Genomic DNA, 115,343 nt, shown 5'->3' with positions numbered 1-115,343 from the left:
GGGTCGTTACCATCTCGCGGTGTTAAGTAATACCAATGAACTGCATTTCCCAAGATTGATTGAGGAGTTTGGTGTAGCAGAGTATTTCGATACTATTTTTGTTTCTCACCACATGCATAAAGCCAAGCCAGAAAGGGCGGCCTTTGAACATGTGCTCGACGTGTTAGAAGTTGCCCCTGATAAAGTTCTTTTTTTAGACGATAACCGACAAAATATAGAATCGGCCGCATCTTTAGGGATTATCAGTGTACAAGTTTGTGGTGAAGAACAAGTGATTCAAGCGCTTAAAGATAAAGGTGCGCTGTAAATTAGCCATGTGAGGGCTCTGAGCGAGCAATAAATAGCCACTTAATCAACAAAGGCTAAAATTACGAAACAGATGACTTGCAATGCAATTATAGATAGCCGATAATCCTTCGCACTCGCTAGTCACCGTACTAACGAAACAGAATCTATGGAGGCCCTGGTCCTCCCGCAACAATACCTTGTTTAATTGGTCAGATCCGGAAGGAAGCAGCCAGGGCGAGTGACTTGTGTGCCGGGATGTGGCTGGGGCTTCCACCCATCTAGCGTTTGTAAAACTTCATCTATAGCACCAAAAATCAACCCGTTAGCACTACAATCCCCGACAAGAACACGACCTACAAAGATCAATAACTTAATGCCAGTATTGTCATGAATATACAGAATATTATAAATATTGATGTGTGGTGATTTGTAAAAATTGGAAATTGAAGGGACATACACTTCTGGAAACATGCATGATCGAACATCTTGGGCATGTATGTTTAATGTGGGTAACGAAGGGCTTAGATTATCGTCTGACCACTTTTTAGAGGTGTATGTCCTCGTAAGTAATCCGAAAGATTAACTAACACCTTCAACCATACTATTTAATTTCTGACCTGCTTTATCCCTTAATTTTGAAGTGGTTGTGACTATCCAATCACCAACGTTATAGCCATAGGCTTCAGCGATCACGATACATTTTATTTGAGTTAGGAAGTAAACTTGCCTATCGGTCGTGTTGAGAGATTCAAAGTTTGCTTGTCCTTTTGCTATAACGATATCCGCAGCATTGAAGTGCGCGAGAAATGATGGTGAACATTGATGCAATAACGTTCCTGGTGCATCAGTACCATTATCAATGACGTCAGCAAGCTTATCTATTCCAGCGTCAACGGCATCAACAGCAATGGCATCGTTAATAACTGGGGACGCTTTTACGGCGTAGGTGACATCAAGGTGTGGCGGTAATTGTTCGATAAGAAAACGGTCAAATACGGTTTCACCAACATTATCAGCCAGAATCAGAACACGCTTAGCCTTATGCAGTTCCAGCCTCAATTGTTCAACGGTATTCGAATCGATAGGGTGGCTTAACGCTTTGTCGAAAGACGCATTTATCTTATGGTCATCCCATACAGACATCAAAGCAAAATCGAGAATGTTGCCTGCTATAGCAAAACGCACTGCGACCTCGAAAGGATTATCGCTCTGTTCAAGATGTTTTAATACGTCTGGAACGAGTGTTAGGGCAACTCGAGTTGAATTCTTTTTAATTTGCAGATAGGGGTCATCACTGCCTACCTCTTGACGTAAAATTCGATGAATATGTTGTCCCATTTCCGGAGGTGACAGGTCAAGATTGAAGTCAGCCAAACTGCCCGCAATACGTTTAAGTGCTTGACCAATTAGCTGCTCGTCGTTGCTTATTTGACGGCCGGCTTCTAAAGCTTGACGCATAAAGCATGGGATACAATCTAGGCTACTTCTCATTTTTTTCTCCGGTGTGACTTTTCCAACTATTCTTTCTTATGGGTATAGACATCATTGACAACCACTTGGTCATTATTCAACCCGACAGTAAAATTGAAATTTATTAGATAGTAGTCCCATTTATAGAATAAATAAAGAACAACAAACATTAAAAAATAAAGTTTTTTATGGTGTTGAATTGAAATTTTAAAATAAAAATAAACCATAAGTAATTGATTAATATTAGTTATTGTCATATGATAATAACTAATATTAGGTTGTTAATAAATTTTTAATGTTGAACTTGTTAATGTAAAGATTATCAATTTTCTATGAGATAAATTGTAACTGATTGTTTATGTTGTATTTTTATTTTAAATTATTTTAAATTATTTTTTATAGTTAATGTTGTGATTTAAATGAAATCATTGCATTAATATTTGGTTTTTATTAGTGGAAGGTCATGATTATTTAGAGGTGGTAGGATTGATGATTTATTTTTCTGATGCTGAATTAGATGCATTTTTACTTGAAGATGTGTATCGAGGGGATATAACCACGCGCTCGTTAGGTATAGGCAATGTACCAAGTAAAATTGTATTTAACCGAAAAACTTCCGGAAGAGTGGCAGGCGTGTACGTTGCTCAGGCACTTTTAGTTAAGTTAGGTCTTGATGTGACGCTTTTTGTTGACGATGGTAACGATGTAAAAGCGGGTACAACGCTCATTGAAGCAAAGGGGAGCGGCGAGCGTATTCAACAGGCATGGAAGGTTGTTCAGGTGATTCTTGAGTGGTGCTGCGGTGTGGCTCAATATACGGCAGAAATGGTCGCGAGTGTAAAATCTATAAACCAGAATGCGATAGTGGCGTGTACCAGAAAAACGATTCCGGGTACGCGTAAACTGGCCACAGTGGCCGTACTTGCTGGCGGCGGCCGCATTCACCGAGCCGGGTTAAGTGAATCAGTGCTTGTCTTTACTAACCACAGAAATTTGTTAGAAAACCCAGAGGACTGGGCCTCTCAGGTTTCAAGCATAAGACGAAACAATCCCGAGATTAAAGTGACCATTGAAGCGGACCATTTAGAGATGGTGGAAGAACAAGTTCTCGCAAAACCAGATATCATTCAATTAGACAAATTCTCCACTCATGATGTACTGGCTGCGCAAAAAATAGTTGAGGAGTCGGGTTATTCGATTCAACTTTCAATCGCGGGTGGGGTAAATAAGTCGAACGCTGCTGAGTTTGCTAAGACTGGTGTGTCATTATTTATTACCTCTGCTCCCTATTATGCGGGGCCGGATGATATCAAGGTGTTTATTACTCCTGAATTGATAAAGCCGATATCATAGCAGCGAAAAAGACGGCTTTCGCCTACGAACTTAATGAGTGTTAGTGTTAAGAACGTATTACTTCTAGACATCGATAGATGAAAATTCTAAATTGAATCAGTAATTTCAAAGCAACTAAAAGGAAGTGTATGTTTAGTCATATGATGATCGGTACGAATGATGTAGCTCGTTCAAAAAAATTCTACGATGCCATAATGAAAGTTCTTGGTTACAGCGAAGGTATAATGGATGAAAAAGGGCGCTGTATGTATCTCAGCCCATCAGGTGTGCTTGGATTAACTAAACCAATTGATGGAGAAGATGCAAGTCATGGGAACGGTATGACAATAGGTTTCTTAGCGGACAGCCCTGAGGTCGTCAATAAATGGCATCGTATTGGTATAGAAAATGGGGGGACCGCAATAGAGGAGCCACCAGGTGTTCGCAGTACAGCAGTGCGTAGATTATATTTAGCTTACTTACGTGACCCTGATGGAAATAAAATTTGCACCACACATTTCCTGCCAAATGAAAGTGCGGCCTAACAGATAATGATAAATGTCCCGTAATCGGTATTTTATCTGGAAGCTAGCAAGAACTGATGGGACATACACTTTTGGGATAAAACATGACCAACCATCTTGGTCATGTTTTTTGTGTAGATAACGAAAGGAATAGATTACCGTTTTACGACTTTTTAGAGCTGTATGTCCTCGTAAATACGGACACTTAGCAAGAAATGCCAACATTCATTCATTAGATGTTTAATAAGTCACCAATGCTTGGGCTACAGAAACGTTGAACATCATATATAGTACCTAAATCAAAGCGATGAACGTCAGTCTTTAGAAGTGAACTGTCGATTAACCGCCCGTCAATGATGCTACCGTTTCAATGCAAGTGACGGAACAGTGGGCAGAGGTCGTATTGGCTAAGACTTAAATTGGCGTGACGTTTATTGATATAAATCATTATTAGTACAAGTTTTTGAATCCGATGACGGTAACATAGAGGTCTTTCACATCAATTGAATAGAAATTATCTTTCTAACGTGGGTAGCTCCTATTATGAGCGCTACCGCCTTGCCCTTTACATATTATCCACACTATCATTACATGTGTTACAACCATGCAACATGGCGTTTGGTAAAATATGACTATGAGTAAATGTATGAACAATGATCAACCAGCGTTGATTTTGCCCGGAGCAAAAGAATGAGAAACGCCTTCACTACGTTAATGTCTTCCTTTGGTTTACTGTTCGTTCTGTTTAATGTGCTTTTTTCGTATTCTGCGCATGCGCTTTTTGTGAGCCCAGCGAAAGACCCTATACCACTTATACAAGAAGCCTTGCCTCAGTATACTTCCATCTCGGAGAAAGAAGGCGAGTTGTTATTACGTACCATCAAGAATGGTGACGAGGTGCTCGGTTATGCATTCGAAACCAATGATATCGCTCGGATCCCCGCCTATTCAGGTGAGCCTGTTAATATGCTGGTTATCATCGACCCTGAAGGTCAATATCTGGCATCTAAAGTACTCGAGCATCATGAACCGATAATTCTGGCGGGCATACCCGAGAAAAAACTGTGGGATTTTAGCGACCAGTATGTGGGGTTGTCGGTAAAGGATCGTATTAAGGTCGGGGGTAAACCAAACCAAAATTATATACCTATTGATGGGTTGTCTGGTGCCACAGTGACGGTAATGGTAATGAACGTGGCAATCACTAAAGCCGCCACAAAAGCCGCAGAATCGTTAGGGATCATCAAAGCATCGAGAGGCATTATCCAGCCTAAATCGACGATCAAGCAGGACGTATACAGCCAAAAAAATTGGTTGGAACTCACGGGTGATGGCTCGATTAGAAAGCTATTTTTAGATAATAAGTCGGTGCAACAAGCTTTTGAGGGAACATTAGGTGCAGACGTTGATACGGTTGCGGACAGTAAGAAAGATGAGATGTTCGCGGAACTCTATTATGCAATAGCTGACATTCCGACTATTGGCAAAAACTTGTTCGGAGAATCCGAATACCTGTGGTTAACGAAAGACTTGAAAGAAGGCGAGCACCTTATCGCGGTATTCGGCAACGGATACTCTTACAAAGGTTCTGGCTATGTTAGAGGTGGGATCTTTGACCGAATTCAGGTTCAACAAAATGACGACGAAATTTCTTTTCGCGATTTAGATCATACTCGTATTACCGATCTGTACAGCGAAGGTGCCCCTCGCTTTAGAGAGATGTCGGTCTTTAAGGTTCAAGCCCATTTTGAATTTGATCCTGGTGCAAGTTGGCAGGTGGCACTGTTGGTTCGCAGACAGACAGGACCCATTGACAGTGTATTCACCAGTTTTAAAGGCAGTTACGATACGTTAGAGCAGTACGTAGATACGCCACCGGCGATCATACCACCACCTGAGTTGACCTTGACACAACAAGTGTGGCAAGAGAAACAGGTGACCGTCGTGTTGCTTTCCATCTTGATAGTGGTGCTTATACTTATCCTATTTTTTCAAGATATACTGGTTAAGCATCCCACATTTATGCACCGCTTACGTCACGGTTTTCTCGCCATTACCGTGGTGTTTATTGGTTGGCAATGGGGGGGGCAGTTATCCGTAGTGAATGTATTTACCTTTCTTCACGCTTTCTTGAAAGATTTTTCTTGGGATCTTTTCTTACTTGACCCTGTGATTTTTATCTTGTGGTCGGCCGCCGCGGTCACCATCTTGCTGTGGGGAAGAGCCGTATATTGTGGTTGGCTGTGTCCCTTTGGTGCATTGCAAGAGCTGATCAATCAGTTTGCTCGGTACGTTAAGATTCCACAGGTTGAACTTCCGTGGGCCGTGCATGAGCGGTTATGGGCGATAAAGTATCTGATTTTACTCGGTTTGTTTGCCTTGTCTCTGGATTCTATCGCGCTGGCGGAACAGTTCGCAGAGATAGAACCCTTTAAAACCACCTTTTTACTGAAATTCGATAGAGAGTGGCCGTTCGTGTTGTGGGCCGTGCTTATCCTATTCGTCAATTTGTTTAATCGTAAAACCTTCTGCCGTTATTTGTGCCCACTTGGCGCAGCGTTGTCAGTATCAAACAGTGTACGTTTATTCGACTGGCTTAAACGCCGTCCTGATTGTGGAACACCATGTCATATCTGTGCTAAAGAGTGTGAAATTCAAGCCATTCAGCCTGATGGTGTGATCAACATGCGTGAATGCCATTACTGTTTGGATTGTCAAATTACCTATTCGAACGACCAAAAATGTCCGCCATTGAAAAAAATAGCTTACAAAAAAAGGAAACGTAGTTCCTCTGAAATCTTAGTAAAAGAGATATAACAATAATAGGAATCACATCAGCAAGCTGTCGTTGTGGTTCATGATATTTAAGTGTTAATACCTTACATGAAATGAATGGAGACTTACCATGAGTGAAGATAAAATCGATCAGGTTAATGATAATGCCCCCGTCGATGGCTCCCCTGTTGATACTGAACGCCGTAAATTTTTTGGCAAAAGTGCCGCGATTGGACTAGGCGTCGCGGCTGCCCCAATGACGGCGGCTATGTTTGCTTCAATGGCGAAGGCACAGGCTGCCGATATAAAGAATAGTGCGGTGGTTCACCCTGGTGATTTAGACGAGTATTACGGTTTCTGGAGTGGTGGCCACTCTGGGGAGGTACGTATACTCGGTATCCCTTCAATGAGAGAACTGATGCGAATTCCTGTGTTCAACACAGACAGCGCAACAGGCTGGGGGTTAACGAATGAAAGTCGACGTATCAAAGGCGACAGTGCTAACGTTCTGGTCGGTGATTCCCATCATCCGCATATGAGCATGACGGATGGTCGCTATAACGGGAAATATGTCTTCATCAATGATAAAGCTAACTCCCGTGTTGCGCGTATTCGTTGTAATGTAATGAAGTGCGATAAAATGCTTACCGTACCTAACGTGCAAGCCATCCACGGGCTGCGCGTACAGAAAGCACCTTACACAAAGTATGTTATTTGTAATAGTGAGTTTGAGATTCCAATGAATAATGATGGCAAAGCCACATTGGAAGACACCAGCACCTATCGATCTCTATTTAATGTTATTGATGCAGAAGAAATGGTTGTCGCATTTCAGGTCATGGTAGACGGTAACTTGGATAATACTGACGCCGACTTTGACGGTAAATATTTTGCTTCTACCTGCTACAACACCGAAATGGGGATGAACCTAAATGACATGATTTCAGCAGAGCGTGATCATGTTGTGGTGTTTAGTTTAGAACGCTGTGAAGCCGCGTTGAAAGCGGGCGAATTTAAAACGTACAATGGTAACGATGTGCCGGTTCTTGATGGTCGCAAAGGGTCAAAATTAACGCGCTATATACCGGTTCCGAAATCGCCTCATGGATTGAATACCTCATCGGACGGTAAGTATTTTGTTGCGAATGGTAAACTATCGCCAACGGTTTCGATTATCGCTATCTCAAAATTAGACGACTTATTTAGCGACAAGATCAAACCGAGAGATACCATTGTTGCCGAACCAGAGCTTGGATTGGGTCCACTTCATACGGCATTTGATAATCGAGGAAACGCCTATACAACGTTATTCCTTGATAGTCAGATAGCAAAATGGAACGTAGAAGATGCCATCAAAGCGCATAACGGCGAAAAGGTAAATTACGTTCGCCAGAAACTCGATGTGCATTATCAGCCCGGTCATAACCATACATCCATGGGTGAGACGAGAGATGCGGATGGTAAATGGCTCGTATCGCTTTGTAAATTCTCGAAAGATAGATTTTTACCTGTCGGTCCCTTGCATCCAGAGAATGATCAGCTAATCGATATTTCTGGCGATGAAATGAAGCTGGTTCATGACGGCCCAACCTATGCTGAACCGCATGACTGTATCATCGTACACCGTAGTAAGGTGAAGCCCGATAAACTCTGGACCAGAGAAGACCCAATATTTGCAGAGACATTGGAAATCGCGAAAAAAGATGGCGTGAATGTACTTGGTGAAAGCAAGGTGGTTCGTGACGGAAATAAGGTTCGTGTGTACATGATTTCGGTTGCTCCGATATTCGGATTGAACGAGTTTAAAGTGAAGCTTGGCGATGAAGTCACGGTCATCATAACCAACCTTGATATGGTCGAAGACGTAAGCCATGGCTTCTGTATGACCAACCACGGTGTTCAAATGGAGATCAGTCCTCAGGCCACCGCCTCTATAACCTTTATAGCCGATAAACCAGGTGTTCATTGGTATTACTGTAACTGGTTCTGCCATGCACTTCATATGGAGATGCGCGGACGCATGCTCGTTGAAGCGTAATACGTTTCTCAGTAGTTGAGTAACGAACTGATGTTGGGCTCCTTCATTGTCATTTGAGGGAGTCCGAACAGTGACCTATTTTTAATCTGTGTAGGATTCGTCGATTGAAAAAGAGAACGTGCTTCATTGCGATATGGTTTAGCTTGTTTAGTGGCAGTCTTTGGGCGAACCTCATTACCGTAAACCATTCGGATAATTTACAGAAAAAACTCGATTTAACCCAAGATGGGGACACGGTACTCATTCAGCCTGGTATCTATTTTGGTCGCTTCGTTGTTACCAAAGGTATTACAATTAAAGGGCAGGATGGGGCAGTTATAGACGCAAACGGGTTGGGTAATGCACTCACGTTGCATGCATCGAATATCAAAATAGACAATCTTACTATCATTAATTGGGGCAGTGATCTAACGGAACAAAATGCGGCTATCTATCTTGATACCAAACAAGAGAACATCACGATTAGTAATAACCGATTGAAAGGTGATGGATTCGGGATATGGTTGCAAAAATCCAGTCGTATATTGATAGAGAATAACAAAATTGAAGGCAACCCCGAGTTGCGTTCGGCAGACCGAGGAAATGGCGTTCAACTTTCTGGTGTGAAACTTGCCAAAGTTATTGGTAACGAGGTGAGCGGTACACGGGATGGCCTATACATCATTGCCAGTCAAGATAGTGAACTTCGAGATAATGTTATGCACGATTTACGCTACGGCATACATTATATGTACTCCTATAGTAATCGAGTTATTTCAAATACGGCTTACAATACTCGAGCCGGATACGCCTTGATGAGCTCAAAACATCTCATTGTGCAAGGTAACCGCAGCCGTAACAGTGAAGATTACGGTATGTTAGTGAATTTTATTACCTATTCCGATATCAGTTTCAACGAGATTAACAATGTCTGGACTCGACCGGAAAATAAAGTGATGGGGCGAGAAGGCAAAGGACTATTCATATATAACTCAGCCTATAACACCATTAGCTACAATCGAATCGAAACGGCCGAGATTGGTATTCATTTAACCGCGGGTTCTGAAAACGGTAAGATTTTCGGTAATAGCTTTATAAATAATCCGGTGCAAGTGAAGTATGCTTCCAATCGCCAGCAAGAGTGGAGCCAAAATGGTGTGGGAAATTTTTGGAGCAATTATCTGGGCTGGGATCTAGACAATAATATGATAGGGGATACACCGTTTGAGCCGAATGACGGTATAGACAAGATGGTTTGGAAATATCCAGAGGCGAAGGTGTTGTTGGATAGCCCTTCTGTGCTCATGCTTCGTTGGATTCAGAAACAGTTCCCAGTATTAAAACCAGCGGGTGTCCGAGACTCATATCCGTTGATGTCCCCGATGAACATTAGGGAGCAAGCAAAACAGCATAGCGAAATCAAGAAACCGACTGATGGAATAGGAAATAACTCATGAGCTATCCAGTTGTAACGCTAGAGAGCGTCAGCAAACATTACAAAAACCTTCGGGCATTGGATGGTATCAACTTAACGCTAAATAGCGGAGAGATATTGGGTCTGTTTGGCCATAATGGTGCCGGTAAAACCACCATGATGAAATTGATTTTGGGTGTTATCACGGCCAGTGATGGGCAGATAAAAGTATGTGGTGTCGACCCCAAAAGTAAACAGGCTTGGAATAGCCGGAAAGAGATAGGTTATCTACCAGAGAATGTCAGTTTTTATGAACAGTTGACGGGGCATGAGGTCCTGACCTATTTCTCGCGTTTAAAATCTGTGCCAAAGGGGCAGGTTAGTCCGCTTCTTGAAAAAGTAGGATTATCAAACGCGATGCATCGGCAGGTGAAAACCTATTCAAAAGGGATGAGACAACGTCTAGGTTTAGCGCAGGCATTTTTGGGTAAGCCAACGCTACTACTACTGGATGAACCGACGGTCGGGCTTGATCCTATTGCCACTCAAGAATTCTATTTGAGTGTTGACCAACTTAGAAATGAAGGCGCAAGTATTATTTTGTGCTCGCATGTATTGCCAGGTGTTGAGCAACATATCGACCGCGCTATGATACTGTCCAACGGAAAGTCGATTGCGATAGGGACGTTAGATGAATTAAGGCAGCAAGCGAATTTACCCGTTGTTATAAAGACTCAAGGTATCAATGGTGCGTTAGGACAGAATGAAAATCTGAGCCAATTTATTGTGGACGCGACGCAATTACACATACCGCAAGAACTTAAAGTCAACGTGCTAAAACAACTATTAGATTACGACTCGCTCGATGATATACAAGTAGAGAATGCGAACCTAGAACAGATATACCAGTATTATCTACGAATGGCGGCCGGCGAAATTAATAAGAATAATAAGGGGGCAATATGAATCCAGTTTTTGCCGTTGCACTAAAAGAGTTTCAAGATAGTCTGCGAAATCGATGGTTTGTATCAATTACATTTATCTTTTCATTGCTTTCAATCGGTCTTAGCTATTATGGAAGTCTGGCATCGGGTCATATCGGTTCACCTTCGTTGTCCACCACCGTTGCGAGTCTCTCAAGCCTATCCGTTTTTATCATACCGTTGATCGCTTTATTGCTATGTTACGACAGTTTTGTTGGTGAACATGAGTCGGGCACATTACTGTTGTTAATGACCTATCCAATAAGCCATGGACAGCTGTTATTAGGGAAGTTTCTGGGGCAGGGCAGTATTATCACTCTCGCCACTATTTTGGGTTTCGGTAGTGCCGCTGTATTGCTAAGCATTACGACTGATATGCAAGACGTCGGTCGTTCATTCACCCTCTTTATTGTCACCTCCAGTCTATTAGGGCTTTGTTTTGTCGCACTGGCTTATATCATCAGCGTATCGGTTTCTGAAAAATCGAAAGCAGCAGGTATTGCGTTGATCACATGGTTGTTTTTTGTTCTCGTTTTCGACCTCGTATTACTGGGACTGTTGGTGGGTTCTAGTGACGCGATAACTCAACACGGCTTGGTTCAGTTAATGATGTTTAACCCCGCGGACTTGTTTCGATTGATCAATTTGTCGTCACTGAGCAGCAGTGATGTGAATGGCGTGCTTGCGGTGGCAATCAATAGCAGCTTCTCTACCGGCACGCTACTTGGCGCAATGGTGGCATGGGTAGTTATTCCTTTGGGGATTACATTAATTATTTTTAGACAAAAAAACTTATAAGAGGCATGAAATGATGAAAGAAAAAACGACGAAATGGACGCTATTACTTGCCCTGTGTATTGGGCTGATTGGCTGTGGCGAGACCTCTCAAGAAAAAATGTTAAAACAAGCCGTCGCGATAGAAACCAGTGATGAGTGCCATCTTTGCGGCATGATTATTTCTAATTATCCGGGACCAAAAGGCGAGGCGTATCAAACGGGTGGTGAAGAGGTAGTGAAATTCTGCTCTACGCGAGATCTCTTTGCGTACTTATTACAGCCTGAAAATGAAAGGCAAATTCAACAAGTTTTTGTGCATGATATGAGCAAGACACCTTGGCAAAAACCAAACGATGAGCATTTTATTGATGCCAAAACAGCGTGGTTTGTTATAGGGTCGAGTCAAAAGGGAGCGATGGGCAATACGCTTGGCAGTTTTAGCAAACAAGAAGATGCCAAAGCGTTTAGTGTAGAATTTGGCGGTGAGCTCTATCAGTTTAAAGACATTACGATTGATATTATTTAGAACGTTGTAGTTGAAATTAGGCCAATAAAAAATGCTAGTCAGTTACCTGACTAGCATTTTTAATATCAACAATTTGCTTTTAGTTAATCTAGATTAACTGGCCATCATAGGTACAAGGACAACGGTCCCTATAATCACGGTGATTAGACCTGCAAACACGGGTACCGACGTTCTTTTTACTACTTCGAATGGGCTGATTTTACCCATACCTGATGTTGCGACAATAACGCCAGAAACAGGTGAGATAGTACGACCTAAATTCGATGCTTGAAGCATTGGAATAATTAGGAAGGCTGGGTTTAGACCCAGTTTATCGGCTAACGCTGGTGCGAGTTCAACAAACGCGTAAAACGGCGCATTACCAGAACCGGTTGCGACTGCAGCAGCAACGGTCAAAATAGTTAATAGAAGCATCAGAGCAATACCGCCTGCGCCTGCTTGGTCAGCTAGGTGAAGAAGGTTATCAATAGCACCGATAGACATTAGGCCTTGAGCAAATACACCCGCCGCAACCAATAGCATGACCACACCTTTGAAAGCATCCGCCATCCCTTCATAGCAAGAATCCATATCTTCTAGCGTTTCTCTACCTTTAAAGCCTTTGGTTATGTAATCGACCATAGCACCTATGAATATCGATAAAACAACAATGGTATAAATGTCTAGGCTCAAACCTTCAATCGTTCTGCCGTTAAACAAAAAGACACCGAAAATAGGAAGGAATGGAAGCGCCGCGTAATACGCTGGTGCTTTAACTTCCATAGTAGAGATATCTACTTTTTCCATTGGTGTGTTTTCTTTTTTGTCTAAATATTTGTTCCAAAAATAGGCAGCAGCAGACATGACAACAATGGCGCAAAGTGAAACTGGCAATACGGTTTGAACAGCAAATACATCCAATGCCATGCCGGCTTTTTCAGCAGCAACCACAACATCACCAGATGTCGGAGATAGAATGATGGCGGCAGGAGAAGCACAAACGGCGACAGCAGCCGGACGGGAAATACCCATTGCTGTCATCATTGGGAATAACGTTGCCATTAAGAGCACACCAAGACCTGTTGCTGAACTTACAGCAAGAGACATTAAGCAAGCAACAATGTAGGCAGCAACTAAAAGAATATAAGGTGATTTAATGACAGCTAAAGGTTTTGAAAATTGTTTTACTACTACATTATTTGCACCAATATGGGTCATATAAGCCGCAAAGCCACAAAGCAACATGATTTGCATGCCTAAACCACCGCCACGGTGCTTTAGCATAAACTTAATGAATTCTAGTGAATCTGTGAAATAATTACCTGTGGAAGCGATTTTGGCCGGTAAAACCGTATGACCAAGTATGCCTGTCAAAATAAGGAGCAACAAACCTGCTGTAAGCAGTATCCCTGCTGGTCTGTAACCTTTTACAATGAAGTAACCTACTCCAATTGTTATTACCAATCCAATGATTAGTTCTAGCATTTCTACCTCTGCATAAATTAAGAAAAAGTCTTTTCGAGGCGAAATTAAAGCACTTGAGCATTAAATTCCGTGATCTATATTAAGTATTTTTGCTTCTTTCTGCTCAATTTCACCTTACGCGATGAGGGCCACATTTTCATCTGCTTTTTTTAAAATAACTGGAACATAATAAGGCACCTATTTCACCAAAAAAATGAGATGTAAACACAATATCGCAACTATTTAGCAATATTTTAACCTTACATAAATAGTGGATAATTTTTTGATTTTATTCGTTGAAAAGGACATGGGATGGATATTTCGTATTATATCCATCCCATGTGCATTTTTTATCAAGGGGGTGGGTGTGTTAACGGATGTATTAAGCTTTCGCTTTTGACAACTCAATACGCAATGTTTTCGCGGCAGAAACTAGGTTTGTAAGCGCGGCTTCAGTTTCAGACCAGTTACGCGTTTTCAGGCCGCAATCAGGGTTTATCCATAAACGTTCAACTGGGATCTTTTCCGCGGCTTTCTTCATCAAATTCACAATCCATTCTTCAGAAGGAATGTTTGGTGAGTGTATATCGTAAACACCGGGACCAATTGCATTTGGATAATTAAACGCTTCAAATGCTTTTAGAAGTTCCATATTAGAACGAGATGTTTCGATGGTAATGACATCGGCATCCAGTGCGGCTACGGAATCAATTATTTCATTGAATTCGCTATAACACATGTGAGTGTGAATTTGAGTCTCTGGTTTAGCACTGGCCGCTGAGATCTTAAATGCATTGACTGCCCATTTCAGATACTCAGTATGCCGACTCTTTTTAAGCGGTAGGCCTTCACGAATAGCAGGTTCATCTATTTGTATAATGTTAATACCTGCATCTTGTAAATCAGACACCTCGTCTCGTAGCGCAAGTGCCAACTGGTTTGCGATCTCTTTGCGTGAGATGTCCTCTCGTGGAAATGTCCAACATAGAATGGTGACGGGGCCTGTTAGCATCCCTTTTACCTTCTTGGTCGTTAATGATTGTGCATAAGTGGACCATTCCACGGATATTGGTTTTTCTCGTTCAATATCTGCGATCACTACCGCCGGTTTCACACAGCGTGAGCCATAGCTTTGTACCCAACCAAATTTCGTTGTTTGGAAACCTGATAAGTTCTCAGCAAAGTACTCTACCATGTCATTACGTTCTGCTTCTCCATGAACCAATACATCTAGACCTAGTGATTCTTGGCGTTCTATCGCATCGGCAATGTGCCCTTTCAGGGTTAGTGCGTAATCAGAAGTTGATAATTGACCAGTGCGATAGGCGTTACGTTGGACACGAATTTCATCCGTTTGAGGGAAAGAACCAATCGTCGTCGTTGGAAGCAATGGTAAACCTAGAACGTCAGACTGCCGTGCAGAGCGTTCGGAATATGGAACGCTTCGTTCAGCAAGCTCATTTGTGATAGTACTAACGCGCTTTTTAACCTGTGGCTTATTCACTTGTATTGAACTTTTACGCGACACAATGGGTTGGCTGTAAGTTTCACATAACAAAATGGCCTTTTGATCCCCATCAAGAGCGGCACCCAGAACACTGACTTCGGTTACTTTCTGCTTTGCGAACGCAAACCAATTTTTTACTTCTTCACTAATCTGGTCTTCTAATTCCAGATCCACTGGGCTATGTAAAAGTGAGCAGGAACTTGCTATCCATAATTTATCACCCAGCTTTTCTTTTACGGGCTGGAGTTTAGATAACTGAGAAGCGAGATCGGTACGCCATACATTGCGACCATTGATGACACCTGCAGAAAGAACCCAATCATGCGGCAGTTTTCTTAATACTTCATTAAGCTGCTCTGGTGCGGCTGAAAGATCAATGTGGAGACCATTAACGGGAAGTTTAATGATCTGGTCAAGTGTGTCTGTTACCGTATCAAAATAGGTTGTTAATAGGATTTTCAGGTCGCTTTGTAGTGTTTGATAGGCAACCTCAAATGAATTAGCCCAGAGTTCGTCTAGTTCGAGAGAAAGAATTGGTTCGTCTATTTGCACCCATTCAATACCTAGATTAGAAAGCGTTGTTAGAATAGTTTGATAAGCGGTTAATAAACGAGGTAATAATGACAAACGGTCAAAACCTTCGTCTACTTCTTTACCAAGATAAAGGTAGGATATGGGCCCAAGAAGTACCGGTTTCACTTTATGATTTGCCTTTATCGCTTCCTCTATTTCATCAAACAGTTGTGACCAACTTGCCTGAAAAACGTCATCTTTGCTGAATTCAGGGACAATGTAATGATAATTAGTGTTGAACCATTTTGTCATGTCTGATGCTGCTTTATCTTTTTTCGAATCAGAATTTCCACCACAACATACAGATTGCGTTTTCGATTGGCCGCGGGCAATACGGAATAGGGTATCAAGGTCAGGGTTGGCTTCTTTGTGTCGCTTGGGTTCGTGACCAAGAAGAAGCGTGGTGGTGAGCACATGGTCGTACCATGCAAAATCACCTGCGGTAGCAAAGCTTAAATTTGCATCAGCTTGAACTTTCCAGTTTTGATGCCTTAATTTACTGCCTACCGCTTTGAGATCAGATTGATTACTTTCACCTCGCCAATATTTTTCTAGAGCAACTTTTAATTCTCTTTGTTCGCCAATACGTGGGTAACCTAAGATATGAGTTGTCGTTGTCATGTGTCTATTCCTTATGTGTTGAGTGTATGTTTTAGAATGTCCATTCTTACTTTTTATTGTGTTTACATCCCCTAAGGATGTCTGGACGTCTAAATAATTACTCTAAACGGAATCATGAACAATCTCTAAGTATTCATCTTGATTATTAATATTTTGCATGTTGAGTCAATGCGGTTGATTGTTGCGGCTATTGGATGTCGCTACATTAATAGTAGGCTTATGTTTTGTAAGATAATTGTAGGAATGTGTTCAGTGTTTTTGATGAATGCTGTTTTAGGGTAAACTGAACATGGATCGAGGTGAAATGAGCATGAAAATCGCTTATTTAGCGACGAAGAGAGACGGCAAATCGCAGAGAGTTCAGGGGGTTTTACAGAGTAACTCCCGTCAATATTAACCGATTGGGGCAACCAATTTAGAAAGTACGGCTCGAATGAAGTACACTAAAGCCTCACAATCAAATGGAAATTTTTCTAAATGAGGACCAATGGATACCAAAAAAGATAAATACAGTATTAATAATACCGACTACACGGTCGGACAAGATAATATTCAAAAGTGGGGTTTTGATGTACATAATCCTGTTTTTGGGATCAGTGCTTCCTTAATCGGCCTCTTTTTAGTTGCCATTTTGCTGGTTGAACCGGAAACATCGAAGTCCGTATTAGACGGACTAAAGTGGCAAATAATTGGTGCCTTTGATGGACTGTTTATGTGGTCAGCCAATATTTTTGTTGTTTTTTGTTTGGCAATGATAGTTTCGCCATATGGAAAAATTCGTATAGGTGGAGACGAAGCAAAAACGGACTATACAATGATGTCATGGATAGCAATGCTATTTGCGGCAGGTATGGGTATCGGTCTAATGTTCTGGGGAGTTGCAGAACCGGTTGCTTACTTTACCGGATGGTACGAAACGCCACTCAATGTTGCTGCTAACACACCAGAAGCCGCTAAGCTTGCACTTGGTGCAACCATGTTCCACTGGGGACTTCACCCGTGGGCAATTTACGGTGTTGTTTCTCTATCGTTAGCGTTTTTTGCTTACAATAAAGGCTTGCCGCTCTCTATGCGTTCGGTCTTTTATCCGATTTTAGGCGATCGTACTTGGGGATGGCCTGGACACGTTGTTGATATTTTAGCCGTAATTGCTACGTTGTTTGGTCTTGCTACGTCACTTGGACTCGGGGCTCAACAGGCAGCCAGTGGGTTTCACCATGTGTTCGGTATTGATAATGACTTAACGTTGCAAGTTATCATTATCTTCGTCGTGACGTTATTAGCGGTTGTTTCAGTGGTTCGTGGTATTGATGGTGGCGTAAAAATTATCAGTAATATCAACATGCTTCTAGCGCTCGCGTTATTGGTGTTTGTTGCCATGCTGACTGCTGCAGTATCGATGGGAACTATACCAACTACCGTCATGGGGTATATTGAAAATATTATTCCGTTAAGTAATCCAATTGGTCGTGAAGACCAAGCTTGGATGCATGGCTGGACTGTTTTCTACTGGGCCTGGTGGATTTCATGGTCACCTTTTGTCGGTATGTTTATTGCCCGTATTTCACGCGGTCGTACTATACGTGAATTCGTGACGGCAGTATTGATTGTTCCAACGGTAGTTACGACGCTTTGGATGTCGGTATTTGGTGGTGTGGCTATAAATCAAGTCACTAATAATATTGGTACGTTAGGCGAAAAAGGGTTAACAGAAGTACCGCTTGCCATGTTCCAGATGTTTGACGCATTGCCAATGGGCAGCATTCTTTCTATGTTGGCTGTTGTGTTAGTGTTGGTCTTCTTTGTGACGTCATCGGATTCCGGTTCACTGGTTATTGATAGCATCACATCAGGTGGTAAAGTGGATGCACCCGTTCCACAACGTGTATTCTGGGCATTGGTTGAAGGTGCGATTGCTGCGGCTCTTGTTTGGGTAGGTGGCACTGAAGCTATTCAAGCCTTACAAGCCGGTGCTATTTCGACCGCCTTACCGTTCACCATTATTTTGCTGGTGATGTGTGTAAGTTTGCTTATGGGCTTGCGGACAGAGAAACGACCTTACTAATTTTCTGAATTGATAGATAAAAACAAAAACCGAGTGATTAATTAGCACTCGGTTTTTTTTATCACTAAAGTGTCACAACCACAGTTTATTGATGGGCGTCTCGGGGCTAAAATGGTAATAAATTTGCGCTTGCAGTAACTCGGCAGTCGCGATGGCATCGGTTAAGGCATCGTGCGGAGGGTAGGTGGGTAGGTTATAACGTGTTCGGCTATTGGCAAGTCGAATCGAAATCGGACGAGTATTTTTAAACCAGTCCATGAGTTTTTTAGGCTGAGTTTTTTGAATATCTGCTTCAATCTGCATGGTATCGATTACAGGAAAAACAATGCCTTCATTAATCAAACCACGAAGTGCTGCATCAAAAAAGTCACGCTCTATTCTGCGATAATGTACCACCACGACCTTGCCGGCTAGCTCATCTAATAACTGCTCCAAAATACGCAGTAAATCAGGTGCCCCTTTCAAATCGGAATGGGTAATACCATGAATTATTATCGAATCTTCCTTGAGTTTGTCTTCTGGTGTGACAAACCAGTGTTTCGCAGATCTACAAGCAATTCGTTGTAGCGTGAAGGGAACTAGACCGATACTTATAATGCTATTTTGGTTGGCATCTAGGCCAGTGGTTTCAAAATCTAAGGCGACGAATTCAATATCCTTGAGCTGGGTGTCACCATGGTAAGTGCTGGTATTATAAAAATTGGTCAGTCGGCTATCTTTACTCTCTGACGACTTTATATGTAAAAAAGCCTTCCAGTTTAAGATCTCTTGGTAATTGAGATTTTGCATTGGTTACCCCTTCATGCTATTGGCACTATAGCGGAACTTTAAAAAGTTTTGGGCACTGCTTAAAACCAAAAAGGCATCTTTCAGATTACGTCTTTCAAAATCGGACATGTTTTCAGGCTCAATATTGTTGTCGGGTTCTTGCTCTGCTTTAATGTCTAATGCTTGGTGGCGAATACGAACCAAGGAGATGAATTCCATCGCATGTTGCAGGTCTTTCCCTTTTGATGGAGGCAAGATCCCTGCTTCGATGATGTCTTCTAATCTATCAAATGAATTCTGTGATTGGGATCCGATAGCGAGAGCGTGTACACGGATCAGATCAGCTAAAGGTGCCGTACCTCGTCTTTTTAAATTAATGGAGTTGTTATGGCGACCATCTTTTTCCATCACAAAGTCTTTAAAGAAGCCTAGCGGTGGTGTGCGATTTATTGCATTTCTTGCAAGGCAGGCCAAGAAACGGTTATTCTTCTTCGCTTTTCTAAGGATAAACGCATTTAATTGTTCTGCCCATTTTGGTCTACCATACACACCGTAGAGATCGAAAAAGATGGAGCAATTAAGCAGCGTTTTTGGGTTTGGATTCTCAATCCAACTTGAAAAACACTCTTCCCATTGAGACTGCGTTTTTCGATATTCAGGATTCGTTGCCATAATGTCACCCGTGCAATAGGTATAACCGCACGCGGCTAAACCATCACAAACATAAGCAGCAAGTTCTTTAAAGTAGTCACCATGTAACGACTCTTGGTATTCATTATCGAGAATAATAGCATTGTCTTGATCGGTAACAATAAGCTGTTCATCACGCGCCATAGAGCCTAACGCTAAGAAGCAATAAGGTACGGGCGGTGGCCCGAGCTTCTCTTCGGCCAGTTCAAGAAAGCGTTGCTTAAAACTTCTACCAATTTCCGACATGGCTCGCCCCACCATGTGTGAGTTGGCATCCTCATTGACCATACGGACAAAACAATCTTTAAGTTGATTCGATAATACAATCAAGTCTTCAATGCTGTTTTGCTGAAAAATACTGCTGACAATTAACAAGCTGTTTTGGGATTCATAACGAATGATATCGGTAACTTCAATAACACCAATCGGTTGTTTGTTTTTTAGAATGGGCAGGTGGTGAACGTTGTAACGAAGCACGAGTAACATGGCTTCAATAATATAGGCGTTGTGGTCTAAAGAGATAAGTTCTGTAGACATCACTTCAACCACTTGGGTATCGACATCTAACCCTTGCGCGATAACTTTTGCACAGAGATCTCGTTCGGTAATAATACCAACAAAGCTATCACCACCTTCATCTGCTAGGTTTGGGTCATTGATGAGCGCCGCAGAAACATTCTCTTCTGACATTATTTTCGCGACGTTTCGGATGGTCGTCGTGGTAGGCAGCATCACGGGTTCGCCACTGAGCAAGGTCTTTACCTTTGACGTGGTCAGTGAATTGGCATCATCACTATTATCTTCAACCGCTTGCCGTAATCGAATACTACCTTCTACTTCAACAAAGTCTGCAAAGGTGTCAAAGCGCTCGCAGAATTCTTCAAATATTTTTTCTGGAATACAGTATAGAAGGGTGTCTTTCAGCGACTTGGCTGGGAAACGAACTTTCTTATTCGTTAGCAGCCCCATTTGCCCAAATAAGCCACCCTGATCAAGACGGTTATAAAGCTCACCAGTACGACGATATATCTCTACTACGCCACTACGAATCATGTAGAGGTCGTGTATTTTATCACCAAATTCAATGATCATACTGTCCGCTCGGTAGTATGAGATCTCTACGCTATTTGCCACTTCGATTAATGCTTCTTCAGGCAGCTGATCAAAAGGAGGGTATTGGCAGATGAAATTTCGAATTTCCAGTAGTTCGACTTCCATGATTCGCTCGATATTAATGATGATTAGAATATATGTTCAACAGTATATGGTATCTACAGGATATATGCAGCTAGCCGATCGCAAGACACCCGATGATTAAAGCTAAAGGTGAATGAAAATTTTAATGAAAACTTACATATTACATGATCTTAAATTTGATCTTAGAGGCGTGTGTCCCGGCTGGAGTGTCCAGCAAATTGATGAGCATACTGGACATCAAGAGTTCACTATGACTGCAGACAGATAACAAAGATTTTAAGCAAGGAATTAACGTGGGCTTCATCCTATTTAAGAGGCTCATCGCATTAATTCAAGATAGGTATTGTTAATTGTGAATAAGTGAGCAAAAGAGGTGTTCATCAAGTTTTTTGTCTAAATAAATAGCTAGTATAAACAAACATAACCGCAGCATATATTATGCTGCGGTATTATTAGTTTTGGTATCAGTCTTTGCAGAGGAAAACTTACGTACAGAGCGCATAAATGAGAAGTCGTTAGGTACTAACAATCATTCTTTTTATTAAGTAGAGGAATAGCTCAGTGTTAATTCGACATAAGTTACTAGCAGGAAGTCTCTCTTTATTAATCGCGGCATTGTTGGTGTTGTTTGTTATCATTCAATACTTTGTAACGCCCGTTATTCGTCAACAATCTATCTTAAACGCAGAACTTAAAGCTCAAAGCACAGGAGAAATTGTTGCTAAAGAACTCGCTAAAACTGCGGTATTGACCAAAAATTTAGCATCATTGGCAGAAATCTTACCTTTAGAAACATCGCAATTTATTAGTCAATTAGAGCCATTGATTGCAAGTGGAACGGGTGTCGCGGGCGGTGGTATCTGGCCTGAACCTAACAAATTAATCGCGGGTGAAGACAAATCCTCACTCTTTTGGGCGAAAACCAGTCCGGGCCGTTTTGAATTATTAGATGACTATAACGCGCCATCTAGCAGCCCTTATCAACAAGAAAGTTGGTACCAAGATGCGAAAGGAACTGAGCCTGGTGAGTGTGTTTGGTCAGCGGTATATACCGATACAGTCTCAAATACTCAAATGGTCACCTGTTCAGTAGAAATAGAAAGAGAAGGCAGTTTCTGGGGAGTGGCGACGATCGATGTTGAACTTGCTGGGTTAGATGGTCTTCTTATGGAAGAGAATAAAACGAGTGGTTCTTTTGGATTTATTGTTGATCAGTCGGAACAGTTGGTTTCAATCCCAATGCTACGATCTGAAAATTTATCGATGCAAACATTGCAAGATGTCGCCCAAAGTGACGCTTCTTTAAAACCGTTTGTTACTGCGCTGAATCGCAATGATGATAAACCAGTTGAGCTTGACGAAGGGGTGATTGCTGATGACTCTTCAATTCTGGTCACCTATACCCTGCCTGAACAAGGTTGGCGTTCTGGTATCATTCTTCCTGCCAGTGTGGCGATGCAGTCTGTCTATACTCTCACCAAAGCTCTGTATGCTTCTTTTGTGTCTCTAATTGTCGTCTTTGTGGCTATTTTGCTGTTGGCTGGAAATCGACTGCTTAACCAAATTAAGTCCACTACAGCACAGGTTAAAATGTTGTCCGAAGGTAACATGGACAACAAATTGGATGTGAAGAGTAAGGATGAAATGGGTCAACTCTGCTCTGCTATTAATGACTACGGCGACAATTTGGTTGATATCCTAACTAAGGTTCAAAATGAAGCAGAAAAAGTCAAAGATAATGCAGAATCTATAAATCAATTGAGTATGTCTGCAACGAAAAGAGCCAGTTTATTAATGGATGAAAATCATACTTTGGCTACAGCGATAAATGAAATGTCTGCCACAGCAACGGATGTATCCCAAAATGTCGTGTCTGTTGCAAATATTACGGAAAACTCAGCCGAGTTAGTCAATGGCGGATTCGAGTTAATTGAAAGTAGTGGTGAGTCTATCAATCAATTATTCACCAATTTAAGTGATGCATCGAAAACGATAGAGCAATTATCACAGGACTCCCAAGAAGTCGGTTCAGTTCTTGATGTGATTATGAATATCTCTGAACAGACGAATCTGTTGGCGTTGAATGCCGCTATAGAGGCTGCACGCGCAGGCGAATATGGCAGAGGATTTGCGGTTGTAGCGGATGAAGTTAGGACGTTGGCGAGTCGGACACAAAAATCTACGGTTGAAATTGAAACCATGATCAAGAAGCTGCAAGGCGCTGCCAAGGACGGTGTTGGTGTAATTGATAATTGTAGGGAGCTGTCTCAAACGGTTAATGAACGTTCTAATAATACTCGGACTCAGTATGAAAGTATTGTTACTGCTTTCAATGACATTAGAGATAGAGCCACGAGCATTGCTGCTGCGACAGAAGAACAGGCGAAAGTGACCGAGAGTGTCGATGAGTTAGCAGAACGTATTCGTCATATCTCTAATAAAAATGCGGAAGACGCGGAAGTGTTTAACTCTGTAAGCCAAGAGTCAATGGATCAAGCGCAGCGCCTATATGCGATAAGTCAAAAAGGGTAATAGTTATGTGAGCCTCAACGTACGCTTGAACGCGTCCGTTGAAGCTGACTTCTGAATCACACCGCCATCAATATTGATCGCATTGCACTTTCCCACAGATAACTAGGGGTATGATCTACCGTGTAATAGTCTACCGTTCCATGCTTAAACATCGGTTTTTTAAATGACGTGGGTTTGGCAAAAAAGAAGCCCATACCTTCGTCACAACTCACATCAATAATTAGGCTATTGGGTTTAAGGCATGCACTTTCAGCTTCAGTTACAAAATCTGTTGGATGGTCTGGATTTCGAAACGTTCCGTTTACGGTGGTATCTGCCTCACTGATCAGATCTGACAGTGGCCGACTAGTCCCGTCGTGGTCCGTAATGACCACCCGACATCCCAAATGGTGCACCATACCCTTCTTCAAAATTAGCTGGTGACGAAGCTCTTCAGGAATGCGCAACAAGTGTTAAAGATGAATTGGAAATCGTCTTTCGTCTTCTTTTCTCGAAATCCCAATGACTCCTACTTTTGATGTATTCATGTCGTTTACCTTAATAAAAAAGTTTATTGAGTGCCTCTTTAATATATAAATGATCAGTGTTGCTAACAGGCTAGGTTCTCTCAATGTCCCGTTTTTTGACGCAAGTATTTTGATGTGTATTTCAAACTTCCTAAGGAACAGGTCCAAACAAAACTAAGAGTTGATGATACGAAGTAAACTCAAATGGAAGGCATTGAATTCAAAAAATCGACAGACGAGAATGTCTGCTCATCGAGGGAGAGGGTGAAAAAGATAAGCTCTACACCAGAGCACGGTTGCTATTGTCATGTTGGTAAAAGAATAAGACATTACTTATAGACAGTTAGTAAGCAATTTTCATGCTTTCTAAGCAATATATAAGTGTTCTTTCTAAGCGGACACACACCTAGAGAAAAATTGATGAATGGGATTACTGAGACCATTTAAAGTACGTTTGTTAACAAACTGGGTTATTCGCTAGTTTTCCATGTGAATTATGGTCGAATGCTTCGCAAATATGAATTGTAAATTGGATTGAAATGCTAAAGAAATGAGTATTGAAAGCAAGTCGATAAGACTGGGCGCTGGGCGATAGGTTAGGTTGAAAATTTAATTATCCAGCCGAAAAAGATGAATTCTTACCTTTTTCATATGTAACTTTGCGGCTTCTGCGTGGCAATGACATCCAACGGCGGTTACCCCGTATCGTTCTAACTGAATGCATGCGTCAAGCCAGGTAGTTTGTGCAATATCAAGTCTTTGTAATATAGGGGGGAGTGACGGCTTTAACGTCGCCTTGTTTTCTCGATATTGTCGTGCTGTCCAATCAACTAACTCAATATAATCCACCAATCGGAAAGGAATACCGTGAATGATCTTATGGGTTGAGTTACCGACGAAAGGGAACAGGAAACGGGCTTTTTCTTCTTGTTCTTTTAATGCCTCTAGCCGGACTTTTATTGATGTGAATTCTGAGGTTTCAGGTTTCTCTGCGATACCTGCTTTTAGTGGATTAAGATCGACATAAGCCATGGCTGCCAAGAGTGCTTGCTCATCCAAAAGAGCTTGGCTTTTAAAGCGACATTCCCAAAAATGCCCTTTGCAGTTGTCCTCTTGATTCGCTTTTAAGGCAATATCGTAATTGAGTTCTTTCATAAACCAGCTTAAATTCCATAAACGATTTCGCCATGAATCGATAATCCTTAGGCACGCCTTTTCTTCTGCTCTAGTTGTAATTTGATGGGAAAGCCAACGTTGAATCAATGCGGGCAATTTATGACTGAGTTGCCAGCGCTCAATCACTTGATTAGACGACAACCCGAGAGCTTTATCACGATTCATATGCAGTACCAAATGATAATGGTTGCTCATAATGGCGTAAGCGCAGATATCAATGCAGTAAAGTTGAGATAGAGCTTCAATTTTAGTTTCAATCCAAGATCGACGATGCTCATAGCTCTGTTGAGTATACGGGTCGACACCACATAGAAAACTGCGTCGAACACAACGAGAAACACAGTGGTAATAAGGTGTCGATTCAATAGAAACCAGTTGTTTTCTAGCGGTGGTCATAAGGCAACCCGAATGTGATGGAAATAGATACGGATAATGTACCGCTTAAGAGAAGCGAAGCCACCTCTAACGATTTGATTTGAGATTGACTTAGTATAAATTCATTCTTTGGCTAGACTTTCGGGCGTGTGTCCCTTAATCCTTCTATGGAAATAGATACGGATAATGTACCGCTTAAGTGAAGCGAAGCCACCTCTAACGATTTGATTTGAGATTGACTTAGTACAAATTCATTCGTTGACTAAGCCTTTCGGGCGTGTGTCCCTTAATCCTTTCTCATTAATCCTATAGCGTGACGTATCGAATTGAGCTTCTTGAAATAGAGTAATAATGTATCCCTCAGATCAACTAAGCTTACACATTTTATTCACACGGTCTCTTTTATCTTATCATTCTAATTTTTGTAAAAGATGTGCTGTTGTAATTCTCATGACAAGTTTTAAAATTATTAATAAGACTCAATTTTCGATCAGTAGTGGTTGTTTCATTATTATCATGTCACTGTACTTTGGATTTATTCTCAATATCCCCGTGGTGACAAAACTGATTCAACTCGCTTCCGCGCATGGAAATCCGACTTTCGCGTATTTTAGCCCTTTGTTACTTAGCGCCACATTCGTGCTTATTTTTCCAATTTTTAATATTCCCTATTTTCGAAAGCCTTTTTTCATTTTTCTAACAACAACATCAGCTATGGCGGGCTATGCGACCTATAAGTATGGCGTAATGTTTGATTACAGCATGATAGAAAATGTTTTTGAGACGAACAGTGGTGAGTTATTCTCATATGTAAATTGGGTATCTTGTTTATACGTGTTAATCCTTGGAGTTATACCATCAGTTTTAATCACGCGAGTGTCCTTCAAAAAAAGTAAGTCATTGAAAAATAATGTTGTTCAAAAGCTGGCTGTTATTATTTCTGCATTGTCTATTATTACGATTATTTTTATCATGTCGTATAAAAATTACGCATCGGTTGGAAGAAATAACGCTTACTTGAATAGAATGATCACACCTAGTCACATTTATTACTCAGCGAAATATATAAAAAACACTTTTTTTACAACGCCACTCGAATATAAAATAATTGGTGATGATGCCCAAATTATCCCGGCTCGAAATGGGAAACCATTGTTGATGGTTCTTGTCGTTGGCGAAACGGCCCGATCTTCAAGTATTCGATACAATGGGTATTCAAGAAATACAAATCCATACACAGAAAATCTAGATATTATTTCGTTTAAAGATACTTCATCATGCGGCACTGCAACCGCGCATTCGTTACCCTGCATGTTCTCTAACTTAGACAGAAACAATTACCGTAAAGAAAGGGCGAATGCACAAGACAACGCTTTAGATATTATCAAACGATCTGGAACATCTGTCGTGTGGGTAGAAAACGATGGAGGTGATAAATCAGTGGCTAAGCATCTGGATAAAAGAGTGATAACCCCGAATAACTACCCAGATTATTGCTCCGAGGGTGTCTGCACTGACGAAGTAATGCTGGAAGAGTTTGACAAAAATATGAACCAAGAACAGAAGGTAAATAGGCTGATGGCGTTCCATATTATTGGAAGTCACGGGCCAACATATTGGAAACGATACCCTAAAAATCAGGAATTATTCACGCCTGCGTGCAATCAGAGTGATATCGAAAACTGTTCAGACGAAGAGATCATCAATGTTTACGATAATACTATCGCGCACACAGATTATATCATCGCAAAATTAATTGAAAAGTTAGAAAAATACCGAGACCAATATAATGTTGCGTTGATGTATATTTCGGATCACGGTGAGTCATTAGGAGAAAACGGTCTTTATCTCCACGGTACGCCTTACTCATTAGCACCCAATGAACAAACTCACGTACCTTGGTTTTTATGGATGGATAGTGCTTTTGAAAGCACCTATAAAATCAATCGTCAGTGCTTGAAGAGTAAAGCGGAAAATGAACATGTTTCACAAGACAATTTGTTTCATTCATTAATTGATTTCGCATCCGTCGGTACATCAAGCATTAATAGAGAGATGAGCATTATTTCTGGCTGCCGAACATCAAATGGATGATTAGCTTACTAAGTTAATTGATCTGCGAAGCAAACGGCTTGAATGAGCTTCTATAGATGTAGATGTAGATTTGAATTTGTAGATTGTCTGCACATTTTATTCACATTTTAAGACGTATCATATCTGCCATGTAGACATCCTATTACAATCGAGATACGTAACAGTGAAACCAGGAAACACGGGGCTAAAACGTCTAGTTTTAGCTTCTTTTTACTCAATGAAAGGTTTGAAAGCTGCGTGGAAAAATGAAGCGGCCTTCAGACAGGAAATTATCGTTTTTATCATCGCCTGTCCCCTCGCGTTAACTCTCCCAATATCTCTATACGAGAAATTGGCGCTTGTTGCTTCTTTGGTGTTGCTTCTTATCGTGGAGTTGCTGAACTCCGCCATAGAGGCGGTAGTCGATAGAATAGGCTCAGAGCATCATGATTTGTCAGGAAGAGCGAAAGATATGGGGTCTGCTGCTGTCTTATTTAGTTTGATTTTAGCTTTGGCTACTTGGGCTTGCGTGCTGTATTCGAACTTTTAATGTACCCGAATATTTCTTAGAAACGCGCCTTGTGTGATAGTTATTCATGGTGAGCATCGGTACCACATGGATTAATATGCTGCTGCTGTCTTGAATGAAACTTCTTATCCATTAATGTGTTAACGCTCAATAGGGCCGTTATAAAAACTGCGAAAATGACCTAATGAAACTAGTTGTTTATCAATTGGTTATCTTTGCGTTGTATTGTTGGGTATCTAATTGACTATTGAGCGAATTGGAATAATACTTTAACGATGAAATATAACGTTAAAGGATATAGGCAGTGTTTTTCCGAGGGAGTTTCCGATTAACGTTTGAGATCAGACATGTTTTTATTGTTGTTATCGCTTTACTAGTCACATCCAATGCATTTTCAGCGTCTCGAGTTTTAACCGCAGTCACACTTGAATATCCTCCTTATGAATTTTCAGTAAATGGAAAGGCACAAGGCATCGCCGTAGAAATTATAGAAGAAGCGATTCGTAGAACGAATGGCAATAATATCAATTTTACTTTTTTACCATGGAAGAGGGCGGTTTACTCGGTAAAGTCAGGACAAGGGGATATTCTTTTTAATGCAGGGAAAAATGAAGAACGACAGGAATGGGGGAGGTATGGTGAAAACGTTCTTATATTGCAAAAGTATGTATTGTTCAAAAAAAGAAATGCGGACATACAGGTAAACCCTTATTTTGATGATGTAAAAGATTATTCTATAGCGGTTCGACTCGGCTATTTATACGGCAGTGGTAACTTTAAAAAGGCCCTCAAAGAGAATAAGTTTTCTAGGGTTACTGATTCAAAGTCTACGAAACAAAGTGTCGATATGCTTTTAGGTGATCGAATTGATTTATTTGTTGGCGATTACCTTCCCGTCATGCACTACTTAAAGAGCAATAGGCTCGAGGAAAGTATCGATATTGTTAAGCGTTCTGATATAAGTACCGATGATTTGGTCGTCCTCGTTTGGCCAACCTATATGCTTTTCAACAAGGATAGCGTGAGTGAAGGCTATATTGAGCAAGTGAATCAAGCGATGACACAAATGAAGTTAGATGGATTTATCGATGCGGTATTTGAGCGTTATAAATAAAATAACCGCTAGAAACATCAGGAAAACAGGATTCACGGCAGTAAATCACTAAAATATCAAGGGTATATTGTGATAAAAAAAATAATATTTGCGATTTTTATTGTTATTACGTTAGTCATAGCGGCTGGAATCGTTCGTTTTAATTTCACTAATGATGATATTTATGTTGTGCAAACGGATGGGCAAGTTGTCCCCTTTGAAACAAGTAACGATACTAATGTAATGTTGACGTTATTTAGTTTTAAAACCGACAATTACTGGCAGGTACAGTTACCTGATTCGGACGCCAAAGCGAAGTTAACGGATATAAAGGAATATGATGATCTCCACCTTGCCGTCGGGGAGTATCAAGATGGAGAAGAATATGGTCTAGTCAGCGTAGTCTACAATAAAATCACGACTCTAAACCTTAGTAACTTCGACGAGGAAATGGTGTTTGCTGCTCCATTTTCAGTATCAAATCAAGGGTCTGGCGTCTTTTGGTATTTAGGTTTGTTTACACTAAATACGAATACGGCTGAGATTAGGCAAATGGATGTATTCTTTCTCGGAGACAGAATAAAAATAACTGAATTGAAACCAGATGAACCTTTCGATATTACCTCCAGCCTTCTGATAACCTACTTTAAGCATAGTCAAACACAAAGCATGGCAGATAAACCCAATGTAAGAGTAGGTCAACGAGTAAAAGTCTCGATGAAAGGTTTCTCAGAATGAATCTACGGCTTTCAGCTGTGTAGCCTTCCACCTCTTCTTTTTAGCGATCTCTTTCGAGATCAGAAGGCGTAAGTTGGATCCTCATTTCGACTAACTGATGCTCTCCGACCATTTCGACCTTTCGTACATATGTAAAACCAAACTTTTCGTAATAACGCCTTAAGTATTCATGGGCGTGCATCTCAATTGAAATACATCCACATTGGCCAGCGTATGATATTAAAGCGTCGACGACTTTAGAGGCAACGCCTGAGCCACGATACTGTTCGATGACGGCAACCCTTGCCAATACTGCATGGCCGACGTCGTCTACAGACAGACGAGCGGTTGCAACCAACAAGTCATCAGCTGTTACTAGCGCATGGTTGGACATATTATCTAGGCCATCATGGTCCAGTTCTTGAGGGATATCTTGTTCTACAACAAAAACTTGATGCCGAATCGAATGCGCTTTTGAGATGATTTCTGGCGTATTTCCGATAGTTAATTTCATTCAATTAATCTTCCTTTGTACACATAGATAGCAGCTAATCTATGTTAGTGGGAAAGCAATGGTTACAAGGTACGAATATTCGGAATCATGTGCGCCTCGATGATTTGTCTTCTAATAATTGTTTTAACGACAATGGAAGAAGGCGTCGTGATTTTTCAGTAATAACATCTTCATGTTTTTGCCAAAGAACGCCAAGATATATAATGCTCAATCCAATAGCGGTTAATGCAATAGGAAACAACCAGCTATCTTCAAAAACATCTTGTGCAAGATGCCCAAGATAAATACAACTTCCTATCGCACCAAAGACAACAAAAACTCTGCGAACAAGTACTACGCCAACCCCAACCATCAAAAGATTGATGCATAAATAGATGAATTTTGATAATTCACTATCCGAATTCTGCAATGAAAGGCCCCCCCAGAACGCCACAACGCCACAAAGGTAAATCCAAAAGGCATAATCAGCTTTGCCCTGTGACCGAAGATCTATCCATAATGCGAGGAATATCATTAATATTCCGAAATAAAGTGAGACAAATTCTCTCATCTCCCATGATGTATCAGGACCAAAGTACATAACGGCCAAGTCCATCGACATAAACCAAAGGGTGATAGCAATAGGCATATTTAGAAATGGGTATTTATATTTCCAAATGACGATCGCCCCAACACACAGTGTCCCCAGTTCTAGATATAGCCAATGCCATTCAATGTACCTGTAATAATTGTTGTAAACGCTGTCATCAGGCCAGACCCCCAGCCATTGTTGAAGTCCGTAAATGGTTAATGGGGTTAAGCAAACGACGAAAGTGGCGCATATACCCGCAGGTAGATGAAGACTTTTATTCGCGAAAGTCTGCGTCATCTTTATGCCTAGAGCCGAATAAAGAAGCGATATCGCAATGATACCTATACCCCCGAAAGACTCCCAACCTAGATTCATAAATAAGGTCATGGCACCAATAGCAATCAACCCGCCCAAATAATAAAGCACGTGAGTGAAAATGAATTGAGGAGAATTAGCAGCGTGCTCTTGAAAGAACTCAAACAATTCACTTGCTTGGTCAGGTGAAATGATTTTTTGTTCAACTGCTTCGCTGAGTGTTTTCTTTGTAATGTTCATCACTATCCTCAATGGCCTCAAACAATCATTGGCTTTGTTTCCTAATTGGATCTCAGATAGAAACTGCCAATATGGGTGACTATTAGGCTATTTCTATCGTTTTAGGTATACCTAACCCTGTGAGTTTATTCAATGCTTTAATCATGGCGTAAGTTCCCGGATTTAGGAAAAAAGGTCGCAGTATTAGTAAGTTTTATGTCGATGATAAGGTTTCTGATAAAAGAACCGTTGACAATTTGTTTCAATTTCCCGCTTAACCTTGTCATTAAAATCAATGACTATATGGCTAAGTAATCGCGTCGTACTGCATGTTATGGGTTTGCCGCTATAATAAAAGGTCAATTGACCAATACGTGTTCTACCGGAGAGAGTAAATGAAACGAGTCATGTTGTTTTTGGCAACCAACTTAGCGGTAATTTTGGTGCTAAGTATTGTCCTAAATATTGTGTATGCGACAACCGGTGTACAGCCGGGCAGTTTGAGTGGCCTATTGGTTATGGCGGCGCTATTTGGTTTTGGCGGTTCTCTTATTTCGCTGCTGATGTCAAAACGTATGGCATTACGCTCTGTTGGTGGGCAAGTAATAGAGAGCCCAAGAAATGAGACAGAACATTGGCTGCTAACCACTGTAGAAAGGCAAGCAAAGCAAGCGGGTATAGGTATGCCAACCGTGGCCATCTATGATGCGCCAGACATCAACGCGTTTGCGACAGGCGCGAAACGTAATGATTCGTTAGTTGCGGTATCGAGTGGTTTGTTGCAAAACATGACTCGCGATGAAGCCGAAGCGGTACTTGCTCACGAGATCAGCCATATCTCTAATGGCGATATGGTCACTATGACACTGATGCAAGGTGTAGTGAATACCTTTGTTATTTTTCTGTCTAGATTTGTAGCGAATATAGTCTCTTCGGGTAATAGAGACGAAGGGCAGGGCAGCAACATGATGCTGTATTTTGCGGTTTCTTTTTTCTTAGAAATGGTTTTAGGTTTTCTCGCCAGCTTTATTACCATGTGGTACAGCCGTCGCCGAGAATTTTATGCGGATGCCGGTGCTGCGAACTTAGTGGGTAAACAGAAGATGATTGCGGCTTTGGAAAGGTTAAAGGTGAGCCATGAACCACAATTAGAAGGATCGATGATGGCGTTTGGTATCAATGGTAAACATACAATGATGCAGCTTCTGATGAGTCACCCGCCGCTAGATAAGCGTATTGAAGCGTTAAGAAACAGTTAGTGTTATGAAATAGACAAAAAGTATTGGGGAACTTATGATCATTTCCCCCATTCCCGAAAATGGGAATATCCACTATTTTTCTAAAATAACAGCGAACAAACAGGAAAATAGTGAATAAAATCTGTACATTAGAGGCAATAATAAATAATAAGAATAACAAGAGCGACTTGGTTAACAGATGACGAAACAGGACTTTCATAAAGCCGCGGAAACACTCAGAGCCGCCGTACCTTTGATGATTAAAAATCAGACACCTACAACCCCACAAAACTATGAGCTGTGGTATACGTATATCGAGCAAACTCAACCCCAGTTAAATAATGAGTTAGACGGAATTATGGCAGAATATGGTTTATGTTTGCCGAGTCATAATAAAGCGCTTTATCAGACTTACTGCGCAGGGAAAGCAGAATCGGATATACGTAAATTAAAAGGAAACCTCGAAAGTCTCGTTAACGAGGTGTCGCTTTCAATGCGGGACACGCTTGCCGATACCACGTCGTTTGAAAAATCGATAGAGGAAAACTTTTCAGATCTAGACAAAATAGAAAAAGGTGCAAATTCCTTTGAAGACTTGCTCTCATTGGTTCGTGATTTTGCAAAAAATTCAGAAAAAGTGAAAAATGCCACCAGCTATTTCAATGAACAAATGAGTACGGCGAGTACGGAAATTTCTAACCTTAAAGAAGAGCTAGAAAGGGTGCAGAATGATGCGCTTTACGATAGTCTTTCTGGGTTATTGAATCGCGGCGCATTTGATAAAGCCATATCGGCTTATTGTATTTCTGAGCATTCGCAGCCGTTATGTTTACTACTTTTAGATATAGATAACTTTAAACGCTTAAATGATGATTATGGCCATGTGTTCGGTGACATAACCATCAAAGCTATCGCTCAACGGCTACAGGCCAGTTGCCGGGATGGATTTACGGCTTATCGATACGGTGGCGAAGAGTTCGCTTTACTAATGCCAAGTACGTCCCTTAATGTTGCCAGTCAGTTTGCAGAAATTGTGCGCAGATCGATAGAAAAAATTTCTGTTAAGAATAAGCGAACAGGCAAACAAATTGGGAATATTTCGGCTTCTTTTGGTGTCGCTCAGTTCGGGAAAGGTGAAACCTCGATATCAATAATCGATAGAGCAGATCAGCAACTTTACGAAGCAAAGCGTTTAGGCAAAAATAAAGTGATGCCTACTTTTGTTGGCTAGGTCATTCAGGTTAATGGTTTTGCGTATACGGCTCATTCACAATGTCACATCACAATGAGTGACGGTTCTTTAGGGTGTTATAATCTAACCGCCTTCACGCCTTTGAATATTCGTCGGCAAGTGCTTATATATTTGAGTAGCTATTAGGTGTACTGTTGTATATCAACACTAAAACTATACTATTCATACCGTCATGATAAAAACCGTATTATTTGTAATGACTTTTTTGTGGTTGGCAACAATAAATAATGTTGTCTACGCAAATGACGACTCTCCAATTAGAACGTATAACATTGCAATTGAAGCGGATGATATTACAACGCGTATATTGTTTGATTCGGCGGCACGTAGTTTTGACCTCAATATAGAATATGTCACATATTCTAGCTTTGATGCCATTTTGAAGGCGATTGAGGTTGGAGATGCTGACTTTGCCGCGAATGTGACTTTTACGAAAGAAAGAGCGGAGCACTTTGATATATCATCGCCGACGAATATTGAATATACCTATCTTTTTAGTAACACAGGGGCTCACCTAAATGAGATTAACGTTGTCGGTGTGCCAGAAGGCACCATTTATAGTGATCTAATTCTTGAATATTACCCAGAGATTAAGCAGGTTCCTTATCTAGGTCACGATGCTGCTGTTGACCTTTTGTCTACCAACACGGTTGATGGTGTCGTTGACGCTATTAATCAATTAAAGCCTATGCTTATGAAAGGCTTTCAGGCGGAAATCTTGAATGATCAAATTCCTATAAAGCCTGTCTCTATTGTGGCTCCTATGGGAATGCATACGCAATTACTTCAAAAGATTCAGGGGCACGCCTACAGTGAGGAAGTACAAGGCGTATTAAGCTCAGCGATTAAAGAGTATCAGTTTACTATTCGCCAGCAATCTCTTCGTATGGCAGTAAAACAAAGTTCGTTAGATCTGCAAAAGAGATACAAGGTTAAGTCAGAGAATCTAGATGAGTATACCGTTTATAATAAAAATGGTGCCATTGAAGGTATCAGTGTCGATGTGGTTTTCCAAGCATGTGAGATACTAGAGATAAAGTGTGACATTGTAAGTAAAGTAGATGAGACATGGGAAAGTATGTACTCTGATTTACTGCAGAAGAAAATTGATATTCTTGCGCAAGTTATTATTTCTCCACAGCGAGAAAATCAAATGTACTTTAGTGAACCTTACTATTTTCCAGAAGTCGTTCTGTTAAGGCGAGCAGGCTATAAAAATAATGTTTATAGTAATATTTCAGAACTGATCACAGAGCGAGTTGGCGTTATAACGAAAGACTTTTACGATACGTTGTTAACTCGCATGCTACCGAATAAAGTATTGTATCGATATGAGAATCAAGATAGTCAAATTCAAGCACTGTTAGATCGCGACGTTGACTACATTGTATTAAGTCGAACCAATTATGATCACCTTTTAATAAAGTCGGGTACAGTACTCCCTTTCGTAGAAGATACATTAATTGGTAACTTCTATTCCTCTAAAGTAGCCGTTGCATTTGCTAAAAATGAAATGGGCAGGCAACTGTCGCCTCTCTTTTCTCGAGCGATTCAAATGCTCGACCTACATCAAATCGTGAACAAATATAATGTTATCCCTGATTGGCGTGCAAACCTGTTCGCTGAGAAAAAATTTAATAACTACCGATTATGGCTGTTACTTTTACTTCTTCTTTTGGTTGCTACTATTGCCTATTTTCTTCATGTTCAGGCAATAACAGACAATTTAACGAAATTGAAAAACCGTCGAGCTCTGTATCGGAAATTTGCACGAGGTATACCTTCACAACACACCGTTATTTACTTAGACGTAAACCGGTTTAAGTTGATTAATGATACCTTTGGGCATGAAATTGGCGACCGAGTACTCAAACTATTAGCAGAAAAAATCAATACCCATTGGAAAGGTAATGCCTATCGCATTGGTGGTGATGAGTTTATTTTAGTGTGTGAAGAAAAGTTTGGTGAAAATAGAGAGAAGTTATTCAAATCTATATCTAATTTCGAAGAATTTTTATTTACTGATACACAAAATAGCCTTAGTTTGACGGTGACTGCGGCCGTTGGAATATCATGGCGTAGAAAACAAAATATGTCGCTAGAGAGTGTATTACATCATACCGATGCTGAGATGTATAAAGCGAAACATCGTACCCGATAGATTGGCAACTGAGATCTAAAATTAGCTCTTTCGTTCCACCTCTGCTTCTCATTCCCACGCTTCAGCGTGGGAATGTAGACGTTACTTAGCGATCACCCGCATAGTCAACATCCCGCGATTTATCTCATTCCATAGCAAGTCCATAATCTGCAACGAATACGTTGAATGACAAAAGGAAACAATAGGAAGGAGCCGATACAAAATCGTCCAACAGAATGCGCCTCATTTTGTGACCTTAACGATTTTACACTGGATACCTGTTTTTACTCGTCCACAGACAGTGGGCATTTTGCTTAACTCACTGTCCTTTTTGATGAGCGAAGGTTTAAAGTTTTATGCTTATGTGATCTTAGAAAATCATCTGCATTTAGTCGTGCAAAGTGAACATTTAAGTAGAGATATTGCTCGTTTCAAGTCATATACAGCTAAAGAGTTAATCTTGTATTTAACTGAGCATAATGTAAGAACTATCTTAGATGAGATGATGTATCAAAAGGTTGATTACATTCACCAAAACCCAGTTAAAAGAGGCTATATTGATTACGCTAGTCATTGGCGATATTCCAGTGCTCGCGATTACGAAGGTGAATCTGGCCTAATTGATATTTGCCGATCATGGTAGTACTGAAGCTACCCACTTAAGAGTATGCGAACGTAGAGGTACTGTGCTTTTGACTGGGTATGCACTCCCACGCTGGAGCATGGGAACGAGGGCAAACCAAATTAACTGGAGCGGTTACGTAGTTTAGGGTCATCGCTTAGATATTCCACGAACTCGACTTCAAACCCTGCTGGATCAACGAAATATATATTCTTCCGATATGGTTCCTCTGCACCAGATTTTGCTATTGAAAAGCCAGCTTGACCGAGCCTCTGTACCAATCCTTCAATGTCATTAGTCACATAAGCGAAGTGAGCTAGACCGACTTGATGCCCAGATAAATCACGGTTCTTCCCCTCCCCATTATCACTTAACGCGATATAGTGATACTCATCGCCAAAGTGCAACCAGTTACGCGGCTTACCGTACCAGTCTCCTTTCCCTTCATCACGAACGTACCAGTGAGGGAATACTGCTTGGTAAAATTTCAACATTTCTGAGATGTCGTTTACCACTAAATTAACATGTTCCAATTGAATCATTTCTCTCTCCTTAAGTTTGTTTGTAAGCAACATTGTCTATGCTAATACTTCAACCTAAGTTTAAGTAAAGCGTTTATTGTCACTAAATCGAGGAACTTGAGGAGGTTGGATTGATTGCGTATGAAAGTGGCAAATAAGACTTGCTATCCTCTGTGTGAGTCTCCCTTTTTATAAGTAAAACTTATTACCAATTATTTTTATTAGATATATTTATTACGCCAATGGATCTAATCTGTAAGTGTTCACGCGTCTGGTGTTATAGGGTATCAATTGATGCAGCATAAATGGCACTGACGTTTGCATACTCAAAAGCAATAAAATGGATAGATGTCATCTTTACTATGATTATATTTATTATTGTCGCTTCTCTAACCAAATTATTTTGGAGTCAATATCTATAATGGAACGTTTAGAATCTATTTATCAGTTCAATAAGCAGTTATTTGAAAAAAACAATATCGCCTTTAAACAGTGGCAACACGAACCCATCCATGATTTTGCTACCGATGAAAAAGTAGCTAAAGAACTAGGTCTTACTGGAACAATGAGCAAAAGTTTATTTTTGAAACTCAAAGGTGGTGGTTTTGCTTTATTACTAACAGAAAAAGATAAAAGGTTGGATAGACACGCTGTTAAAGCGGTTCTGGGAAAACGTGTTTCCATCTGTAGCCCAGAAGAGATGACAGAAGAGATTGGTTGTCTACCTGGAGCTGTTTGCCCCATTGGGCTTCCTGAACATGTCCAAATAGTAGTAGACCAAGAGATGATAAATAAAACTGAGATTCTTTATACACCCGGTTATCCAGATAGAACGATTGGTTTCTCCGGAAACGACCTCCCTAGATTGTTAGACCAACTGCCTAACGTAGTTTACCTTATTTAAGCGAAGGGGCATGACCTCGCCATACGGTTATTCATTTTTGATAAGCGAAGGTTTAAAGGTTTATGCTTATGTGATCTTAGAAAATCGTCTGCATTTAGTCGTGCAAAGTGAACATTTAAGTAGAGATATTGCTCGTTTCAGGTCAAATACAGCTAAAGAGTCAATTTTGTGTTTTACCGAACCAAATTAGGTATGTATTCCCACGCTGGTGAGCGCGGACATAAAGCGATGAGCGTATTTAGCTATCAAATCAACGAATAATCGTCAAGTTATGCTCGTTTAATTCCGTCACACGGTCCGGAACAAGGGTGGCATCACTAGGGGAAGCGTAGCGGTAACATTTGCGTTAATATGGCGTACTGCACTTTTGACTATGGAGAGGTTAATGATCGGTTCACTGAACGAATGTATTGTTCCTATGTACCCTACAATTCAAGCGTTAAATGTGGATGCGCTTTCTGCGGGTGAGCATAAATTTTGGTTTGCTGTGGCTACCGATGCCATTGGTCACCCACAAACTCTAGCCGTTAGGGTATTCAAAGGCAAAAAACCGGGTAAACGAATAATGATTACTGCTGGCGTTCATGGCGATGAACAAAACGGTATCCTAACTGCACAGCAGCTCGCTAGAGCTCTGGTTGATTTAGATCTTATCGGTACGGTGACTATAGTGCCGACGGTGAATTTGACGGGTATTGTTCGCCATAGTCGTGACTTCCATTCTGCCGCTCCAGACAGCTCATCTACCAATCTAAATCGCGTGTTTCCGGGTAGCGCAACGGGTGATGATGCCAGTCGTTATGCGAATAGTCTTTGGGAGAATCTACTTAAGCCCAATGCGGATTTAGCTATCGATCTCCATTCTCAAACAAGTGGTTCTGCTTACCCACTTTATGCCTTTGCGGACTACCGACTAGAAGATTCTATTCGCATGGCAAGGCTTATTAATCCGGATGTCATTCTTAATGATCCGGGCGATCCGGGTATTCTTGAAACGGTCTACAATCAAGCTGGGATTCCATCCACCACCATTGAAGTCGGTATCGGCCGGTATACCGATCTGGAGATGATAGATCGGGCCACCAACGGCGTATTAAATATCCTTAAATCGTATGAGATTATTCCCGGGATAGTCGAGCTCAACGAAACGTTGTGTGTTGAGGGCAAAGAGATTATTAGTGTGCGCGCAAAGCAGGGTGGTTTCGTTATTTGTCATGTTGAATTGATGGATATAGTTACAGAAGGACAGGTTTTGGCTATACAATACAACAGCTTTGGTGATGAAGTGGAGACCTATACGGCACCTATCGCTGGGACGGTTATTAGCCATAATGTCGAGTCCGTCCGAGCCCCAGGTTCGTTGGTGGTGAGGCTGATACGCTAGTCGTAGCAATAGCCGAAAATTACACTACGTGCTCTGTTATTGCTAAACGCAAGGTATTACAGGGCAGGCTTATGCAAAAAGCGGATGTTATCAATACTGATGGCGATGCGACCATAAAACGTTTGTCGGTTTTCAGTCCGAGCCATTATCAGTTCAGTTTGCAACTCGTTAAGAAAGCTTGGTAATACGGTAAACGGCTCGCATAGGCAGCTGCTCTCACCGGACAACCTGTACTTATCGGATACCTTGGTGGCTAAATCCAGCTTTCCCTTGGTGATTAAGTGTTTTCTAAGTGCATGAAAAAAAATGGAATGTGTCACCTCGAATCTTTCCCTTTTGCCTGTCCAATGGTGGAGGGTGACGACCGGACGGGAACCACTATCACCCTTTGATTCATCATCTCTATCAGTATCTTCATCGTTCTTGAATAATATGTCATAGTATCCAGATTCCCCTACGCAACCTTGTTCCGACAGAGTGTACTCAAATAAACTTTCTGCTGAGAAACCAATGTTTGTTAGTACGTCAGCACAAGCATTGAGCATTGTTTTGCCATCGACCATGCAAGCGTGTTTAAAAACGCCTTGTTTATCTCCAAATGTTAACCAATGTCTCATCGCATCAATTTGCGGTAGCAGTGAAGAATGTCTGGCAAATTGGTATAGCTCTGTTTCGATATCGCTTAATAATTCCAGCGCTTCTTGGCTCACAGAATTACATTCGAGTGTTTTCATGCTCAGACCTCATCATAATGACTATATGTGGATAAACATTACCGAAAGTACCTTGCCGATATTGTGACTACTTTGGGATTTTAGTCGTTGTGATGTCGAAAATACAAATTCTGATGTTGGGGATGTTTAATAAAACTGACAGGGATATGGAGTTATTTCGCTTCAAATCGTTCAGATAGCTGAGAGACTACCAACTCTTACCAGAGCCAGAATTGCCTATAATTAGGATTTTATACATAGACTTATCGATGACTTAATCTTGAGAAAGATGTTGACTGAGCGGAACGTATTCTGGTTTGTTATACATTTAAACTTAGTTAGAAATTAATATTTCACTTTCGGAGGTAGATAGTCAGAAGTCAACATCTCACTCTCGGAGGTAGAATGATTGTCTGCTAAACCCATAGAACCGACAATGTAAAGAGCACTAGTAATCGCGTCTAACGTTTCATTCTGCTTTCTCCTCGGAACATCTCCAACTGCAGGTACAGTTGTTGGTTCAGTGACGGATTTACAAACGATACTTTCACAAACGATGTTTCGAGGTTCTAGTGAGATATCATCTGGAGTATCATAAATGCCGGCGGAAAAGCCAATAGGGCTATGTAAAGTCGCAGAAAATAAAGCGAATACCGACATCCATTTGTACATCCATCATTCCTAATAGTATATTCATATAATGTATGAATGGTATCGGAACAAAACTCGTATGAACAGTGTTTTTTATTATTGAATAACATTTTTATGTTGATATGACACTAATTAAACCAATGATTTAATTAGTGCGATCCAAATATTGGGTTCAAAATATTCGACAATTGATATCCATCTTCCCCCGTTGGTGTAATATCAGGTTTACCTAATCGCAGCGTGTGAAAACACAACAACAAATCACTCAGTTAAGAGCCAACTATGCCCAACACCATATCGCCAAAAATGATAATTCTTGCGACTACCGCTGCTGTTTGTATGGGCACGATAGGTGTCATCTCGCGATTATCTGAACTTGATGCCGCTACCGTCACTTTCTTTCGGCTATTTATTGGTGGCGCTCTTTTGCTATTGTTGATGGTGATAACGGGTCAAAGCCGTCAGTTGCGCATCAAACCTCATCCTTTAATGTTGGTAAACGGTGTGATGATCGCCGGTTTTATGACGTTTTTCGTTGCGTCTTTGAATTACACAACGATGCTTATCGCTGTCATGGCGCTATATCTGGCACCCGTTGTTGCAACCGTCATTGCACACTTTGTGCTTAAAGAAAGGCTCAATCGGTATTCATCGTCATCCGTAGCCGTCGTTTTATTCGGTTTTATTCTCGTCATGTACCAACCGGCAGATGTTGCTGCGCCTCAAACATCTTGGTTAGGTTTGGCGTTAGCATTGGCAGGAATGGCTTGTTATGCCAGTTTTATCTTAATTAATAGGGTCATTCCAACGCACTACCACGAATTTACTAAATGTAGCTGGCAGTTTTTAGTCGGTGCTCTTTGCGTTGTGCCTTTGCTTTTGAATTCAGAATTGTCTTTATCTACAGCCCAATGGGGTTGGATGTTGTTGGCGGGTATATTTCCGGGTTTTCTGGGTATTGTTTTAGCAATCTACACCATTAAACGCATGCCTGCGGCAACCTTCAGTACCATCTCTTATATCGAACCTATTTCAGCGGTGATGCTCGGATGGATTGTCTTTGAAGAATCGCTCTCACTGGTACAAATGCTAGGATGCGGAATCATTATTTTAGCAAGTATTGCGCAAGGTATAAAACCGCGTCGTCGCAAAGTCATTACCGTCAATAATTAAAGAGAAAATGGGCGTGATGGGTCGTCTATCGAGTGATTACTCTGGAACATAAAACAGCATAACGCCTTTAGACCTCTCGCTTCAATTCACTCTGAAATGTGAAGCTTGTTGGGTTGATGACATAACGGGTGCGGATGTACTACCTCAAATAATTGCTAAAGTTGATGCCGAAACATGAGCTAGGGGGTAAACTTGATCCAGAAGTTAAATCCTAGTTAGAGCAAGAGAATCAATAATGACGCATGAAACGAAAACAATGGAAGTGCCTGTAGCTATCGCGGATAGAGTTCAGGCTTTGATTGACGGATATATAGCAAAAGAAAAGTTCAATGCTGAGTGCAAGGTGGTGGTCGACAATTTACTTGCCATGGATAAACTTAGTTGTGAGATGGCTGTTTATAGTTTGTCTCAAACTGAGTTGCTCGATACGCTTAGATTCGCGTATGAGTTATCCGGTACCAACAGTAAATTCGTCAAAAATATCATCACCCAATGCAGAGATAATCCGAAGAAAATCTTATCTGATTCTCAGAGAGCGTCAGCAAAGAGTATGTTATTTGACTTGATCAATGAGCCTTCGGTCGTTTCCGCTATGAAGGAAAGTTAAGACAAGCAAGACTAGCGGGGGATACACACCTTAAGACTCGATAATTTTAAAAACTCGATGATTCTAAAAATTCGATAGTTTTAAGGCGTTCTCCCACCTAGTGCTTTGAATCACCACCATTTAATGGCGAACATTACACCACTTCAACCGCTCACTCCTTGAGGTGCATGTCCCTTCGTTTTCCTTCCCTCCGTTTTCACTGCAATACCTGTTCCTTGGACGTTCGCGAAATTTACTAACTTAATGAGCCATAAATAAGTTAAAATAATCGGCTATTATCTTCGTCTTGAGCCTTTTATATTAATGACCACTGTCACAACGCCAGCCAACTTTACAGAACTTGGCCTTATTCAACCCTTGTTAGCTCGTTTAATTGAGCTGGAATATCAGCAGCCAACGCCTATTCAAGCGCAAGCTATCCCAAGTGTATTGGCAGGGCGTGACCTGATTGCAGGTGCGAATACCGGTTCAGGTAAAACGGCCACCTTTGCACTTCCGCTATTGCAGCACATACACGATGAAAAACCATTGAGTAGTAAAAGCAATAAAGGTAACTATGTTACTGGACTGATTTTGGTGCCGACTCGTGAATTGGCCAAGCAGGTTGCTGACAGCATAAAATCTTATGCGGTGCATTTTAACGGTACAATTAAAACGGTTGCGGTTTTTGGTGGTGTGTCCGCGAATACTCAAATGCTCGCATTACGTGGTGGCACTGACATTTTGGTGGCCACACCAGGGCGATTACTCGATTTGATTTCAAGCAATGCTATTAAACTTGATAGAGTGAAGACTCTGGTGCTTGATGAAGCCGATCGAATGTTGAGTCTAGGCTTCACTGATGAGCTTACAGATCTTTTAGCATTGTTGCCAAAGAAAAAGCAAACGCTACTGTTTTCTGCGACCTTTCCAGAACAAGTACAGACGTTAACTCAAGCGCTACTCGACGACCCTGTTGAATTACAATTGCAAAGTGCTGATGCCAGCACCTTAGTGCAGCGTGTGTTTTCTGTTAACAAAGGGGAAAAAACAGCAGTATTAGCGCATTTGATCAATCATCATCAATGGCGACAAGCGCTTATTTTTGTCAATGCCAAACACAGTTGTAATCACTTAGCTGAAAAACTCTCTAAACGTGGTATTGCCGCAGAAGTGTTTCATGGTGATAAAGGCCAGGGGGCTCGTAGTCGCGTGCTTGAAGCATTTAAGGCGGGCGAGATTGAAGTATTAATTGCAACAGACATTGCTGCCCGTGGTCTAGATATCGATAAACTACCTGTGGTGATTAATTTTGATTTACCTAGGAGCCCATCAGATTACATGCACCGTATTGGTCGAAGTGGCCGTGCTGGTGAAGTGGGCTTAGCATTATCGCTTATCGATTATGAAGATTATCATCATTTCAAAATCATCGAAAAGAAGAACAAGATCAGACTCGAACGTGAACAAGTAGTGGGTTTTGAGGTCGATGACGTAGTCAGTGAGGAATTCTTAGCGGCAAATAAACCGATGGCGAAGCCTGAAGGCAGCGGTAAGAAAAAAAAGCACAAATAACTAGTTCAAAAACCTAGCATTAAAATATTGATCCAACTAATGGGGACAGACCCAACTAATAGGGACATACACCTTAATATCTGAAGTGTCTGTCCCTTACTTTTGCACCTTACTTTATTGGTTTTTCATTTTTAATCAGCTAAAAATAACAAGTTTACAGATCAAAAATGCACCCATGCTGATCACTATCGTTAACAGAACGTTATTTGTTTTCCAGATAATCAGACCCGTTATGATAGCGCCTATCAAATACGGATTATCCAATCTAAATGAGAATTCACCTTCCGGGAAAAACACGATCGGCGCCCACAGTGCCGTTAGAACCACAGGCCCAGAATAACTCAACAGTCTCTGAGCATGGTTATTCATCTTTAGTGGAATTCGTGGCTCAAGAAACAAGTAACGGCTTAAAAAAACAACCGCGGTCATTGAAAGTATGGACAGCATTATCATCATTGATGCCTTTTAGTTCGGTTCTCTAGGTATTGATTTCTTTTTAATAAGATCTCACACGAGTAACCACTCACTATTCCACTAACTGACGCAATCATTAGCCCTCCTTCAATTTGATTCAATAGCAAGAATACAGACACAATCAAAGAGACGATGACGGAAATGAAGACTGGTATCGACTTGATTTGTGGAACCACCAGAGCAATAAAGGTGGCCGCAACAGCAAAGTCCAATCCGACTTCATTTAAGGATGGGATTTTGCTGCCAGCAATGATGCCCATAAAGCTAGCGATATTCCAAATAATATAGAATGAACCGCCGGCTCCCAAGGCATACCAGCGATTAAACTCTTTATCTGATTGGCTGCTACAGATTGCGAATAATTCGTCGGTTAACCAGAATCCAAGCAACAAACGCCATCGACCAGACAATGTACTGATTTTTCTTCGCATGGATACACTGTACAAAAAATGACGGGAAGTGATTAAAAAAGTGGTGAGCAGCAACGTGCTAAGTCCGACTTCTTCTTTGAACATACCGACGGCGACTAACTGAGCTGAGCCTGCAAATAATACCGCAGACATAGCTTGTGCCTCTAGGCCTGACAAACCGGCATCTATCGCATAGGAGCCTGCCAGAAAACCCCAAGGAAGAACCGCGATACTTAGTGGAAGCATCGTTATTACACCCTGCCAACATAATGTGCTTTTTCTCTCTGTTTGGATTTTACTTTGTTTCATTTATTCGTTTCCTCTACGAGCATTCTTTTAATCTAGTGATCTAAAAGCGGTAGAGATTGTACAAACTTGCTCAGAGCATTTTTAAGTACTGACCGGGGGTATACCCATTAGCATTCTTGAAATGACGATGAAAATGACTTTGATCGTGAAAGCCACATTCCTGTGCTGTATCTGAAATGGTGTGGCCTTTTTTGAGCAGTTTTCTTGCTAAACGCAGACGAGATTGGATTTGATAAGCATGGGGTGGGAGCCCAAAAGCTTTCTGAAAAGAACGAACCAAATGATAAGGGCTTAAAGAAGAAAGTTTGGCGAGTTCACTCAATGAAACATCCGCCTGAGGGAGATCATCCAAGAACTCTTTTACCAATAGTAACTGTTTTTGTGTTTTGACTTCGGTATTAAGGGCAAGTTTAGATTTAGCATGCTTACCCATCAATTTCACCAAGGTGCTGTAGATAAGCGATTCTCTAAGCAAACGGTTATTTGAACTATCTAACGTATTGAAAACCAGCCGAAGCTGGCTAGCTAGATCTGGGTCAGAAACGACGGCCTTAGGAAAATATGGAGCACCATAACTAGGTAAATAAAGCTCTGTGGTTATCTGCTCTAGTTGTTGTGGAAGCGGGTACATCGCTCGATACGCCCAACCACCTTCTGAAGCAGAATGACCACTGTGCACCTCATCAGCATTAACCAGAATTATCGTATTTTTCGGCGCGATATGATGCCCACCAGTGCGGTAAAACCGTTGTGCGCCAGTCTCAATAAGTCCGATGGTATAGCCTTCATGACTATGACGAGAAAAATTCTGTTTTTCATATTTGGCATCAAGAATCTCAAGACCACCAAGTTCTTCAGTGATCTTATAATCAGCACGTTCTTTGCTGGGTTTATTCTTCGCCATAGCATCTCTTTTCAGTTTACTAACCATATTACTGTTCTAACTTAGCTTAGCGCATACTCATCGTTTGGTTTTGTACAATATTGCGGTTTTTGTTTAACAATGTCTGCAATGATCATGTGCATCACGCCCTTTTTGTTTATGGCTATGCTTTAACTATGCCGTTGGTGCTCCCGCTAAGCTCCCAATCTATTTGACAAAGCTTTTCGACAAACCATTCAAAGGCTTTCCCTTCATGATTTTTATGCCAAGCTATATAGACATCTTGAGAGGGCCTTGGAATCGCGCATTCTTTTGCAATTAATTGGCCACTCTTAAAATAAGGTTTCGCCATATGCTCAGGAATAAAGCCGATGCCCAAGCCTTTTACTTGTGCTTTTAGTTTGGACCCCATCGAGTTCACTCTGATGACTTGTTTGCTATTAAATAGGCCACTGTCACGTACAGGAAGCAGTTGGGATGTATCAGAAACGACCACTGCGGGATATTGACTCAGAATATCCGCTTCTAGAATACCCTCTACTTCTGCCAGAGGGTGGTCAGGCGCAATAGCAAAAACAAAGGAAACTTGACCTATTTTGTGTGTTTGAAACATCCCCTTGGGTAGTTCACCTGTTGCGCCAATGATGATATCTGCCCGTCGACTATGAAGTGCATCCCAGCCACCGCCTAGTACTTCAACACCCAAAGACACATCTACGTTATGGTCAAGTTGATTGAATTCACCTATCAAATCGTATAGAGAACATTCAGGAATGACCGTATCTCGAGCAATTCGAATATCACTCTCCCAGCCGGATTCTAGCTGTTGAACCGAGTCAAAAAGTCGATTGGTTGCGAGAAGTATTTCGCGTCCATGCGCCAAAACAAGACGACCCGCAGGGGTGAGTTGTGCTCTTTGTTTCGATCTATCGAACAGAGCCACGCCCATACTGTCTTCAAGTTTCTTGATTGTATAGGTTAAAGCAGAAGGTACTTTGTATAATGATTCTGCTGCAGAAGAGAAACTTCCTTTTTTATCAATGGCATCCAGTGCTCTTAGTGCATCTATTGTTATTGAATTATGCATGAAATCCTCTTGTTCGAAAATTTTGAATAAAGCATTCAAATCATTCCGATTTTTTCTTCAATCTAACACACCTAAACTTAGATTCAACGCTTGAGGTGTAAAACAAAAAAACGCATTTCAACATTGATCGAAAATTTTTGAGGAGAACATAATGAAAGTAATAATACAAACACTCGCATCATCTAATGCAGGCTATGGTGCTCTGGTACTTCGAATCCCGGTAGGCATTATTTTTATGGCTCATGGCGCGCAAAAACTGTTCGGTTGGTTTGGCGGTTACGGCCTTGAAGGTACAGGGCAGTGGATGGCTTCAATTGGCCTCGGCGCAGGGGTATTGATGGCATTTTTAGCAGGTAGTGCAGAGTTCTTTGGCGGGTTGTTTCTTTTGCTAGGGTTATTGACCCGCCCCGCCGCTGCGGCACTTGCATTTACGATGGTCGTCGCCATTTCCGCTGTCCATTTAGAGAACGGCCTATTTTTGTCAAACAACGGCTATGAATTTGGTTTGGCTCTTTTGGCAGCAAGCGTATCACTCGCATTTTCTGGCGCTGGAAAAGTCGCTCTAGATACCGGCATCGCTAAGAAATTGGCTTGATTGAACATTGATAAGAGAAAATGAATATGATCACAGTACGCAACGCTCAAGATCGTGGGCACGCTAACTTAGGTTGGTTGGAGAGTAAACATACCTTCTCATTTGGTCACTATCACGATCCAAAGCATATGGGTTTTTCCGCTCTTAGAGTTATCAATGATGACATTGTTAAGCCCGGAGCAGGTTTCGGCACTCACGGTCATCGCGACATGGAAATTGTCAGCTATGTCTTAGAAGGCATTATCGAGCACAAAGACAGTGAAGGAAATGTTCAGGTTTTACCTGCTGGTGAGTTTCAATTAATGTCAGCAGGACGAGGCATTTACCACAGTGAGTACAATGCGTCGCAAAATGAAAACTTAAAATTCCTACAGATCTGGATTCAACCGAACACGTTTGGTAAAACACCAGGTTACCAGCAAAAGAATTTCGGTAAAGAGAACGGCCTGACGCTAATTGCTAGCCCTGACGGGAATGATGGTGCGTTGAGCATTAAGCAAGATGCGTCACTGTACCAACTGATATTGGACGCGGGCCAAAGCATCGATTTTGACATTGAAGATGGACGCAATGTCTACCTTCATCAAATAAGGGGTAAGCTTCAGATCGACAATACCATTATTGAAGCGGGATCCGGCGCAAAGATCGAACAGCAAAACAAGGTGCGATTTATGAATGGCCAGCAAGAGCAGGTGACAGCATTACTTTTCGATTTGCCTTAGCGATAACATTGGTCGCATTTCATCGCCGCGAGGACTGAAAATTAACACCGAAACCATTCGGCTAGTCTACTCGACACAACTCTTGCTGCGGCAGGAGTTGGTTCTGATTCCCGTACGAGCGCTGACCAACCGAGAGTGAGTGTCGACTTTCCTAATGTCACCGCTGATACACTTCCATTATTGATGGCAGATTGAACGGCCCACTTTGAAAGGATACTCACACCGAACCCTGCGGCTATCAGTTCGATAATTGCATCGGTCACTTCAACAACGGTGACCAAATAAGGGACCACACCGGAAGGGCGTATAAATCGTTCATACTCAAAACCTGGTTGCGCAGATTTGCTATAGGTCAGATAATCTTCACATTCCAAATCTGTTGCTTCAATAAATGCCTTTTTTGCCAATGCATGTTGTGAATGTGTAATCAATACGAGTTCATCTTGAAATACAGGGATTGAGTCAATACCGGGGATCGCCAAGTATCCGGGGGCCAAGACAACATCAACAGTACCATCCTGAAGGTTTTGAATTGGGTTCTGTGTTGCCGAGGCAACCAGCTCCAAATGAATGTCGGGTTCTTTTTTTGCCATAACCTGCAAAAATGAGCAATTAGTGGGGACACACACTCTAATTCGTGGTCCAACTAATCGCATTCGGATTCGTTTTTTTTCTTGTTTTTAAATAACGCATAAGTTGTCAGGCCAACGAAAAATAGGAGAGAAGGCAACAGGACATAATCCAAATAGCCAATCAATCCAGAAAGACCAATCGCGGTGAATAAGATGACAAGGATTGGGGTAAAACAACACAGTGTTGCCACTACGGTCCCCGTAATACTCCATTTTAATAATGATCGTTGTTTATTCATGGGGACCTACTTTTTCTTACTGCCACCACTGTTATTGTTACTTTTTCCGCCGCCGCTATTACTTTTGTCGTTTCCTTTGTCGTTTCCTTTTTTGTTTCGACTGTTGCTGTTGGCCTTTTCTTTATGCTTCCTTTCTCCACTTCCATTCCCTGGGTTGGAGTACTTACTGTGTGCCGCGAGCTCAACTTCTGTAATATAGCCGTCTTTATTCTTATCGAAGGATGCGAAAGCGCTTATCTTGTTCTCCTGATCAGTCGAATCATTGGTGTCGGAGGCATCGTCATCCTGTTGTTTTCCTCGGAAATGATTGAGTTCATCTTCGTCAATCACGCCATCACTATTGGTATCGACAGTGCTAAACGACGGAGGTTGGTGCCTTCCTTCCTGATCGTTTTCCTCTTCATTGGCAATGCTATTGAAGGATAATGTAATGGTGATCAATATAAACCCTAGAATGTATCTGTTCATAATATTAGTCCTATCCATGGTATAAAAAGGCAATACTACAAGCATAGCAATTAATTGATAGTAAGCTCAAAAAGGATAAAACTATCAAAAAATCATATTAAGAAGGCTCATTCAAGCAGAAAAAATCGCTGGGATAGTCATTGTTAAATGTGAAGTAACTGATGAGCTAATAACAACGCTTTAAAGTTGCGGAAGGTAATTCGTTGAAAAATCGTTTGTACTCACCAGAGAAACGACCGAGTTCAAAGAACCCCCAGTTGAGAGCAATGTTAGAGACGCTATGATGATTGCTTGAACTGGCGATCAACTCTTGTCGAACACCATTTAAGCGTAAAGCTCGTAAGTATTGGTTGGGTGTTAAGCCAAAATACTCTTGAAATCCATATTGTAAGCTGCGCTCACTTAAGCCTGAAATTTCACATAATTCAGATTTGGTGGGTACCAAGTGTGCGTGATGTTTTAGGAACTCTATCGCGATACGGACCCCTTTGATTCGCTTGGACTGCGGTAATAGTTTTTCTCTATACACACTTGTTGGTTTTAGTGCATTGAGTGTTATGTCTAATACTGTTTCGCTATAGGCTTTCTTTACTAATTGATGATGTAGCAGTTCAGGTTGTTGGTGAAGAAGGTAGATTAACTGGCTTAACCCATGTGTATATTGATTGAATGCGGTTTCTTCGGTTTGTACTGCTTTATTTTTAAGCCATTCAATAGGGAATTCTTGACCGGTAAGAAGAAGATAATTTTGGTATAGAAAATCGCGACTAAAAATAGTTGCAACATAATCAATGTGGTTGGAAACGTTGATATCCCAGTCACCGCCGGAAGCTTGAAGTAAACGCTTTTTGGGGTTGATGTTGCCATAGAAGGAGCCGCGAATCGACGGTATTACGAGAGAGGCGAAAGGAACATAACTGCTAGGGGGGGATGCCTCTATTCTCGTGCCGATATTTAACTGTTCACGAAGCAGCAGTACGTCGCCGAGATTCACTTCGATACATTTTGCGTTCAGTTCTCCGGGCCGAAGTTGTGTGTATTGCCGACCTTTATCTTTGTTAAAGGTCTCTAGTTGACCAAAATCAGATGTTGATAAGGTGCGGTAACTGTTAATAGATTTATTTTTTTCTGTTTGTATCACGCTCAGCTAAACCTTTGTTTATAGAATTTTTTAGTATAGTTCTTAATAATATATCGGTGGTTTTTTCTTCTTCTAATTAATTATTCGGGTAATGTTGTTGGAGACGGGGTATTAAGTTGGCTTTTTGCGAGTTCAGTGATGCTTTGGTAATAGCTATTTTTAGGTTCGAGTTCTACAGAACGTATTAAGTGCGCTAAGGCGAGGGTCGAGTTATCTTGTCGAAGATGAAGAAGACCAAGGCTGAATTGAATCGCTGCCGAATTTGGCGCATTTTTTGCGCCTTTCTCGAGGGTTGCTTTTGCTAAGTCATCTCGGTTCTGTTCTCTGTATAGATCAGCTAAATTGACATAACTCGTCTCAAAGTACGGCTCTATTTCTATCGCGCCTTGGTAGCTTGTGAGCGCTGATTCAAATGCACCTTGTGCTCGATAAACATTACCTAGATTGGTGCGAGCAAATGCTCGGTCAGAGTTGTACCTTTGAATATCTATATACTCATTTAAAGCTGGGCTTAGTTGTGTTTGTTGGGCAGAACTTAAGGACGACCAGCCTTCTATAAGCGCACCTGCCGCCGCGGTTCTTACCATTAGTATTGGGTCATCGAGTAGGGGAGACAACAGTGCCCACCGATCTTCATTGTTATAACTGGATGTCGCTGAAACCGCCGCAAATCGCACCAGTGGACTGGTATCTTTACTTCCTCTCATCGCTGCAATTGTTGCGAATTTCCCGTCAATATTACTAAGACGGCTCAATGCTGACGCTCTGATAATATCCGCTTGATTTTTATCTAAAGCGATATAGCCCAATGCTTGCTCAGCAGCAGAATGACCAATTTCTCCCGCAAAATAGGCGAGGGAGAAATGTTTTTCTTTATTTCGGGTTGAGTCTGGAAACCATTGGTCTATATAAGAGGCCGCCCACTGCGGGTTTTTGTCACTATGGCAATCTGTACAGACATCCGGTGTATTCATCTGATTGCTTCTCATTGGGTTTGGTATATGCCATGCGTGATCCCTTCTTGGGTCGATCTGCATGTAGTTTGTTGCTGGCATGTGGCAGTTAACACACCGATCACCTTCTGAGCCTGGATCATGATGGCTATGTTCTATCGATGAATATTTATTGGATAAATGGCACTGTAAACATACCGCCTCTTCTGGAATAACGAGCTTTGCGGTATGAGGGTCGTGACAATCTGTGCAGACAACACCTTTCGCTGCCATTTTAGATTGAAGAAATGACCCATAGACATAATCCTCATCGAAAATCTGTCCATCAGAATAATAAATGTCAGGAGATATCAAATTTAGCTCGTATTTGTCGCCAAACTCGCCTTGTGTGTGGTTAACGGAATCATTGAGCTGAACGCGTCTGCTATGACATTGAGCGCAAGTGGAGACTAAATCAGTGGATTCTATACTCGTTGGTTGAAGCGTTGATTGGCCTTCAATAAATTGCCACTGCTTTACCGATTTAGATAGATTTCGTTGAAAGCCAAAATGTTTGTCTTCAGGCTTGACCTCTTTATTCGCCCATAGAACATGTTGCGAGGCCGGACCATGGCACGCTTCGCAATTGACATCAATTTCACTCCATGTTGTCGCGTATTGGTCTGACTTTGTATCGTAATTTTTCTTTAGATTTGTGGAGTGACAATCGGCACATGTGTAATTCCAATTCTGTCCGGAATTGGTCCAAAAAAATGAGCTGGTCGGATTCATGCTTGGGTACAAATAAAACCATTTTTGACCATTTTCCGCTTCAGCTCTCGAATCCCAGGCAAAAGGGATTAATTGAATTCTTCCGTCAGGGAATTTAACCATGTACTGCTGAAGTGGATCAAAACCGAAGGTGAAGCTGATTTTATAGTCATGAAAAATGCCGTTCTCATCCTGAATATTGACCCAATATTCATCGTCTTTTTTGAAAAACCGGTTTACTTCATTTTGGTAGTGTAACTCTGCATTATCAAAGTCGCCCAGAACGGACTCATCATTAGCGTGCTGCATTGCTTTATCATGATGCGAGCCTTGCCATGCCTTCGTTTCTTGCTCATGGCATGACTCACAGCTTTGACTGCCGACAAATACATTGTCTAATCTTGATTCACCATAAGCGAATGACGTGATAGCGTCAATGAGCACGAGAGCTATCACAAACACACTGTTTTTTACGACAAACACGGGTGCTGTCATTCCTTATAGTTTGCTGTTTTTTATAACTTGATCTATCGGGTTATAACCTTCAGGTACAGGAACAAGTGAGTTCTTTTTTTCATACGCCTTATATTCTTTTCTCATTTGAGCGACCATTTCTGGTTTGTCCTTGGCTAGGTTATTTAGCTCTGAAGGGTCAATAGTGATGTCATACAATTCCCACTCGCCATTTCCTTTGGGTGGTGGGTTGATGGCGAGTTTATATCTGCCTTTAAATACGGCACTACTACCCGCCAGTTCATAGCCAATGGCTTCCGAATCAGGGTGCACGGCTTTTTGTTTGCCAGTCATTACACTCCAAGCACTGGTGCCATCTGGTGCATGGTATTTTTTGCCGTTATAGGTACCAGTATGCCTGTCAATATTGGTGACTTCTAGAATAGTAGGGTAGATGTCTTTTACAAAAGCAAATGTATTAACCTTACTGTCGCTAGGAATAGCGGACGGGAATCGAGCAATAAATGGAACCCTTAACCCCCCCTCAGTAGAGAAGGTTTTAAAGTAGCTATTTGGTGTATTGGCAGCGGCAGCCCAACCTGGACCATAATCGGCGTAGGACCCTTTTTGCCCCATTTCAGAATAGTCACCTTTGTAGTCGTCCATATAGGTGAATTCATAGTTTTTTTCATACCATGGACGATATGCTTCGTTGTTTGATAGTAGGTTAGGATCGGTACCATTGTCAGACATAAATATAATCAATGTATTATCTAACTCTTTGATATCTTCCAAATAGGCAAATATTTTGCCTATGTTGTGATCCATATTGTCGACCATGCCCGCGTAGGTTTGCATGCGGCGAGCATTAAATTTCTTTTCTTCTTCAGAAAGTGCATCCCATTCAGGTAATTTCCAATCATCAAACGATGTTTTTCCAAATTTGTCATCAACGGATACCGCGTTAGGGAATAACTTCTGCTCGTTTTGATTCTTGAGTCGACGGCTACGAAGCGCTTCCCAACCGGAATCATAAACACCGTCATATTTGTCGATAAACTCTTTAGGTGCTTGATGAGGGTAGTGAACGGCCTGGTAACCAATCCATGCTAAAAATGGCTTACCATCTTCACGATTGCTCTCGATATTATCGATGATTCGTTGTGTATAGAAATTGGAAGAGTAGTAGTCTTCAGTCGGTAGTTTGACTTCGTTTTCGTTCTCAAAGTAATGCACCCTGTCATACATTGGTGCATAAGGCATTTCAACCCAGTTGTCTGCTCCACTTTCTGCAAGAGCAAATGATTGTTCAAACCCTCGAGAATAGGGGATGGAATCTTTATTGCTGCCGAGATGCCATTTACCCGCCATGTAGGTATGGTAACCAGCATCTTTCAATACGGTTGCAATAGTAACAACACTATTATTTAGATGGCCTTCATAGCCCGGTTTTCCGAACTGATTGTCGGCCATAATTTCATGCATGTTACCGAGGCCTGCTAAGTGGTTATCGACGCCGCTGATCAGCATGGTACGAGTAGGAGAACACGTTGCCCCAACATGGAAGTTAGTAAAGCTGACCCCTTCTTTCGCAAGCTGGTTAATATTGGGTGTTTCTATTTCACTGCCATATGCGCCTATATCACTAAAGCCCATATCATCCGCAATAATAACCAACACGTTTGGCCTATCGGTGTCGTTTGTCATATCTGCCGCATGTAATTGAAGCGATGAACTGCCTAGTACGGCTATTACGCCAGACATTACTATTTTATTCACGTCCCTCTCCTTGTTCTAAAAACGTATCGTGATGGTAAAACAAACATTTTTCACTAAGCATGTTTTCTGGTTGTTAAGGCCCTACTTCAGGCAGACCGAACTGGTATGTAAAATAGGTCTATTAATTTCCCGCATACTTTTAATTGATGGTAGTGATAGTAAAGAGGCGTTGATAGATGGTTGAAATTACTGTCACCACTTATTAACATATTACCAACATATAAATTGCTCACTATGCAAATTCGGCAAACCTAGTAATTTATCGTTTATGAGACAGTTGAGGGAAGACGGTACGGATCGGAGATAGTAGGACATCCCCCTAAAACCTTGTTTAGTTCGTAGGCGCGTTAAGCGCGTCGTTTAATTGCTTTGCCATCATAGCGCTTTTTAAGATGCTAGTATGACTCTCATTGAGGCCATAGACGGTGACAGCATCATTTTGCATTGTAAACGGCAACTGGCTTTCTAAAGACACAACACCATCTGAATTCTCGGAAGAGAATAAGGAATCAGATCGGTTACGATAAGTGAAAGTGACATAGAAACAGTTGCAATAAAGTTCAAGTCAAAATTGATCTCTGTCGCTTATATCCAATACAACCACACTTGCCCATTCTATTCTCGCTATTCATTCGTAGGTTAGAGGGAAATAAAATGAGATTTAAGTACGCCATACTTTATGTTGAAGATGTTACGAAAACGCTCGAGTTCTATGAGAAAGCATTCGGTTTTAAGTGTTCATTCCTCCATGAAGGCGGTGACTATGGAGAATTAGATACAGGAGGTACGACGTTATCATTCTCCTCTCTGAAACTAATGAACCAACTGGGCAAAGGGGCTGTTGCTCCCAATACTTTGACACCGAGTTTTGAAATAGCTTTTGAAACAGAAAATGTAGCCAACGTGTTGGAGATAGCAATCAGTGCTGGTGCTCGATTGGTCCAGAAAGTTGAAGAAATGCCATGGGGACAAACTACTGCATATGTAAATGATATCAATGGTTTTTTAGTTGAGATATGCAGCCCAATTCGTAACTAATACGCTTGCCAGAACAGTTGAGAGATCAGGTCGTGCCGTTTGAGTAACTCTGAGGGAGTGACACCAAACCAATGTTTGATCTCTCTGCACATATGTGACTGATCGGTATATTGGTATTGATAAGCTACTTCTGTAAATATACCACCGTCAACCAGCGTTTTTGCGCTCTGTCTGGCTCTTGCTAGGCGTAGCCAAAATGACGGACTACGCGGGGTGTTGCGTGAGATCACTCGTTGTAAGGTTCTGGAGCTAACGCCCAATTGATTGGCACAGTGTTGAATACTGGTGCCATGTTGCTTAATACAATGTAATACCTCAGATATATTCTCATTGGTATGTGTTGCACTTTCTATTTGGTCGGTTAGTTTACTTGTGGAATGAAGAGATGACAGCAAGCCCGATTTGTCCAATTGTTTAACTTCACAACCAGGCCTAAGACGAAACCCCATCATTTCTGTCTCTGGTTCCATTTCTACGTTGATAGTTTGTAGATAAAGTGGAGAGAGGTAAACCTGAGGAGAGCGGTTTTTTTGTAAGCTAAAAATCACATCCTGACAGCCATCGGGTACCACATAGACACTCTTATGTTTGGTTACTTTAGAATGCCAAAAATCGATGATGTTCTCACTGGCCATAATTTTGCTGATATCTATTACTATTGTGATACTAATAATAATTACATATCCTGAAGCCTTCTCCCAGCTCTTTTTCTAGTGCGTGCCATGTTTTGAAATCTTAAAGAAATAAAGAGTCTAAGACTAACATTGAAGTGAAAAATGTTAGCCTTAGTGAATGACGGGTTATCAGTATATTCTGATTATCGAAGAGCGTTGGTTATTCAATACTAGATCGTAAAACGTATTGTATCATCGCGTAAAACTTGGCCGACTTGCGACAAGTGTTCTGCAAGCTCCTGATTATTTAGTGCATTATTTCGAGTTTTACTCGACGTATCCGCGACATGTACGATTCGCTCGTTCATGTCGTTAGCGACGTCACTTTCTTCTTTTGTTGCGGTTGCAATATGAGTGTTCATCTCATTGATCGCGACAACTGCTTCAACAATTCTTTTTAACGCAACGTCTGCTTCATTCATATGTTTAACACCAGCGGTTGCTTTCTCTTGGCTAATGTTAATGGCTTTAACCGATTGTTTTGCTTGGCTCTGTAGGTTCTCTACCATCGTTTTGATTTCGCTGGTCGAATTCGCGGTTCTGGCAGCCAACCCTCGAACTTCGTCGGCAACGACAGCAAATCCTCTCCCAGATTCTCCGGCACGTGCGGCTTCTATCGCTGCATTCAGTGCCAGTAAATTGGTTTGTTCTGCAATTTCATTGATGACATCAAGAACCTTACTGATCTGTAAACTGTTCATGTTAAGGGTATTAACGACATCTCCTACAGATTGAACCTGTTGATTAAGCTCATCAATAGTGGAGGCGGCTTCTTTGACCGTAACCCTGCCTTTATTGGCTTCCAGTTCAGCGTTGTTAGTATAATCGGAGGCGTTTGCACTGCTTACTGCCACTTCTTGTATGGTCGCAGTGATTTCATTCATGGCAGTGGAAATCAGTTCTATTTCTTGATACTGCTTATCCATGCCGATGGCGTTTTCCGTTGCGGCTTTATTGAGCTGTAAACTGGACACACTAAGCTGTTCACTAGAATGGACTACGCTACCTAGAATGGCCGAGAAGTCTTTGAGAACATCGTTATAGTCTCTGTAAAGCATGCCTATTTCATCTTGGCTATCATCAGCCGGTAAATAAACCGTTAAGTTACCCTTAGAAAGCATTTTTAATGCTTCTCTCAAAGGCAGTAAAGGCTTCATTAGGAATCGATTTACGTACAGATAGAAACAGCCAGATAATAAAAGTAATGAAAAAATAAGTGCCATTGATATCTGCATGTTATTTCGTACATTAACGTTGCTGGCGACTTCCATCATTTGTACGGCTCTATTCATCTCTTTGAGAATAACTGGAGAGCGTTGAAAAATATGATTAATTATTTCCGCTTTATTCTCTTTAGACAGTGAAGAAGAACGATCGATCAAAATTTTGATGTCTTGTTGGTAGACCTGCCATAATTGGTCGACTTTATTTAGCTGATGTTCAATATCTTTCGTTGCAGGAACAGAAATATCCAGCTCTTTGTTCCCACTCATTAACCACTGCATCGATGTATCAAATTGCTTGATGGTTTTTTTTACGGCATTGATATCGCCTAAGTCAGATTGAATGAGTAGTGCTTCCTTTGCCACTCTTTGAGAGAGCATTCGCTGCCTGCCTGCCACATTTATGGTCGATGCATCAGCTTGCATTCCATAATAGATGATAGCCATCGCGATAAAACCGGAGAAAACTAATACGGTAATTAGCAATAAGAGCTGTGACTGAATACTTTTAAATCCAATCAGCTGTAATGTTTTTCTTATTTTATTCATGTCTGAAAATTCACACTCAATTTTAGTAGCAAACAATTAACATTAGTCACTTATTTTTAACAATAAGTAATCTGAAAACGATTAGAAAATAGTGAGAAGTCATGAACTCGATTTCGATCACTATACCAATAGTTAATAATCATACGCGCAGATAATAAAAAATGCGCTAACTATTTGTAAAATCGAACATTACCGATTTATATAGCCAATAAACTTGGATGCAAAAAGTCGATTTTCAGTATGAATTGAGCTCTCAATATAAAAATAAACAATAATGAATATCTCGTCAGCAATAGAAATAAAATAAATTTTCTTATAAAAATAATCTTGAGAAATTTTTCATTATGAGCTTAACAAGAAATTTTTATGGAGACGGTCAACGCTTAGGTTTGATACATCTACTGATGTGATTTATATGACAAATATCTATATTTTAAAAATGTGACATACACTTTAGTTATTATTAATTGCATGATGAATTATAACTCTATATGTTTAATGTGAGCTCTTCGTTCAGAAAAGTTTGTCGTGATGTGGTTTATTTTCAAAATGAGAGATTGATTAAGTCTATGGAGAATATCGCAGGGAATTCGCTAGACTCAGTGTTTTTTTGTATCGATATCGATGGGTATATCTATTTTGGCGAAAATCTCTCTAGCTATAGATACACCCTGCATTATAAAGAGTGGTTAGCCCAGATTCACCATGACGATGTAGAGCATGTTGAAAATGCCATCTTCCAATTATTTACATTTGAAATCCCTTCAGTAGCGATAACGTTTCGTCGGCAAGGCATCGATGGGGCGTACCTAGAGCTAACCTGTCAATGTAAAATCGTCGTGCATCAAGGAAAGTATCGTATTGAGGGGGTACAAGAAATATACTACGCAAAATTTGATCAGGATAAGCATATTTGTCACCAGCATTGGGTGGCCTCACGTTATCACTTTTTTCATTATAAAAAATTGCTGGATGACATGAATAGGCTTGGTGACAACCAAACACCCTGTACTTTATTTTATTTTAATATCAACAAACTCAAAACATTGGTGAGTCAGTACGGTTACGATGTTTTAGATAGGATTTATAGCTGTATTTATAACGCTCTTAACGATTTATCGATATACCCTATATGTCGATATCAATCCATTCTAGGCAATTTTGTTTCTATTGTTGGTCATTCTTTCAATAGCAATGAATTAGAAGAAATCTGTGACAGGATATTCTCTCACTCTAAAGATCTTGCGAATCTAAACCCAATGATTGATCTGTGTGATATGCGTGTCGGTATAATGACGCTTCCGCCGCGTCAATCTGAGTCGCCTAGAGATATTTTAAGACATCTTGCAAGAACGAGTGAGTACGCCTTGAAAGGAAATGAGTGTAAATGGGCCATTCATGATGAAAATAAGCATTCAAAACTGGCTCGGCATTTTTATGTTGAAAAAGAATTGCGTGGCGCAATAAGAAATAATGAATTAACCGTTAAATTTCAACCCATTATCAATGCAAAAACCAATAAACCTTGTAGCGTAGAATTATTATCCCGATGGGAAAATAGTGCGCTTGGAGAAATATATCCTGACGAGTTTATTCCTGTGGCTGAATCCCAAAATTTGATTGTACAGCTTGGCTGGCAAGTGTTTAATCAAGCATGTCAGTTTTTGAGCGGTTTACCGAATGATTCTACATTGAGTGTGAATGTGAATGTCTCGGTTCTTCAACTACAGAGCATAAGTTTTGCTACACAAGCGTTAAGTATCGCAATGGAACATCAAATATCACCATCGCGAATTGTTATGGAAATAACTGAATCGCTATTCTTAGATACGAGCTCAATGGCTGGTGCACAGCTGCTTGCGCTATCGCAGCTTGGATTCAAGCTTTCTCTCGATGATTTCGGTTCTGGTTACAGCACCTTAAATAATTTATTTTCCTTACCAATCAACCAAATCAAACTCGACAAGGAAACGGTAAATAAAGCGATGCAAAACGAAGAAGCGATGAACTATGTTTGCTTTCTTATCGATATGTGCCGACGAAATGACGTTGAGTTCCTAGTGGAAGGCATTGAAAATGCCGATATGAATGCGTGTTATCGACAGAAAAAGGTCCATTGTATGCAGGGCTTCTATTTTTCTAAACCGATGAATGGCAAAGAGACGGTTGAGTACTTAGGCTATGCCAATAATAAACGTCCCAAAAACCGCTCAAAGCCGTAAGCTAATTGTGTAATCGAAGACGAATAAACCTAAATACTCAAACCAATGATGAGTGACGTGATACGTCAATTGTTATAGTTGAGAGACATCAGCATAGATTTCATAATTACTGATTAAACCCTCTTTCATAGTTAAAAATGTCGCGAATTTTGCCGAATGTTTACTACCATCTTTTCTAACGTAACTTACCTGACCGTTACAGATAATCACATCATTTTGATTCCAGATATTATCAAAGGTATGAGACATACCTGCAATAGAACTGAAAAACTGACGATTCATTTCCACAACATTTGATTTACCCTTTACTGGTTCAGCGTTGGAAAACCTGAATGTAACGTCTTGATGAAGCATCTGAGATAATTCAGAAGCGTTACGACTGTCCACAATGTTGTAAAGTTTTTTTGTGAACTCAATTGGATTATTCATTTTCATTTCCTTTGGCTGCTTATATTATAATTTATTGTTGAATTTTACTGCTTGTTTTGACGATTGGTTTGTCATCGATAGACCAATGAATAACAGAATTAAAGCGATGATCAACCGGTAGTGGAAAGCATCGGCAAAGAAGAAAATTCCGATCGTGACACCTGTTATTGTCACTACATTTCCCACCTGACTAAAACCCAATCCATCGGTCATTTTTTGTAAACGAAAGGTGAGTAGATAACTGAATGCGGAGATTATCGCCATCAGCACCAATATGAGTGAACTTGATTGTTGCGCGCCATCGATAGAGCTGCTGCCAACGGTTAGACTGATTGGTAGCCAAATTAAACTTTGTATACACAATACTCCTGTAGCGAGGGCGATTGGGTTGGCGTCAACAGGATAGGCTTTACTTCGATATATATTCCCCATCGCAAGGAACAAGGGCACCAAAGTCGCGAGAAGTAACGTAGTACCGTCATCTTTTAACGTGAAGCCAGGTGATATGGTTACTAGCAAAACCGCTAAAAATCCAAACCCTATTCCCATGACTCTTTTGAAGTCTAACCCGGCTTTCTGAAATGGTATGGAAAGTAGGAGAGTGAACAGGGGTGACAAGGTAATCAAGACGCTGAATGTACTGGCCGACAAATTCTGAAGTGCAAAATTTGATGCTAAATTAGGTAGACTAACACCAAGCAGACCAGCAAAAATGTAGTAGCGTAAGTGTTTTACCGATAGCGTTTTTAATTCACCTTTTAATACCAACAATGTTAATAGAATGAAGGCTGAGCCCATTAACGGTAGTACTAGCACCTCAAGAGGTGTAAAGCCGTTCATGACGCTGTACTTCGCTAATGCGAAGCTAACCGCAACGGAAATACCAATGCTAAGAATGTATAAAATTCGCGTACTTTTAAAGGATAATGTCTCAAACTTAATTTCGTCACTTGCTTTATTCGATAACACTGATTGGTTGGACATAATATTGCCTTAACTTTGTTAGACCTGAGTTCAGTAGAGAAAGCATATATTGGTTCGACTAGAATGATAATATGCCCTACACTCATCACATTGTTTCCAGTTAGGCTACAAACACGATGGAACACTTAGACGCTATTCCTTATTTTCTCGCTGTTGCGGAGCATAAAAGTTTTGCAGAGGCAGCCCGTCACCTTAACGTTTCGCGCTCAGCAGTAAGTAAACGCGTGAATCAATTGGAAGCGGCGTTGGGAGTTCGCCTACTGCATCGAACGACTCGAAAGGTTAGTCTCACAGAGGCTGGTGGTCATTATTTCTCTAACGCACAAAATGCGTACTATTGGATGCAGCAGGCTGAAGATTCCGTAACCAGCCGACAACATTCACCAATAGGCAAGCTCAAGATTTGTGTTCCAATGTCTTTTGGGCGATTGAAAATTGCTCCTTTAATCCCAGGTTTTTTGAAGAAGTACCCGCAAGTTGAAATCGATATGGTTATGGACGACCGTTACTCGGATATTGTTGACGTTGGATTCGATGTCGCTATTCGTGGTGGCAATCTTGCCGATTCTTCCCTAATCGCAAGAAAGCTTATGCATAGTCGTAGTTTAATTTGTGCGTCAGAAACATATTTAGATGGAAGGTTTTTGCCCAAAACGCCCATCGATCTAACTGAACACAATGCGTTGATTTATAGCTACTCGGCACAAACGATCGAATGGATTTTCGAATACAATGATCACATTGAAAGAGTCAGTGTACGTGGAAATTATAGAGTAAATAACAGCGAAGCAATATTAGCAGGATGCTTACGAGGCTTAGGGGTTGGACGGTTGCCTGATTTCATCGCAAAACCTTATATAGATAGTGGCGAGCTTATCCAATTGTTACCAGAATACAAAATGCCGGAAAAAAGTATCTGGGCGGTTTTTCCTGAACGAGCTTATATGCCAGTCAAAGTCAGAGTTTTTATCGACTATCTCTCTGATACATTAACGTTATAGGGTTACAGTGATTTAGGGAGTTCTTAAACATTCCGATATCGTAATGCGATGTAAGCATGAATCATCAATAGAGCGGTTTTGAATCAAAGTTAACTCAGGTTTTAATTGGAAACTAATTAGAGCTTCAATCAGGCACGCACCGATGGCCCAAAATATCCCAGAAAAGAAAGCAAAGATATCGCCAATATTTAAGATGGCCTACCCAGATATCAGCAGAGCTGATAGATTCATCTCCACAGATAAGTGATCTGGAACGGAGCAATGTTGATATCGCTATTCGGTATGGTGTTCGAAAGTACGATAAGTTGGTACATCATAGATTGATGATCGACCAAATTATGCCAGCATGTAGCCCTGCGGTAGCAAACGCTCTTTCATCAACCAAAGCGCTATCAGATCTCTTCACCTTTTCTCTAATTCATTGGGATACCACTCAACTCGAAGCAGCAGAATCTAGTAGACAATGGTTTGTTTGGAAGAATTGGTTGGCCCTGATATCGGATATGATGTTGTTACAAAAGAAGCGATGGTGCGCTCGGATGTGCATATATTCGTTGATTGGATAGTAAAAGCCGTTAAAGAAGACAAATCAAAATTCGAATAATAAATTGTCTCGCATGATATGACCAGATGTCGGATAAACGTCGAAGAAAGAGTTTTTTGAATAGATTTGATCGACAACGCTTTTTATAAAAAATAGGCATACAGATAAGGTATAAATTGTCATTGGACAAGAAATGAATAACAGCAACATGATAATGGTAGTCATCAATTATGGATAACCATAGTGATGGTGTATATATTGCGCAGGTTAGCGGCGGTAGATCTCGCTGGCAAATGCGTGTAAATAACGAGGTGAACTATAAAACGTGGCTACTAAATGAAATAGAGACTAGAGTTTACAAATAATAATAAATTTAATGACGTTCAGTATCTTGGCTACATTTTTTCTATTTGGTTAATAAAAAGGGTCCTAATGCGCACACTCACTACTCTTCTATCCTTATGTTCACTTTTTTTTAGTACGAATTGCTTAGCCGACAAACTCAAAATTTTCACATGGGAAGACTATATTTCAGATACCCTCATTAAAGAATTTGAAGATACATACGGCTACACGGTGTCTCAAATATACTTTGAAAATGAAATGCTGCGTGATGTTGTCGTGTATTCAGGAAAAGCTTTAGCCTATGACTTATTCATTATAGATGGATTAACAATTAGAGAATTGGGAGAGTCTGGACACCTTGCTAAGCTATCAGGCGTGTTAGATCAAGAAAACTCGAATTTTACCAAGGCATCTAATCAAGTGTGTGGACCTTATGGAATACCTTACTCACAGGGAACCATGGGAATAGGGTATAGAACTTCAAAAGTAGACCGAGAGATTCGTTCGTGGATGGATATTTTTGACTATGCAAGCGAGAATCCTCAAACCGTCGTGATCCCAAATGATGATATAGATACAACGGCTATTGCGTTGCTCGCACTAGGGTTTAACCCAATGACTGAAGATAAAAATGAGTTAGAACAAGCCTATAGCCTGCTCATGAAAACGCGTAAAGACCTACTCGCCTTTAGAACGAGTATCGGTTACGTTTTAGATAAAAAAACGGATTCTAAAATGGAAATGGCCATATTGTATTCCGGTGAAAAAGAGCAAGTATCATCCACAACTAGCCAAGAAGATTGGGTGTACACGATTCCAATTGAAGGAACGCTGTTATGGCATGAGTGTCTGAGTGCCCATATTCAAAAACCTATCAGCAAAGCTTCGATAGAATTTCTAAATTTTATCAACAAACCAGATAACGCTGTAAAAAATGCGGAAGAGATGTGGTTTACAAGCTCGAATCAATATGTATTAGATTCGGCCAGTGAAGAATACCTTCACGATGAAGAACTGTTCCCTGAGAATTTAGATAGCGACACTGCATTCTCTTACAAGAGGCTTAGTACAGAAGCTGAAAATTTCCGGAGCCAAATATTAACCGTACTCCAGAACAGTAAATAGAAGATAATTGACGAATGAAACTGTCAGCGAAAATTAATTACATACTACTGCCCGTCATGTTGATTATTTTTTCGACTGCGGCCTTGTTTTCATACAGCAGCCAAAAATTACAACTTACATTGGCAATGTCCGACAAACTACAAAATGAGCTTGAATATATTTCTTATGATCTAAATAAGGATCTTCAAGAACTTGATACTATCGCTAGAATGAGTTTAGAAAGTCATTATATTCAACAACACTTTGATGGACTGAAAAATGACACGGATAAATACTACTTAGAGAAAGAGCTTGTCAATTATATTAATCAACTTGAAATCAATCATGGGAGTTTTGAAAGTTTCGCCCTGTTAGATAATAAAGGTCAGGAAATTATTTACTTCAATACCTCCAATCCTTTTTCCAAATTTGAAACGAACGAAGTCATTGAAAATCACATATCTCAAATAAACAATGAGTTAGAAGTACATGGTGTCGCATTGATCAATGCCTCAACTTATAAGTTTATTAATAAAGGTGATGAACCAGAATTTCTAATATTGAAAACATTTACTCCAGAACAGAGTTTAACGGTCCCAACATTTTCTAGAGGCCATAAACTGTATACTGCGGTAATCCGCTCAAAAGTCACCCATAATGCTGATTTTTACGAGAAGATAAAAACGAAAATAGATCCAGATGTGAGGCTCTCTATCACGCCCAATGCCGCATCCAATGCCATTGAAAGTGCAGTAAAAATCGACCACATGACAATGTCAGGTGATGAGCTCGGTTATGAACTCAAGCACGATTTATGGACCATAAAAATAGCCTTAATGGGCGAAACCTTGTCTAAAATTTACAAACCGTTTCAAATAATGTTTGTCACTATTGTTTTGTCCGTCACGCTAGTCACTTTTGTGTTACTCAAATGGCTTATTGTTAAACAGATAATAAAACCAGTCGAGAAGCTGACTAAGCAAATTGAACAGGTGGATTCTGACAATCTAATCTATATAGAAAAGTCTAAAAGTGATGATGAGGTTTCAATTCTCACAAACAAATACATCAACCTCATCTCCGAGCTCGATGATTTGGCAAAACGAGACAGTTTAACGGGGCTGCCAAACCGTAAGAAATTCAACTTGGATATTGTTCGAATCATAGATCGGTGTGAAAAAACAGGCAAGAAATGCGCTGTTATTTATTTCGACCTCGATAACTTCAAACATGTTAATGATAAGTACGGACATCATATAGGCGACAACCTGCTATCTGTTTTCTCTGAACGTTTTGTCGAAAGTTTTGTCGATTTTGATTGGGATAATTTGTCTGTTTCTGAATTCGAATTTGCAAGGTTGTCAGGTGATGAGTTTGCCATCATTGTTGGGGGTATAGATGACCTGGATATTCTCACCTTGTTTACCCATCGAATTCTTTCCTTATTCGATGGAGGTTTCGCTATCGGTGATACTCTTTTCGATATCGGTGTGAGTATTGGCCTTTCAATATACCCAAATGATGCGAAGACGGTCATGGAATTAATCAACCACGCTGATTCTGCAATGTACTCTTCAAAAAAAGAATTCGGAAGAAACAATTACAAATTTTACTCAGATGAATTGAACAGTGAAATAAAACGCCACGAAAAAATAAATGAGTACATAAAGGACTCAATCAGTTCGAACCGTTTTTATCTAACCTACATGCCAATTTATGGCACAAAAAATGGCAAGATAAGAGGGGCAGAAGTCCTCTTAAGAACGACACATAAGGATTTATCATCTTATGGTCCAGCAGAGTTTATTCCAGTAGCGGAATCATCTGGCTTAATCAAAGATATCGACTATTGGGTTTTTGAGAATGCGCTATACCGATTATCAATTTGGATCAAAGAATTGAGTTTTGACGGCGTCCTTGCCATCAATTTTTCTTCTTGGCAACTGACCAATATAGATTTTGTAGATGATCTTGCTTCTCTAATTGCTAAGTACCAGATCCCACCAAATAGAATAGAAATGGAAATTACCGAGACATGTTTTATACCGGGTGATGATCAGAACATAGAGATGCTAAAGTCTCTTAAAAAATTAGGGGTTAGGATTTCACTTGACGATTTTGGTACTGGTTTTACAGCATTTAGTCAACTTATTAACTACCCAATAGACACACTTAAAATTGACAGAATGTTTATCAACGCGATTGATATCGAATCGACCGATAGACAGTTATTTGATGTCATTATTGAAATGGCCAAGATCTATAACCTTAACGTTGTTGCAGAAGGGGTTGAAACGACGACACAACTAGACTATGTACGCTCGAAAGGATGCCAAGAAGTACAAGGTTTTTTATTATCTAAACCTTTAAAAGAGGAAGATTTTCTCGCTATTTGGAAGAAACAGCCTAGTGGCTGATAGCGGCTGTGTGATTCAAACGTACTCAACGGTATTGAACCGTTGCTAAATAGCCTTACTCAAGCCCAACCCAGCAGCCACCACCACACATAATCAAGCGGAAATAGAAAAATGATTGTTACTGCAGTAAGGGGTAACGTCACTTTAACTAGCTTACTTAAGGGTTCTTGGGAGAGTTGCATTGCAACTATCAAGGGGGCGACCTGATATGGGAATATCACGGTAGAAAAGCCTAATACTTGTGTCATCAGTACCGCTGTAGTTGAAAATCCAGTCGCTTGCGAGAAGTCAGCGGCGAGAGGGGATAGGACGGCTGGTACACCTGGAATAGTGGTAACCAAACCCGTAACAACAGAGGTTAAAGAGAGCGACATAAACCCAAGGAACGAACCAGACGACGACGAAGGCAAAAGCTGACTAAACGCCTCTCCCATGTAATTACCTATCCCTGATTCGTTGACTAGCATGCCTAATCCAAGGGCAGCAGAGACAAAAACTACGGTACCAAAGTCGACGGAACTATTGAAAGATTTGGGGGGGATTACGCCTACTTTTGGCAGCAGAAGAATAATCGCTGTCGCCAGACCAACCCACGCTGGATTCACGCCATGTATTGAGTCTGTCACCCAAAATAGAAGCGTGATACCGAGTAATAAGCCGACTTTTTTCTGCGCCTTAATATCAAAGTTATCTTCTACACTTTGGCATGCTGGCGTGGGGTTGGATGAAATTTTATCAGGAAATATTTTTAAGACCATAGTGACGATGAGCAGAGACTTTAGAACTCCTAATACAGGAAAGTGGAGCAATAAATATTCGGTATAACTAAACTGAATGTCATAAAGAGTTTCACTAGCGCCTGCGAGTATCATATTTGGTATATTGGCAGGCAAAACGGCAAAGCTTGGCATATTACAGGCGAGAGCCAAAGCGACGGCGATACCAATTCGTCCATTGCTTCCTTTCTCTAAGCCAACTTGATCAGCAAGCGCCATGCCAATCGGAACCAACACGACCGCCCGTCCCACGGATGAAGGCATTATAAACCCAAGCAGTACTGCACTCATCACTAGTCCACCAATCAGCCTAGTATAGCTGCCGGTTAAATAGGGTGCGATTGTTGATGCGAGTCTCTTCCCTAGCCCGGTTGAGGAGATCGAAGCCCCAATGACAAACCCTGAGATGATTAGCCAGACAGCGGTGGAACCGAAACCAGAAAAAAGTAGAGTGGGTTCTATCAGTTTAAAAATAGTGGCTAGAGCAAAGAAAATAAGCCCGACAAGAAATGGCGGTACAATGCCAGTAGTCCAGAAAACGAGTGTGATCAACACAACCGCCGCACTATGTGAAAATCCCGCTGGCTGACCTGATATTGGAAAAAAAGCCAACAAAATCGCAATGGCTACTGTGGCAGCAAGTGTGCCGTTTCTTACATTGAACCCAAAATTCATGCCAGCAAGCCTTATGCAGATACGATTAAGATAACTCTAATGTAATAATTGCCACATTGACAGGGTATCTTTGAAATCTTATTTCACGACAGAGGACAACAAGAAAAATAGTCAGTGATTTCTACGGCATTATCATTTTTAAAGGTAGTATCACTACCTTTAAAACGTCTGCCTGCATAAATGGCCAACAATTCGCCGTAAAATAGCCTCAAAAGATGAGCACACCCTAGTCGGGGTGATGCCTTAAGCACTATAATATCGCCGAATCTGGCCGAATTATCCTCGAAGAATAGGGTTCGTTAAACAGGTCGGTCCGCCTTCACATGCCATGCAAAGGGCGTCACCTTCAAATACAGTGACGTTCACTCCACTCTCTTCCATGACCTTCTTTGTTTTTGGGAAGCCATCGATCATGATGCAGTGATCTGGAGAGGTAGGAAGTACATTTAGGTTAAGACCAAATGAGGCTTCAAACTCATCAGCCGGCGCGATAACGAACTCGATATTGGACTCTTTTAGCAGTGTCCACAATGACGCAGGGATCAAAGGTGGATGAACAAGGTATTTGGTTTCAGTGAGTGGTGAAATGACGGACATAAGATGGAGACAAGCTTCTTCTCCAGTCCAATAGGGCATATCAAAGCTAAGTACTGTGATGTCATGTGGATTGAGTAATACATTGAGTTGCCTTACCCCTTCTTTATTCGAACGAAACCCCAGCCCGACGATCAACGTTTTTTCATTAAGCCAAATGGTGTCACCGCCTTCAACCATCGCGTCGCCAGTCAGTTCGCCTAGAATGGTAATGCCTGCTTGCTCATAGGCTTTTTTGTGTACCTGTGGCTCGTCAGCTCGGAGTGGTTTACCCATTTTCAATGGTATGGCACCTGCCTTGGTAATGATCGATGCATCACGAGTAAACATAGCGTCAGACAGGCCATCGCCTTGATCTTCAATCCATACGATCTCTGCACCAGTTTGTTTGATTAACGTTGCAAACTGGTCGTATTCTTTTATCGCTTTTTCAGCGTTAAAAAAGTGGTTGTAGTGCCATAATGCAGGGTCCGCCTCCAATAAGCTTTTACCGGGACGACGCATTAAAACGCGGGTCATTTTTTCAGCCATTAACTGACAACCATAATTAGCCATTTATCTTTCCTTAATATAACGATTAATAAAAACAGATTGACATTTAGTCTATACGGATGCATAAAGTTATACAAGCGTATAGTTTTACGCAGTATTATAGGTGATATGGATGTCGATAAATGGATACAGGCGCAAAGGTCCTGTTATTGAAGTAAAGGATTTACATAAATCGTTTAATCGTATCGAAGTGCTAAAAGGCATTGATTTACATGCGAATAAAGGCGAAGTCATTGCGCTGATAGGAGGAAGTGGATCAGGAAAATCGACTACATTGCGTTGCTTAAATTTACTTGAAACACCGCAATCGGTTGGATCCATGAGGCTACTTGGAGAAGAGGTACTATTCAAACCGTCCAAAGGTGAATCATTAGACGTGTTGGATAAAAAACAGCTTCGTTGGATACGAACCAAACTTGCAATGGTTTTTCAAAACTTCAACCTTTGGCCTCATATGACACTCGAACAGAATATCATGGAAGCCCCCGTACATGTGCTGGGACAGTCGAAGGTTCAGGCAAGGGATAAAGCACATGACTTATTAGAAAGAGTGGGGTTATTAGAGAAACGAAATAGCTACCCGTCATTTCTATCAGGAGGGCAACAACAGCGAGGCGCAATTGCTAGGGCACTGGCTGTTGATCCCGAGGTTTTGCTGTTCGATGAACCGACATCTGCTTTGGATCCTGAATTGGTAGGCGAAGTTTTATCTGTGATGGCGGGGCTTGCGGATGAAGGTCGTACTATGATCATCGTCACCCATGAAATGCAATTTGCTGCCGATGTTGCGAATAGAATTATATTCCTCGACCAAGGAAAAATTGAGGAACAAGGCACACCGGACCAGATTTTTAAAACACCCCAATCACCCCGTTTACAGCAGTTTATAAAGAATATTTATTAATAAATCACTCTACAATCACAACATTTCAAGGAAAGAAATATTATGAGTATCAAAAAAACAGTCTTCTTATCGTGTGTTTCATTAGGATTAACGATCTCTCAAGCATACGCGGCACCAATAAAAGTCGGTATTGCAACCGAGGCGTATCCCCCATTTTCTGTGCCGAACGCCGAAGGGAAATACACGGGTTGGGAAATCGATATTGCAAACGCGGTGTGCGATCAGGCAGAACTAGAGTGTGAGATTGTCGCCACGTCTTGGGACGGAATTATCCCTTCACTGGTCGCTGAAAAAATAGATGTTGTTGCCGCTTCACTATCGATAACAGAAGAGAGAAGTAAAATTATCGATTTTTCCGATAAATATTATCAAACGGGTGCAAGTTTGGCGGTTGCTGCGGGTAGTAAAATTCAGTCGACGCCTGAGAGTCTGGCGGGATATAAAATTGGTGTGCAATCGGGCTCAATTCATCAGTCTTATGCCTTAAAGCACTTTAAGTCGGCTTCGATTAAAGAGTATCAAACTCAAGATGAAGCAAATCAAGACCTGTTCTCGGGAAGAATAGATGCCACCTTAGCGGACGCCTTAGTATTAGAAGACTTTTTGAAATCAAGTGAAGGTACGCTTTGTTGTTCATCCGCCGGGCTCGTTGCTCATGATGAAGCACTGCTTGGCAAAGGTATTGGTTTTGGACTTAGGAAAGGCAACGATGATCTAAAAGCCTCACTCAATGCTGCCATTGAAGCGATCAGAAAGAATGGCATCTACGATAGCATCACTCAAAAATACTTCGAATTTAATATCTATGGTGAATAGTTTGCCAGTCGATCTAATTTGGAGATGTAGATGGTAAATTATAAGAGCATGAGCTGGTATGAATTGCTTGCTATACCTCCTCCCGGTTGGGGGGGGTATTTGTTGGATGGGTTAGTGGTTTCTTTACAGGTTGCGAGTCTTGGTTATCTATTTGGACTGATTATTGGCATGTTTGCCGCCAATGCTAAACGCCGTGGTAATGTCCTTGTGGCTGATCTGGTGACCATCTATACCACGGTGATACGCGCCGTACCGGAGCTTGTATTAATCTTATTGGTTTATTTTGCTCTACCGGATCTCATCAATCAGCTGCTTTCCGTTTTTGGCGCAGAAAAGATAGAAATCAATAAATTTTCCGCTGGTGTGCTGGTGATTACCATTGTACAAGGTGCCTATGCGACAGAAGTAATAAGAGGTGCCATGAATGCTATCCCTACAGGGCATATTGAAGCCGCAGAAAGTTTTGGCATGCATCCTTTTGTTACCTTCTATCGAATAACGATCCCTGAAATGCTGCCGAATGCGTTGCCAGGCCTGTCTAATCTATGGTTGATTGCGACCAAAGACACGGCGTTATTGGCGGTGGTTGGATTTACTGAGCTGACGTTGGCGGCTCGTCAGGCGGCCGGGGCCACTAAAAGTTATTTTCTATTTTTGTTCGCGGCTGGCGTGTTGTATCTCATTGTTACCTTGCTCTCTAATGTTCTATTTAACTACCTTGAAAAGCGACTTAATCGGGGGGTGAAATATGCATAACATAATGGTCCCTCACCGTATCGTCCTTATTCTGCTCAGTTTAGTACTGGTTTTTGCGGCTATTTTTGGTCTGAACTGGCACTGGTTGACGAACTATAGTGCAGATATACTCAACGGCTTATGGAAAACCATTATGCTGTTGGTGAGTACAATCATATTCGGTTTTGTTTTCGCCGTTTTGCTAGGTTTAGCTCAGGTCTCCGGCCCTAAACCATTGGCATGGTTTGCTCGAGGTTTTTGCACCATTATTCGTGGAACGCCTCTACTGCTTCAACTATGGCTTTTGTACTATGGGTTGGGATCTATCTTCCCTTATATCCCGGGAATTCGGCAGAGTTGGATGTGGCCGTATTTAACGGAGGTATGGCCGTACGCATTTATCGTACTGACGATCTCTTTTGCTGGCTATGAAGGGGAGGTCATGAGAGGGGCGCTTAAGGAAGTGCCAAAAGGTGAATTGGAAGCGGCTTATGCTATGGGGATGCACCCTTGTATGGTCTTTCGACGAATCTGGTTGCCGCGAGCGATACAAAGAGTGCTACCGACATTAAACGGTGAGGTCATCTTGCAACTCAAAGCGACCCCTCTTGTGGCGACGATATCGTTTGTTGATGTCTATGCGGTTTTCTCAAGGATCAGACAGGAGACATTTATTGTGTACGAGCCTTTAATTCTATTAGCTCTGTTGTATTTGGTGATTGCTGGGATAATTACTTTAGGTTTTTGGTATTTAGATCGCCGCCATCCGAGCTATTCGTAATGGCTCTTGTGTTTTTATTTGATAACGATGTAGAAAATAGCAATAAATAAGCGTACCTAGCCGTGTCATTGTTTATACTACGCCGAGAAATGTTGAACGAGTTGATCCGATGAATGAGAAACGCCGAGTACCAAGAAAAGAGATGTCTATCAACCGTAAAACAGAGCTGGTTGATGCGACCCTTAGGGTAATAGCATCTGACGGCGTGAAGGCGGCAACAGTTCGCTCCATTGCAGAAGAGGCGAAAGTGACGCAAGGGCTGATTCGTTATCATTTTAAAAGCAAAGATGAACTGATCATCGCTGCTTACGAAAAACATATGACCAATCTGATTGACGTTGCTGCTCGTGGGTCGAATGGCCATTACTCTTCAGCGAAAAAACGCTTGGCGATGTTTGTACAAGCCTCGGTTAGACCGCCCATTATTGATGCGCAGGTGATAGCGATATGGGCTGGATTTTTTCAGCTTTTGTTTCATAACCAACCGATGCGCGAAAGCCACAAAAAAACCTACCACCTGTTACGGAACCATATCCAACAGCTGATAGCCGATGTATTTTCTGAAGAGTCTAGAGAGACAACAGACAAAGAATTGCGTCAGTTAAGCATTGCCTGTAATGCCGTTTTGGATGGTCTGTGGATAGAAGGCGGTATTATCCCTGATGAGTTCATGACTAACGAGCTCGTTGAAACCGCGATTCGGGGTTTTAGTGCACTGACAGGCGTTGAGCTAAGTCGCTATTTGGGTGTTGAATAACGTAGGATGGCTTTACGCCGATGAATCTCCCATGAGTCCGACGCGTTTTTCTAGGTCTCGTTTGACTATGTTGATCGCCTGTAGCGCCACAGCAGGGTTGACCTCATTACTTTCTAGCAAATAGATAAGATCCACTGCCAGTTTTATCTCTTCAGGAGCGGTGTCGATACCGTTGTTGGTATTAATGGTCATATAAAGTCCCTTAATTTAGCTATCTGATCTTCTATCTCTTTTCTAGATTGTTGGCAACGAATTAAACGATCTCTTGCCGTATTGAATATGATTTCGGCTGCATGCTTATCTTCGGTTGGCGCTGTGTTGACTATGTTTTGTTTTTCATCGACTAACGTTTGCAGACGATATTCCCACTCTTGGTGTTGTATAAGATTCTGTTGAAGTGCTTTGAGTGACAGACGCTGTGTTGACGGCTGTTCTGGGTGTAGATTGGTGGAGATCTCTCGAGATATTGCACTTATCTGATCGAGCAGTTGTTCAGTCAAGTATTCAGCTTGCCTAGGGGTGAGTGCTTTTTCCCCATTAACACGTGATTCATTTTTACCCAGTATTGTTTTGAATGTCGCTAGAGCCTCTTGTACACAAGGTGAGAGCAGTCGTGACCGACAGCGGAACAACTTGTCGTCAAAAAGCACCCTAGGTTGAACGCCGCGTTGGGAATCCAATTTCTTGGCTGTGTTTGCAAGATCATCTAAAACGGTTTTAATTCGATTGAATTCATTCATGTAATGCTATACCGAATCCTATAAATGGTGCTCAGTTACCTTATAAGTCGGCAAACCACGCATCATAACCAAGTTTAATGGAGAGAATACTGACAACAGTAACAAACACGGGTCGAATAAACTTCGCACCGAAGCGGATGGCGGAGTGAGCGCCCACAAAAGCACCCGCCATCAGACAGACACCCATGGTTAGGCCTAAGACCCAATTAATGTGGCCCAAGAAAGCAAAGGTGACGAGGGATGTGAAGTTACTCGTAAAGTTCATTGCTTTTGAAAGGCCAGAAGAGAGCAGTATATTCATACGATAGATCGCCATGCTGCTGACTATCCAAAATGCACCAGTTCCGGGTCCTGCAACCCCGTCATAAAACCCTAAGGTGAATCCTTGTATCCATTGGATTCGATTTAGTTTTTTACAAGGCTTTGGTAATACGTTTTCGTTCGCCTCGGGCGTTTTATGCCAAATAGTATAGATAGCGGTAGCCAAAATTATCACGGGCAATGCTTTTTCCAACCATTCAGTGCTCAACGCATCAACAACCAGCGTGCCGATTGTCGCGCCGATTAAGGTCGAATAAAAGGCGTGCTTCCATAACTCTGGAGTGAACAGTCGCTTGCGATAAAAAGTGACAGCTGCGGTTGAAGAGGCAAAGGTTGCCGCAAGTTTATTGGTCCCCAAAGCAATGTGAGGTGGTAACCCAATTGAAAGCAAGGCCGGTACGGTTAACATGCCACCGCCACCCGCTACAGCATCAATAAATCCGGCGGCAAATGCAACCAAAGCCAAAATAACCAACATGGTTGGTTCCAACATTTCCATAAATATTCCGGTACCTGACTTTAGTCAAATTGCTTTAAGCAATTTTTACTCAATAGTTCGTTTAAATGGGGGTAAGGCGTCGAGCAGTAGTTTTCCGTATCGTTTACTCACTACTCTTCGATCAAGAATGATAACTCTACCAGAATCTTGCTCTTTACGCAGTAAACGGCCAACGGATTGAATGAGTTTTTTGCTCGCTTCAGGTACAGAGATCTGCATAAAAGGATTACCACCTCGACTTTCAATATATTCCGAATGGGCTTGCTCCACTGGCGAGGTTGGAACCGCGAAGGGAATTTTGGTAATAATAAGGTTCTCAAGCAGGTTACCAGGCAAATCGAGACCTTCTGAAAAACTGCTTGTACCAAATAACACACTTGTTTTGCCGCACTGTATCAATGTTTTATGCCTATTTAGAATCTCTGTTCTTGATGACTGTCCCTGAACTTGCAGCGTCCAGCCCTTCTTTTTAAATTGAGCAGAAACAATTTCGGTAACCTGTTTCATCTGCCAGTACGAAGCAAATAGAATTAGGTTCGCTTTGTCTTCTATTATTAAGCTCGGCAGAAGTTCCGCTACGTAGTCGGTAAACTCTGGCGCCTGCGGTTCATATTTCATCGCGGGTATAAGTAGCTCAGCATTATCTTGATAATTAAACGGCGAAGCCAAAGCCAAAAACTGCACTCCATCTTCTTTCTTTGCGCTTACCCCCGCTTGACGACAGAAAAAATCAAAAGAGTTCAGCGCACGGATTGTGGCCGAAGTCAGCACTGCGCCGACACATCGACTCCATATTTGTTGATCTAATTGCCAGCCGACTTCCAACGGTGAAACGTTTACAATGAAGTCTCCCTCTCTATCTGGGCTTAGCTCTAGCCATTTAACTAATGGGGCGCCCTTTTCTTTTTTAGGTTCGGCCATTAAATGCCAGACCTTAGCCAAGTTTTCTAATCGTTGACTATAAAAGCCGATTTCCGCTAGTGTCGGTTCTGCAATTTTATTAGAAAGCTCACCGTCTTTAAGCCTTTCGGCTATAAGGTCGGCTATTTTTCCAAGGGCCAGGCTGGCCTTACCCGACAAAAGTTTCAGTTCCTTGGATTGCAGTTCTAACCATTGAGGTAAGTCGCCGTGTTCAAATCGATAGGCTTTGTCTTCGAATTGAGTCGCATCAAACTGTTTACTTAATTGTGTTAAAGCTGGCACTAGTTCTTGCACTGAGTCTTGTAATTCATTACGAAAGCGATTGACGCGCTTTTCATCGGCCAAGCTGGTAAATTTGCTCGAAGACTGATTCAGTTTTTCTAACCAAATGGCCGCACCTTTCAAACTGGCGGCGGCAGACGAATGGTCTCTCGCCACTTTCGGTAGGTGGTGGGCTTCATCGAAGATATAAATAGTATTGTCAGGTTCCGAAAGAATAACGCCGCCTCCAAGCTCGATATCCGCCATGACCAAACTATGGTTAGCGATAATAACGTCATTCTTGTCAAGTTCAGCGCGCGCTTTTTGAAATGGACATCCTCTATGGACAGGTAAGCCGTTATTGCAGCTATGCTTATCGCTGACAATGGTCAGCCAAAGTTCATCCTTAATCGGCTTTGGCCACGCATCTCTATCACCGTCCCACTTACCTTCCATCAGCGCATGATGCATGGTTTCTAGCAATTCAATGTCTTTTTTCTTTGGTTTGATTTCAAAAATAGCCAGTTGTCCGCCATCTGCGCCGCACGCTGTGGCCAGTTTTTCTGCACAACAATAACGCTGTCTGCCTTTTGCGAGGATAAATGAGAACTCTAAATTGGTAATGCGTCTAAAAAGAGGTAAGTCTTTGTCTAAAAGTTGTTCTTGCAGCGCCACAGTTGCAGTAGAGATAACTATCTTTCGATTGTTTAACACTGCGCATGGGATCGCTGCCATCAAATAGGCGAGGGACTTGCCTATTCCCGTTCCCGCTTCCGCCACTATTATACGATTTTTTTTATGGTAGTCCCCTGACAACGTTTTCGCTATTTCTGCAACCAAATAGTTTTGTGCTCGTCTAGGGACGAAATCATCTAATTGGTGTTGTAGGTTTTGATAGCTATCGCGAATCGATTTTTGGACTTTAGGATTATGCATAACACGGCCAACTTTTGAGAATGGCGCAGTCTAGCACAGCAAAGTCCTGCGCTCTATTGCTCGAGAATATGTGAGTACTATCACGAAGCATATTAATGTGACGTTATTATTACCCATTTCATTTAGATAAGAATTTATTTTTATTGGCTATTTATCGTGTTTATCAGGAGATTTGAATCACAAATTTAGTTCTTTTATAACTAAAACTGGATCAAGCTCACAAAAAAAAACTGAACCTTCTTGGATGCTACGTTAGGAGAACATGATGTAATATAAATATCTTTTTACTGCTATTTAATAGGCATTTAATGCTGCTAATGACCTATTATTTAATTGTAATCGATATTATTAACCATATCCATCCTATCGGAATAGGTTTGATTTTAGCGCGAATGGTGGAGTAAATAATTACTTTACCAAATGAAATTAATCCTAACCTATTGTTTTATAATAATTTATGTATTTTTATTTTTATTTTTTTAGGTGTTTGACATAAGGCGATTTCTTTTGCAATCTAGGTTCGAAATTTAGTGGTGATGACGGATAGCCAATTTGGTAAAACGTTGTCACCAATAAAATAAAAAAAAGGAAACCAAAAAAGGATTTCCTAAATTTTCTTAAGAAAAGGCAGTGGTTTACTATGAAAAAGACTCTATTAGCATTATCAGTACTTCTTGCGTCAACGGCAGCTAACGCAAGCATCGAAGTTTACAACAAAGACGGCGCTACAGTTAACATCGGCGGCGACCTAGAAGTTGTTTATGTTAAAGGTACTGACGACGGTTCTCATGTTGAGCAGCAAATCCAAGATGCTGACATCAAATTTGATGTTCGCTACGCAGTAAGTGATGAGCTTTCTGTTGGTGGTTACTGGGAATTCCAAGGTGACACTGACAATACTACTCAGGGCGGTAGCTCAGCTATGGGTGATGTTTACTTTGCATTCTACACTGCATCTGCTGGTTCTTTCAAAGTTGGTGACCTATGTAGCATCGGTGATGATCTAGGTCTTGGTAATGACTTCCAGTTCGGTGTTACTTCTACAGTTGACCAAGCTGACGTTTGTGGCGACGAAACTGTACGTTGGGATTACTCTAGCGACATGTTCTACGTATCAGCTGCATACCGTGATGACCAACGTTCTGATGACACAAAACCTGATCTTGCAGACATTAAAGCTGGACTTACAATGGCTGGCTTTAACCTAATGGGTTACTACGGTACTTCAAACAAAGCTGAACAAGATACTTTTGCTTTAGAAGCTAGCTACGCATTCTCTGCTGCTAACATCGGTCTTGGCTACTACGACGTAGAAGATTCAGGCAGCGTAATCGCACTAACAGGTGACTACACTATCGAGAAAGTAACACTTTCTGCAGGTGTTGATTTAGTTGACCCTGAAGCAGCTGGTTCTGACGACGTTACTAACTACTTCGTTAACGCAGGTTACGCAATTGCTCCAGCTACAACGCTTTACGCTGAAATTGGCGGCAACGACGTAGACGATAGCGAAGTTGGCTATGCTGTAGGCGCTAAAGTAGAATTCTAATCTGAAACTCTAGTTTCAAATAGAATCCAAAAAAACCACCCGTAGGGTGGTTTTTTTATTGCGTGAATAAATACCGTCTATGGGCTTGGCTCTACTACTTAGAATCGGTATCATGAAGCGGAATGACAATTTTAGTGTTTGAATAAATTAAGGAATAATATGAAACGCATATTCTATGTGCTAATTGGTTTAGTGCTATCAGGTGCAGTATCGTCAGCTGAGTTGATTCCAGGTAAAAATATACGGGTTTTGGTAATAAATGAACAAGAACCTGAATCTTGGAGTGGCCCCTACGAGTTAAAGGATGGGTTTACTCAGGTGGTAGTAAAAGTATCTGCGCGGCTCGGAAAAGGTTCAAGTAAGAAAGTGTTTGACTCTGCCCCATTCATAATGATGTTTGAAACCAATGGACAAGACTTAGAAATTATTGCACCTCAAATGAACAATTATGAGTGGGCAACTCGACATTTTGAAGGCGTACCAAAAATGAGATTGGTCGATTCGAATGGGGATGTAGAATATACCTACCAGAAACTCGAAGGCAAAGATGGCTTTATGCCGTACCAAGATGTTGATGAACTTGTTGTAGAGCACAACGAGAACAACGCCATCTTCTTCGGTAGCGAGGCTGAAATTACCGCGAAAGCGGAATTAGCAGCAGTTGCAGCAACAACCGCTGCGGCAGGAAGTTCTGTTGGGAATGAGAGCGCTGCAAAAGGAAGTTTATCTGGCAGCAGTGTTAACCTCGATCAACTAAAAGCTTGGTATCTAAAAGCCTCTAAAGCCGAGCGTAAAGAATTCCGTAGATGGATGATTGACCAAGAATAATCCTCCATTTATACCAAACCGTCAATAATTTGTTATTGGCGGTTTTTTATTGTCTGAATATTATTCCTAATACGGAAACGTTTGCTTTTTACCGTCATATTGCTGTTATAAATAACAAAGGCTAGAATTGGACATACGCCCTTACTAGCAGCAGAACCTTTCTATGAAATTTCCCGGTCAACGCAAATCTAAACACTACTTTCCCGTTAATGCGCGCGATCCTTTAGTGACTCAAGTACAAACTAATAAAAGGATGACAAGAACGCATATCATTGGGATTGATCAAACATTAGTGGATATCGAAGCTCGAGTGCCCGATCATTTCATCGAAAAATATGGTCTCAGTAAAGGTCATTCGCTGGTTATTGATGACGAAACAGCGGAGGCACTTTATCAGCAACTAAAACGCGATGAACTGATAAGCAATGAGTTTGCGGGTGGAACGATAGGAAATACGCTACATAATTATTCCGTTCTTGCTGATGACAAATCGACCCTGTTGGGTGTGATGAGCAAAGACATTGAAATCGGCAGCTATGGGTATCGCTATTTGTGTAATACCTCTAGCCGTATGGATCTTAACTACCTTCAATCAGTCACTGGCGCGATTGGACGCTGTTTTGCGTTGATATCGGACAACGGTGAACGAACCTTCGCTATAAGTGAAGGACAGATGAATCAGCTGCGTCCAGATAGTATCCCTGAATCGATTTTTGAAAATGCTTCTGCTTTGGTGTTAACGGCGTATTTGGTCCGTTGTAAAGAAGGCGACCCGATGCCGGATGCAACAATGCGAGCGATAGAGTACGCCAAAAAATATCATGTCCCTGTGGTGCTTACGCTTGGTACAAAGTTTGTTATTCAAGATGACCCACTGTTTTGGCAACAGTTTTTAAACGACCATGTGTCAGTTGTTGCGATGAACGAAGACGAAGCCGAGGCGCTCACCGGTAATGCAGACCCTCTGTTAGCAGCAGACAAGGCGTTGGATTGGGTTGACTTAGTATTGTGTACCGCGGGCCCTGTAGGGCTGTTTATGGCTGGTTATACCGAAGAGAGTGCCAAAAGACCAACCACGTTGCCACTGTTGCCTGGCGCTATCGCGGAGTTCAATGAATTCGAGTTTAGTCGACCAACCATCAAGGATGCGTGTGAGTCACCAATCAAGGTTTATTCGCATATTGCGCCTTATATGGGAGGACCTGAAAAAATTAAAAATACCAATGGAGCAGGGGATGCGGCACTTTCTGCGTTGTTGCATGATATGGCTGCAAATAGATATCACAAAGAAAATGTGCCAAATTCAAGTAAGCATCAATACCCTTATTTAACGTATTCCTCGTTCTCTCAAGTGTGTAAATATTCAAACAGAGCGAGCTATGAAGTATTAGTACAACATTCCCCCCGATTATCAAGAGGATTACCTGAGCGCGAAGATAGTTTAGAGGAAGCGTATTGGGAGAGATAATAGTTGTTGTATTAATAGGATGATAAAAAAAGAGCTCCCTAGGGAGCTCTTAATAATTTAATTCATTTACTTTAGATAAGGAAATCATCTAAAGGTTTACCAGCATCAAGCTGCGATTGGATAGTAGATGGTGTTCTACCTTGACCTGTCCAAGTTTTTTCTTCGCCATTTGTATCAACATATTTATATTTAGCTGGGCGAGGTTCGCGCTTCTTGCGAGTTTTTGTTTTGGTTTCGCCAGATAATGCAGAAATTAAATCTTCAACATCAATGCCATCTTTTGCAATCATCTGGGCATATTCAGCTAGCTTAGCTTCTCTTTCTGCTAATGCTGCTTTTTCTTCGTCTGCTGCTGAACGACGTTCTTCAACAACGACGGTAAGTTTTTCTAGGGCTTCTTCTAATTGCTCAAAAGTTAATTCGCGAGCAAAGGCACGCAGACTACGAATATTGAGCAGCGTTTTTGTAAGTTCTGACATGTTTACTTCCATTTGATTATTATTAAACATCATAATAATAACAGCCAAATTAAATAATACCAAATTATTTAGAATTAAATTATATATATCGTACTATTCTCGCGACAGAATAATATAAATTTTTGTAAATTGACCTCATATTTCCAATTCTGCGAACTGATATTTTGACATTCCTCTGACATTATTACGTAACCATTTAAAAAATAGTGTATATCAGCCATATTGAATTCTATGGACATATCTATCGAACGAAATGCATTGTGATGGCTTTTTATGTTGCAAAAGATGGTCAAATCCGTACAATTGCGCGCACCTTATTCAGTTTCTAGGTTTATATAAGAATTTTTCCTTATATCCTAGCTGTTTACTGAGGTAGAGGAGCAATAACTATCAGTACATTCTATTGGGGTGATGCCAATGAATAGTCTAGAAAGGAGTTATTGCCGAAGTGAGTGCGTTTATCAAGCCGCTTGCTGGGGTCGTATTTAATAATTACGACACTGCCATAGTGTATTTTTTATTAACTATGGAGCGCTACTGTGGGTTGGAAAACTGTTGGTTTTCTTTCACTTATCATTAACATATCCACATTTTACATGTTAATTCTGCAGTAGATCTCTAACCAATCGGTTTTGTAGATCATGAATTTAGTAGACTTTGCTTCGTCACCCTTATCGTTATTACCACCTTTAATGGCTTTAGGCCTTGCTGTCGTTACCCGCCGTGTATTAGTTTCCTTGGGTATTGGTATAGTATTAGGCGCCTTACTCCTTGCGGACTATTCCATATCAAACTCCTTTAGCTATATAGGCACTACGGTCAAAGGTGTATTTGTCGAGGATGGAGGTATCAATACTTGGAATATGAGTATTGTTGCCTTTTTAGTCATCCTTGGAATGATGACCGCGTTATTAACTCTATCTGGAGGCACTCGGGCGTTCGCTCTTTGGGCTCAGACACGAGTGAAAAGTAAACGTGGTTCACAATTGCTCGCCGCCTTTTTAGGTGTATTTATATTTGTCGATGATTATTTCAATAGCCTCGCTGTTGGCGCGATCTCACGCCCTGTCACCGACCGTTACAATGTGTCACGGGCAAAGTTGGCCTATATTTTAGATTCAACCGCAGCGCCTATGTGTGTATTAATGCCTGTCTCTAGTTGGGGCGCGTATATAATGACTATTATTAGCGGTATTCTAGTCAGCCATGGGCTAACTGAATATTCAGCTTTGGGTGCCTATTTACGTTTAGTACCAATGAATTTCTATGCGGTATTCGCATTATTGATGGTGTTTGCTGTTGCATGGTTTCAATTAGATATTGGTGCAATGAGTAAACATGAACATGAAGCGTCCCTAAACAATAAATCCACTTCTGATGAAAGCAGTTCTGAAGCTTTAGAATTAAATGAAGAGCTCGATATCGTAGAAAGTGAATATGGAAAAGTGTCTGATTTAGTCCTTCCTATTCTATTTTTGATTATCGCAACGGTTGTGTCGATGATATATACCGGAAGCACAGCATTAGAATCTGACGGTAAAATGTTTTCAGTGCTAGGGGCATTTGAAAATACCGATGTTGGTCGCTCGCTCGTATATGGAGGCTTAGCCGGACTAACTATTGCATTATTTACCGTCTTCAAGCAGAAATTACCGATAGCCGATATTGCTAATACAGTTTGGATCGGCGCTAAATCTATGTTTAGCGCTATATTAATATTGATTTTTGCATGGTCGATAGGCTCGGTTATCGGTGACATGAAAACAGGGGCTTATTTGTCTTCTTTAATCCAAGGCAATATTAGCGTCCATTGGTTACCTGTCATTTTATTTTTATTGTCTGGGTTAATGGCATTCTCTACAGGAACATCATGGGGAACGTTTGGGATAATGTTACCGATAGCAGGCGATATGGCCGGTGCGACAGACTTAACAATGATGTTGCCTATGCTGAGTGCTGTTTTGGCCGGTTCAGTCTTCGGTGACCACTGTTCACCAATTTCAGATACGACTATATTGTCATCTACGGGGGCCGGTTGTAATCATATCGACCACGTTGCGACTCAGTTGCCTTATGCCATTACTGTCGCGCTTGTCTCTAGTGTCGGTTTTATTGTTCTTGGATTGACGAATTCTGTCGCAACGTCATTCGCTACTGCCTTTATTGCATTCGTGATTGCCTGCTTTGTATTGTCGACGATATCTAAAGCAAAAAGCCTACAGATGCAAAATGCGTAAAAAAAACGAATTTTTAGGTTGAAAATTGAATCGAGCTTAGTTAGTGTGTTTATAAGCGAAAGGAACTAAGAAATTATGCGTATATTTGTAATGAACATTCACCACCATCATCATCCTGAGTAGTCTTTCGGGCGGTGTACGCATACCCGGGAGATAATAAATCCCGGAGGTCAAATCAAAGATTCGAACCCTCGGGAAATAAAAACCCCGAGGGTTTTTTGGTTTTAGATGTTTCAACGTATTTATGTACAAAATCGCGCCAGTAATTTGTAATTCAAAGCGAAATTAGAATTTAGAAAAATAACGAATATTCAGACAGGGAATAGAATAATGCAAACACAACGACTCAGAATTGCCATCCAGAAAAAAGGCCGCCTAAGTAAAGAATGCCAAGAACTGCTTAAAAAGTGTGGTGCTAAGTTTAATTTGATGGGTGAGCGTTTAGTTGTCCATACAGAAAATATGCCTATCGATTTACTACTTGTGCGTGATGATGACATCCCTGGGTTGGTCATGGATGGTGTGGTTGACCTTGGTTTTATCGGTGAAAATGAGCTAGAAGAGGTCCGCTTAGACAGAGTGGCCTTAGGTGAACCGAGTGAATTTGTGGCACTTCGTCGTTTAGATTTTGGTGGTTGTCGATTATCCATTGCTATTAATCAAGATGAGCAATACAACGGTCCGCAAGACCTTAACGGTAAGCGTATTGCTACTACCTACCCACACCTTCTAAAAGCCTTTATGGATGAGCAAGGTGTTGAGTTCAGTACCTGTAATTTACAAGGGTCTGTAGAAGTGGCCCCTCGTGCTGGTTTGGCGGATGCGATTGCCGATCTTGTTTCAACTGGTGCAACGTTAGAAGCGAATGGGCTGAAAGAAGCCGAAGTTATTTTCCGTTCTAAAGCGACATTGATTCAACGTGCCGGTGAGTTTGATGAAGATAAGGAAGCACTTATCAATAAGCTACTTACTCGTATGCAAGGTGTTATTCAGGCAAAAGAGTCCAAATACATCATGTTGCACGCACCTACTGATCAGTTAGAGGCTATAAAAGCGCTTTTACCTGGTGCGGAAAACCCAACAGTATTACCCCTTGCCGCAGAGACAAACCGAGTAGCCGTGCACTTAGTGAGTACAGAAAATCTATTTTGGGAAACGATGGAACAGCTTAAAGAGCTCGGTGCGAGTTCAATTCTTGTTCTTCCAATCGAAAAAATGATGGAGTAAGTCATGAAGACTGTTGTTTGGCAATCTTTAAGTGAATCGCAGCAAGACTCAGTTTTAGAGCGTCCGGCAATTGCCGAAGGCGCAAATATTACGGCGACAGTGCAAGGCGTTATCAAAAAAGTCCGTTCTGAGGGTGATAAAGCACTGCTCGAACTTACGCAAAAATTTGATGGAGTGACGCCAGCGTCCATTCGTGTTTCTAGCGAAGAGATAGAAGCGGCCTCGGAGAGGCTTTCAGAGAAAATGAAAGAAGCGCTTGGACAAGCGTATAAAAATATTTCTGTTTTCCATAAAGCACAAAAGCCACAACCACTCAAGGTTGAAACACAACCTGGCGTCGTTTGCGAGTTGTTAACAAGGCCAATCAATAAGGTTGGTTTGTATATTCCAGGTGGTAGCGCGCCATTACCATCGACGGTACTCATGTTGGGCGTGCCTTCACAAATAGCGGGTTGTCGTCAGGTTGTTCTCTGTTCTCCACCGCCTATTGCCGACGAGATTTTATACGTTGCTAAGTTGTGTAAAATAGATGAAGTGTACAATGTGGGTGGCGGTCAAGCGATTGCGGCAATGGCTTATGGAACCGAAACGGTTTCAAAAGTAGAGAAGATTTTTGGCCCCGGTAATGCTTATGTAACTGAAGCAAAACGTCAAGTCAGCAATGACTTCCGCGGAGCCGCCATTGATATGCCAGCGGGACCTTCTGAAGTACTTGTTATCGCTGATGAAACGGCTAATCCAGAGTTTGTCGCGGCGGATTTACTAAGCCAAGCAGAACATGGCCCGGATTCTCAGGTTATATTATTGACGCCTTCACCGGTTATTGCGGATAAAGTGGCCGATGCTGTACAGGCTCAGCTAAAACAACTTTCCCGCGCCGACATTGCGGAAAAAGCACTCGGTTCCAGTGTCATTGTTATTGCCGATTCGATTCCGCAGTGCGTGTCAATCTCGAATGCCTATGGCCCCGAACACCTTATTGTTCAAACCCGATACCCAAGAGAGCTTTTACCGTTGTTAGATAATGCTGGTTCGATCTTCTTAGGTGATTGGTCTCCAGAGTCTGTGGGTGATTATGCCTCTGGTACTAACCATGTTCTTCCGACTTATGGTTATACTCGCACGTATTCCAGTTTAGGACTGGCGGATTTTTCTAAGCGAATGACCGTTCAAGAGCTTTCGGCAGATGGATTGAAGGGACTCGCGTCTACGGTTGTCACAATGGCGGAAGCTGAAGGGTTAGATGCACATAAACGCGCAGTGACAATTCGTGTAGAAGCGCTAGCAAAAGGAGAGTAATGGATGGAAAAGCTCGCTAGGAAGCAGGTTCAAGAACTTACCCCTTATCTCTCAGCCAGAAAAATAGGTGGGAGTGGCGATGTTTGGCTAAACGCCAACGAATCGCCGTTTGATAACCAATACCACACCACATTTGATCGGCTTAATCGTTATAGCAGTTGTCAGCCACAAGAATTGATTGCTGCTTATGCGAGCTATGCGGGTGTCCAACCTGAACAGGTATTAACGTCACGAGGTGCTGATGAAGGCATCGAACTTCTGGTTAGGGCGTTTTGTGAGCCGGGAGAGGATGCAATATTGTATTGTCCACCGACTTACGGGATGTATGCGATCAGTGCAGAAACGATTGGCGTTGAACGGAAAGTGGTCCCATCAAAGTCTAACTGGCAGCTAGATCTGGATGGTATAAAAGCAAATCTAGATGGTGTAAAACTTGTCTTTGTTTGTAGCCCCAATAATCCGACAGGCAACCTGATTGATCGTGAAGATATTATCGCGTTGCTTGAAATGACGAAAGATAAGGCCATTGTCGTGATGGACGAAGCCTATATCGATTTCTGCCCAGAGGCATCAACCAAAGATCTACTCGATAAGTATGAAAATCTCGCCATTCTACGAACATTGTCAAAAGCGTTTGCTCTTGCAGGGTTAAGGTGTGGTTTTACGTTAGCCAATAAGCCTCTCATTGATGTATTACTGAAGGTTATTGCTCCGTATCCTGTTCCCATCCCCGTCGCTGACATCGCGTGTCAGGCTCTTTCTGAGGCGGGCCTAATTAGAGCTCGACATCAGGTGGGTGAACTCAATGACAACCGAGCCTATTTAGAACAAGCATTGTCTCTAATAGAAGGGATGACCGTCTACCAAGGCTTAGGAAATTACTTACTCGTTCAATGTTCAGATGGCGACTTGTTATTTAAGAGCGCATGGGACAATGGCATAATTTTACGTAACTCGCCAATCAAAGACTGCATTAGAGTAAGTGTTGGCAATAGGGAAGAGTGCGAAAAAACCGCCAACTTCATTAAAAAACAACTGGAAGAACGCACTGTATAAGGATAGCGAAGTGAGTAACCAACAAAAAATTCTATTTATTGATCGAGATGGCACCTTAATTGTTGAGCCACCAACTGATTTTCAGGTTGATCGGTTAGATAAATTAAAGTTTGAACCGTATGTCATCCCGAGCCTTTTGGCGCTGCAAGATGCAGGGTATCGATTGGTGATGGTAACCAACCAAGATGGGTTAGGGACGGTTAGTTATCCTCAAGAAGAGTTTGATGCACCGCATAATATGATGATGGAGATCTTTGAATCTCAAGGCGTGAAATTCGACGATGTCTTACTCTGTCCACATTTTGAAGAAGACAACTGCACCTGCCGTAAACCGAAATTGGGCATGGTAAAAGAGTACCTTCAAGCGGGAAAAGTGAACTTCAAAACATCCGCTGTGATTGGTGACCGTAAAACCGACCTTCAGCTTGCTGAAAATATGGCCATTCGCGGAATCCAATATGACCCCAATTCGATGGGGTGGTTCGACATTCTGCGTGATCTAACCGTGAATGAACGTGTTGCCAAAGTGGTTCGAACGACAAAAGAAACCGATATTTCAGTCGCGGTTAATCTCGATGTACAAGGCGGAAATAAGATCTCGACAGGACTTGGGTTCTTTGACCATATGCTAGACCAAATTGCGACCCATGGTGCCTTCCAAATGCAAGTGAGTGTAGATGGTGATTTGCATATCGACGACCATCATTCCGTCGAAGATACGGCGTTAGCATTGGGCCAAGCATTGAAAGAGGCGCTTGGAGAAAAACGTGGAATTGGTCGTTTCGGATTTAGCCTGCCTATGGATGAGTGTTTGGCGCAATGTGCGCTAGACCTTTCAGGAAGACCTTATCTAAAATTTGAAGCGGAATTTGGTCGTGAACTGGTCGGAGACCTTTCAACAGAAATGGTCGAACATTTCTTCCGTTCATTAACTGACACTCTAGCATGCACACTCCATCTGTCGTCTTCTGGTGACAATGATCACCACATTATAGAAAGCTTGTTTAAAGCGTTTGGACGGACTCTACGCCAGGCTATTAAGGTGGAAGGTAATGAGCTTCCTAGTAGTAAAGGCGTACTCTGATGGAAAAGGAGGCTTTGATGAGTCAGAAAGTAGTGATTATCGACACCGGATGCGCAAACGTATCATCGGTTAAGTTTGCGATTGAACGCCTAGGTTATCCTGTGACGATTTCAAAGGATCCTAGTGTCGTTTTAGCGGCAGATAAGCTGTTTCTACCCGGAGTAGGGACGGCAAGCGAAGCAATGAAAAACCTCGCCGAACGAGATTTAATTGCCCTTGTGAAACAAGTTGAGAAGCCTTTGCTTGGAATCTGTCTAGGCATGCAATTGCTTGGGAAACTCTCCTACGAAAAGGGTTCTGTGGGTAACGAGATAGTAGAGTGCTTATCGCTTTGCGATGGTGAAGTCCGCCTAATGGACACTGGTGATCTTCCGCTACCGCATATGGGTTGGAATACCGTAACGGCCCAAAAAGGTAATCCTTTGTTTGATGGCATTGAAGAAGATGAATATTTCTACTTTGTACATAGCTACGCCATGCCTGTTGGTGACGACACAATTGCTCGTTGTGATTACGGTAACGCGTTTACCGCGGCCGTACAAAATGGCAATTATTACGGGGTGCAGTTTCATCCAGAGCGTTCTAGTAAAGCGGGTTCTCGATTAATAAAGAATTTCTTAGAACTTATCTTTTAAAGAAGCGTAGATTTTAAATGTTAGAAACAGATAAAAAGAAAAGGATTTTGTTGTGATTATTCCAGCACTCGATTTAATTGAAGGCCAAGTGGTTCGGCTATTTCAAGGGGACTATGATCAGGTAACTGAATATAAGGTTGATCCTGCAGAACAGTTCAATCTTTACCATCAAGCTGGGGCTAATTGGTTACACCTTGTTGACCTTACTGGTGCCAAAGATATTAATGCACGTCAACTCGATCTCATTGCGACCTTGATTGCAAGTACGCCTGCCAATGTACAAATTGGTGGTGGCGTTAGAACGGAAAAAGATGTTGTCGGTCTACTGGATGCCGGCGCACAACGTGTGGTTGTGGGTTCTACGGCAGTAAAACAACCAGAGATGGTCAAAGGGTGGATGGAGAAATATGGTGCAGAGAAAATAGTTCTCGCATTAGATATTAATATCGACCAAGAAGGCACGCGTAAAGTGGCTATATCCGGATGGCAGGAAGATTCAGGTGTCACGATTGAAGCTCTGATCGATGACTATCTAACGGTTGGATTGAAGCATGTACTTTGTACTGATATATCTCGTGACGGAACCTTAGCGGGTTCTAACGTTGAACTGTATGTTGATCTATGCAAACTCTATCCGCAGGTTCAATTTCAATCGTCAGGAGGTATAGGAAGTTTAGCCGATATTGAAGCACTAAAAGGCACCGGTGTCGCCGGTGTTATTGTCGGTCGTGCACTACTAGATGGTAAGTTTACTGCTGAGGAGGCGTTTCAATGTTGGCAAAGCGAATAATTCCTTGTTTAGATGTTCGGGATGGTCAAGTGGTTAAAGGGGTTCAATTCCGTAACCATGAAATTATTGGCGATATTGTACCTCTTGCTCAGCGGTATGCTGAAGAAGGCGCAGATGAATTGGTATTCTATGATATTACCGCCTCATCAGACGGTCGTGTCGTTGACAAAAGTTGGGTCGCAAGGGTTGCGGAAGTGATCGATATTCCGTTTTGTGTGGCTGGTGGTATTAAGTCCGCAGAAGATGCGTCTCGTATACTTGAATACGGTGCCGACAAGGTCTCTATTAACTCGCCTGCATTAGCCAATCCGGAGCTTATCACCAACCTAGCAGATAAATTTGGTGTTCAGTGTATTGTGGTTGGTATTGACTCTTATTTCGATGCTGAAACGGGTAAGTACCAGGTTTATCAGTTTACGGGTGATGAAGAGCGCACAAAAGCAACGCATTGGGAAACACGTGATTGGGTACAAGAAGTACAAAAACGTGGTGCGGGTGAAATCGTATTGAATATGATGAATCAGGATGGCGTTCGCAACGGGTATGATATCGATCAGCTTAATATGGTCCGTGAAGTCTGCCATGTCCCTCTTATCGCGTCTGGTGGTGCGGGTACGATGGCGCATTTTGCCGAGGCCTATAAGAAAACCAATGTAGATGGAGCGTTAGCGGCCTCCGTGTTCCACAAACAAGTCATCAATATTGGTGAGCTAAAAAAATATCTAAAACAAGAAGGCGTGGAGATACGATTATGAGCAGTGCAGTAGAGAACAAACCGAAAAGCTTGGTTGATCGAATTGATTGGGAAAAGGTAGAAGGGTTAGTGCCCGCTATTGTGCAAGATTTTCAATCTAGCCAAGTGCTCATGATGGGTTACATGAATCCAGAAGCGCTAGAGAAAACGTTGGAAACAGAACAGGTTACTTTTTTTTCCAGAACGAAATCTCGCCTTTGGACCAAAGGTGAAACATCAGGTAACGTACTGCAGCTTAAGACTATCTCTTTAGACTGTGATAACGATACCTTGCTTGTGTTGGTGAACCCTATTGGGCCTACATGCCATACGGGCACGACAACATGTTTTGATGCGGATCAGCAAGAGGCGTCACAGTTGGTGTGGCTTCATCAACTTGAATCTCTGTTGGCCGCTCGTAAAGAAGCCGATCCTGATTCTTCGTATACCGCCAGTTTGTATGCCAGTGGTACCAAACGTATATCGCAGAAAGTGGGCGAAGAAGGCGTTGAAGTCGCGCTTGCGGCAACGTCGGGTGACAAGGCAGAATTAGTCTGTGAATCAGCCGATCTTATCTATCATTTGTTGGTGCTCTTACAAGACCAAGGTTTATCTATGAATGATGTGATTAATAAGCTGAAAGAAAGACATAAATAGCAATACGTCTACGGACCTCGCCTTTAAAAAGAGATTTATGCCCGTATCCCTAAATGACAAGCTCGTTATCTGGGGATACAGGAGCGGATATTGACTAAGATTCGTATTCGCTAGACGGGCACATTATCCACAACACTTCTTGAATTTTTTACCACTTCCACAGACACAGGGGTCATTACGGCCCACTTTCTCAATATGTTCTGTCGGAAATTCACCATCAATATAATACCAGTAGCCTTGCTCCCTTATGAAACGAGAGCGTTCGTGCATACAGTGTTCTGTACCTTGCTCTAAGAGATAGGCTTTAAACTCGACGAACCCCGTGTCATCTTTTGGAAGGGGGGCTTCAATTATTTCTAACCTTTGCCAGTCCATATTCACTGATTCCACAATGCCTTTTTTCTCGCCTTCGGCATTGCAGCTTGAATGATAGGTTTTAACGACAAAATCAACTAGTTTAAGCGTGTGGGCGCTATATCGCGCGCGCATAAGTTGCTCAGGTAAGACCGCTAAAGCATGGTTGTCGTGTATCAGTTTACAGCAATCGCCATAAGGCTTGGTGCTTCCACAAGGGCAGTGAGACATGTGTACTCCCAAATAACAAAAAGCCTCTTTAATATAAAATAATGTCGATCGGTTAGTACTCTAATCCCTCGTCTTTCCCGTGAAAACGGGAATCTGGGCGGATCTAGATCTCCACTTTCGTGGAGATGACGTAGATTTCGTGAAGGAAACAGGGGTCGGCAACCTTAAGCGAACAGCATTAATTGAATACAGAGGCTTTTAGAAAAAATAAAATAGTGTGACAATTAACTAGGCTTACTAAATAGCTCTTCAGTCCATTCTATTGCTTGCCCATAACTCTCTGCAAGGCACTCTTTATCAATCTGTAAAAGATCACTTATTTCATTTACAGTTTCCCAATCAGCGTGCTCATAAGCAATCGCGAGTTTCAGTATATTGCCTAGTTCACCCTCTTGAGATAACAGCGCATTTTTAATGGCATCATCAATTGGTATGGAATCAACAATCGTTTCTAAAGACTGATCGAGCAAAGAGTCGAGTAGTGAGAATATACCCGTTAAAAAAGCTTGGCTAGATTGATCTTTTCTATCTGCACACAGAGTGATGAGTTCGCAATATCTAGCACGCTGTATAGATAAACTATATAACGACTCAGGTTTGGATGCTTCTGTTGAAGCAATTGCAACAAGCGAAACAAATTTTCTTAATTTTCCTTCGCCCAGATACGCAAGTGCTTGTCGAAACGATTGAATCTGAGAAGACAGAAGGGCGGAAGAGTTAACATAACGTAGCAGCTTGTAAGATAACGTCACATCGGCGGCCACAATTCGCTCTATTTCAGTGTAGTTGACTTCTTCTGTGGCAATGGCTTTGCAAAGCTGGACTACCGTGAGAAACGAGGGCTTGATTGATTTCTGCTGGATCATCTCTGGCCGGCTAAAGAAATAGCCCTGAAAATAGGTAAAACCGGCCGCTATTGCGTCTTGATATTCCTGGTATGTTTCGACCTTTTCTGCGAGAAACTCTATCTTTGAGCCTTTAAGGCGTTCAATGAATTTTTTTGCTTTAATGATAGGAACAATCTGAATATCAAATTTTATAATCTGGATATGAGGAAGAAAACGCTTCCACGCTGGGCTAGGGACAAAGTCATCTAACGCAAGTTTGTATCCCTTATTTTTAAGCGCAATAATAGCCGTAAGTAGTTCATCTGTTGGCTCACAACTTTCTAAAATTTCTACAACAATTTTATCTTTTGGAAAAAGAGTTGGTACTTGATTAATCAAGCTTTCGTATGGGAAATTAACAAAGCCTAGCTTATCACCAATCGCACGATACTCTGATCCTAAGAACTGATCTGAAAGCAGTCTGTTGGTCGCTTTTTCTGGTTCAATTTCAGGAAAGGAGTTTTTAGGGCCATCCCGAAATAGAAGTTCATAAGCGACGGTGTTTTTTCCAGTGTCTAATATTGGTTGACGAGCAACGTATGAGTATTCCATATCTAGGTTTTTGACTTATTGACCTTTTTAATTATGTCTTTAAATCTTACGTCCTTTTTTCATAAAAAGCATTATTACTCTTTAGCTTTAAAAAAATATTACGTTATAACATATTATTATTGCTTAGATTCGATACGTTTCTACGTTAATTTTGCATATGCGAATTATTTTGCAGAGAATAGGTATCTTTTTCAAAACTCAAAATTGAGCTCTGTGTATACCAGTCACCTAATACAATTCGAGTGTATTTTGACCCTTCAACAGAAAATTTATGTATGTCTGGTCTATGGGTGTGGCCGTGAATCATTAGGTTTGTGCCAAACTGTTTTAATACTGCTTCAACAGCGTCTTGGTTTACATCCATGATCTCCAGAGATTTCTCTTTTTTCTCTTCACCAATGTCGGATTGAACTTTAGATACAATCTTTTTCTTAACAAACAGTGGAAGGCGGTTATACACCCACTGGAGCCAAGGTTGGTGTACCTTTTCTCTATAAACTTGGTACTTAACATCATCCGTGCACAACGTATCACCGTGAAGAATGACCACTCGTTCGCCATAAAGGTCGATGGTACAAACCTCGTCCAATAGCGTCATTCCAGTTTCTTTTTCAAAACGTTTACCGATTAGAAAATCACGATTTCCTTGAATGAAAAAGCAAGGAACACCAGAATTCACTAGTGTTTTAAATAGCATCTTAATAGAGCGGCTAAAGTCACTATCATCATCGTCACCTATCCAAAACTCAAACAGGTCACCTAATACATATAAGGCATCGGCTTTTACGGCTTGTGTCGTCATGAAAGTCGTAAAACTTTCAGTAATGTCAGGTCGAGAAGGGGTGAGGTGGAGATCAGATATAAATAAAGTCGTCATAATTTTAGGGGGGAGTGATACCAATCATACTTAAAGTTACCGTTGCCTTTAGAGCCATCATTATTCATCCAATCACTTAGTGTACTTAGGTGACTGGATGGGTTCACTCTTTTATTGCTTTGCGGTAACTTCAATTATTTAGGGCGTGTTGCTCCCCATTTTTACTCTTCGATTGTTGTTCCAGTGATAAGTACTTCTTCTAGCGGTACGTCTTGATGCATACCCATAGTACCAGTGCTTACCGCTTTTATTTTATTCACGATATCCATGCCATCGACCACTTCAGCAAATACGCAGTAACCCCAACCGTCCATGCTTTCTGATTTAAAATCCAAAAACGTGTTGTTGTTAACGTTGATAAAAAACTGAGAACTTGCAGAATGCGGTTCCATCGTACGGGCCATTGCTAATGTACCAATGTTATTGGTTAGGCCATTGCTCGCTTCATTTTTAATTGTCGCGCGAGTTGGTTTTTCTTTTAAACCAGATGTCATGCCTCCGCCTTGAACCATGAAACCATCAATTACGCGGTGAAAAAGAGTGTTATCGTAAAAACCATCACGACAATATTGTAGGAAATTCGCGCTAGTTTCTGGTGCTTTCTCTTCGTTAAGCTGTACTTTGATGTCACCAAAATTAGTGTGAAGGATGATCATGAGTTTTACCTTATTTATTGTATTGTTTTGAAGTATGGATTCTAGCTTAACACAGCAAACAAGCAAATATGCTTCACATTGCGTATCTTGACGGCTTCTATCGTCATGACATCTTGTTTATCGCCATTTTATTAGAATCGCGCCCACATGACTTGAAAGCAAAGACAAAAACGGTTACCTAATCAAACTGGAATTGATATACTCGCGCTCTATTTAATTTCAATAAGACCAGATAGAGATCATGTTAAAAATATATAACACACTCACACGTAAAAAAGAGGAATTCAAACCAATCACTGCCGGAAAAATTGGCATGTATGTGTGTGGGGTAACCATTTATGATCTCTGTCATATCGGTCACGGTCGTACATTTGTCTCATTTGATGTGATCTCTCGATATCTACGATTTTTAGGTTACGACCTTAATTTCGTACGCAATATTACTGATATTGATGACAAGATCATTAAACGCGCTGCCGAAAATGGCGAAAGTTGTGACTCGTTGACAGAGCGTTTGATTCAAGACATGCATCAAGATTTTGACGCGCTAAATATGAAGCGTCCTGATGTCGAGCCAAGAGCAACACATTATATTCAAGAGATAATCGACCTAGTAGAACGATTGATTGAGCGTGGATTCGCTTACGTTGCCAGTAACGGTGACGTCATGTTTGAGGTTAAGAAATTTAGTGAATACGGTAAGCTATCAAAACAAGATTTAGATCAATTGCAAGCTGGTGCGCGTGTCGATATTGATAGTGCGAAACGCAGCCCACTAGATTTTGTACTTTGGAAAATGTCGAAGCCCGGTGAGCCCACTTGGACATCGCCTTGGGGCGACGGTAGACCAGGTTGGCATATTGAGTGTTCAGCAATGAATTCATCCATATTGGGTAACCATTTTGATATCCATGGTGGTGGTTCTGATCTGCAATTTCCGCATCATGAGAATGAAATTGCCCAGTCTTGCTGTGCCCATGATTCAAAGTACGTCAATACGTGGATGCACAGTGGTATGGTAATGATAGACAAAGAAAAAATGTCTAAATCACTAGGTAATTTCTTTACGATACGTGATGTATTGAGCCATTACGATGCTGAAACAGTGCGTTACTTCTTGATGTCTGGTCATTATCGAAGCCAGCTAAATTACAGTGAAGATAATCTTAACCAATCTCGCTCAGCGTTAGAGCGTCTATATACGTCATTGCGCGGACTAGACATGAATGCAGAACCCGCAGCAGGTGACCATTATGTAAGCCGTTTCTCTGACGCGATGAATGACGACTTCAATACGCCTGAAGCCTACTCAGTACTTTTTGATATGGCTCGAGAAGTAAACCGAATTAAGAGTGAAGACATTCAACTCGCGTCTAAGCTTGGGGCTCTAATGCGTGAGTTGGCCGACGTTATTGGTATTCTTCATCAAGACCCAGATACTTTTTTGAAAGGTGATTCTGGAAATGATAGCGAGGTTGCTGAAATAGAAGCGCTTATCAAATTGCGTAATGACTCACGTGCGTCTAAAGATTGGGCAAATGCAGATGTTGCACGCGATAAGTTAGCACAGATGGGTATTGTTTTAGAAGATGGCCCTGAAGGCACAACATGGCGTAAAGGTTAGGCCTTGTTTAACCATTAATATAGGCGGTTACTTATAACGTGTTTTCTCGGTTCATGCGTTAACAGAGTAATCGCCGATATTCAGTTTTATGAACCGAGAATCAGAACCGAGAATCAATAATGGCTCAGATGTATTTTTATTACTCGTCAATGAATGCGGGTAAGTCGACAACACTTCTTCAATCTTCATTCAATTATCAAGAACGTGGTATGAATCCGGTGATTTTCACTGCGGCTTTTGATGACCGATATGGTGTAGGTAAAGTCAGTTCCAGGATTGGTTTACAATCAGATGCTCATCTATTTCGTCAAGACACGGATCTGTATGCAGAAATTGAGAAACTGAACAACGAGCAAAAGCTGCACTGTATCTTGGTAGATGAATGTCAGTTCCTTTCAAAAGAACAGGTTTATCAATTAACAGAGGTGGTCGATAAGCTAAATATTCCTGCACTTTGTTATGGGTTGCGTACGGATTTTCAAGGTGAGTTATTTGAAGGAAGCAAATATTTACTTTCGTGGGCAGACAAGTTGGTTGAACTAAAAACCATCTGTCACTGCGGTCGTAAGGCGAATATGGTTATTCGTACTGATGCAAGCGGAGAGCCAATTGCGGAAGGTAATCAAGTGGCTATTGGCGGTAACGACCTATATGTCTCTGTGTGTCGACTGCACTACAAAGAAGCATTAGGAAAATAATGGTGTACGAGTTCATGCTGAAGCGAGTATTCATCACGTCAGTATGAACCCGTTACTTATTTTCACTTAATGATATCTTGTACGACTTAATCATTTCACTCCAAATTGCTTAGCCGCGTAGAGCACTCTTTCTAATGGTTTGGGATATTCAGCGGGCATACCTAGGCTTTCGATATGCTGAAGCCGAGGTATCAAACCCGCTCCATTGGCAATTTGAATGGCTAAACCAGGTCGGGCGTTTAGTTCAAGCACCATAGGGCCTTCTTCTTTGTCCAATACCATATCCGTACCCATGTAACCAAGCCCAGTCATCTCCCATGCACTCGAAGCCAAGACGAGTAGCTTTTCCCAATGGGGAACCTGTAACGTGAGAAGTTCTTTTCCGGTATCGGGATGAAGTGTCACAGGTTGGTCGTATTGCACAGCACGAACCGCTTTTCCGGTGGCAATATCCACACCCACACCAACCGCACCTTGGTGAAGGTTGGCCTTACCATCAGAAGCACTTGTCGATAGACGCATCATTGCCATTACTGGGTAGCCCTTAAACACAATAATGCGAACGTCGGGTACCCCTTCATAACTAAAGCCTTCAAAGCAGTCATCAAACTTGATCAAATTCTCGACTACCGCCACGTCGTTTTTGCCACCTAAAGAGAAAAGGCCCGCTAAGGTGTTGCTTATGTGTCTTTCAACATCTTGTTTGTTACACGTTGCACCGGAAGGCTTAGTATAGACGCCATCTTTGTGAGAGACGACAACGAGTATGCCCTTACCACCACTGCCTTGGGCTGGCTTGATAACAAACCCCGGCCAGTCTTTAACCATGGCGTGGACTTTCTTCACCGCGGCTTGTTGTCTAATAACCCCGATCAGTGCCGGTGTAGTTGCACCGGCTTGCTCAGCGATAATCTTTGTTTTCAGTTTGTCATCAACCAATGGATATTTAGAACGGTCGTTATATCTACCAATATAACTGTGGTTCCTTGTATTCATTCCCATGATGCCTTTATCTTTTAGCTTAAAAGGGGAAGTGAAGCTTCCTAACATAGGCTTAATCCTCCGCTAATGGCTTAAAGCGACGCAATTCCGTTAGGCGGTAACCCGTGTAATTACCTAACGCCAAGATAGCCGCGAGAATCAGCAGCTGTACGCCAATGAAATTAAAGGTCATGTGTTGGATGTAACCATTGGTCATGGCTAAGTAAACGATAACCGATGTAAGCAAGGAACCGCCACCTTGCAAGAATACCTCTTTCGCCCCTTCTTCTTCCCATAGAATCGACATGCGCTCAATCGTCCACGAAAGAATGATCATAGGGAAGAAGGTAATGCTTAATCCTTCGGTTAAACCGATGCGGAAAGCAACGACTGTGAATACTGAAATAATCAATATTACAGTGATAATTACCGCGGATATTCGAGCGACCAAGAGTAAATTAAGTTTGGATAAATAACTGCGGATGATTAAACCGGTTCCTACAATCAGTAAAAACCCAACGATACCTGTTATCAGCTGTGTCTGAACAAATGCGACAGCAATCAACACGGGCATAAAAGTGCCGGATGTCTTAAGGCCGATGATGACTCGTAAAAAAACCACGATTAAAGCGCCAATCGGAATCAGCATTATGGTTTTGAACATGGATTGCTCTTCCAATGGAAGGCTATGGATAGAGAAGTTTAATAGATTGTCAGCACTTACTTTGCTCTCAGTTGCCGCTTTAGGTGAGATGTCTTGTGCAATCATAGAGAAGTGTACTTGACTGTTTTTTCCGCCAACGACATCAAGTAAAGAGACATTAGATTCGTCCCAGATGAGCGCATCTTCTGCTTTGCCCTGCATACCAGACTCTGGGTCAAACAGCATCCAGTCCTGACCATCCCACACTTGCACCATCTTATTGATGTTTTGACGACGACGACCATCTTCTAAATAGACGACGCCCACGGTCTTATTGTGAACCCCTGCAAAAGACAAAAGCTTCGAAATGATTTGAGCTTTGCTTGACTGGTCGAGCAGTAGGGCGGCACTTTGGCTATCACTATCGTTAAGTCTTTTGATGAGTTCACGGGTAAAAGTGACATCATCTGCGCTACGCTGTGATGCCTGCTCTATGATCGATTTAACCGCGGCTTCTTGCGGGCCATCGAAAGTAGGCTTCAAGATAGGTTCATCTGAAGGTGGAAACGGCTCAACCTTCGCTTGGTCATCGACAAGAAATTGTGTTTTGTAGTAAATAGTCTGTGAGCCATCTGCTTGACGTATCGACCATTCAGCGCGTCTACCCGTATCAGAATGAATGTAGGCAATTCCGTAACCTGGAGATGAGGCCGACTCATCTATTAACGTATAGCCAGATTGTGTATTTGGTGCAGCAAGAGAAACCTTGGCAGGTTCGCCCATACCGCTAAACTCAATTCGAGCTTCAATGTCCCATACTTGGCGCTTTTCACCTGGTGTCCACGGTACCCCATAGTTGTCATGGCGCATAACATTTAGCCAAATGCCACCGATAATAAGCAACCCGATAAGGAAATAAAAAGGAATTCTTGACGTCATAATTGTCCCTAATTTTTATGTATTTTTCTTGGTTTTGAGAGAAGAAATGTTTTACTAACATCAACTAAAGCAATATCTTGAATAAACTCTCTTCCTAGTAAAACAGGGTGGCTCATTTGTGAGCGATTCGCCAGTGTAAATTCAGATTTTTCGTTAATTGTGCCTATTTTTACCCATAATTCGATCACGGCACGTTTTTCTACTGTTTCTGAGTTCGGTTGCCTAATATTGGCATACCTAATAATAGGGGCCTCAATTTGGTTTTTTCCTTCAATATCAGTCTCCAGTTCACTCAGATTGAATCTAACCCATTTTTTCCCTTCACGCTCGAATTCTTTGATGTTGATAGCGTTGAGAGAAGAGGTTGTTGACCCAGTGTCGATTCGCGCACTGTAGCGTTGTTCAATTTTTTCTAGCTGAATGTTTTCAATCGCACCAAGAACAACCAAATTGTTAGAGGGTGAGGTTGTGCTGGTTTTCAGTTGAGTATCATTAGCACGCTTGTTCGATGGCGTTTTTTGGGTGCTTTCACGCTTCGTTTCCGTATGCTGTAGATCATTAACCTTGCTTTGCAGTCCAATGACTTCTGTTTCTAAACTGGCAATGTAATCAGACTGGTTACTGAGGCCCAATTTTAAGATTTCAATTTCATTGGCAATGTTTGATTCCGATTGTTTAATGGCGTCTAGAGTGAGTTGGTTCTGCTTTTCGCTGCTTGTTGATGCGCATCCTGCGAGCAAGCTCATTGCGATGAGAGAAAAAGCAATTTTTAGCATTTTTTACCTTAATTTCAGTAGGATAATTTAGTTATACGCCGCGGATTTTAGCCCACAACAAAGGGCGCGAGAAGCACCCTTATGTCAGTATTTGGTTAGCATTTACGATCACCTAAAAGTAATTGGTACTCGTTGCAATTAAGACGGGTTTCTCGCGACCAAAATCGCTCGTCTTGGGGCGGGATAGCCTTCCACTGTTCTGGTTGGATCTTGCGGGTCTAAATAATCAGGCAAAGAGTTGTGCTTCATCCAGTCTGTTGCTCTTTGCTCGTCTGTCGTTGTGATATTTTCGTCCACAATTCGTACGTCTTCGAACCCACACTTTTCTAGCCATTTCTTTAATGCTTTTGCAGAGGGGAAAAAATAGACGTTACGCATTTGAGCGTATCGGCCTGTTGGAACCAGAACCGCATTTTCGTCGCCATCAATAACCAAGGTTTCAAGAACGAGTTCTCCGCCAGCAACGAGTTGGTTTTTTAATTGAAGTAGATGGTCAAGGGGGGAGCGACGATGATAAAGAACACCCATACTAAATACGGTATCAAAGGCCTTTAGTTCAGGCAGTTGTTCGATACCTAGAGGAAGCAGGTGAACTCGCTGGTCATTCCCCATCAGTTTGCGTATGGCTTCAAATTGAACGAGAAACAGGTGAGAAGGGTCGATACCTACACATAAACGCGCACCTTCTCCAAGCATGCGCCACATGTGATAACCATTCCCGCACCCCACATCTAATACAGAGCGATGCTTAAGTGGGGAAATATGCGGAAGAACCCGGTCCCACTTCCAATCTGAACGCCATTCAGTGTCAATATGTATGTCATGAGTCGTAAAAGGCCCCTTTCGCCATGGATGAAAAGTACGCAATAGGTTGTCGAGTTTTTTCTTTTCACCATCGGATATAGGTTGGTTATTAGAAAGAGAAACGGATGTTTTCAGGTCGATATTATCTGGTGACCCTTCGGGGAGCTTGTTAAGTGCTTTAAGCCAGCGTTCAAAATCGCCATGTTCAGCATTCTGCCAGTCCGTTAACTGTTGAGGAAGAATCGTTAGCCAAGGCTGTAATGCAGTATCTTGAGCAATGAGTTTGTAGAAGTTAGCAAAATTGAACATGGTTTGAATGATCTTTTATGTAGTGAAATGTGTAATTAGACCGAAAATATCGGGTTCTATTATTTTATAACGAAAAGCTTTATGACAAACAGGACTTATTTAATTGCAAACATCGATCCGAAATTAAAACATTGAAACCAGACTTCTACATTCTTAAAGCCGATTTTTTGTAGTCTCTCTTTGTGCTTTGGAATTGAGTCAGGGATCAGAACATTTTCAATAGCACTGCGTTTTTGACTGACCTCTAATTCGCTGTAACCATTTGCGCGTTTAAAATCATGGTGTAAATCTATCAATAAACTATTTGAGTTTTGGTCTTCAAAAACGTATTTCTCTGACAGGATTAATATGCTATCCGGACGCAGTCCAGCATATATATTCTCGAGCAAGCTCTGACGGTCATCAGGAGACAGGAACTGCAAAGTGAAATTTAACACGACCATACTGGCGTTCTCTATCGTGATATCTCGAATATCAGCTTCAATTACCTCTACAGGCGTATCAGAACGGTAGGCATTAACATGTAATTTGCAACGCTCAACCATCGCCTTCGAGTTGTCAACAGAGATAATCTTACAGCCTTCTTGATCTATATTTCTTCTGATAGATAAAGTAGAAGCACCAAGAGAACACCCTAAGTCATAGATGACGGTATTTGGTTTGACGAAGCGTTCTGCGAGCATGCCAATAGCAGACACAATATTACTGTACCCAGGAACTGACCTTTGGATCATATCTGGAAAGACTTCTACGACATTTTCATCAAAACTAAAGTTACCGATGTTATCGATAGGAGATGAGAAAATATTATCTTTATTATTCATGCCTGCCTGCTAGTAAACATACAAAATTGGGTGGCGTATTTTAAGAGAAAAAACCGATGGTGTCACCATTCATTATATGACTATAGGCCGGTTAAAACGCCTAAAATTGCTGTTTTTATCATCTGTTGGTTCTAAGTCGAGGCGAAATACGAGAAAAAGTCCTTTCAAAGGTCGATTTTCAAGCGCTTTGCAGGTATAAATGTGGGTTTGAGTTGACAGTATAATCTGTCAAAAAATTAATAACTAATTAAGAGTTTGGGAATTTCATTATGCGTACCCAGTATTGCGGTCAACTGAACAAGTCCCTTGTGGGACAAACTGTAGAACTTTGCGGATGGGTCAACCGTCGCCGCGATTTAGGCGGTCTAATCTTCGTTGATATGCGAGATCGTGAAGGTATTGTTCAGGTAGTAGTCGACCCAGATATGAAAGACGTATTTGAAGTTGCGAACCTACTAAGAAATGAATTTTGTATTAAATTCACTGGTGAGGTTCGCGCTCGTCCGGAAAGCCAAATCAATAAAGATATGGCGACGGGTGAAGTAGAAGTCCTTGCTACAGGGCTAGAAATCATTAATCGTTCTGAAGCGTTGCCATTGGATTCTAAGCAGAATAATTCAGAAGAACAACGTCTGAAGTATCGATACCTTGATCTACGTCGTACAGAAATGAGTGATAACATAAAGCTGCGTGCGAGAGCATCTAGCTTTGTTCGTCGCTTTTTAGACAGCAATGATTTTCTAGACATCGAAACCCCTGTGTTAACAAAGGCAACCCCAGAAGGCGCGCGTGATTATCTGGTACCAAGCCGTGTTCATAAGGGGAGTTTTTATGCGCTACCTCAGTCACCACAGTTATTTAAACAGCTTTTGATGATGTCTGGTTTTGATCGCTATTATCAAATCGTAAAATGTTTCCGAGATGAAGATTTACGTGCCGACCGTCAACCTGAATTTACTCAAATAGATATTGAAACGTCCTTCATGACCGCTGACCAAGTGCGTGAAGTGACCGAAAAAATGATCCGTGAGATGTGGCTTGAGTTGCTTGACGTTGATCTTGGTGCGTTTCCTGTCATGAGCTTCTCAGAAGCGATTCGTCGCTTTGGTTCTGATAAGCCAGATCTCCGTAACCCACTAGAATTAGTTGATGTTGCCGATCTCGTTAAAGATGTAGAATTCAAAGTATTCTCTGGTCCTGCAAATGACGAGAAAGGTCGTGTGGCCGTACTATGTGTACCCGGCGGTGCAAAACTGAGTCGCAAACAAATTGACGAATACGGGAAATTTGTTGGTATCTACGGTGCGAAAGGTCTTGCATGGATGAAAGTGAATGATAAAGCCGCTGGACTCGAAGGTATTCAGTCGCCAGTTGCTAAGTTCCTTTCTGAAGAGGTTATTAACGGTATTCTGGATCGAACTGGCGCTGAATCTGGCGACATTATTCTCTTTGGTGCCGATAAAGCCAATGTTGTTTCTGAAGCGTTGGGTGCACTTCGCTTGAAAATAGGAAAGGATTTGGAGCTGTCCCATACGGCGGCTTGGACGCCATTGTGGGTAATCGATTTCCCAATGTTTGAAGAAGATGGTGAAGGTAACTTACATGCTATGCATCACCCATTTACTTCGCCATTAGGGGTTACTGCGCAAGAGCTTAAAGAAAACCCGGCATCTGCGAATTCGAATGCTTATGACATGGTTATCAATGGTTATGAAGTTGGTGGTGGTTCCGTTCGTATTCACAGTGCTGAAATGCAGGCAACGGTATTTGAAATATTAGGTATCGAAGATAAAGAACAGCAGTTAAAGTTTGGCTTTTTGTTAGAAGCGCTTAAGTACGGTACGCCGCCACATGCAGGTTTGGCATTCGGTCTCGATCGATTGGCAATGCTTTTATGTGGTACAGAAAATATCCGTGACGTCATTGCCTTCCCTAAAACAACGGCAGCAGCGTGTTTGTTAACAGACGCACCAAGTTTGGCTAACCCTGCATCGCTTGAAGAGCTGGCAATTGTAGTGAAAAAAGCGACAGAAAAAGAAGCCTAATCGTTTCGGCTAATCTAATCTATTGAAAAGCTAGGGATCCCCCTAGCTTTTTTGATCCAAACCAACAGAAAACCCCTTAACTTCTTTTGTTTTATTAAATGCCTGAATAGAATGTAACTTATCCAGAGTTCAAGCTAATCCAATCATTTTAAATAAAGGGTAAGTGAATGCGTTTTATAATGACCGTGCTTCTTATATTTACGCTCACAGCATGCGTCGGAAAAGATAATCGCCCCTTCGATATAAAAAACCTCGCTAAATCTGATATAGATCTTGTAACCGATATTCATATCGAACAAATACGAAAGCTCACTCGACGACTCATTATTAAGCTATATAAAAGAAACCCGAGGGAGTTGAAAAAAAACTCAGGAATGACAATAGATGCGCGTCTTTCCCAATTAATGACGGTAGATCGACCTAAACACGGTTTCCAAGAGTTGGGGAATATGGATGGTGTAGAGGCACTTCCGCTCGCTTTCTCAAAAGAGTTCGAAGGGGATCGTGTCTTTGCTTTGATGGCGGGTATCACCGGAATGTTAAGTGCATCTTACAATAACCAACTAGAGTTCTACATTCTGGACGAAATAAGTCAGCAAAAACTGTATAACAGCGCTCGAAACCTAGAAACAATAACGTGGCAGCTTAATAATCGTCGCTACGACAGTGGTGAGTTACTGCTACTTACTAACGGTATCGATGCGAACGGTGTGCCGAACTACAGCTATGAGCGGGTCCTGGGTCAGATGATCCTCGTACAAGACATGATGGCCATATTGGTTTCAGATAGTACCAATCGAACCATCAATAAGGTGGTGCAAAGTGTTGCATCTATGACCTTCATACCAATATAGATGCTAGCTTTTATTAGTTATAATCGGTTAGCATCTCTGAAAATTAAACTATTTGGGTAATAAATGATAATTCTTGGCATTGATCCGGGCTCGAGGATAACCGGTTATGGTGTGATACGACAAGAAGGCCGACAGCTCTCTTATTTAGGTAGTGGTTGTATCCGAATGTCAGAGTCTGATTTAGCAGGCAAATTGAAGCAAATATACGCTGGGGTAACAGAGCTGATTATTCAGTTTCAACCTGACGAGTTTGCGATTGAACAAGTCTTCATGTCAAAAAATGCGGATTCTGCGCTGAAACTTGGGCAAGCCAGAGGTAGCGCTATTGTTGCTGCTGCAAACACTGATTTACCGGTTTTTGAGTATTCCGCGCGTTCTATTAAACAAGCTGTTGTTGGTACCGGTGCGGCCGATAAAGCACAGGTTCAACATATGGTAAAAAGCATTTTGAAGTTACCGGCGAAACCTCAAGCCGATGCCGCGGATGCGCTGGGTGTTGCCATCTGTCACGCGAACACCAATAAAACGTTGATGGCATTAGCAGGTAAAGCGACCAGTGCGAAGAAAGGGCGTTATAGATAGTTGTGATTAAAGCCGCCTTCAAATGCGGCACTGGTTATTCATCCAGTAATATATTATCATCCGACATATTACCCGTTTCAAAGGATATTCTCTGTGATTGGACGCCTTCGTGGAATTTTGATTGAAAAACAACCACCTGAACTGCTCATCGAAGTGAGTGGTATTGGTTATGAAGTACAGATGCCAATGAGCTGTTTTTATGAGCTCCCTGAAATTGGCGCAGAAGCGACCGTGTATACCCATTTCGTTGTTCGAGAAGATGCCCAATTACTGTATGGTTTCAATACAGTAAAAGAACGTGCGCTTTTTAGAGAAGTTATCAAAGCGAATGGAGTGGGACCGAAACTAGGCTTGGCAATATTGTCGGGTATGACGGCAGCGCAGTTTGTTTCTTGTGTCGAACGGGAAGATATTTCAACGCTTGTTAAGCTACCGGGTGTGGGTAAAAAAACCGCAGAACGATTAGTCGTTGAGATGAAAGATCGTCTTAAAGGGTGGGGAGCCGGCGATTTGTTTACGCCCGCCACCGATGCGGCACCAAGTGATAACCAACTCGCTTCTCATGGTAAACAAAGTGCAAAAGATGAAGCGGTTAGTGCGTTAGTTGCCCTTGGCTACAAACCGCAACAAGCGTCAACGGTGATTTCTCAAGTCGCTAAACCAGATATGATAAGCGAATCTATTATTCGTGAAGCCTTGAAATCTATGGTGTGATTGAGATACCAAATTTGGATGCTCAATATAGTGTTCGCCGATTTATCGGCAACCACAGTAAAATGAATAAGAGAAAAACCGATGATCGAAGCAGATCGCTTGATAGCACCGGATAATCCGGTATTTAAAGACGAAGAAGTCATTGACCGTGCTATACGGCCGAAGAAACTTGCCGATTATAGAGGGCAAGATCACGTGCGCAACCAGATGGAAATCTTCATTAAAGCGGCTCAGCAGCGTAATGAGCCATTGGATCATCTGTTGATTTTCGGCCCACCAGGTTTAGGCAAAACGACATTAGCCAACATTGTTGCTAACGAAATGGAAGTAAACATTCGTACGACTTCTGGCCCCGTGTTGGAAAAGGCGGGCGATCTAGCTGCGCTGTTAACCAACTTGGAAGAAAACGATGTTCTTTTCATCGATGAGATTCATCGACTGAGTCCAATGGTTGAAGAGATACTTTATCCGGCAATGGAGGATTATCAATTAGACATCATGATAGGTGAAGGGCCAGCGGCTCGTTCTATCAAGATAGATCTTCCCCCTTTTACTCTGATTGGTGCGACGACTCGTGCAGGGTCACTGACATCTCCTTTGCGTGACCGATTTGGAATCGTACAAAGGTTAGAGTATTACAACGTTCCTGACTTACAGTTTATCGTTCAGCGTAGTGCAAGCTGCCTTAACCTTTCAATGGAAGAAGACGGGGCGTTAGAGGTTGCTCGACGAGCACGTGGTACACCTCGTATTGCTAACAGATTGCTGCGCCGAGTAAGAGATTATGCGGAAGTTAAAGGTAATGGCCATATCTGTTCTGATATAGCGGATAAAGCACTAGATATGCTTGATGTTGATCATAAAGGTTTTGATTACATGGATAGAAAGCTCCTTCTTGCCATTATGGAAAAGTTTTCTGGTGGTCCAGTAGGTTTAGACAACTTAGCCGCTGCGATAGGTGAAGAAAAAGAAACCATCGAAGATGTTCTGGAACCTTTTCTCATTCAACAAGGGTATTTACAAAGAACCCCAAGAGGTCGAATTGCGACTGAGAGAGCGTATTTGCATTTCGGTCTCGAAACAAGTAATTAACAATTAACACAATAAGATGGCCGTTTAAAATTCGAGCATATTAAGCGGCCATTATTTTCGTTTCTCTACTCATAAGGTGGTATTGGTCACATAAATTTAAATCTAATATCCTGCTCTCTTATTTCCAATCGTTATATATAACCTTCTGTAGTATTCCGCTAGAGTATTTAAATGGTCGCTAAAACTGATCTAAGTCAATTAAAAGGCCGTATATTAATATTCACGAGATCTATTTGATTCAAATCAAAGCTAAAGCTTTTCAAAAATATTTTGTATCGAAACCAATAAACCGTTAATATTAGCCCCAGCTATATTAGAGCTTACTTAACAATTATCTAACCTAAAATGCACAAGCTATTAACAACTGAGTTCGTTTTATAATCGGACAAAGTTAATTAATATAAAAAGTGCTTATGCATGATGCAAAAAGTACCAGTGTCACTCAGCCGACACAAAAGGAGCTAACATGATTGACATAGTTGATCTATCGCGGTTGCAATTTGCCTTCACAGCGATGTATCACTTCCTCTTCGTTCCATTGACTTTAGGTATGGCTTTCTTGCTCGCCATAATGGAGTCTCTCTATGTAATGACCGATAAACAAATCTATAAGGATATGACAAAGTTCTGGGGTAAGTTATTCGGTATAAACTTTGCTCTTGGTGTGGCAACTGGCCTTACCATGGAATTTCAATTCGGTACTAACTGGTCCTACTACTCACACTATGTAGGCGATATATTTGGTGCTCCACTCGCCATCGAAGCTCTTGTTGCATTTTTCCTAGAATCCACGTTTGTGGGGCTATTTTTCTTTGGTTGGGAACGGTTATCTAAGCGTCAGCATTTGGCGGTAACTTGGTTAGTGGCTCTCGGTTCAAATTTTTCTGCGCTCTGGATTTTAGTCGCTAACGGCTGGATGCAAAACCCCGTCGGGTCGGAATTCAACTTTGAATCGATGCGAATGGAAATGGTGAGTTTTGCGGAGCTTGTCTTAAACCCCGTTGCACAGGTTAAATTTGTCCATACGGTAGCATCAGGTTATACGACCGGTGCAATGTTTGTTCTAGGTATCAGCTCTTACTATTTGCTGAAAGGCCGAGACGTTGCTTTTGCTCGTCGTTCATTCGCTATTGCAGCGTCATTCGGTATGGCAGCAATCCTGTCCGTTATCATATTGGGTGATGAATCTGGTTACGAATTAGGGGATGTTCAAAGAGTGAAGCTCGCAGCAATTGAAGCGGAATGGCACACGGAAGAAGCACCCGCCGCATTCACGTTGTTTGGTTTCCCAAATCAAGAGACACAGCATACGGATTACGCTATTAAGATCCCTTATCTTATGGGTATTATTGCCACACGTTCTCTTGACACCGAAGTAACGGGTATTTCCGACCTCAAAATTGAGCACGAAGAGCGTATTCGCAGCGGCATATTAGCGTATGACCTTCTCCAAAAACTGCGTTCAGGTGATAAGTCTCAAGAAAACCTGGATGCCTTTGATGAACTAAAGCATGACCTTGGTTATGGTTTGCTGCTTAAGCGATACACCGATGATGTTGTAGACGCAACAGAAGAACAAATTAAAGACGCAGCAGATGATTCAATTCCTACAGTTTGGCCTCTGTTCTGGTCTTTCCGAGTGATGGTTGCTGTTGGCTTTATTATGCTGTTCGTGTTCGGTGCCGCGTTTGTACAGACGTGTCGTCAGAAAATAGAACAGAAATCATGGGTTCTCAAAGCCGCTCTATTCAGTATCCCTCTACCGTGGCTTGCAATAGAAATGGGTTGGTTTGTTGCAGAATATGGTCGTCAACCGTGGGCTGTGGGTGAAATATTGCCTGTCGATGTTGCGGTATCTGCCTTAACCGAAGGTCAGTTATGGGCATCGCTACTTGCAATAATGGCTCTCTATACAGTATTCCTGATAGTTGAAGTTTATCTTATGGTGACATTTGCACGTAAAGGGCCAAGCAGCTTGAAGACAGGCCGCTACCACTTTGAACAGAGCGGTGACTCTGTACAAGACAAAGTTAACCGCCAAGTAGAAGCGTAAGGGAGATTAAATAATGTTTGATTATGAAGCATTGCGATTTGTTTGGTGGCTACTAGTAGGTGTTCTACTAATTGGTTTCGCCATTGCCGACGGGTTTGATTTAGGTGTTTGCGCCCTTGTACCTGTTATCGGTAAAACAGACAACGAACGTCGAGTGATGATTAACTCGATTGCGCCTCACTGGGACGGAAACCAAGTCTGGTTAGTTTCTGCTGGTGGTGCTCTATTCGCCGCATGGCCAACGGTATATGCTGTGTCATTTTCTGGTTTTTACTTTGCCATGATCTTGACGCTAGCAGGGCTATGGCTACGCCCAATTGGTCTGGATTATCGTTCTAAAATTGAGTCGCCTAAATGGCGAAATAACTGGGACATTGCTATCAGCATTAGTGGGTTTGTTCCTTCTCTTATTTTTGGTGTTGCATTCGGGAATCTATTACAAGGCATACCATTTACGTTAAGCGACTTTATGATGCCAACGTATCATGGATCATTCTTTGGACTGCTTAATCCATTTGCACTGCTCTGTGGTTTAATCAGTCTTACCATGTTCTTAGTGATGGGGACAACGTGGCTGCAAATGAAAACCACTGCTGCCGTGAGAGATCGCGCGCGCGCTGTTTCTCAAGCTGGTGCATTAACTATCACCATACTTTTTGTTGCCGCTGGTTTTTGGGTTCAGTCTATCGACGGCTATGCGTTGAAGAGCGAAGTTGATACGTTTGCGGCATCAAACCCACTGAACAAAGAAGTGGTTCGTGAGGCCGGAGCTTGGATGGCGAATTACGCCAGTTATCCGCTTATGTGGATTGCCCCTATACTTGGTACGGTAATGCCACTTGTGGTTATTCTCGCAACGCGCATTAACAGTGGTGGGCTTGCATTTTTAGCTTCTAGTTTGACCTCGGCAGGTATTATCTTAACCGCTGGGTTCAGTATGTTCCCGTTTGTTATGCCTTCAAGCTTAAACCCAAGTCAAAGCCTTACAATGTGGGATTCGACATCGAGTGAGCTGACACTGCAAATAATGACCGTTGTCGCGGCTATCTTTATACCGATTATTTTGAGTTATACCGCTTGGTCTTACTACAAAATGTATGGTCGTATTGATGATAAGTTCATCGAAGAAAACAAGAATTCACTTTACTAAGGAGCCATTGATATGTGGTATTTTGCATGGATTTTAGGCGTTCTACTTGCCTGTGCTTTTGGCATTATTAATGCGCTTTGGTTAGAGCACTCAGAAATGATGGACAAAGACAGTGAATAAATTGGTTATTCAAATAGCTAATTTATTCGATCTTATAGATAAGGCCCTTTTAAAGGGCTAAAAATAGAAATGCCATCCAATAAAAAAGCCTTGTTTATCAAGGCTTTTTTATTGGGCTAACTATCATGAAGGATAGTCACACATGCATCTTATGTGCTTCATCCAGAATGGGATAAGAACTATCCATTAGGGAATATTAGTTCATCAAGCAAGGGAATCAATTTGTGAATTTCAGGCTTAGTGAGTGTTTCAGTAGCGCCGACTTCGAATGCCTTTAATTTGTTTTCTTTTGTCATAGTAGACGAAAAAATCAGCACTGGTGGGTGATTGGGCTGACTAGTTATCGTTCTGCATAAGAATAAACCATCTACTTTAGGCATTTCTACATCTGAGACAATAGCACTAATGCTCTGCTTATTCGCTTCATAATAATTGAGGGCTTGTTCGCCATCTGTCGCCGTTTCAACCATATACCCAGACTCAGAAACAACCGTTTTTAATTGTTCCAATATAAACTTAGAGTCGTCTGCAATTAGGATTGTATGTTGTGCTCTTCGTCTTTTCTTCTCAGGTGATAAATCAACATTATTATCTGTGTTTATATTGTATTGGCTCATATTAATATCTGAGTTCATTTCAGCAATGATCAGTTCGAAATCTAGAATGAAGACTAATCTGTCTTCTATGTTAACGGATGCAACAATACAATTATCTTCTCCTGCCAAAGAGATCTCACCTGCGGCCTCTAAATCGGACCATGAAACTCGATGAATACGATTAATTGAATCAATTAAAAAACCGTTTGTCACCCCATTAAAATCGGTAACGATGACATACTGGTCAGAAGTGGGTTGTTTTTCGGATATTCCTAACCATTTAGCTAAATGTATTAAGGGGGTCACCTTTTCTCTTGACTTAAAAACGCCAACAATGTGCTTGTCGCCCTTGGGATAGTCGGTCATTTCAGGAAATCGAATAATTTCCCGAACTTTAGCGACATTAATTCCATAACTATTTACTTTCGTTCCGCCATCAGGCAATTCTCTGATTAATCGAAATTCAGCTATTTCAAGTTCATTTGTTCCGGATTCCATTAAAATATTGGAGTTTGACATATCTACTAAACCTATTTTTAGCTTGTGTAACATTATACAAAGGAACCAACACAAGTACCTAGTATCACGAGCATCAATTAATTATTTGGTCAGTATGACCTTTCCTTATGATTAGTACCACCAGCTCGATGAAATTACTCGTGAGTTATGAGGGATGAATCACTTGAGCTATGAATTAAAGTCTTTTTTCTCAATAGGTTACTAAGGCGAATATACAATTATTCAAGTCATTAACCTAGGAATGTATAGAAAAGGAACCTTCAGAGGTGACAAATTATCCTTTAATAATTCATGGCCAATAAATAAGCGTGAAATTCAATAAGTACTTTAAAAACATGAAATTACAGAAAAATAAATGGTAGAATAATGGGAAAGTACTTAGGCGTGGTTAACTTGTGGTATGAATAAATGTAATGTTGTTTTAAATCAAATGCATGAGCCTATAAATAAAACTCTTTTTAGAGCGTTCTCTTTCCTATTGGCAATCGGTCACGCAGGGTTATTAATGTGGGACCCTAACCAATACAGTAGTGCGATTGGGGGATTTAACGCAGTAATCGGTCCGCTGTTTCTTTGGGCTATCTGCTCAGGCGTAATATTTGGTGTAGGCTTTACCCCTATCCATATTGTGTGGAAAGCATTTTTCTCGCCCTATATTTCTTTCGCTATCCTCATTTATCTAACAATCGCCTATCTATTCGTTTGATTTTTATCCAAAATGACGCGGTTCTTTCTGTATAGCGTCACTTTTTCGTCAATTTTATGAAAAAAAGACAACTCCTCAATACTATTGCTATAACGATAGGGTATAGTTAGTAATTAATTTAATTATTATTAGCAATAGGTTGTGCAAAACGTGACAACTTCTCCATTCAAATGGCCCGTTACTATCTATTACGAAGATACTGACGCAGGTGGTGTTGTATACCATTCTAACTACCTGAAGTATTTCGAAAGAGCAAGGACGGAACTACTTCGACATATTGGGGTCTCTCAACAGGTGCTATTAGTAGAAAACATAGGCTTTGTTGTTCGACATATTGATATCGACTTTTTACAAGGTGCAAGGCTAGATGACCAATTGACGGTTGTCACTACTGTGTCTGAATTGAAGAAAGCGTCAATAGTGTTTTGTCAGGAAATCGTCAATCTTGAAGGCCGCACATTGTGTAAAGCCCTAGTTAAGGTAGCATGCGTGAACATTCAAAAAATGAAACCTCAAGCTATCCCAAGCTCATTAATTGCGGAGTTGAATCAGAGTGAACGCTGAAATTTCAATCTTAGATCTATTCTTACAGGCAAGCTTACTCGTTAAGTTTGTCATGCTGATATTACTTGGTATGTCGGTTGTTTCATGGGCGATGATTATTCAACGCAGTAAAGTGTTGAGAACCGCATCAAAAGACGCCACTGAATTTGAAGACAAATTTTGGTCTACCCAAGACCTATCGAAGTTATATCAGGAAGTAAAAGAAAATAAAGACGATCTGTCTGGTAGCCGAGAGATTTTTTATTCTGGCTTTACTGAATTTGCTCGTTTAAGAAGAACCTACGGTTCATCAAGTGAATCTGTGATGGACGGAACAGGCCGCGCAATGCGCGTTACCGTTTCACGAGAAGTAGAATCGCTTGAGACAAGCTTGCCGTTTTTGGCGACAGTTGGGTCTATCAGCCCGTATATTGGTTTATTTGGTACGGTGTGGGGCATTATGCATGCATTTATCGCGTTAGGTCAGGTTAAGCAAGCGACGCTAGCCATGGTAGCCCCAGGTATTGCTGAAGCTTTAGTTGCGACGGCGATGGGTTTGTTCGCGGCTATCCCAGCCGTAATGGCTTACAACAGTTTAAGCAATCGCGTGAGTAAGTTAGAGCACTCTTACGCGACGTTTTCTGAAGAGTTCCATAGTATTCTCCATCGCCAAGCGATGAGTGATAAGGATTAATCATGGCAGGTTATCAACCTAAAAAAAGGAAGCTAACCGCTGAAATCAATGTCGTACCATACATTGACGTTATGTTGGTGCTTTTGATTATTTTTATGGTGACCTCTCCTTTTATTACTCAAGGAGTGGATGTAGAACTGCCGCAAGCTTCTACGGCAAAACCGGCCTCTGATATTGCTGGCGATTCTGACGCAAGCTTTATCATTGTAGAGGTAGATGCCGAAGGCAACCTAGGGCTGAGCGTGAATAATGAAGACGTGCAGCGGGGTCTTTCTTTACAAGATGTCATTGTGCGGGTAAAGGCAGAATTATCGATATCACCTACGTCACCAGTGGCAGTAGGTGGTGATGCAGCAACACCCTATGCTGAAATTGTTTTAGTACTGGATGAGTTAAGTCAGGCAGGGGTTCCCAAAGTTGGGCTCTTGACCGATAT

At 41.5% G+C, this 115,343-nt stretch carries 106 protein-coding genes, 1 other RNA gene, 1 pseudogene, 1 riboswitch and 1 other annotated feature (2 of these 110 running past the window's edge); of the genes and pseudogenes, 64 read left to right on the top strand and 44 right to left on the bottom strand.

The genetic code is table 11. From position 1 onward, the window contains the following. Together IUZ65_RS11155 and ffs are read left to right on the top strand one after the other, a co-directional pair. Positions 1-307 carry the 3' portion of an HAD family hydrolase gene (locus tag IUZ65_RS11155; RefSeq protein WP_195703799.1) on the top strand. It extends 287 nt beyond the left edge of the window, so only the last 307 of its 594 coding nucleotides appear in the window; the start codon falls outside the window, past its left edge; its stop codon occupies positions 305-307. 154 nt (positions 308-461) lie between these two features. Next, positions 462-558, top strand: an RNA gene (ffs, locus tag IUZ65_RS11150) — signal recognition particle sRNA small type. A gap of 309 nt (positions 559-867) precedes the next feature. On the opposite strand, the gene IUZ65_RS11145 is transcribed toward ffs, so the two are convergent. Continuing rightward, a complete protein-coding gene (locus IUZ65_RS11145) occupies positions 868-1,779 on the bottom strand; it encodes a damage-control phosphatase ARMT1 family protein (protein WP_195703798.1) in 912 nt (303 codons plus the stop codon). A 468-nt stretch (positions 1,780-2,247) separates the two neighbouring features. Between IUZ65_RS11145 and modD the strand changes: the two genes are divergently transcribed. From modD to IUZ65_RS11105, 8 genes are all read left to right on the top strand, one after another. Further along, positions 2,248-3,111 carry a ModD protein gene (modD, locus tag IUZ65_RS11140; protein ID WP_195703797.1) on the top strand — a complete coding sequence of 288 codons (864 nt, stop codon included), beginning with the start codon at positions 2,248-2,250 and terminating at the stop codon, positions 3,109-3,111. Between the two features lie 128 nt (positions 3,112-3,239). Next, positions 3,240-3,635, top strand: a complete 396-nt coding sequence (locus IUZ65_RS11135) for a VOC family protein (protein WP_195703796.1) — start codon at positions 3,240-3,242, stop codon at positions 3,633-3,635. A 669-nt stretch (positions 3,636-4,304) separates the two neighbouring features. Next, the gene (gene nosR, locus IUZ65_RS11130; RefSeq protein ID WP_195703795.1) at positions 4,305-6,431 is read left to right on the top strand and encodes a transcriptional regulator NosR; all 2,127 of its coding nucleotides are present in this window, start codon (positions 4,305-4,307) and stop codon (positions 6,429-6,431) included. An 88-nt stretch (positions 6,432-6,519) separates the two neighbouring features. Further along, positions 6,520-8,427 carry a TAT-dependent nitrous-oxide reductase gene (nosZ, locus tag IUZ65_RS11125; RefSeq protein WP_195703794.1) on the top strand — a complete coding sequence of 636 codons (1,908 nt, stop codon included), beginning with the start codon at positions 6,520-6,522 and terminating at the stop codon, positions 8,425-8,427. Between the two features lie 104 nt (positions 8,428-8,531). After that, on the top strand, positions 8,532-9,863 hold the full coding sequence (locus tag IUZ65_RS11120; RefSeq protein WP_229638045.1) for a nitrous oxide reductase family maturation protein NosD: 1,332 nt from the start codon (positions 8,532-8,534) through the stop codon (positions 9,861-9,863). Further along, entirely contained in the window at positions 9,860-10,786 is a 927-nt protein-coding gene (locus tag IUZ65_RS11115) for an ABC transporter ATP-binding protein (protein ID WP_195703793.1), read from the top strand. Before IUZ65_RS11120 ends, IUZ65_RS11115 begins: the two co-directional genes overlap by 4 nt. Beyond that, positions 10,783-11,601 carry an ABC transporter permease gene (locus IUZ65_RS11110; protein ID WP_195703792.1) on the top strand — a complete coding sequence of 273 codons (819 nt, stop codon included), beginning with the start codon at positions 10,783-10,785 and terminating at the stop codon, positions 11,599-11,601. The genes IUZ65_RS11115 and IUZ65_RS11110 overlap by 4 nt, the downstream gene beginning before the upstream one ends. 10 nt (positions 11,602-11,611) lie before the next feature. Next, positions 11,612-12,106 (top strand): nitrous oxide reductase accessory protein NosL, encoded by a 495-nt coding sequence (locus tag IUZ65_RS11105; RefSeq protein WP_195703791.1) that lies wholly within the window; start codon positions 11,612-11,614, stop codon positions 12,104-12,106. A gap of 93 nt (positions 12,107-12,199) precedes the next feature. Here IUZ65_RS11105 and dcuC read toward each other — a convergent pair whose 3' ends face one another. Together dcuC and metE are read right to left on the bottom strand one after the other, a co-directional pair. Next, positions 12,200-13,570, bottom strand: a complete 1,371-nt coding sequence (gene dcuC / locus IUZ65_RS11100) for an anaerobic C4-dicarboxylate transporter DcuC (RefSeq protein ID WP_195703790.1) — start codon at positions 13,568-13,570, stop codon at positions 12,200-12,202. Positions 13,571-13,931: 361 nt separating this feature from the next. Next, positions 13,932-16,250 (bottom strand): 5-methyltetrahydropteroyltriglutamate--homocysteine S-methyltransferase, encoded by a 2,319-nt coding sequence (gene metE, locus IUZ65_RS11095; protein ID WP_195703789.1) that lies wholly within the window; start codon positions 16,248-16,250, stop codon positions 13,932-13,934. Positions 16,251-16,737: 487 nt separating this feature from the next. On the opposite strand from metE, the gene IUZ65_RS11090 reads away from it, so the two are divergent. Beyond that, positions 16,738-18,315 carry a BCCT family transporter gene (locus IUZ65_RS11090; RefSeq protein WP_195703788.1) on the top strand — a complete coding sequence of 526 codons (1,578 nt, stop codon included), beginning with the start codon at positions 16,738-16,740 and terminating at the stop codon, positions 18,313-18,315. 72 nt (positions 18,316-18,387) lie between these two features. On the opposite strand, the gene IUZ65_RS11085 is transcribed toward IUZ65_RS11090, so the two are convergent. Both IUZ65_RS11085 and IUZ65_RS11080 read right to left on the bottom strand, forming a co-directional pair. Next, on the bottom strand, positions 18,388-19,104 hold the full coding sequence (locus IUZ65_RS11085) for a 3'-5' exonuclease (RefSeq protein WP_195703787.1): 717 nt from the start codon (positions 19,102-19,104) through the stop codon (positions 18,388-18,390). A 3-nt stretch (positions 19,105-19,107) separates the two neighbouring features. Further along, positions 19,108-20,991 (bottom strand): DUF294 nucleotidyltransferase-like domain-containing protein, encoded by a 1,884-nt coding sequence (locus tag IUZ65_RS11080; protein ID WP_195703786.1) that lies wholly within the window; start codon positions 20,989-20,991, stop codon positions 19,108-19,110. 540 nt (positions 20,992-21,531) lie between these two features. Between IUZ65_RS11080 and IUZ65_RS11075 the strand changes: the two genes are divergently transcribed. Continuing rightward, entirely contained in the window at positions 21,532-23,502 is a 1,971-nt protein-coding gene (locus tag IUZ65_RS11075; RefSeq protein ID WP_195703785.1) for a methyl-accepting chemotaxis protein, read from the top strand. A 56-nt stretch (positions 23,503-23,558) separates the two neighbouring features. On the opposite strand, the gene IUZ65_RS11070 is transcribed toward IUZ65_RS11075, so the two are convergent. Together IUZ65_RS11070 and IUZ65_RS11065 are read right to left on the bottom strand one after the other, a co-directional pair. Beyond that, on the bottom strand, positions 23,559-23,876 hold the full coding sequence (locus tag IUZ65_RS11070; RefSeq protein WP_231363585.1) for a hypothetical protein: 318 nt from the start codon (positions 23,874-23,876) through the stop codon (positions 23,559-23,561). Positions 23,877-24,617: 741 nt separating this feature from the next. Then, positions 24,618-25,580, bottom strand: a complete 963-nt coding sequence (locus IUZ65_RS11065) for a transposase (RefSeq protein ID WP_195703783.1) — start codon at positions 25,578-25,580, stop codon at positions 24,618-24,620. 429 nt (positions 25,581-26,009) lie between these two features. On the opposite strand from IUZ65_RS11065, the gene IUZ65_RS11060 reads away from it, so the two are divergent. The 4 genes from IUZ65_RS11060 (at position 26,010) to IUZ65_RS11045 (ending at position 29,992) form a co-directional block, all read left to right on the top strand. Next, positions 26,010-27,653 carry a phosphoethanolamine transferase gene (locus IUZ65_RS11060; RefSeq protein WP_195703782.1) on the top strand — a complete coding sequence of 548 codons (1,644 nt, stop codon included), beginning with the start codon at positions 26,010-26,012 and terminating at the stop codon, positions 27,651-27,653. A gap of 163 nt (positions 27,654-27,816) precedes the next feature. Beyond that, complete coding sequence (locus IUZ65_RS11055) at positions 27,817-28,182, top strand: diacylglycerol kinase (protein ID WP_269213761.1); 366 nt, start codon at positions 27,817-27,819, stop codon at positions 28,180-28,182. 283 nt (positions 28,183-28,465) lie between these two features. Further along, the gene (locus tag IUZ65_RS11050) at positions 28,466-29,275 is read left to right on the top strand and encodes a substrate-binding periplasmic protein (RefSeq protein ID WP_195703781.1); all 810 of its coding nucleotides are present in this window, start codon (positions 28,466-28,468) and stop codon (positions 29,273-29,275) included. A 69-nt stretch (positions 29,276-29,344) separates the two neighbouring features. Further along, positions 29,345-29,992: a hypothetical protein gene (locus IUZ65_RS11045; protein WP_195703780.1), complete on the top strand. Its 648-nt coding sequence runs from the start codon at positions 29,345-29,347 to the stop codon at positions 29,990-29,992. A gap of 40 nt (positions 29,993-30,032) precedes the next feature. Here IUZ65_RS11045 and IUZ65_RS11040 read toward each other — a convergent pair whose 3' ends face one another. The 3 genes and pseudogenes from IUZ65_RS11040 to IUZ65_RS23495 form a co-directional block, all read right to left on the bottom strand. After that, positions 30,033-30,485 carry a GNAT family N-acetyltransferase gene (locus tag IUZ65_RS11040; RefSeq protein ID WP_195703779.1) on the bottom strand — a complete coding sequence of 151 codons (453 nt, stop codon included), beginning with the start codon at positions 30,483-30,485 and terminating at the stop codon, positions 30,033-30,035. An 85-nt stretch (positions 30,486-30,570) separates the two neighbouring features. Further along, positions 30,571-31,611: a DUF2157 domain-containing protein gene (locus IUZ65_RS11035; RefSeq protein WP_195703778.1), complete on the bottom strand. Its 1,041-nt coding sequence runs from the start codon at positions 31,609-31,611 to the stop codon at positions 30,571-30,573. A gap of 82 nt (positions 31,612-31,693) precedes the next feature. Continuing rightward, a pseudogene (locus IUZ65_RS23495) lies at positions 31,694-31,798 on the bottom strand (IS5/IS1182 family transposase); the annotation flags it as partial. Positions 31,799-31,985: 187 nt separating this feature from the next. Here IUZ65_RS23495 and htpX point away from each other — a divergent pair. The 4 genes from htpX to IUZ65_RS11015 all read left to right on the top strand — a co-directional run bounded on the left by htpX (position 31,986) and on the right by IUZ65_RS11015 (position 36,863). After that, positions 31,986-32,849 carry a protease HtpX gene (gene htpX, locus IUZ65_RS11030; RefSeq protein WP_195703777.1) on the top strand — a complete coding sequence of 288 codons (864 nt, stop codon included), beginning with the start codon at positions 31,986-31,988 and terminating at the stop codon, positions 32,847-32,849. A gap of 178 nt (positions 32,850-33,027) precedes the next feature. Further along, entirely contained in the window at positions 33,028-34,059 is a 1,032-nt protein-coding gene (locus IUZ65_RS11025) for a GGDEF domain-containing protein (protein ID WP_195703776.1), read from the top strand. 217 nt (positions 34,060-34,276) lie between these two features. Next, the gene (locus IUZ65_RS11020) at positions 34,277-36,241 is read left to right on the top strand and encodes a GGDEF domain-containing protein (RefSeq protein WP_195703775.1); all 1,965 of its coding nucleotides are present in this window, start codon (positions 34,277-34,279) and stop codon (positions 36,239-36,241) included. A gap of 313 nt (positions 36,242-36,554) precedes the next feature. Further along, a complete protein-coding gene (locus tag IUZ65_RS11015; protein WP_229638043.1) occupies positions 36,555-36,863 on the top strand; it encodes a hypothetical protein in 309 nt (102 codons plus the stop codon). Between the two features lie 101 nt (positions 36,864-36,964). Here the strand turns inward: IUZ65_RS11015 and IUZ65_RS11010 are convergent, their stop codons facing one another. Beyond that, the gene (locus IUZ65_RS11010; protein WP_195703774.1) at positions 36,965-37,384 is read right to left on the bottom strand and encodes a VOC family protein; all 420 of its coding nucleotides are present in this window, start codon (positions 37,382-37,384) and stop codon (positions 36,965-36,967) included. A gap of 400 nt (positions 37,385-37,784) precedes the next feature. Here IUZ65_RS11010 and IUZ65_RS11005 point away from each other — a divergent pair, with 400 nt between their 5' ends. Beyond that, positions 37,785-38,267, top strand: coding sequence for a YbaK/EbsC family protein (locus IUZ65_RS11005; protein ID WP_195703773.1), 483 nt, complete (start codon positions 37,785-37,787; stop codon positions 38,265-38,267). 385 nt (positions 38,268-38,652) lie between these two features. Further along, positions 38,653-39,651: a succinylglutamate desuccinylase/aspartoacylase family protein gene (locus tag IUZ65_RS11000; protein WP_195703772.1), complete on the top strand. Its 999-nt coding sequence runs from the start codon at positions 38,653-38,655 to the stop codon at positions 39,649-39,651. 56 nt (positions 39,652-39,707) lie between these two features. Here the strand turns inward: IUZ65_RS11000 and IUZ65_RS10995 are convergent, their stop codons facing one another. Together IUZ65_RS10995 and IUZ65_RS10990 are read right to left on the bottom strand one after the other, a co-directional pair. Beyond that, positions 39,708-40,385 carry a hypothetical protein gene (locus IUZ65_RS10995; RefSeq protein WP_195703771.1) on the bottom strand — a complete coding sequence of 226 codons (678 nt, stop codon included), beginning with the start codon at positions 40,383-40,385 and terminating at the stop codon, positions 39,708-39,710. A gap of 324 nt (positions 40,386-40,709) precedes the next feature. Continuing rightward, entirely contained in the window at positions 40,710-41,036 is a 327-nt protein-coding gene (locus IUZ65_RS10990) for a hypothetical protein (RefSeq protein WP_195703770.1), read from the bottom strand. Positions 41,037-41,297: 261 nt separating this feature from the next. On the opposite strand from IUZ65_RS10990, the gene IUZ65_RS10985 reads away from it, so the two are divergent. From IUZ65_RS10985 to IUZ65_RS10975, 3 genes are all read left to right on the top strand, one after another. Beyond that, positions 41,298-42,188 carry a DMT family transporter gene (locus IUZ65_RS10985; RefSeq protein WP_195703769.1) on the top strand — a complete coding sequence of 297 codons (891 nt, stop codon included), beginning with the start codon at positions 41,298-41,300 and terminating at the stop codon, positions 42,186-42,188. 235 nt (positions 42,189-42,423) lie between these two features. Beyond that, positions 42,424-42,795, top strand: coding sequence for a hypothetical protein (locus tag IUZ65_RS10980; protein WP_195703768.1), 372 nt, complete (start codon positions 42,424-42,426; stop codon positions 42,793-42,795). 303 nt (positions 42,796-43,098) lie between these two features. Continuing rightward, positions 43,099-44,349 carry a DEAD/DEAH box helicase gene (locus IUZ65_RS10975; protein ID WP_195703767.1) on the top strand — a complete coding sequence of 417 codons (1,251 nt, stop codon included), beginning with the start codon at positions 43,099-43,101 and terminating at the stop codon, positions 44,347-44,349. Positions 44,350-44,484: 135 nt separating this feature from the next. Here the strand turns inward: IUZ65_RS10975 and IUZ65_RS10970 are convergent, their stop codons facing one another. From IUZ65_RS10970 to IUZ65_RS10955, 4 genes are all read right to left on the bottom strand, one after another. After that, complete coding sequence (locus IUZ65_RS10970; protein WP_195705088.1) at positions 44,485-44,802, bottom strand: AzlD domain-containing protein; 318 nt, start codon at positions 44,800-44,802, stop codon at positions 44,485-44,487. Next, a complete protein-coding gene (locus IUZ65_RS10965) occupies positions 44,802-45,542 on the bottom strand; it encodes an AzlC family ABC transporter permease (protein ID WP_195703766.1) in 741 nt (246 codons plus the stop codon). The genes IUZ65_RS10970 and IUZ65_RS10965 overlap by 1 nt, the downstream gene beginning before the upstream one ends. Before the next feature lie 70 nt (positions 45,543-45,612). Next, complete coding sequence (locus tag IUZ65_RS10960; RefSeq protein WP_195703765.1) at positions 45,613-46,446, bottom strand: AraC family transcriptional regulator; 834 nt, start codon at positions 46,444-46,446, stop codon at positions 45,613-45,615. A gap of 142 nt (positions 46,447-46,588) precedes the next feature. Then, on the bottom strand, positions 46,589-47,512 hold the full coding sequence (locus IUZ65_RS10955; protein WP_195703764.1) for a LysR substrate-binding domain-containing protein: 924 nt from the start codon (positions 47,510-47,512) through the stop codon (positions 46,589-46,591). 151 nt (positions 47,513-47,663) lie between these two features. Here IUZ65_RS10955 and IUZ65_RS10950 point away from each other — a divergent pair, with 151 nt between their 5' ends. Both IUZ65_RS10950 and IUZ65_RS10945 read left to right on the top strand, forming a co-directional pair. Continuing rightward, a complete protein-coding gene (locus tag IUZ65_RS10950) occupies positions 47,664-48,107 on the top strand; it encodes a DoxX family protein (RefSeq protein ID WP_195703763.1) in 444 nt (147 codons plus the stop codon). Positions 48,108-48,133: 26 nt separating this feature from the next. After that, positions 48,134-48,829, top strand: coding sequence for a pirin family protein (locus IUZ65_RS10945; protein WP_195703762.1), 696 nt, complete (start codon positions 48,134-48,136; stop codon positions 48,827-48,829). Positions 48,830-48,870: 41 nt separating this feature from the next. Here IUZ65_RS10945 and IUZ65_RS10940 read toward each other — a convergent pair whose 3' ends face one another. From IUZ65_RS10940 to IUZ65_RS10915, 6 genes are all read right to left on the bottom strand, one after another. Continuing rightward, on the bottom strand, positions 48,871-49,485 hold the full coding sequence (locus tag IUZ65_RS10940) for a substrate-binding domain-containing protein (RefSeq protein ID WP_195703761.1): 615 nt from the start codon (positions 49,483-49,485) through the stop codon (positions 48,871-48,873). Further along, the gene (gene merF / locus IUZ65_RS10935) at positions 49,476-49,700 is read right to left on the bottom strand and encodes a mercury resistance system transport protein MerF (RefSeq protein WP_195703760.1); all 225 of its coding nucleotides are present in this window, start codon (positions 49,698-49,700) and stop codon (positions 49,476-49,478) included. The genes IUZ65_RS10940 and merF overlap by 10 nt, the downstream gene beginning before the upstream one ends. A 6-nt stretch (positions 49,701-49,706) precedes the next feature. After that, a complete protein-coding gene (locus tag IUZ65_RS10930; RefSeq protein ID WP_195703759.1) occupies positions 49,707-50,168 on the bottom strand; it encodes a hypothetical protein in 462 nt (153 codons plus the stop codon). A gap of 166 nt (positions 50,169-50,334) precedes the next feature. After that, positions 50,335-51,309, bottom strand: a complete 975-nt coding sequence (locus tag IUZ65_RS10925; RefSeq protein WP_195703758.1) for a helix-turn-helix domain-containing protein — start codon at positions 51,307-51,309, stop codon at positions 50,335-50,337. 80 nt (positions 51,310-51,389) lie between these two features. Continuing rightward, a complete protein-coding gene (locus IUZ65_RS10920) occupies positions 51,390-53,495 on the bottom strand; it encodes a multiheme c-type cytochrome (RefSeq protein ID WP_195703757.1) in 2,106 nt (701 codons plus the stop codon). 15 nt (positions 53,496-53,510) lie between these two features. Beyond that, the gene (locus IUZ65_RS10915) at positions 53,511-55,244 is read right to left on the bottom strand and encodes a sulfatase-like hydrolase/transferase (RefSeq protein ID WP_195703756.1); all 1,734 of its coding nucleotides are present in this window, start codon (positions 55,242-55,244) and stop codon (positions 53,511-53,513) included. A 654-nt stretch (positions 55,245-55,898) separates the two neighbouring features. Between IUZ65_RS10915 and IUZ65_RS10910 the strand changes: the two genes are divergently transcribed. After that, positions 55,899-56,282, top strand: coding sequence for a VOC family protein (locus IUZ65_RS10910; RefSeq protein WP_195703755.1), 384 nt, complete (start codon positions 55,899-55,901; stop codon positions 56,280-56,282). Here IUZ65_RS10910 and IUZ65_RS10905 read toward each other — a convergent pair. Both IUZ65_RS10905 and IUZ65_RS10900 read right to left on the bottom strand, forming a co-directional pair. After that, positions 56,279-56,917 carry a response regulator transcription factor gene (locus tag IUZ65_RS10905; protein ID WP_195703754.1) on the bottom strand — a complete coding sequence of 213 codons (639 nt, stop codon included), beginning with the start codon at positions 56,915-56,917 and terminating at the stop codon, positions 56,279-56,281. The two genes, IUZ65_RS10910 and IUZ65_RS10905, sit on opposite strands and share 4 nt — an antisense overlap. Positions 56,918-57,126: 209 nt before the next feature. Further along, positions 57,127-58,728, bottom strand: a complete 1,602-nt coding sequence (locus IUZ65_RS10900) for a methyl-accepting chemotaxis protein (protein ID WP_195703753.1) — start codon at positions 58,726-58,728, stop codon at positions 57,127-57,129. A 569-nt stretch (positions 58,729-59,297) separates the two neighbouring features. On the opposite strand from IUZ65_RS10900, the gene IUZ65_RS10895 reads away from it, so the two are divergent. After that, a complete protein-coding gene (locus IUZ65_RS10895; RefSeq protein WP_195703752.1) occupies positions 59,298-60,950 on the top strand; it encodes an EAL domain-containing protein in 1,653 nt (550 codons plus the stop codon). A 72-nt stretch (positions 60,951-61,022) separates the two neighbouring features. Here the strand turns inward: IUZ65_RS10895 and IUZ65_RS10890 are convergent, their stop codons facing one another. Together IUZ65_RS10890 and IUZ65_RS10885 are read right to left on the bottom strand one after the other, a co-directional pair. Further along, entirely contained in the window at positions 61,023-61,379 is a 357-nt protein-coding gene (locus IUZ65_RS10890; protein ID WP_195703751.1) for a nuclear transport factor 2 family protein, read from the bottom strand. Positions 61,380-61,403: 24 nt separating this feature from the next. After that, complete coding sequence (locus IUZ65_RS10885; RefSeq protein ID WP_195703750.1) at positions 61,404-62,363, bottom strand: DMT family transporter; 960 nt, start codon at positions 62,361-62,363, stop codon at positions 61,404-61,406. A gap of 116 nt (positions 62,364-62,479) precedes the next feature. Here IUZ65_RS10885 and IUZ65_RS10880 point away from each other — a divergent pair, with 116 nt between their 5' ends. The 4 genes from IUZ65_RS10880 (at position 62,480) to IUZ65_RS10865 (ending at position 67,774) form a co-directional block, all read left to right on the top strand. After that, entirely contained in the window at positions 62,480-63,364 is an 885-nt protein-coding gene (locus tag IUZ65_RS10880; RefSeq protein WP_195703749.1) for a LysR family transcriptional regulator, read from the top strand. 463 nt (positions 63,365-63,827) lie between these two features. Further along, the gene (locus IUZ65_RS10875; protein WP_195703748.1) at positions 63,828-63,968 is read left to right on the top strand and encodes a hypothetical protein; all 141 of its coding nucleotides are present in this window, start codon (positions 63,828-63,830) and stop codon (positions 63,966-63,968) included. A 372-nt stretch (positions 63,969-64,340) separates the two neighbouring features. After that, on the top strand, positions 64,341-65,378 hold the full coding sequence (locus IUZ65_RS10870) for an extracellular solute-binding protein (RefSeq protein ID WP_195703747.1): 1,038 nt from the start codon (positions 64,341-64,343) through the stop codon (positions 65,376-65,378). Between the two features lie 14 nt (positions 65,379-65,392). Then, complete coding sequence (locus IUZ65_RS10865) at positions 65,393-67,774, top strand: putative bifunctional diguanylate cyclase/phosphodiesterase (RefSeq protein ID WP_195703746.1); 2,382 nt, start codon at positions 65,393-65,395, stop codon at positions 67,772-67,774. A 59-nt stretch (positions 67,775-67,833) separates the two neighbouring features. Here the strand turns inward: IUZ65_RS10865 and IUZ65_RS10860 are convergent, their stop codons facing one another. Then, positions 67,834-69,225 carry an SLC13 family permease gene (locus IUZ65_RS10860; RefSeq protein ID WP_195703745.1) on the bottom strand — a complete coding sequence of 464 codons (1,392 nt, stop codon included), beginning with the start codon at positions 69,223-69,225 and terminating at the stop codon, positions 67,834-67,836. A gap of 276 nt (positions 69,226-69,501) precedes the next feature. Then, the gene (locus tag IUZ65_RS10855) at positions 69,502-70,374 is read right to left on the bottom strand and encodes a dimethylarginine dimethylaminohydrolase family protein (protein WP_195703744.1); all 873 of its coding nucleotides are present in this window, start codon (positions 70,372-70,374) and stop codon (positions 69,502-69,504) included. A gap of 109 nt (positions 70,375-70,483) precedes the next feature. Here IUZ65_RS10855 and IUZ65_RS10850 point away from each other — a divergent pair, with 109 nt between their 5' ends. The 5 genes from IUZ65_RS10850 (at position 70,484) to IUZ65_RS10830 (ending at position 74,364) form a co-directional block, all read left to right on the top strand. Next, the gene (locus IUZ65_RS10850; RefSeq protein ID WP_195703743.1) at positions 70,484-71,275 is read left to right on the top strand and encodes an ABC transporter ATP-binding protein; all 792 of its coding nucleotides are present in this window, start codon (positions 70,484-70,486) and stop codon (positions 71,273-71,275) included. A 42-nt stretch (positions 71,276-71,317) separates the two neighbouring features. After that, positions 71,318-72,091, top strand: a complete 774-nt coding sequence (locus IUZ65_RS10845; RefSeq protein WP_195703742.1) for a transporter substrate-binding domain-containing protein — start codon at positions 71,318-71,320, stop codon at positions 72,089-72,091. A 30-nt stretch (positions 72,092-72,121) separates the two neighbouring features. Continuing rightward, positions 72,122-72,847 carry an ABC transporter permease gene (locus IUZ65_RS10840; protein WP_195703741.1) on the top strand — a complete coding sequence of 242 codons (726 nt, stop codon included), beginning with the start codon at positions 72,122-72,124 and terminating at the stop codon, positions 72,845-72,847. Then, on the top strand, positions 72,840-73,607 hold the full coding sequence (locus tag IUZ65_RS10835) for an ABC transporter permease subunit (RefSeq protein ID WP_195703740.1): 768 nt from the start codon (positions 72,840-72,842) through the stop codon (positions 73,605-73,607). The genes IUZ65_RS10840 and IUZ65_RS10835 overlap by 8 nt, the downstream gene beginning before the upstream one ends. A gap of 109 nt (positions 73,608-73,716) precedes the next feature. Next, positions 73,717-74,364 (top strand): TetR/AcrR family transcriptional regulator, encoded by a 648-nt coding sequence (locus IUZ65_RS10830; protein ID WP_195703739.1) that lies wholly within the window; start codon positions 73,717-73,719, stop codon positions 74,362-74,364. Positions 74,365-74,376: 12 nt separating this feature from the next. Here the strand turns inward: IUZ65_RS10830 and rsmS are convergent, their stop codons facing one another. From rsmS to dinG, 4 genes are read right to left on the bottom strand one after another with little or no spacing between them, the layout of a single operon-like run. Continuing rightward, positions 74,377-74,556 carry a pleiotropic regulatory protein RsmS gene (gene rsmS / locus IUZ65_RS10825; protein WP_195703738.1) on the bottom strand — a complete coding sequence of 60 codons (180 nt, stop codon included), beginning with the start codon at positions 74,554-74,556 and terminating at the stop codon, positions 74,377-74,379. Then, a complete protein-coding gene (gene priC / locus IUZ65_RS10820) occupies positions 74,553-75,104 on the bottom strand; it encodes a primosomal replication protein PriC (protein WP_195703737.1) in 552 nt (183 codons plus the stop codon). Before priC ends, rsmS begins: the two co-directional genes overlap by 4 nt. Before the next feature lie 40 nt (positions 75,105-75,144). Next, complete coding sequence (locus IUZ65_RS10815; RefSeq protein WP_195703736.1) at positions 75,145-75,924, bottom strand: sulfite exporter TauE/SafE family protein; 780 nt, start codon at positions 75,922-75,924, stop codon at positions 75,145-75,147. 45 nt (positions 75,925-75,969) lie between these two features. Next, entirely contained in the window at positions 75,970-78,042 is a 2,073-nt protein-coding gene (gene dinG / locus IUZ65_RS10810; protein WP_195703735.1) for an ATP-dependent DNA helicase DinG, read from the bottom strand. A gap of 640 nt (positions 78,043-78,682) precedes the next feature. Here dinG and IUZ65_RS10805 point away from each other — a divergent pair. The 3 genes from IUZ65_RS10805 (at position 78,683) to IUZ65_RS10795 (ending at position 81,887) form a co-directional block, all read left to right on the top strand. Beyond that, on the top strand, positions 78,683-79,591 hold the full coding sequence (locus tag IUZ65_RS10805) for a porin (RefSeq protein ID WP_195703734.1): 909 nt from the start codon (positions 78,683-78,685) through the stop codon (positions 79,589-79,591). Positions 79,592-79,750: 159 nt separating this feature from the next. Further along, positions 79,751-80,419, top strand: coding sequence for a DUF2057 family protein (locus tag IUZ65_RS10800; RefSeq protein ID WP_195703733.1), 669 nt, complete (start codon positions 79,751-79,753; stop codon positions 80,417-80,419). 163 nt (positions 80,420-80,582) lie between these two features. After that, complete coding sequence (locus tag IUZ65_RS10795) at positions 80,583-81,887, top strand: inosine/guanosine kinase (RefSeq protein ID WP_195703732.1); 1,305 nt, start codon at positions 80,583-80,585, stop codon at positions 81,885-81,887. 71 nt (positions 81,888-81,958) lie between these two features. Here IUZ65_RS10795 and IUZ65_RS10790 read toward each other — a convergent pair whose 3' ends face one another. Continuing rightward, a complete protein-coding gene (locus IUZ65_RS10790; protein ID WP_195703731.1) occupies positions 81,959-82,366 on the bottom strand; it encodes an H-NS family histone-like protein in 408 nt (135 codons plus the stop codon). Positions 82,367-82,731: 365 nt separating this feature from the next. Further along, positions 82,732-82,911: riboswitch (Lysine riboswitch) on the top strand. Positions 82,912-83,007: 96 nt separating this feature from the next. On the opposite strand from IUZ65_RS10790, the gene IUZ65_RS10785 reads away from it, so the two are divergent. The 9 genes from IUZ65_RS10785 (at position 83,008) to hisIE (ending at position 92,084) form a co-directional block, all read left to right on the top strand. Further along, positions 83,008-84,603 (top strand): Na+/H+ antiporter NhaC family protein, encoded by a 1,596-nt coding sequence (locus tag IUZ65_RS10785; protein WP_195703730.1) that lies wholly within the window; start codon positions 83,008-83,010, stop codon positions 84,601-84,603. A gap of 98 nt (positions 84,604-84,701) precedes the next feature. Next, positions 84,702-84,823 (top strand) — a sequence feature (His leader region). 110 nt (positions 84,824-84,933) lie between these two features. After that, positions 84,934-85,830 carry an ATP phosphoribosyltransferase gene (hisG, locus tag IUZ65_RS10780; protein ID WP_195703729.1) on the top strand — a complete coding sequence of 299 codons (897 nt, stop codon included), beginning with the start codon at positions 84,934-84,936 and terminating at the stop codon, positions 85,828-85,830. A 3-nt stretch (positions 85,831-85,833) separates the two neighbouring features. Then, positions 85,834-87,129: a histidinol dehydrogenase gene (hisD, locus tag IUZ65_RS10775; RefSeq protein WP_195703728.1), complete on the top strand. Its 1,296-nt coding sequence runs from the start codon at positions 85,834-85,836 to the stop codon at positions 87,127-87,129. A gap of 3 nt (positions 87,130-87,132) precedes the next feature. Beyond that, positions 87,133-88,185, top strand: coding sequence for a histidinol-phosphate transaminase (gene hisC / locus IUZ65_RS10770; protein ID WP_195703727.1), 1,053 nt, complete (start codon positions 87,133-87,135; stop codon positions 88,183-88,185). A 10-nt stretch (positions 88,186-88,195) separates the two neighbouring features. Continuing rightward, positions 88,196-89,269 carry a bifunctional histidinol-phosphatase/imidazoleglycerol-phosphate dehydratase HisB gene (gene hisB / locus IUZ65_RS10765; RefSeq protein ID WP_195703726.1) on the top strand — a complete coding sequence of 358 codons (1,074 nt, stop codon included), beginning with the start codon at positions 88,196-88,198 and terminating at the stop codon, positions 89,267-89,269. Positions 89,270-89,283: 14 nt separating this feature from the next. Then, the gene (hisH, locus tag IUZ65_RS10760; RefSeq protein ID WP_195705087.1) at positions 89,284-89,904 is read left to right on the top strand and encodes an imidazole glycerol phosphate synthase subunit HisH; all 621 of its coding nucleotides are present in this window, start codon (positions 89,284-89,286) and stop codon (positions 89,902-89,904) included. A gap of 52 nt (positions 89,905-89,956) precedes the next feature. Further along, positions 89,957-90,694, top strand: coding sequence for a 1-(5-phosphoribosyl)-5-[(5-phosphoribosylamino)methylideneamino]imidazole-4-carboxamide isomerase (gene hisA, locus IUZ65_RS10755; RefSeq protein WP_195703725.1), 738 nt, complete (start codon positions 89,957-89,959; stop codon positions 90,692-90,694). After that, positions 90,676-91,449, top strand: a complete 774-nt coding sequence (gene hisF / locus IUZ65_RS10750) for an imidazole glycerol phosphate synthase subunit HisF (RefSeq protein WP_195703724.1) — start codon at positions 90,676-90,678, stop codon at positions 91,447-91,449. Before hisA ends, hisF begins: the two co-directional genes overlap by 19 nt. Continuing rightward, a complete protein-coding gene (hisIE, locus tag IUZ65_RS10745) occupies positions 91,446-92,084 on the top strand; it encodes a bifunctional phosphoribosyl-AMP cyclohydrolase/phosphoribosyl-ATP diphosphatase HisIE (RefSeq protein WP_195703723.1) in 639 nt (212 codons plus the stop codon). Before hisF ends, hisIE begins: the two co-directional genes overlap by 4 nt. 123 nt (positions 92,085-92,207) lie before the next feature. Here the strand turns inward: hisIE and IUZ65_RS10740 are convergent, their stop codons facing one another. The 4 genes from IUZ65_RS10740 to IUZ65_RS10725 form a co-directional block, all read right to left on the bottom strand. Further along, a complete protein-coding gene (locus IUZ65_RS10740; RefSeq protein ID WP_195703722.1) occupies positions 92,208-92,669 on the bottom strand; it encodes a YchJ family protein in 462 nt (153 codons plus the stop codon). 224 nt (positions 92,670-92,893) lie between these two features. Continuing rightward, complete coding sequence (locus IUZ65_RS10735) at positions 92,894-94,108, bottom strand: EAL and HDOD domain-containing protein (RefSeq protein ID WP_195703721.1); 1,215 nt, start codon at positions 94,106-94,108, stop codon at positions 92,894-92,896. 145 nt (positions 94,109-94,253) lie between these two features. Beyond that, a complete protein-coding gene (lpxH, locus tag IUZ65_RS10730; RefSeq protein WP_195703720.1) occupies positions 94,254-94,985 on the bottom strand; it encodes a UDP-2,3-diacylglucosamine diphosphatase in 732 nt (243 codons plus the stop codon). 161 nt (positions 94,986-95,146) lie between these two features. Beyond that, positions 95,147-95,641, bottom strand: a complete 495-nt coding sequence (locus IUZ65_RS10725) for a peptidylprolyl isomerase (RefSeq protein ID WP_195703719.1) — start codon at positions 95,639-95,641, stop codon at positions 95,147-95,149. A 241-nt stretch (positions 95,642-95,882) separates the two neighbouring features. Here IUZ65_RS10725 and cysS point away from each other — a divergent pair, with 241 nt between their 5' ends. Beyond that, complete coding sequence (gene cysS, locus IUZ65_RS10720; RefSeq protein WP_195703718.1) at positions 95,883-97,265, top strand: cysteine--tRNA ligase; 1,383 nt, start codon at positions 95,883-95,885, stop codon at positions 97,263-97,265. Between the two features lie 119 nt (positions 97,266-97,384). Continuing rightward, the gene (locus IUZ65_RS10715; RefSeq protein ID WP_195703717.1) at positions 97,385-97,963 is read left to right on the top strand and encodes a thymidine kinase; all 579 of its coding nucleotides are present in this window, start codon (positions 97,385-97,387) and stop codon (positions 97,961-97,963) included. 90 nt (positions 97,964-98,053) lie between these two features. Here the strand turns inward: IUZ65_RS10715 and IUZ65_RS10710 are convergent, their stop codons facing one another. The 5 genes from IUZ65_RS10710 to cmoA all read right to left on the bottom strand — a co-directional run bounded on the left by IUZ65_RS10710 (position 98,054) and on the right by cmoA (position 103,239). Continuing rightward, a complete protein-coding gene (locus tag IUZ65_RS10710) occupies positions 98,054-99,013 on the bottom strand; it encodes an alpha-L-glutamate ligase-like protein (RefSeq protein ID WP_195703716.1) in 960 nt (319 codons plus the stop codon). A 4-nt stretch (positions 99,014-99,017) separates the two neighbouring features. Then, positions 99,018-100,526, bottom strand: coding sequence for an inactive transglutaminase family protein (locus IUZ65_RS10705; protein WP_195703715.1), 1,509 nt, complete (start codon positions 100,524-100,526; stop codon positions 99,018-99,020). A gap of 8 nt (positions 100,527-100,534) precedes the next feature. Next, entirely contained in the window at positions 100,535-101,302 is a 768-nt protein-coding gene (locus tag IUZ65_RS10700) for an ATP-dependent zinc protease family protein (protein ID WP_195703714.1), read from the bottom strand. A gap of 138 nt (positions 101,303-101,440) precedes the next feature. Next, positions 101,441-102,415 (bottom strand): tRNA 5-methoxyuridine(34)/uridine 5-oxyacetic acid(34) synthase CmoB, encoded by a 975-nt coding sequence (cmoB, locus tag IUZ65_RS10695; protein WP_195703713.1) that lies wholly within the window; start codon positions 102,413-102,415, stop codon positions 101,441-101,443. A gap of 95 nt (positions 102,416-102,510) precedes the next feature. After that, positions 102,511-103,239 (bottom strand): carboxy-S-adenosyl-L-methionine synthase CmoA, encoded by a 729-nt coding sequence (gene cmoA, locus IUZ65_RS10690; RefSeq protein WP_195703712.1) that lies wholly within the window; start codon positions 103,237-103,239, stop codon positions 102,511-102,513. Between the two features lie 269 nt (positions 103,240-103,508). Between cmoA and aspS the strand changes: the two genes are divergently transcribed. From aspS to cydX, 8 genes are all read left to right on the top strand, one after another. Continuing rightward, positions 103,509-105,284 carry an aspartate--tRNA ligase gene (aspS, locus tag IUZ65_RS10685; protein ID WP_195703711.1) on the top strand — a complete coding sequence of 592 codons (1,776 nt, stop codon included), beginning with the start codon at positions 103,509-103,511 and terminating at the stop codon, positions 105,282-105,284. A gap of 167 nt (positions 105,285-105,451) precedes the next feature. Beyond that, on the top strand, positions 105,452-106,138 hold the full coding sequence (locus tag IUZ65_RS10680; RefSeq protein WP_229638041.1) for a hypothetical protein: 687 nt from the start codon (positions 105,452-105,454) through the stop codon (positions 106,136-106,138). Between the two features lie 63 nt (positions 106,139-106,201). Further along, positions 106,202-106,720 carry a crossover junction endodeoxyribonuclease RuvC gene (ruvC, locus tag IUZ65_RS10675; protein ID WP_195703710.1) on the top strand — a complete coding sequence of 173 codons (519 nt, stop codon included), beginning with the start codon at positions 106,202-106,204 and terminating at the stop codon, positions 106,718-106,720. 93 nt (positions 106,721-106,813) lie between these two features. Then, positions 106,814-107,434, top strand: coding sequence for a Holliday junction branch migration protein RuvA (gene ruvA, locus IUZ65_RS10670; RefSeq protein ID WP_195703709.1), 621 nt, complete (start codon positions 106,814-106,816; stop codon positions 107,432-107,434). A gap of 81 nt (positions 107,435-107,515) precedes the next feature. Continuing rightward, entirely contained in the window at positions 107,516-108,526 is a 1,011-nt protein-coding gene (ruvB, locus tag IUZ65_RS10665) for a Holliday junction branch migration DNA helicase RuvB (RefSeq protein WP_195703708.1), read from the top strand. A gap of 466 nt (positions 108,527-108,992) precedes the next feature. After that, positions 108,993-110,579 (top strand): cytochrome ubiquinol oxidase subunit I, encoded by a 1,587-nt coding sequence (locus IUZ65_RS10660; protein WP_195703707.1) that lies wholly within the window; start codon positions 108,993-108,995, stop codon positions 110,577-110,579. Between the two features lie 13 nt (positions 110,580-110,592). Further along, on the top strand, positions 110,593-111,729 hold the full coding sequence (gene cydB, locus IUZ65_RS10655; protein WP_195703706.1) for a cytochrome d ubiquinol oxidase subunit II: 1,137 nt from the start codon (positions 110,593-110,595) through the stop codon (positions 111,727-111,729). A 12-nt stretch (positions 111,730-111,741) separates the two neighbouring features. Then, complete coding sequence (gene cydX, locus IUZ65_RS10650; protein ID WP_000270284.1) at positions 111,742-111,849, top strand: cytochrome bd-I oxidase subunit CydX; 108 nt, start codon at positions 111,742-111,744, stop codon at positions 111,847-111,849. 179 nt (positions 111,850-112,028) lie between these two features. On the opposite strand, the gene IUZ65_RS10645 is transcribed toward cydX, so the two are convergent. Continuing rightward, positions 112,029-112,964, bottom strand: a complete 936-nt coding sequence (locus tag IUZ65_RS10645; RefSeq protein WP_195703705.1) for a chemotaxis protein CheV — start codon at positions 112,962-112,964, stop codon at positions 112,029-112,031. A gap of 400 nt (positions 112,965-113,364) precedes the next feature. On the opposite strand from IUZ65_RS10645, the gene ybgE reads away from it, so the two are divergent. The 4 genes from ybgE to IUZ65_RS10625 form a co-directional block, all read left to right on the top strand. Next, positions 113,365-113,670, top strand: coding sequence for a cyd operon protein YbgE (gene ybgE / locus IUZ65_RS10640; protein WP_195703704.1), 306 nt, complete (start codon positions 113,365-113,367; stop codon positions 113,668-113,670). A 150-nt stretch (positions 113,671-113,820) separates the two neighbouring features. Further along, entirely contained in the window at positions 113,821-114,234 is a 414-nt protein-coding gene (ybgC, locus tag IUZ65_RS10635; protein WP_390230922.1) for a tol-pal system-associated acyl-CoA thioesterase, read from the top strand. Continuing rightward, a complete protein-coding gene (tolQ, locus tag IUZ65_RS10630; protein WP_195703702.1) occupies positions 114,224-114,907 on the top strand; it encodes a protein TolQ in 684 nt (227 codons plus the stop codon). Before ybgC ends, tolQ begins: the two co-directional genes overlap by 11 nt. Positions 114,908-114,909: 2 nt before the next feature. After that, a protein-coding gene (locus IUZ65_RS10625; RefSeq protein ID WP_195703701.1) for an ExbD/TolR family protein crosses the window boundary here: on the top strand, positions 114,910-115,343 show its 5' portion. Its footprint extends 10 nt past the window's final position; the window shows 434 of its 444 coding nt (coding positions 1-434); it begins with the start codon at positions 114,910-114,912; its stop codon lies beyond the right edge, outside the window.

This window comes from Vibrio sp. VB16 (assembly GCF_015594925.2).
In the GTDB taxonomy this organism is placed as follows: domain Bacteria; phylum Pseudomonadota; class Gammaproteobacteria; order Enterobacterales; family Vibrionaceae; genus Vibrio.
This window is presented reverse-complemented; position numbering and strand designations above follow the sequence as displayed.

Bases quoted from the DNA above. Each gene is read 5' to 3' on its own strand.
- IUZ65_RS11145 (WP_195703798.1), bottom strand. From the start codon at position 1,779: ATGAGAAGTAGCCTAGATTGTATCCCATGCTTTATGCGTCAAGCTTTA.
- modD (WP_195703797.1), top strand. From the start codon at position 2,248: ATGATTTATTTTTCTGATGCTGAATTAGATGCATTTTTACTTGAAGAT.
- IUZ65_RS11135 (WP_195703796.1), top strand. From the start codon at position 3,240: ATGTTTAGTCATATGATGATCGGTACGAATGATGTAGCTCGTTCAAAA.
- nosR (WP_195703795.1), top strand. From the start codon at position 4,305: ATGAGAAACGCCTTCACTACGTTAATGTCTTCCTTTGGTTTACTGTTC.
- nosZ (WP_195703794.1), top strand. From the start codon at position 6,520: ATGAGTGAAGATAAAATCGATCAGGTTAATGATAATGCCCCCGTCGAT.
- IUZ65_RS11115 (WP_195703793.1), top strand. From the start codon at position 9,860: ATGAGCTATCCAGTTGTAACGCTAGAGAGCGTCAGCAAACATTACAAA.
- IUZ65_RS11110 (WP_195703792.1), top strand. From the start codon at position 10,783: ATGAATCCAGTTTTTGCCGTTGCACTAAAAGAGTTTCAAGATAGTCTG.
- IUZ65_RS11105 (WP_195703791.1), top strand. From the start codon at position 11,612: ATGATGAAAGAAAAAACGACGAAATGGACGCTATTACTTGCCCTGTGT.
- dcuC (WP_195703790.1), bottom strand. From the start codon at position 13,570: ATGCTAGAACTAATCATTGGATTGGTAATAACAATTGGAGTAGGTTAC.
- metE (WP_195703789.1), bottom strand. From the start codon at position 16,250: ATGACAACGACAACTCATATCTTAGGTTACCCACGTATTGGCGAACAA.
- IUZ65_RS11090 (WP_195703788.1), top strand. From the start codon at position 16,738: ATGGATACCAAAAAAGATAAATACAGTATTAATAATACCGACTACACG.
- IUZ65_RS11085 (WP_195703787.1), bottom strand. From the start codon at position 19,104: ATGCAAAATCTCAATTACCAAGAGATCTTAAACTGGAAGGCTTTTTTA.
- IUZ65_RS11080 (WP_195703786.1), bottom strand. From the start codon at position 20,991: ATGGAAGTCGAACTACTGGAAATTCGAAATTTCATCTGCCAATACCCT.
- IUZ65_RS11065 (WP_195703783.1), bottom strand. From the start codon at position 25,580: ATGACCACCGCTAGAAAACAACTGGTTTCTATTGAATCGACACCTTAT.
- IUZ65_RS11060 (WP_195703782.1), top strand. From the start codon at position 26,010: ATGACAAGTTTTAAAATTATTAATAAGACTCAATTTTCGATCAGTAGT.
- IUZ65_RS11040 (WP_195703779.1), bottom strand. From the start codon at position 30,485: ATGAAATTAACTATCGGAAATACGCCAGAAATCATCTCAAAAGCGCAT.
- IUZ65_RS11035 (WP_195703778.1), bottom strand. From the start codon at position 31,611: ATGAACATTACAAAGAAAACACTCAGCGAAGCAGTTGAACAAAAAATC.
- htpX (WP_195703777.1), top strand. From the start codon at position 31,986: ATGAAACGAGTCATGTTGTTTTTGGCAACCAACTTAGCGGTAATTTTG.
- IUZ65_RS11025 (WP_195703776.1), top strand. From the start codon at position 33,028: ATGACGAAACAGGACTTTCATAAAGCCGCGGAAACACTCAGAGCCGCC.
- IUZ65_RS11020 (WP_195703775.1), top strand. From the start codon at position 34,277: ATGACTTTTTTGTGGTTGGCAACAATAAATAATGTTGTCTACGCAAAT.
- IUZ65_RS11015 (WP_229638043.1), top strand. From the start codon at position 36,555: ATGAGCGAAGGTTTAAAGTTTTATGCTTATGTGATCTTAGAAAATCAT.
- IUZ65_RS11010 (WP_195703774.1), bottom strand. From the start codon at position 37,384: ATGATTCAATTGGAACATGTTAATTTAGTGGTAAACGACATCTCAGAA.
- IUZ65_RS11005 (WP_195703773.1), top strand. From the start codon at position 37,785: ATGGAACGTTTAGAATCTATTTATCAGTTCAATAAGCAGTTATTTGAA.
- IUZ65_RS11000 (WP_195703772.1), top strand. From the start codon at position 38,653: ATGATCGGTTCACTGAACGAATGTATTGTTCCTATGTACCCTACAATT.
- IUZ65_RS10995 (WP_195703771.1), bottom strand. From the start codon at position 40,385: ATGAAAACACTCGAATGTAATTCTGTGAGCCAAGAAGCGCTGGAATTA.
- IUZ65_RS10990 (WP_195703770.1), bottom strand. From the start codon at position 41,036: ATGTACAAATGGATGTCGGTATTCGCTTTATTTTCTGCGACTTTACAT.
- IUZ65_RS10985 (WP_195703769.1), top strand. From the start codon at position 41,298: ATGCCCAACACCATATCGCCAAAAATGATAATTCTTGCGACTACCGCT.
- IUZ65_RS10980 (WP_195703768.1), top strand. From the start codon at position 42,424: ATGACGCATGAAACGAAAACAATGGAAGTGCCTGTAGCTATCGCGGAT.
- IUZ65_RS10975 (WP_195703767.1), top strand. From the start codon at position 43,099: ATGACCACTGTCACAACGCCAGCCAACTTTACAGAACTTGGCCTTATT.
- IUZ65_RS10970 (WP_195705088.1), bottom strand. From the start codon at position 44,802: ATGATAATGCTGTCCATACTTTCAATGACCGCGGTTGTTTTTTTAAGC.
- IUZ65_RS10965 (WP_195703766.1), bottom strand. From the start codon at position 45,542: ATGAAACAAAGTAAAATCCAAACAGAGAGAAAAAGCACATTATGTTGG.
- IUZ65_RS10960 (WP_195703765.1), bottom strand. From the start codon at position 46,446: ATGGCGAAGAATAAACCCAGCAAAGAACGTGCTGATTATAAGATCACT.
- IUZ65_RS10955 (WP_195703764.1), bottom strand. From the start codon at position 47,512: ATGCATAATTCAATAACAATAGATGCACTAAGAGCACTGGATGCCATT.
- IUZ65_RS10950 (WP_195703763.1), top strand. From the start codon at position 47,664: ATGAAAGTAATAATACAAACACTCGCATCATCTAATGCAGGCTATGGT.
- IUZ65_RS10945 (WP_195703762.1), top strand. From the start codon at position 48,134: ATGATCACAGTACGCAACGCTCAAGATCGTGGGCACGCTAACTTAGGT.
- IUZ65_RS10940 (WP_195703761.1), bottom strand. From the start codon at position 49,485: ATGCGATTAGTTGGACCACGAATTAGAGTGTGTGTCCCCACTAATTGC.
- merF (WP_195703760.1), bottom strand. From the start codon at position 49,700: ATGAATAAACAACGATCATTATTAAAATGGAGTATTACGGGGACCGTA.
- IUZ65_RS10930 (WP_195703759.1), bottom strand. From the start codon at position 50,168: ATGAACAGATACATTCTAGGGTTTATATTGATCACCATTACATTATCC.
- IUZ65_RS10910 (WP_195703755.1), top strand. From the start codon at position 55,899: ATGAGATTTAAGTACGCCATACTTTATGTTGAAGATGTTACGAAAACG.
- IUZ65_RS10905 (WP_195703754.1), bottom strand. From the start codon at position 56,917: ATGGCCAGTGAGAACATCATCGATTTTTGGCATTCTAAAGTAACCAAA.
- IUZ65_RS10900 (WP_195703753.1), bottom strand. From the start codon at position 58,728: ATGAATAAAATAAGAAAAACATTACAGCTGATTGGATTTAAAAGTATT.
- IUZ65_RS10895 (WP_195703752.1), top strand. From the start codon at position 59,298: ATGGAGAATATCGCAGGGAATTCGCTAGACTCAGTGTTTTTTTGTATC.
- IUZ65_RS10890 (WP_195703751.1), bottom strand. From the start codon at position 61,379: ATGAATAATCCAATTGAGTTCACAAAAAAACTTTACAACATTGTGGAC.
- IUZ65_RS10885 (WP_195703750.1), bottom strand. From the start codon at position 62,363: ATGTCCAACCAATCAGTGTTATCGAATAAAGCAAGTGACGAAATTAAG.
- IUZ65_RS10880 (WP_195703749.1), top strand. From the start codon at position 62,480: ATGGAACACTTAGACGCTATTCCTTATTTTCTCGCTGTTGCGGAGCAT.
- IUZ65_RS10875 (WP_195703748.1), top strand. From the start codon at position 63,828: ATGGTTTGTTTGGAAGAATTGGTTGGCCCTGATATCGGATATGATGTT.
- IUZ65_RS10870 (WP_195703747.1), top strand. From the start codon at position 64,341: ATGCGCACACTCACTACTCTTCTATCCTTATGTTCACTTTTTTTTAGT.
- IUZ65_RS10865 (WP_195703746.1), top strand. From the start codon at position 65,393: ATGAAACTGTCAGCGAAAATTAATTACATACTACTGCCCGTCATGTTG.
- IUZ65_RS10860 (WP_195703745.1), bottom strand. From the start codon at position 69,225: ATGAATTTTGGGTTCAATGTAAGAAACGGCACACTTGCTGCCACAGTA.
- IUZ65_RS10855 (WP_195703744.1), bottom strand. From the start codon at position 70,374: ATGGCTAATTATGGTTGTCAGTTAATGGCTGAAAAAATGACCCGCGTT.
- IUZ65_RS10850 (WP_195703743.1), top strand. From the start codon at position 70,484: ATGTCGATAAATGGATACAGGCGCAAAGGTCCTGTTATTGAAGTAAAG.
- IUZ65_RS10845 (WP_195703742.1), top strand. From the start codon at position 71,318: ATGAGTATCAAAAAAACAGTCTTCTTATCGTGTGTTTCATTAGGATTA.
- IUZ65_RS10840 (WP_195703741.1), top strand. From the start codon at position 72,122: ATGGTAAATTATAAGAGCATGAGCTGGTATGAATTGCTTGCTATACCT.
- IUZ65_RS10835 (WP_195703740.1), top strand. From the start codon at position 72,840: ATGCATAACATAATGGTCCCTCACCGTATCGTCCTTATTCTGCTCAGT.
- IUZ65_RS10830 (WP_195703739.1), top strand. From the start codon at position 73,717: ATGAATGAGAAACGCCGAGTACCAAGAAAAGAGATGTCTATCAACCGT.
- rsmS (WP_195703738.1), bottom strand. From the start codon at position 74,556: ATGACCATTAATACCAACAACGGTATCGACACCGCTCCTGAAGAGATA.
- priC (WP_195703737.1), bottom strand. From the start codon at position 75,104: ATGAATGAATTCAATCGAATTAAAACCGTTTTAGATGATCTTGCAAAC.
- IUZ65_RS10815 (WP_195703736.1), bottom strand. From the start codon at position 75,924: ATGGAAATGTTGGAACCAACCATGTTGGTTATTTTGGCTTTGGTTGCA.
- dinG (WP_195703735.1), bottom strand. From the start codon at position 78,042: ATGCATAATCCTAAAGTCCAAAAATCGATTCGCGATAGCTATCAAAAC.
- IUZ65_RS10805 (WP_195703734.1), top strand. From the start codon at position 78,683: ATGAAAAAGACTCTATTAGCATTATCAGTACTTCTTGCGTCAACGGCA.
- IUZ65_RS10800 (WP_195703733.1), top strand. From the start codon at position 79,751: ATGAAACGCATATTCTATGTGCTAATTGGTTTAGTGCTATCAGGTGCA.
- IUZ65_RS10795 (WP_195703732.1), top strand. From the start codon at position 80,583: ATGAAATTTCCCGGTCAACGCAAATCTAAACACTACTTTCCCGTTAAT.
- IUZ65_RS10790 (WP_195703731.1), bottom strand. From the start codon at position 82,366: ATGTCAGAACTTACAAAAACGCTGCTCAATATTCGTAGTCTGCGTGCC.
- IUZ65_RS10785 (WP_195703730.1), top strand. From the start codon at position 83,008: ATGAATTTAGTAGACTTTGCTTCGTCACCCTTATCGTTATTACCACCT.
- hisG (WP_195703729.1), top strand. From the start codon at position 84,934: ATGCAAACACAACGACTCAGAATTGCCATCCAGAAAAAAGGCCGCCTA.
- hisD (WP_195703728.1), top strand. From the start codon at position 85,834: ATGAAGACTGTTGTTTGGCAATCTTTAAGTGAATCGCAGCAAGACTCA.
- hisC (WP_195703727.1), top strand. From the start codon at position 87,133: ATGGAAAAGCTCGCTAGGAAGCAGGTTCAAGAACTTACCCCTTATCTC.
- hisF (WP_195703724.1), top strand. From the start codon at position 90,676: ATGTTGGCAAAGCGAATAATTCCTTGTTTAGATGTTCGGGATGGTCAA.
- hisIE (WP_195703723.1), top strand. From the start codon at position 91,446: ATGAGCAGTGCAGTAGAGAACAAACCGAAAAGCTTGGTTGATCGAATT.
- IUZ65_RS10740 (WP_195703722.1), bottom strand. From the start codon at position 92,669: ATGTCTCACTGCCCTTGTGGAAGCACCAAGCCTTATGGCGATTGCTGT.
- IUZ65_RS10735 (WP_195703721.1), bottom strand. From the start codon at position 94,108: ATGGAATACTCATACGTTGCTCGTCAACCAATATTAGACACTGGAAAA.
- lpxH (WP_195703720.1), bottom strand. From the start codon at position 94,985: ATGACGACTTTATTTATATCTGATCTCCACCTCACCCCTTCTCGACCT.
- IUZ65_RS10725 (WP_195703719.1), bottom strand. From the start codon at position 95,641: ATGATCATCCTTCACACTAATTTTGGTGACATCAAAGTACAGCTTAAC.
- cysS (WP_195703718.1), top strand. From the start codon at position 95,883: ATGTTAAAAATATATAACACACTCACACGTAAAAAAGAGGAATTCAAA.
- IUZ65_RS10715 (WP_195703717.1), top strand. From the start codon at position 97,385: ATGGCTCAGATGTATTTTTATTACTCGTCAATGAATGCGGGTAAGTCG.
- IUZ65_RS10710 (WP_195703716.1), bottom strand. From the start codon at position 99,013: ATGTTAGGAAGCTTCACTTCCCCTTTTAAGCTAAAAGATAAAGGCATC.
- IUZ65_RS10705 (WP_195703715.1), bottom strand. From the start codon at position 100,526: ATGACGTCAAGAATTCCTTTTTATTTCCTTATCGGGTTGCTTATTATC.
- IUZ65_RS10700 (WP_195703714.1), bottom strand. From the start codon at position 101,302: ATGCTAAAAATTGCTTTTTCTCTCATCGCAATGAGCTTGCTCGCAGGA.
- cmoB (WP_195703713.1), bottom strand. From the start codon at position 102,415: ATGTTCAATTTTGCTAACTTCTACAAACTCATTGCTCAAGATACTGCA.
- cmoA (WP_195703712.1), bottom strand. From the start codon at position 103,239: ATGAATAATAAAGATAATATTTTCTCATCTCCTATCGATAACATCGGT.
- aspS (WP_195703711.1), top strand. From the start codon at position 103,509: ATGCGTACCCAGTATTGCGGTCAACTGAACAAGTCCCTTGTGGGACAA.
- IUZ65_RS10680 (WP_229638041.1), top strand. From the start codon at position 105,452: ATGCGTTTTATAATGACCGTGCTTCTTATATTTACGCTCACAGCATGC.
- ruvC (WP_195703710.1), top strand. From the start codon at position 106,202: ATGATAATTCTTGGCATTGATCCGGGCTCGAGGATAACCGGTTATGGT.
- ruvB (WP_195703708.1), top strand. From the start codon at position 107,516: ATGATCGAAGCAGATCGCTTGATAGCACCGGATAATCCGGTATTTAAA.
- IUZ65_RS10660 (WP_195703707.1), top strand. From the start codon at position 108,993: ATGATTGACATAGTTGATCTATCGCGGTTGCAATTTGCCTTCACAGCG.
- cydB (WP_195703706.1), top strand. From the start codon at position 110,593: ATGTTTGATTATGAAGCATTGCGATTTGTTTGGTGGCTACTAGTAGGT.
- cydX (WP_000270284.1), top strand. From the start codon at position 111,742: ATGTGGTATTTTGCATGGATTTTAGGCGTTCTACTTGCCTGTGCTTTT.
- IUZ65_RS10645 (WP_195703705.1), bottom strand. From the start codon at position 112,964: ATGTCAAACTCCAATATTTTAATGGAATCCGGAACAAATGAACTTGAA.
- ybgE (WP_195703704.1), top strand. From the start codon at position 113,365: ATGAATAAATGTAATGTTGTTTTAAATCAAATGCATGAGCCTATAAAT.